Genomic DNA, 115,343 nt, shown 5'->3' with positions numbered 1-115,343 from the left:
ATGTTGCATTTGTAGGTAGTTTTCCGGTGTAAAATTTAACATCGGAGCTTGAAACTAAAGCGTTAAAATTAATAGTTCCGATATTTTGTCCGTTTGCGCTTACGGCAAATGAAGTAGGGGTAAATGCGGCTGAAGCTGCAGTAACCGCTATTTTTATTGGTACAGAAGTATCCAGATTTTGAAATGTAAAAGCAAAATCCTGATCCTGATTGATGTCAAATGATTCTCCAAACCACTGGCGTCCCAAATGTGCAATGTTGGTTTGGTCGATTTCATGGTATTGATAGTCATCAAACGTGTTTAGTTCCAGTGTGCTGTTACCGGATGGCTGAATCAGGTTTTGAATTCTTTTTCCGTCACTACCTGCATTAGTAATATAATAATAGGATTTTGTGTCAAATAAATTAAGATTGGTTTGGCTTTCTGTGTTCCAGTTTTCAACGCCTTCGGCATAGAAAAGAATATAATCTTCATTGTTGAAAACGCCATCATTTTCTCCAATAATCTGGATTGCATTTTCTGCCAGATCGTCTGGGTAATAAGTATTGTTTGCTAAAGGAAGCATTCTTCCACCATTTCCATATATTTTAATTCTTCTAGGGTCTGTTTTTGAAGGGTCAAATCCTAAACTTTGCAGAAAAGATCTGGAAATTTTATATACGCCGGATTTTTCTACATAGAAGCGATACCAGTCGCCTGAGACTAAAACGGAGTTGGATACTGCACTTGATTTTTGAGTAGAAAAAGCGTTACTGTTTTTTGATGTAGTATTGTTTGAAGAATAGGAAAAAGAACGAATTCTTTTGAAGTCATTTCCGTCTTTAATAATGGGAGAAAGTGATATGAAAATTTGTTTCTTGTCTCTCGACGTGGCGATTTTTAACGTTTCATTTGGTTTTTCGGGGATATTTTCGACTGCTAAATCACCAAGATCGTTAATGGAAATTGCTTCATAATTTACATTGGAAATCTGAACGGACGAGTTGGTTGAGTAGTTCGATTCGCTGACGTTTAATAATAATGTTATGCTTTTTTTAGTAATATCATACCGAAAACTGTTGCCTGAAAAGTAAGGAATGGTGGTTTTTAAATCACCGTAAGTCATTTCTTTTTTACTTTGCCAATCTATCGTTAAGCTCCCGTTTAACTGAGAAAACGAAAGAAATGGGATCAGAAAAAAACTTAATATTAAGGTTTGTTTCATTGGTAATGAAAATGAAATTATTTAAGAAATATTTTAGTAAGTAAAAATATAGTATTTCATGTTATAGTAAATAATAAAAAGTATATTTTTGCGTTCGTAACTATAGGTTATTTTCTGGTAAAAAACAGCTAAATAAAATTATTAGAACGGATGTTGCTAATTAAATGTTAATTATTATATTGCAACACCTAAATTTATCACCTAAGAATGAGTATGAAAGTAAACAAAATTGTAGCCTTGCAATTAATGATGTCAATGGTATTGATGTTGGGCACGGCTAGTTGTAGCAAAAAATCGAGTTCCACTCACGCTTCTCGAGCGACTGGTTGGGATGTAGATAGTCAGAATGGAACTGCTGCTAGAAATGCAGGAAAAAAACAACAGGCTGGTCCTGGTTTAGTTTTTGTTGAAGGAGGTACATTTACAATGGGTAAAGTACAGGATGATGTTATGCACGATTGGAATAACACACCAACCCAACAACACGTTCAGTCATTCTATATGGATGAAACCGAAGTTACCAATGGTATGTACTTAGAATACCTGGAGTGGTTGAAAAAAGTTTTCCCTCCAACAGAAGAAAATTACAAAAACATTTACGAAGGAGCATCACCAGATACTTTAGTTTGGAGAAATCGTTTAGGTTATAACGAAACGATGACTAACAACTATTTAAGACATCCTTCTTACGCAAACTACCCAGTAGTTGGTGTAAATTGGATTCAGGCTGTTGAATTTAGTAAATGGAGAACAGACCGTGTTAACGAAGCTGTTTTAGAAAAAGACGGATACATTAAAAAAGGTGCTAAAACTGCAGACGTAAGTGCAGAAAGCTTATTTAATACTGAAGCTTACCTGGCTTCTCCATCTACTTCTTATGGAGGTAATGAAGAAATTGTATTGAAGAAAAACCCAAACGGAAGAAGACCTAAAGCAGGAAAAGATGGTGTAGTTCCAGATGAGAAAAATGTGTACGCACAACGTTCTTCAGGAGTTATTTTACCAGAATACAGACTTCCTACTGAAGCTGAGTGGGAGTATGCTGCTGCTGCTGATGTTGGACAAAGAGAATACAACATCTACAAGGGACAAAAGAAATATCCTTGGTCTGGAGATTATACTCGTTCATCAAAACGTAAAAACAAAGGAGATCAATTGGCTAACTTTAAACAAGGAAACGGTGATTACGGTGGAATTGCAGGTTGGTCTGATGATGGAGCAGATATCACAAACTCTGTAAAAAGCTACGCACCAAACGATTTCGGATTATACGATATGGCTGGTAACGTTGCAGAATGGGTTGCCGATGTTTACAGACCTATTATTGATAACGAAGCAAATGATTTTAACTACTACAGAGGAAATCAATACGCTAAAAATAAAATTGGTAAAGACGGTAAAATTGAAATCGTTTCTACTGCAAATATTAAATATGATACTTTAAGTAACGGTAAAGTGATTGCAAGAAACCTTCCAGGTGAAATTGCTCAGGTTCCTGTTGATGAACAAGAAACATATTTAAGACAAAACTTTAGCCAAAGTGACAATATCAACTACAGAGATGGTGATAAACAATCTTCTAGATATTTTGACTTCGGAGATTCAGAGTCAGGTCCAAAAGCAGATCAGGCAATGTACAATTCTCCTAAACATAATGTTACAACTGACAGTTTAGGAAAAATGATCAGAAAATATGATAACTCTAGTAAGCGTACAACTTTGATCGATGATAAAGTAAGAGTTTACAAAGGAGGTTCTTGGAGAGACAGAGCATATTGGTTAGATCCGGCTCAAAGAAGATATTTCCCTCAGGATATGGCAACTGATTACATTGGTTTCAGATGTGCAATGTCTAGAGTAGGTTCTAAAGCTGAAAAAAGAAAATCACCAAGGAACTAAGACTTAGAAATTCTAATAAAAAAAATTCCAAATTCCAAAAGCTGAATATTCAGTATGGAATTTGGAATTTTTTTATTGTTTTTTTTCTACTTTTATCACCTATAAAAAATTATATAAATGAGTATTCAGGACATTCATAGTTTATTTTTGCAATGTAGTTCACTTTCAATTGATACCAGAAAAATTGAAAAAGGATCAATGTTTTTTGCTATTAAAGGTGAAAATTTTGATGCCAATACTTTTGCTGAAGAAGCCTTGAAATTAGGTGCTTTGTTTGTTGTCATCGATAACGAATCGTATTGGATTGATGAAAGAACTATTTTGGTTAAAAACAGCTTGGAAACATTGCAGGAACTTGCAAAATTTCACCGCCAATATCTAAAGTTGCCTATAGTCGCATTGACAGGCAGTAATGGGAAAACGACCACTAAAGAACTTATAAATGTTGTTTTGTCTAAAAAGTACAAAACCAAAGCCACCGTTGGTAATCTAAACAATCATATCGGCGTTCCGCTTACGTTGCTTTCTTTTACTAAGGAAACTGAAATTGGAATTGTAGAAATGGGAGCAAATCATAAAAAAGAAATTGAATTTTTATGCGAAATTGCTCAGCCTGATTTTGGATATATCACCAACTTTGGAAAAGCGCATCTTGAGGGTTTTGGAGGCGTTCAGGGGGTTATTGAAGGAAAAAGTGAAATGTATCAGTATCTTGCAAAAAATGACAAAGTGGTCTTTGTTAATTTGGAAGATCCTATTCAGGTAGAGAAGTCAAACGGAATTGAAAAGTTTACTTTTGGAGTTAGTAATGCTTCGGCTGATCTTAGTATTAAAAGTATTGAGGCTAATCCTTTTGTGGTTATTGACTATAATAGTTTTGTTATCAAATCTCATTTGATAGGGCTTTACAATGCAAATAATATCAATGCGGCAGTTTCTATAGGTAAGTATTTTAAAGTTGATGACGAAGCTATAAAAGAGGCAATAGAAAACTATATTCCAGCAAATAACAGATCTCAATTATTAAATAAAGGATCTAATCAGATTATACTAGATGCTTATAATGCTAACCCAAGTAGTATGGCTGTAGCTATCACTAATTTTCTTCAGTTAGACAACAAGAATAAAGTAATGATTTTAGGTGATATGTTTGAGTTGGGAGAAGAAAGCCACCAAGAGCATAAAGCAATAGTAGATTCTTTATCAAATCAGGAAGTATCTGTTTGTTATTTAATCGGAAAAGATTTTTATAATAATAAAATTGAAAAGAGTAACATTCAGTTTTTTGAAACCTTTGAAGCTTTTTCAGACTATCTTAAAACAATTCATTTTAATAATAATACCATTTTAATAAAAGGATCGAGAGGAATGGCTTTGGAACGAACGTTAGAATTTATTTCATAAAAAAATGCCATTCGACAAACCGAATGGCATTTTTTCTTTTAAATACTCATTAAGAAACCAATCAGGTTTTCTTTTTTATTAAGCCCCAGCTTCTTTCTTAATCGGTATCGGGCTAATTCAACTCCTCCGGTCGAAATATTCATGATTTCTGCAATCTCTTTCGTAGACATATTCATTAATAAATAAGTCGATAAATCAAGCTCACGTGGCGAAATAGTTGGATACTTTTCTTTTAAACGTTTTAAGAATTCAAAATGGACGTTTTTAATGTGCTTTTCAAGATCTTTCCAGCTTTTGTCTGTATTGACTTCTTTTACGATGCTTTTGTGTAATTTGTTAAATTCAAATTTTGTTGAGTCATCAAGAATGTTGGTATCAATATCTTTAAGTTTTGTGATGATTCCGTTTAGAACTTTGTTTTTCTTTACAACCTGCAAAGAGTTATTTACCAATTCTTTGTCTTTTGAAAGAATTTTTATTTGAAGTTTGTCACTTTTTAGTTTTTCAATCTCTTTTTCCAGTTCATGCTGCTCGTGTCTTATTTTAGATTCTTTTTCAAGATATAATCTGCGTTGCTCGATGGTTTCGTAGTATTTGTTTTTTCTGATTTTTAATTTAATTCGGTTTGATATCACATAAACTCCCGTGATAACCAAAATGAAATAAAACAGATAAGCAATAAAGTGTCTGTACCAGGGCGGCGAAATTGTAAATTGAATTCGATTAATATCAGATTCAATCCCATAACTATTTCGGGATTTCAAATTCATTGTATAAGTACCTTCTCTCAGGTTGGTGTACTCTTTTATAGAAATTGTAGACCAGTTTCTCCAATTATCATCAAAAGGTTCCAGTTTATAAGAGTACATTACATTTTCCTGATTTTCATACGTAGGAGACGAAAAAGTAAATTTGACATGATTTGAACTATATGGAATTGTGTATGCTTTTTGATTTTCAGCAAGATTTCCAGTTAGAATTGTGTCGCCCGGAAAGGAGAAACTGGCAATAAAAACTTTAGGTTTCGTAATAAAAGTACTTGGAATCTTAGAGTCATAATGTGTAAGACCATCGGTTAATCCGATAAAAATGTTTTTAGGGTCAATAGTATTTACCGAGATGTAATTGTTTACCAGATTTCCGGTAAGGTTAGAAAATGGCGCTTGCTTTTTAGTATAAGAACCGTTTTTGTTTTTTATTAAAACACCAAGAGATTCATTAAAAGCATACCATAAGTTTCCTTCAGAGTCTTCTATTAATGTATTTATAGTTGGAATAGTAGTAAATAATTTGCTTATTTTTTTGTCCTCAAAAAAGGTTTCCTGTTCTTTTGAAAATCTAAAAAAATGATTGTTGGTCTGGAAATAAACCTTATTGTTTATGTTTTGCAAGCTACCAATTCCCTTATATAAAGGAGTAATAGATTTGTGTTTCTGAATCTGATCAAATCTTTTTAAATCTTCAGACAATTTCATTTGATAAAGACTTTGGTCTTTTTTTAACCACAGGTAATTCTCGTCTAATTCTATTGAAAATGTATTTGTCGTTTCGTCAAATCCCTGAACCTGATTGGCAAAATCATAACCGTCTGCTGATTTTTTAAAAACACTAAAACCATTATAACTTTCACCAATAATATAACCTTCGTAATTCGGAATGCTTTTAAATCCAAAATAACCTTTTTTGTCTAATATTTTAGAGACTCTGTTTTGATTAATTACAAGTGCGCCACTATTACTGGCGCAGATTAATACATCGTTTATAACCTGAATGTTCCAGGCTTGCGAAATCGTTCCTTCAACTCTTATAAAGGGACTGTCTTTAAATGATTCTGTCCAGGAATGGTAAAATAATCCCTGATTGGTTGCGACATAAAGGTTGCTTTTATAAGTTGTCGAGGCATAAGCAGTTCCTATATTATAACTGTAATCAAAATAAGAAAAAGGAGAGTTTTCGTTTATAAAAGTAATACCGTTATCAAGACCTAACCAAACGTTGTTTTTATTATCAACAAAAGAAGTTAGGATTGTATTATTCTGAAGCCCTTTTTGGCGATTAAGATGCTGAATTATTTTTCCATTTAAATCGCAAATAATGACCCCGTCCAAAACCGAGTTCAATACAATAAATCTTCCTTTTATTAAGGAACCGCCCAAAGAGGTGTTTTTCTTTATAAAGGTATTCGCTTCTGTTTCCCATGGAGCTACCGTTTTGCCATCAGAAATAAAAAGACCTTTTTCTAAAGTGGCTAAAAGCATTTTATTATTTGGCAGCGGAAATACAGACCAAATCTCTTTATCATTAAATACAGTTGTTCCTTTTATTGGAGTTAAGCGGCCATTTTTATATTCTAAAATCCCTAAAGATTTATCCTGAAAGAAAAGACGATTGTTTACAAGGAATGAAAACTGAAATTTTTTGGGAGCATTTATTAAAGTAAGTTTATTATTTCTGAGGATAAATGCTTTTGTGAAAGACTGGAAAATAACTTCTCCTTTATATATGTGTATTCTCCAGATTAGGTTAATATTCTGTTTGTCTTTTTTGCTTAGGGATTTGGAAAGTGAATAATATTTTAAGGTTCCATTCTCACTACTCTTAAAATATCCAAACTCATTATTTCCGCCAACGAATATTTTTCCTGCGGAGTCAATTTTTAAACTTCTGATTTCTGTTTTGGTTGGAAGGGAGTATTTGTACCAGCTTGAGCCATCAAATTGTATTAAACCACTATTGTTGGCAAAGTACATATTGCCTTTTTTATCCTGATCGATACTCCAGTTTTGAGTGCCTCCCTTGTATTCGGACCTTTTATAGTTCTTTATGGCAGGTAATCCAATGTCTTTCACCTGCCCGATAATATTGTTTTGTAAGAAAAAAACTGCTATTATTGTTAAAGTAGTATTTATGAATTTCATAAAAATTAGAATGTATTTTTATTAGAAATGTTTTAAAAAGCGATTTGTTTTTTGATTTATTATTTACAATGATCTGATTTCGTGGAGTTATTTTGAAAATACATCGAAATAGTAATTATTTTATAAATGTAGTGTTTATTTTTTTACTTAACATTTTTATAACAATAAAATATTTTTTATAAATAATTGATTTTTAATTAATTGAAAATATTTTGATGTGTTTTTGTAGCGTAATAAAATATGGTTTGATGTGTTTTTGTAAGGAATTTTTATTGTTGATAGTTAAATTAAACTTTATTATTGCATCAAATTACTAATTAATTAACCAAAATTTTTAGAAAAATGAAATTAACAAAATTACTTATTTTTTGTATTTCGTCTCTTCTGTTTTCAGTTGTTGCAATGGCGCAGGATGCTACTGTAACTGGAACCATAAATGATGAAAGTGGATTGCCCGTCCCGGGAGCAACAATTTCTGTTAAAGGCACTAATAAAGCTACTGCTTCAGACTTTGATGGGAAGTTTCAAATTGCTGTTCCTTCTAATGGAACTTTGACAGTGACTTTTGTTGGCTACGAAACTACAACGGTGGCAGTCAACGGTAAAACTAAGCTGGATGTTAAATTACGTCCGGAATCTCAAAACTTAAATGAAGTTGTAGTAGTAGGATATGGTACTCAAAAGAAAAGTGTTGTAACAGGCGCAATCTCAAGTGTAAAGGCAAAAGATTTGGAGAGTTTGCCAATTACGAGAGTTGAGCAGGCTTTACAAGGTAGAGTTTCTGGGGTTTCAATCGCTGCAAATGCGGGTCAGCCAGGATCTGCATCTACAATTCGTATTCGTGGTTTTACTACTTTAAATAATAATGATCCTTTATGGGTTGTTGATGGTGTTGTAGTAGACAATGGAGGAATTGGATACTTAAATCAATCTGATATCGAGTCTATCGAGGTATTAAAAGATGGTGCTTCAGGTGCTATTTATGGTTCTCGTGCTGCTGCCGGAGTTGTTTTAGTAACAACTAAAAAAGGTAAAGCAGGAAAAATTTCTGTAAACTATACAGGATATGCAGGTACATCTCAAGCAGCAAAAAAATTAGATTTATTGGGTGCTTCAGACTATGTTACGATATTAAACGAAGCATATAAAAATGGTGGTAATGCAGGTGAAAAATTCCCAACTAAAGATGGTGCAGGAAATCCTATAAACTATGGTAAGGGAACTAACTGGCAAGATGCTATTTTTAATAATCATGCAGAACGTTATTCTCATGAATTAAGTTTTAGCGGTGGTAATGATGTATCTACTTTCTACATGTCTTTTGGTATTACAGATCAGGAAGGTATTATTACAACTGATATTTCTAATTATACAAGAAAAAATATTCGTTTGAACTCTAATCATAAAATTGGTAAATACATCAAAATTGGTCAGACTTTAGGATATTCTAATGAGAAAACTATTGGTATTGGTAACGTAAATGATGAGTTTGGAGGTCCTTTGGCATCTGCAATCAACTTAGATCCATTGACTCCTATTATCGAAACGGATCCTTCTAAAACTGGAGCTGGTTCAATCTATGCTAATCCAAATACATTAAAAGATGCAAATGGAAACTACTATGGTATTTCTACTGTTGTAACTCAGGAAAACACAAATCCATTAGCGTATACTCAAACCAGATTAGGAAATAATGATTTTGCTGACAATTTTGTGGGTAACATTTTTATTGAAGCAGAATTATTACCAGGTTTAAAATTTAGATCTACAGCTGGTGCAAAATTAGCTTACTATGGTTCTGACAACTTTACTCCGGTTTACTTCTTAAACGGAGCTACAAAAAGAGATAAAAATGAATTGTTCAGATCATACAAAAAATCATTTAGCTGGAACTGGGAGAATACTTTAAACTATACTAAAAAGTTTGGAGATCATAATTTCAGTGCTTTAATAGGAAAAGGAACTTATGTAGACAACATTACATCTGGAAATGATGCAACTTACCAAGGTATTCCTGCAACAAATCACTCTGAGGCTTCTTTCAACGTTGATATTCCTTTAGCAGATAAATTTGTTAATGCTTACAATTCACAAGCTGTTGAGCACAGAGTTGAATCTTTATTTGCAAGATTAAACTACGATTACAAAGAGAAATATATTTTTACAGGTATTATTCGTCGTGATGGTTCTACAAGATTTGGACCTAATAACAAATACGGAACTTTTCCTTCTATGTCTCTTGGATGGGTACCTTCTAAAGAAGGATTCTGGAAAGAAAATGATGTGGTAAACACATTAAAAATTAGAGGAGGTTATGGTGTAACAGGAAATGACTCATCTCCGGATTTCTTATACCTTTCTACAATTGGTAACAAAAGAAACTATACAATTGGAGGAACTCCAGTTCCAGGACAAAGTCCAAACGGAATTGCTAATCCTGATTTGAAATGGGAAGAAACAAAACAAGTTAACATAGGTTTTGAAAGTATGCTTTTTCATGATTTCAACTTTAGCATTGACTTATTCAACAAAAAAACAAGCGGTATCTTAATGAAAGTGCCAATTCCTGGATTTGTTGGAGCAAGTGGTGATACTTATGCCAACTTAGCTGATATGCAAAATAAAGGGGTTGATATCGAATTAGGTTACAAAAAGAGATTTGGTGCATTGAACCTTTCTGTAAACGGAAACTTCTCTTACATCAAAAACGAAGTTACTTATATTGATAAAGGAGTTAATTTCTTAGCAGGTGATGAAACAGTACAGTCTACTTCTTACGAAATCAACAGAACTCAGGTAGGTGAGGCTTATAACTCATTCTACGGATTTAAAACAAACGGGGTTTTCCAAACAATTGAAGAAGTTGCTGCCTACAAAAATGCGGCAGGAAAAGTGATTCAGCCAGATGCTAAACCAGGAGATTTCCGTTGGCAGGATCTTAACGGAGATGGTCAAATCGATGGTAACGATAGAGATTTCTTAGGAACATCACTACCTAAATTTACTTATGGATTTACTTTAAACATGGATTACAAAGGTTTTGACTTATTAGTTTTTGGACAAGGAGCAGGTGGAAACATGATTTACCAAGGTTTAAGAAGACTTGATATTACAAATGCAAACTATCAAACAGACGTTTTAGGACGTTGGACAGGACCAGGATCTACAAATACTTATCCTAGAGTTACTACAGATGACAAGAATAAAAACTTTACTAATCCATCAGATTTCAACTTAGAGAAAGGTGATTTCTTCAGATTCAAAACAATTCAACTTGGATATTCATTTCCACAAGAATGGATAAACAGTATTTCATTGACAAAAGTGAGACTTTATTTAACTGGAGAAAACTTATTTACAATTACTAAGTATACTGGTTTTGATCCTGAAATTGGAGGACAGACTGCTGCTGGAATGAACAATGTACAAGGTGTTGACAGAGGTTTTTATCCTCAGGCAAAATCGTACATGTTAGGAGTTAATTTGCAATTTTAATTAAAAAATAAAATATTATGAAACTTATAAGTTTTAAACAATCATTTGTCGCATTTGGAGTGTTATTGGCACTTGGATCGTGCGATACCGATGAAAAGCTGGAAGTAAAAGGTGATGGTGTTGTACTTGAAAATAATTTTTACAGAAACGAAACAGAAGCTTATTCTGGATTAGTAGCTGCTTATGATAAATTAGGAAAACATGCCGGAGCAATGGAAAATGCACCGTTATTATTCTTAAACTCTGCATCAGATGATTTCTATGCAGGAGGTGGAGGAGCAGGTGACCAGCCAGGACTTCAGGTAGCGTCAAACTACTCTATAACTCCAACTAACATTCCGCCAAATATTTGGGCAGATTATTTTAAAGGAGTTGCGAGATGTAATATTATGATCGCAAAACTTCCTGGAGTTACAATGGACGAAGCTAAAAAAGCAAGATTCACAGCAGAAGTTAAAGCATTACGTGCTTATTACTATTTAGACCTTGTGAGAATGTTTAAAAATGTTCCGTTAATATTAGCCCCTGTAGTTCAGAGCGAAATAGCTTCAATCGTACAGGCTAAACCAGAAGAAGTTTATGCACAAATTGAAAAAGATTTAACAGAAGCAATTCCAAATTTGCCAATGACATTAGTTCCTACAGAATTAGGAAGATTGACAAAAGGAGCTGCAACAGCACTTTTAGGAAAAGCCTATTTGTCTGATAACAAAAAACCGGAAGCTGCTGCAGAATTTGCAAAAGTAAATGGTGCAACTCCGGGTGGAACTAGTAGTTATGGATATAAATTGATGGATAATTTTTCTCAATTATGGGATCATTTACATGAATTTAACTCAGAATCAATTCTTGAAATCAGTTATTCAGATAAATCAAATGCTGATTGGGGTAATTTTGAAAGAGGTGATGACGAAGGTAACGTAGCGGCTCAGTTAATGGGTATTAGAGATTACTCTAGAAAACCTTTAGGAGTTGATGCACTTTTACCTGATTACATCAACGGATGGGGATTCATGGTTGTTACAAAAGAATTGGAACTTGCCCTAAAAGGAGATCCTCGTTATGATTACACTATTTTTGATGCAGCTGCTGCTAGAGGTGTTGATAATAAAGATCCAAACGGACTTATAACTTACACAGACAGTTATCAGGAAACAGGATTCCATTTTATTAAATATGCACCAGTTAATGCTGATATTAAAGCATCAAATCCTTTCCTGAATTTTGGTATCAATACTTATGTAATTCGTTTAGCTGATACTTATTTATTAGAAGCAGAAGCTTTAGGAGGAACAGGAGCAAGAGCTCAGGCACTTCTTGACGCAGTTAGAAAAAGAGTTGGGTTAGATCCTGTACCAGTATCTCTTGCAGCAATTCAGGAAGAAAGAAGATTAGAACTTGCAGGAGAAGGACACCGTTGGTTTGACTTAATCAGAACAGGTGATGCTGCAGCTAAACTTGCTTTCAAAGGATTTAAAGCAAATAAAAATGAAGCTTTCCCAATTCCTTACAGTGAATTCAACAATACAAAAATGATCCAGAATACTGGATATTAATAATCTTCAAAAAACAATATAGAGTATTGATATAAAAGACTGAGATGCAAATCTCAGTCTTAAAAAGATACTAAATGTATGTTTAAGTTTAAGTTAAGTTTGGTTGCCAGAATAGCCCATATTCTCTTTGATTATGGGCTATTTTTAAAATCAGATAGTGCAAGTAAGTTTTAATTATTAAAACATATACAATGAAAAAAAATGGCTTTATTATTACTTGTCTATGTTTTTCCTTAGCTGCATTTTCACAGCAGAAAAGTCAAAAACAACAACAGGGATTTACAACAAACAACAAAAAAATCACAGTGTATACCACTGCCGATAATACAAAATTAAGGTTAACCCCTACAGATAATTTATCATTTACAGCATCAAAACAACCCGTTGAAACCGAAATATCCGTTTTTGTTGAGCCATTAAAAAGATTCCAGACCTTTATGGGAATTGGAGGAGCTATTACCGACGCAAGTGCCGAGATTTTTGCTAAACTTTCAAAAGAAAAACAAACAGAATTTTTAAATGCTTATTATGACACTCAAAAAGGAATAGGTTATTCAATATTAAGAACTACAATTCAGAGTTCAGATTTTAGTAGTGCAAGTTATTCGTATATAGAAGAAGGCGATAAGGATTTAAAAACATTTTCAATTGAACACGACAGACAATATCGCATTCCGTTAATAAAACAGGCAATCAAAACAGCCGGAGGAAAATTACCCACTTATGCAACGCCATGGTCGCCAAATGCTTTCATGAAAAGCAATAAAAGCGTACTGAAAGGCGGTAAATTACTTCCTGAATTTTTTCAGTCATGGGCCAATTTTTATGCAAAATTCATCAAGGCTTATGAAAAAGAAGGAATTCCAATTTGGGGAACTTCGGTACAAAATGAGCCAATGGCAACACAAACATGGGAATCTTGTTTGTATACTGCCGAAGAAGAAAGAGATTTTCTGAAAAATTACTTAGGCCCAACGCTTAAAAAAGAAGGTTTAGAAAGAATTAAAATCATTGCCTGGGATCACAATCGTGATTTAATGGTACAAAGAGCAAATGTAATTTTCTCAGATCCTGAAGCATCAAAGTACGTTTGGGGAATGGGTTTTCACTGGTACGAAACCTGGACTGGTGCACAACCAATGTTTGATAATGTTGCCAGAGTTCATGAAGCGTACCCAGATAAAAAACTAATGTTTACAGAAGGATGTGTAGAAAAATTTGATGCTGCCAAATATCAATTTTGGGCAAATGCCGAAAGATACGGAACATCAATGATCCATGATTTTAATAACGGAACTGTGGCCTGGACAGATTGGAATATTCTTTTAGACCAATTTGGAGGACCAAATCACGTTGGTAATTTTTGCTTTGCCCCAATCCATGCAGATACTACAAACGGTGAATTAATATATACACCATCTTATTATTATATTGGTCATTTCTCAAAATTCATTCGTCCAAATGCAGTTCGTGTAAGTACTGCCGTAAGCAGGAGTTACTTAGAAAGTACTTCATTTTTAAATACAGACGGAAAAATGACAACCGTAGTAATGAATCATACCGATAATGAAATTACCTATAATTTGATCATTGCAACAGAAAAGACAGTCGTAAAAATACCGGCGCACGCAATCCAGACCTTAGTTTATTAATTATTTTATTAGTACTTAAGGGCTATTTAGGTAGCCCTTAATTTTTTTAATAGTATTGAAAGAGACATGAAATCAACCTATAAAATTTTAATAATACCCATATTAATTCTGCAATTAAGTTGTTCTTCGTCAAAGGTTGTGGCTGATTCAGCATCCAAACCAAACCAAAAAATAAAAGTTTATACTACTGCCGAAAAAACCAACCAGAGATTATCATTATCAAATGATTTAATCGCAACAGCAACACAAACAAATTCAACCATTTCTATAACTGTAGATCCGAAAAAAACATACCAGACCTTTCTTGGAATTGGAGGCGCCATCACCGATGCAAGTGCCGAAGTTTTTGCTAAATTATCCCCGGCAAAACAACAAGAATTTCTAAACGCTTATTACAATAAAAACAAAGGAATTGGCTATACATTAGCCAGAACCAACATTCATAGCTGTGATTTCAGCAGTCAAAGTTACACCTACATTGCCGAAGGAGACAAAGAGTTAAAAACCTTCAGTATCGATCACGATAGAAAATACAGAATTCCACTCATCAAAAAAGCAATAGAAGCAGCCGGCGGGAAATTAACCTTATTTGTAAGTCCGTGGAGTCCCCCAGCTTTTATGAAAGACAATAATGATATTTTGCACGGCGGCGTTTTATTGCCAGAATTTGCTCAGTCGTGGGCAAACTACTATGCAAAATTTATTAAAGCATATGAAAAAGAAGGAATCCCAATTTGGGGATTAACCATTCAAAACGAGCCAATGGCAAGTCAAAGTTGGGAATCGTGCATTTATACTCCTGAAGCCGAAAGAGATTTTCTTAAAAACTTTCTTGGTCCAACTTTAGCAAAAGAAAATCTGGGATCTAAAAACATTATTATTTGGGATCACAATCGTGGAGACATGCTGGAAAAAAGAGCCAATCTGGTTTTCTCAGATCCTGAAGTTTCAAAATATGCTTGGGGAATTGGGTTTCACTGGTACGAAACCTGGAATGGCGGAACTCCGAAATTCGAATCGGTAGCAGAAGTTCACAAGGCATTTCCGAACAAAAATTTAATATTTACCGAAGGATGTATCGAAAGATTTGATGCTACAAAATTTCAGTTTTGGGGAAATGCAGAACGATACGGACTTAATATGATTAATGATTTTAATAACGGAACTGTTGCCTGGACAGACTGGAATATTCTTCTGGATCAAAACGGAGGACCAAACCATGTGGGTAATTTTTGCTTTGCACCCCTTCATGCCGATACTTCAAAAGACGAATTGATTTATACACCGATGTATTACTACATAGGTCATTTATCAAAATTTATCCGACCAAATGCCAAACGAATTGAAGCCAACAGCAGTGATAAAATCTTGTTGAGTACTTCATTTAAAAATACAGATGGAAAAATCATTACCGTTGTAATGAATTCATCGGACAAAGAGGTGATTTATACCCTCATAAATAATACGACCAAAACAACTATTACTATACCGGCGCATGCCATGCAAACTCTGGAATACTAGAGTTTTTAATTATGAAATTTTAATTTAAAAGTTTAAAATGAAAAGAACCAAGTTACTAGTGCTCGCTCTCTTAGTTTGTGGAGCAGCATGGAGTCAGGAAATAAAAAACAATAAAGGAACTATTGATGCCAAAGTTGCCGAATTATTGTCGAAAATGACTCTGGAAGAAAAAGTCGGACAAATGACTCAAATAACCGTAACGATATTTGAAGATCCTGCAAAACCGGGATATTTTGATCCTGCAAAATTAAAACAAGGAATTCAGGATTATCATATCGGATCTATTTTGAATGTACCAAATCCAGGTGCTCCAACCATTCAAAGATGGCAGGAAACACTAACAGCAATTTCAAACGAAGCAAATAAAACAAGACTTAAAATTCCGGTTTTATACGGAATTGATGCTATTCACGGAGCAAGTTATACAGCTGGAGCGACATTGTTTCCGCAACAAATTGGTTTAGCAGCAACATACAATACAGATTTAGTGAAACGTGGAGCCGAAATTTCAGCTTATGAAACCAGAGCATCCTCAATTCCGTGGGTTTTCTCTCCAGATCTAGATTTTCCAAGAAACCCGGCATGGTCAAGAATGTGGGAGTCATTTGGAGAAGATGCCTACTTATCTTCAAAAATGGCAGTTGCTTTAGTTGATGGATTTGAAGGAACTAGCGTAGGTTCCAAATATAGCGTGGCTTCTTGTATGAAACATTATATCGGTTACGGAAGCACATATAGCGGAAAAGACAGAACACCAAGTATTATCCCGGAAAGACTTTTAAGACAGTACGATTTAACCATTTATCAGGCGGCAATAAAAGCCGGAGCAAAAAGTGTAATGGTGAGTTCAGGTGAAATTAACGGAACTCCGGTGCACGCCAGCAAACATTTAATTACCGATATTCTTAAAAAAGAACTTGATTTTCAAGGTGTAGTCGTTACAGACTGGAAAGATATTATTTACCTGTACACAAGACATAAAGTTGCAGAATCTAAACGTGATGCCGTACGTATTGCAATTATGGCTGGAATAGACATGAGTATGGTGCCGGAAGAATTCTCTTTTTATACCGATTTAGTTGATCTGGTAAAAAAAGGAGAAGTGCCAATGTCAAGAATTGACGATGCCGTTACCAGAATTCTAAGAATGAAATATGAGTTGAATTTGTTTCAAAATTCAGTTGCCAACCTAAAAGATTATCCAAAATTCGGATCGGCAGAACATATTCAGGAAGCTTATAATACAGCTGCAGAATCAATTACTTTATTGAAAAATAATGCATCTGCTTTGCCATTAAACAAAAACGAAAAAATACTGGTTACCGGTGCAACTGCAAACAGTATGAAATACCTTAACGGAGGCTGGTCATACACTTGGCAAGGTGAAAACTCAGACACTTATGCAGCAGATAAATCAACTATTCTGGAAGCATTTCAGAACAAGTTAGGAAAAGAAAATGTACTGTATACACCAGGTGCCGATCTTGAAAAAGAAGACGATGCCGAAATTCAGAAAGCAGTAGAATTGGCTAAAACAGCGACTAAAATTGTTTTGTGTTTAGGAGAGAAAAACTACACAGAAACTCCGGGTGATATAAGTGATCTTTATATGAGTTCATCACAAATAAAATTAGCACTGGCATTATCAAAATTAGGTAAACCAATAGTTTTAGTTCTAAACGAAGGAAGACCAAGATTAATTAGCGATTTTGAAGATAAAATGTCGGCAGTTGTTCAATGTTACCTTCCGGGAAATGAAGGTGGAAGAGCTTTAGTAGATATTTTGTACGGAGATGTAAACCCAAGTGGAAGACTGCCTTACAATTATCCAAAATATCCGAACTCATTAGAAAAATACAACAGAAAATATACTGAAAGTATTTCTGAAGGAGAGCAAAACAACGACGCCAAATACGAGAAAAGTTATTCTCCTCAATTTGAATTCGGAACAGGATTATCGTATACAACATTTGCCTATTCAAACTTAAAAATTGACAAATCTGAAATTACAACTTCAGACGAAGTAAATGTGACTATTGATGTTACAAATTCAGGATCCAAAGCAGGAAAAGAAGCAGTTTTGTTGTATTTGTCAGACAATGTGGCAAGTATTACACCAGAAGTAAAAGCTTTAAAAAGATTTGACAAAATTAGTTTAGCTCCGGGCGAAACTAAAACAGTAAAATTCACCTTAAATCAAAAAGACCTTCAATTTGTAAACGAAGATTTAAAATGGATTTCTGAAAAAGGAACATTTACAGTTCAAATTGGAAATCAGAAAAAGGATTTTCTTTTAAAATAAAATCTTAAAAACTCCTGCAAGGTTCTAGAAACCTTGTGGGTGTTTTAGTTTTAGAAAGTTGATTAAGTTTAAAAAAACAGCATGAAAAAAATCATTATCACAGTACAACTCTTGTTATCTATTACCGCTTTCGGGCAGGGATTCTTGCATAGAGACGGACAGAAGATTGTTGACGGCAACGGAAATAATATTGTTTTGAGAGGTTTAGGTCTTGGCGGATGGATGGTGCAGGAAGGATATATGTTGCAAACCCAGCCTTTTGCAAGTTCACAATATCAGATTAAACAAAAAATTCAGGACGTTATTGGCGAACATGGAACAAAAGAATTTTACGCCGCTTACAAAGCAAACGGAATTACAAAACGCGATATTGATTCGTTAGCCGCCTGGGGATTTAATTCAATTCGTCTTCCAATGCATTACAATTTATATACGCCGCCAATTCAGGAAGAAAAAAATGGCGAAATCACCTGGATTGAAGAAGGTTTTACAATGACCGATAATTTACTGAAATGGTGTGCCGAAAACAAAATGTACCTGATTCTGGATTTGCATGCTGCGCCGGGCGGACAAGGAAATGATGCCGCAATTTCAGATTACGATACTACAAAACCATCGTTGTGGGAAAGCGACGCCAATCAGAAAAAAATGATTGCTTTATGGAAAAAACTGGCCTCCCGATACAGAGATAATCCGTGGATTGGTGCTTATGATATTATCAATGAACCCAACTGGAATTTTACCGGAACCAATAAAAATGGCTGCGATGAAAACTCAAACGGACCTTTAAGAGATTTAATGGTTGCTGTTACAAAAGCAATTAGAGAAGTAGACCCAAATCATATTGTGGTTATCGAGGGAAATTGCTGGGGTAATAATTACAACGGAATTTTCCCTTTATGGGATGAAAATATGGTTTTGAGTTTTCATAAATACTGGAATTACAACACCAAAGAATCTATTCAGAAAATGATGGATTACAGAACACAATACAATGTGCCGATTTGGTTGGGAGAAAGTGGCGAAAACTCAAATGTCTGGTTTAAAGATGTATTGACTTTAGTAGAAAGCAATAATATTGGATGGGCGTTCTGGCCAATGAAAAAGATCGAGAATATTGCAGGAGTAACATCGGTAACCAAAGTTCCGGAGTATGATATTTTATTGAAATACTGGAAAGACGGAGGACAAAAACCAAGTCAGGAACTGGCGAAAAAAACACTGATGAAAATGGCTGACAATTACAAAATGGAAAATGTAACAGTAAAACCAGATGTAATTGATGCAATGTTCAGACAAGTACAAACCAATGATACAAAACCGTATAAAAAACATTCAATTCCAGGAAAAATTGCTGCAACAGAATATGACTTAGGAACAAATGGTTACGCTTATAAGGATACCGATTTTGTAAATTACAGAGTTGAAACCGGAAAGTTTGAAGACTGGAATAAAGGAAATACTATGCGTAATGATGGTGTAGATATTTTACCATGCAAAGATTCCGGTTCAAATAAATATCAGGTTTCTTTTATTGAAAATGGAGAATGGCTGCAATTTACTGCTAATGTTTCAAAGCAAAATAAATACAAAGTTGCGATTCGTTACTCGAGTGAAAAAGCAGAAGGAAAAATTTATCTGGAAACAGAAAATGGCAAGAAATCAGAAGCAGTTCTACTTCTGGCTACTGGTGGAAACGACAAATGGAAAACAGTTATTTTATCTAATGTAGCATTAAATGCAGGAACAAATAAAATTAAAGCTGTTTTTGAAAAAGGAGGATTCAATTTGAATTATTTAGATTTTTCGGAAGATAAAAAAAGAACATCGAAAAAATAAGTTAAGAGAAAAAGAAGAAAATAAGGAACACGAAGAAAGTTAATTAACATAATTTTTAAATAAGTTTTTCTCTTTAAGACTAAGGAAACATTAGTTTTACGGATTAAATTTTTTTAAACATGAAAAAGCCAAATAAAATTGTTTTAGTAGTATTTCTACTTTTTGCAAGCCTGTCATTTTATGGTCAGAATTTAAAACTAATGACCTATAATATTCGTCTCGATGTAGCATCAGACGGAGAGAATGCCTGGCCAAAACGGAAAGATTATTTTACTTCTCAAATACAATTTTATAGTCCGGATATTTTTGGAGTTCAGGAAGCAACACCAAATCAAGTGCTTGATATTGCGTCGGCTTTTCCTGATTACAATAGATTCGGAATTGGCAGAGAAGAAAAAGGAACTGGAGAAGCCTGCACGATTTATTATAAAAAAGATCGTTTTCAGGTAAAACAATCTAATACATTTTGGTTGTCAGAAACACCAAATGAGGTGTCAAGGGGTTGGGATGCAGCTTGTAACAGAGTTTGTACGTATGCTCTTTTTAAAGATTTAAAATCTAAAAAAACATTTTGGGTTTTTAACCTGCATCTCGATCACATGGGAGAAGTGGCCAGAGTAAAAGGTGTGGAGTTGGTTTTGTCGAAAATTAAAGAATTGAATACACAAAATTATCCGGTTTTTTTAATGGGAGATTTTAATTCAGAACCAGATACAAAACAAATTAAAGCCATTAAAGAAGTGATGAATGATACCAAAGATGTTTCAATCGAAAAACCTTTTGGGCCATCTGGAACCTTTAATGAATTTAAACATAATGAACCAGTAACATTATTGATAGACTATATTTTTATCTCTAAAAATAGCAGATTAAAAATTCAGAAACATGCAGTTTTAAGTGATTCAAAAGATTTGCGATATCCTTCGGATCATTTACCTGTCTTAATAGAAATTAATTAAATCAGAATGAAAAAAATAACCACATTTACCCTATTGATGGTGTCGCTTTTTGCGGCAGCACAGCAAGAAAGTATCGACCAGAAAGTAAATAGTTTATTGAAAAAAATGACTATTGAAGAAAAAATTGGTCAGCTTAATCAATATAGTAATGACAATTCGATAACAGGTCCGATTACGGTAAATCCAAACAAGCAAACCGAAATCAAGAACGGTTTAGTCGGATCAATGCTGAATGTTACGGGAGCTGAATCTACAAGAAATTATCAAAAATTAGCGATGCAATCCCGTCTTAAAATTCCAATGTTATTTGGTCAGGATGTTATTCATGGTTATAAAACAACATTTCCAATTCCGTTGGCAGAAGCTGCAAGCTGGGATTTAGCAGCAATAGAATTGGCTGCAAGAGTAGCCGCAACAGAAGCCGCAGCAAGCGGAATTCACTGGACATTTGCACCAATGGTAGATATTGGCCGTGATCCAAGATGGGGAAGAGTTATGGAAGGTGCAGGAGAAGACACTTATTTAGGTTCTAAAATTGCGTATGCGAGAGTAAAAGGTTTTCAGGGAAATAAATTAGGAGATTTAAACTCCGTTATGGCCTGCGTAAAACACTTTGCAGCTTACGGTGCAGCAGTGGGAGGAAGAGATTATAATTCTGTTGATATAAGCGAAAGAATGTTACTTGAAACGTATTTGCCACCTTTTAAAGCAGCTTTAGATGCCGGTGCGGCAACTTTTATGAATTCATTTAATGATATAAACGGAATTCCGGCAACAGGAAATGCACATTTACAACGTGATATCTTAAAAGGAAAATGGAACTTTCAGGGCTTTGTAGTTTCTGATTGGGGTTCTATAGGAGAAATGGTAGCGCACGGTTACTCAAAAGATCTTAAAGAAGCAGCTTATTCTGCAATAACTGCAGGAAGCGATATGGATATGGAAAGCACTGCGTATTCCCATCATTTAGCAGAATTAGTAAAAGAAGGCAGGGTTTCTGTTGATTTAGTTGATGATGCCGTAAGACGTATTTTACGCAAGAAATTCGAATTAGGTTTATTTGATGATCCTTATAAATATTCAGATGCAAAAAGAGCGGAGAAAGCTCTAAACAATCCTGAAAACAGAAAAGCAGCTTTGGAAGTTGCAGAGAAAAGTATTGTTTTATTAAAGAATGAAAATCAGACGTTGCCTCTTTCAAAAAATGTAAAAACAATTGCATTTATCGGACCAATGGTAAAAGAGTATAAAGAAAATATGGGCTTTTGGTCTGTAGAACTTCCAGAGGTAGATTATAATAAATGGATCGTTTCGCAATGGGATGGTTTACAAAATAAAGTGGGCAAAAACACCAAATTGCTTTACGCAAAAGGCTGCGAAGTTGATGGTGATAATAAAGATGGTTTTGCCGAAGCTGTAGCAACCGCAAAACAAGCCGATGTTGTGATTTTAAGTATTGGCGAAAGACGCGATATGAGTGGTGAAGCAAAAAGCAGAAGCGATTTACATTTACCGGGTGTTCAGGAAGATTTAGTAAAAGCGATTCAGGCAACAGGAAAACCAGTTGTAGTTTTAATAAATGCAGGAAGACCATTAGTTTTTAACTGGACAGCAGATAATGTTCCGGCAATTGTTTATACCTGGTGGTTAGGAACAGAAGCTGGAAACGCAATCGCAAATGTTTTATTTGGAGATTATAATCCGTCAGGAAAATTGCCAATGACTTTCCCTAGAGAAGTAGGGCAGGTGCCAATTTACTACAATCATTTTAGTACAGGAAGACCAGCTAAAAATGAGAATGATACAAATTATGTTTCGGCATATATCGATTTGAAAAATTCTCCTAAATTTCCTTTTGGATACGGATTGAGTTATACAAAGTTTGATTATTCAGGTTTGAAATTATCTTCGACTAAAATAAAAAATAATGAAACAATTAAAGTTTCTTTTCAATTATCAAATGTTGGAAAAGTCGCGGGAGAAGAAGTAGTGCAATTGTATCTGAAAGATAAATTTGGATCTGTTATACGACCAGTTTTGGAATTGAAAGATTTCCAGAAAGTAAAATTAAATGCAGGAGAATCTAAAACAATAGAGTTTACGATTGATAAAGAAAAGTTGTCTTTCTACAATAATAAATTAGAATGGACAACCGAAGCAGGAGATTTTGAAGTGATGATTGGAGCTTCATCAGCAGATATTAAATTGAAATCTGATTTTGAATTAGTGAACTAATAAAAAGAAACGGGGCATAAAAGCCCCGTTTTTTTATCTCAATTATTTAAGACTTTTCTTGAAAGTATATTTCAGTCGGTTTAATAATCCCTGTTCCATAATATCAATTCCCACTCCATAATTACTATCTGCAATAGTGTGGTGATCATTTCTGAATTCTTCAAAATCTGCACCAGGAATTTCTAAATTCACCAAAGGTTTATAATCAACATATATTGAAGCTCCGTTTTTAGTCACTTTTTTACGGCTAGTATAATCAAAATACGGATTATTGATCGTACTTTCCTGAATAGTATATTTTTCCTGGGCGTCTATTTTCTGATCTGTCGTTAAGTTAATTTCATATTTTTCATTATCAAAATTATGCCAGAAAGTAATATCGTTATGAAGAAAATCTCTTGCACCATTTTTAACTACATTACGATCAAAATACATTAAAAAACGATTTTTCTCCGGATCTGTATAATAAGGCTCTTCAATAGTAGAACTGTACTGAATGGTAAACTCGTTCAGCTTTTTATCATCACTAACAATTTCAATAACGGCATCTTTAAAAATAGTTCTAATGTCTGTTCCATTTCTGTCATTGGAATAATTTAAAGTATAGAACAAGAAATTATTCCAGCTGTCAACGATTTCTCTTTTGTTTGTATTCTTAAAATATTTATGCATATAATTGGCACGATTTCCCTTGTAAGTCGATACCAGTTTCAGTTGTCCAACATTATTTTGAGCGCTAAAATCTACCTTTTCATTAATTCCATAATAAGAGAATTTCTGAGGCTGCTTAATCTGTAATTCCTGATTTGGTTTTACCTCCAGATAATGCATAAAATAAATATACCCTCGGTTTTCGATTAAACCGAACTCATCTCTTGAAGTAGCATCAACAAAATAAGTCTCTCCTTTATAGTTGATTTTTACAACAACATGATTAAAACTTAACAATGAAGGCAAGTAATACTTAATGTAATGATCTGTGCTAAAATTAACCAGAACAACATTTGAATCGACGTTGATATAATCTAAAACAACTTTCAATAAAACCGATTTTGCTTTGCAATCACCTTGTTTATTTTCATAAGTAACTGCTGGTTCCTGCGGCTTATGACCATTCATTTCATCAGCATTGTACGTGTAATAAACGTGATTCTGCACATAATCTATTGCAAACTGCAATTGTTCATCTTTGTCGGTAATTGCATCTAATTTTTCAACAAGATTTGGAGCAAATTCCTTTAAAGAAGATTTATTGTAAATCTCATTATATAAAGGATAAATATAATTAGACAAGTCTTTCCAGTTGCTTTCAGTAGCAAAATCAATATAAGAAGCAATTTCTCTGTTGGTATCAAAAAAATTAATGTAGTTTTCTTTCTCAATTATAAAACGTTCTCCTTTTTGTAAACGTTTAATTTCCGGTTCCAGCACATTTCCTTCTTCATCTCTAAAAAAGGTCGTTTTGCAAGCAATCGCTTCTTTACGGTCATTTATAAAAGTGAATTTATAATTTCCGTAAGCCCAGTAAGTACTTGGACTTACATAAACATATTTTAAAAATTCCTTACGCATAAAATCACGTTCAGAAAATATTTTAACTCTGGAATCTTCCAGGATCAAAACATCATAAAGACGTAAATCTTTGATTGTAATGTTTACTTTTTTATTGCTGCTCAAAACTCCGCCTTCGCTTTGATTTTCGCTATCCAGTACTTTTATTTTAGTGTCAGGAATCTTGTCAATTAAAACGCCCTCTCTCAGAACGCTGATTCGGTGTATAATATAAGTTTCATTTTCTTCTACAACAACATCTTTTGCAGAAGCACTTTCCAGATTTGCTGGTTCATTAAGTGTATAAGCAACGCAGGCATATTCACTATTTTCAGTATCACTGGTATAATAAATTTTATCTAAAAGATAGCAGAAATCCCGTCCTTCTTCAACTTGCTTATTAGAGAATTCAGTTTCTTTTATATTTTCAATAAGTTGAGTGTCATCAATAGCCGAAGCCCAGCTTGCTGGTTTTTGAATTTTATAACTTTCTAGTTCTACAGTGTTTTCCATGCGTATAACGTTACAATTTTTATTGGTGTATAATCTTACTTAGAACAAAAATATATAATATTAATGGTATATTTTGTTTACTTATTCTATAAATTGACTAAACAATAAAAAACCCCACTAAAAGTGAGGTTACATGTAGATTATGACTTAAAAAAAAGAATTATTTCAGAACAGTGTTTATAAAATCCATAACACCAATTCCTTTATAGGAAGCAAATAAGGCTTTATCAAAAGCTTCGCGTTTTGCTTTTTTATCTTTTGCCTCTGTTTCTGTAATCATTTGATTAAAAATCTTTTCCTGTTCTTCACTATATTTTAATGAAGCTTCCAGAAGATACGTTTTTGAAACAAACCCGAACGAAGTCCAGATTTTATTTCTAATTCTGCTGTTTATATTTTTTAGTGGATTGGCATTCATATCTCTCGCATTGATGTTCTGATTTCCTATAAAAGAAGACATGCAAATATAAAACAAATTGCAGTATTTTTCTTTCTTTTTAAAATTCAATAAACACAGATTTTTATTGTGTTATTGTGACGCAATGTAATTATTTTTTTTAGATTTGATTTTAAATTTTAGTTAAAAAAATATACTCTAAATAGTGTTTTGATGGTTTATTTAACACAACTATTAACCTGCTTCTCTCAAAATGCGGTAGTTTTGTAAAAATGAAGTAAATTGCCTTATTGAAACAGTAAGAATTGTTACCTTAATAAAGAATACATGTTGAAAGATATTATAGAAAATAGCCACAATTACCAACCTGGACTTTCCATCGATTGTGTGATTTTTGGTTTTCATGATAATCAATTAAAAGTTTTATTAATTAAGGTAAATCAGAGCGAAAAATGGTCCTTACCAGGCGGATTTGTTCCAATTGATCAGGATATTGATACCGCAGCGGTAACTATTTTAAACCAAAGAACCGGAGTTGAAGGAGTTTTTTTAAGACAATTTGCAACCTTCGGAAAAATTAAACGAAATGATAATCATTTTGGGGCTGCAGTTTTAGAGCACTTAAACATAGATCAGGAAAAAGGTAAATGGTTTACCCAGCGATTTGTTACCATTGGATATTATGCATTGGTCGATTTTCTAAAAATAATTCCAAATGCTGTAAATCAGTATGATATTGTAGAATGGATTGATCACAAAGAAGTGCCGGATCTTATTTTAGACCATCGCGAAATTCTGGATAAAGCACTTGATACTTTGAGAACGGAACTGAATTTAATGCCTGTTGGATATAATTTACTTCCGGAGAAATTTACAATTCCTGAATTGCAGAAATTATATGAAACGATTTTGGATAAAAAATTGGACCGTAGAAATTTTCTTAGAAAAATAACCAACATTGGAATTCTGACTAAACTCGACGAAAAGAAAAGTAATGTGGCGCACAAAGCACCAAACTTATATTCTTTTGATAAAGAAAAATATGATGAGGTCTTGAAAAATGGTTTAAATCAAGGCTGGTAAGAGAATAATAATTAAAAACTTGCAATTATGGTCTCAATTGAAACATTTAGAAAATTGGCTTTATCATTTCCAAATGCAACAGAAGAGCCGCATTTTGAGAAAACATCCTTTCGTATCAACAAAAAGATTTTTGCCACTTTTGATGAAAAAAATAATCATGCTGTTCTAAAACTAAACGAAATTGATCAGTCTGTTTTTTGCGCTTCAAGTGAAAAGATTTTTTATCCAATTCCCAATAAATGGGGATTACAAGGCTGGACAATCGTTGAACTTTCCAGAGTAAGACCAGAAATGTTTGAAGACGCATTAATACGTTCGTATGAAAATGTTGCTACAAAAAAGAAATAACATTTCTATCTCACAATAGTTCTAAAAGTCAAATTAACTCTAGGCTTTTGCGTTGTTTTTGTTGGCGGCAAACGATGAAGCCAATGCGTTTGCGTTTCGTCTTTCATGACCAATAAACTTCCATGTTCTAAGATTAGCGAAACCGTTTCTTTCGATTCTTTATGTTTGAAAGCAAACTTACGTTCTGCGCCAAAACTCACAGAACCAATCGCACCATTTTTCTTCAAGTCTTTTTCGGCATCACTATGCCATGCCATTCCTTCTTCGCCCGAATGATATAAATTGAGCAGACAAGAATTAAAGGTTTCTCCTGTTCTTTCTTCGATGATTTTCTTTAATTCTAAAAGTTCTTTTGTCCACTTCAATGCTTTTTTGGTAGTATTAGAATACGTATATTCAAATTCCTCATCGCCATACCAGGCCACTTTTCTTTTGGTTAAAATTAATTTTCCAAAGATAATGGCTTCATCATTTTTCCATTCAATAGAATTTAGTAAAGCATCCCGATAGAAATCGGCTTCTTCTCGTGAAAATAATTTTCCGTAATAATTTACTGTTCCGTCTTTCGGAAGCAAGTTGGTGTTTTCGTCTGTTTGCGGATTAAATAAGTCCATTTTTCCAGTTTTGATAGTCAGTTTTCATGCAATGTCCGCAAGGTCTGAAGCCGTTTTGTTTAGCTTCTTCTGCAGAAGAAAAGAAAACCCGGTTTTCACGTTTTATTCTTTTTCCCGAAGTACATTTTAGCGTTCCGTAAATTTTTAGTTTTCGGTTACCGCCGAAACAAATTTCGCCTTTTTTAATTTTACCAAGCAATTCAGAATCGGATATTTTTTGATGAGTTATCATAAAGATTTACGGTTTGTTGTTTTTCGCCACGAATTCACGAATTATTATTTTAAAATCTTTGCGATTATTTATTCGAATTAATTCGAATAATATTAGATAAAGTATGTAAAATAATAATTCGTGAATTCGTGGCGAAAAAAAATATTCACGAAAGAGCATCATGAAAAATAATCCCCAAAGTATATCGTTCTCCTGAATGAATCTCGCTCACACCATGTTTCATATTCACCCGATAATATCCTTTTGTTTCTTTTACAGGTCTGAAATTGGTTGTAAAAATCAAAACATCTCCTTTTTTAGGTTTTAGAACAATAGCTTTAGATTGCGCTCTTGGAGTTTGCTGTGTTAAGACAAACTCCCCACCCGTAAAATCTTGGTCAGGCTCATTTAGAAAAAGAACAATCTGAATCGGGAAATAAACATCACCATACAAATCCTGATGTAAAGTATTGAATCCACTTTTGCCATATTTTAAAATTAAAACCGTTGCTTTCAGCTGATTATTATTGTGACATTGCTTTAATAATTCGGAATGATTTATTGGGAAAACAGTATTAATATTGAGGGCTTTCATCCAGGAATTAGCAATTGGAGCCAGTTTAGGATAAATTGAAGTTCGAATATTCTGAATTAAATCTGGTAATGGATAATTGAAATATTTGTATTCGCCCAGACCAAAACGGTAGCGTTCCATAACAACTGTTTTTCGATATAAATTCGGATTGTCATAATCGAATTTTAAATCTTCGCATTGTTCGTTATTTAAGAGGTTTGGAATAATGGCAAAGCCATTTTCGTGCATAGATTCAGTGATGCTTTCCCAATTTTGAGAAGCAATTTTTGATTGTATATTTTGCATAGCAATTAGATTTAGAGGAATTTCCAATTAATGTTAATCATTGGAATTTGGAATTTAAAATTTGGAATTTTTGCTATTTATGGATTTATTTGTGCGCCTTCCCAGCCGATAATCGCTGTTTTTCTAGTGTTTCCCCACATATAACCGCCAAATGTTCCTGAAGATTGAATCACGCGATGACACGGAATTAAGAATGCAACAGGATTACTTCCAATCGCTGTTCCAACTGCTCGCGATGCATTTGGTTTCTGAATTTGATGTGCAATAGTTCCATAAGTAGAAAGCTGTCCCATTGGGATTTTAAGCAAAGTTTCCCAAACTTTTAGCTGGAAATCGGTTCCTTTTAAATGCAGTTTTATTTCAGATAATTTGCTCCAGTCATTTTGGAAAATAAACAAGGCATTTTGCTGTGTCAAATCGAGTTTTCGTGAAAACTGAGCATTTGGAAATTTATCTTGCAGCGCCATAAATCCAGTGGTTTCATCTTCGGCGAAAGCCATAAAACAAATTCCTTTTTGAGTTGAAGCTACAATTATATTTCCAAACGGACTTTCGGCAAAACTATAATTTATTTCGAGATTTTTTCCGCCATTTTTATATTCGGCAGGCGTCATTCCTTCGATATTTACAAATAAATCATGCAGCCGGCTTGTGCCAGAAAGCCCGGTTTCGTAAGCAGTTTCAGAAATGGTTGCCTGATTTTCTTTGAGTAGTTTCTTAGCATGCTCGATGCTTGTATATTGTAAAAACTTCTTCGGACTTGTACCTGCCCATTCGCTAAAAAGCCGTTGAAAGTGAAACGGACTCATATGCACTTTTTCAGCAACCTCATCAAGATTGGGTTGTTCTTTAAAGTTAGCTTTGATATAATCTATAGCTTCGGCTATGCGATTATAATTGATGTTTTCCTGTGTGTTCATCTTCATTCTATTTTATAATACAAAGATCGATTGGTTTTTGCAGGTATAAAATCTGAAACTTGCGGAAATGATTTTGTTTCAGGTTTCAAGTTTCATGTTCTTAATTCGAAACTATTTAAACTAGTTTCTTCTCCATTTTGTAATTAATCAATTGATATTTAGGCGAATGTTTTTTGCTCGCAAAGTCGCGAAGGCGCAAAGTTTATTCATAATATTGTTTCTGAGCGAAGTTCAAGGACCGCAAAGATTGGAAAACTTAAAATTAAACTTTGCGTCTCTGCGACTTTGCAAGAAATATAAATTTACTATAATTCTTTCTCTATTTTGTAATTAATCAATTGACATTTTGGCGAATGTTTTTTGCTCGCAAAGTCGCGAAGTCGCAAAGTTTATTCATAATATTGTTTCTGAGCGAAGTTCAAGGACCGCAAAGATTGGAAAGCTTAAAATTAAATTTTGCGTCTCTGCGACTTTACGAGAAATATAAATTTACTATAATTCTTTCTCTATTTTGTAATTAATCAATTGACATTTAGGCGAATGTTTTTTGCTCTCAAAGTCGCGAAGTCGCAAAGTTTATTCATAATATTGTTTCTGAGCGAAGTTCAAGGACCGCAAAGATTGGAAAACTTAAAATTAAACTTTGCGTCTCTGCGACTTTGCGAGAAATATAAATTTACTATAATTCTTTCTCCATTTTGTAATTAATCAGTTCGACGTTTAAGCGAATATTTTTTTGCTCCGCTTTTACAATAAAACCTTTCTTTTCGAAATAAGGCTTTGCGGTAATACTGATATCCGAAGTGATGATTTTTGAGTTATGCTTTTTTGCTTCAAGTTCTAATTCGCTTAGGATTTTATCAGCAATTCCTTGTCTCTGAAAGTCTTTATGAATGTAGAAAAAATCAATATAATTTCCATCTTTCAAAGTTCCGAAACCTACAATTTGATTTTCAATAATAGCCAATAAAACAAATTGTGTTTCAATAACCTCAATCCAGCGTTCTGTATTGTGTACGCCATAAATCCAGGCTTCAATTTGTTTTGGATTATAATCGTTTTTACAAACCGATTGAATGGTTTCGACAAACAATTGCTGCATTTCTTCTAAATCTGAAATTGTGGCTTTTTTGAAGATCATTAATGTGCTGATTTATAGTTGTATTTGATGCGTGATAGTATCATTTGATACTATCATAATAAAGATGAATGATCTAATGCGCCACAGTTTTAGAAAAAACATTGATTACAATAACACCAAGAATAATTAATGCTAATCCGATAATTGCAGGTAAATCAGGGATTTCTTTGAAGAAAACGGCTCCAACTATTGTTATTAAAACAATGCCGACTCCAGACCAGATGGCATAGGCAAAACCAACCGGAATCGTTCTAATGGCAAAACTTAAACAATAAAAAGCACCACAATATCCTATAACGGTAATTATGCTTGGAAGCAATTTGGTGAATTCTTCAGATTTTTTTAATGCCGAAGTAGCAATAATTTCGAAGATAATTGCAATAAATAGAAAAAGAAAGTTCTTCATGATTCGCTTTTTTACAAAGATAAACTTTAAAGCTAAATGAATTATTTCAGATTGTCTTTCTTAAGCGAAATGCTAATTAATTTATAACCATTTTCGGTTCTTAAAAATTCGAAATGATCTTGTCCAAAATCAGTTTTGTTTTTTGGATTTATTACAATATCCATTGTAGGATACATCCAATCTTTTGATTCGCGACAATTGTTGAAATAAATATCATATTCATCAGACTCATAAATGAATTGATTTAAGCCGTCTGAAGAAATAAAATAATCGGTTTTTGGAGAATTTAATTGCTGTAATTTCAGTTTCAAAAGATTGTAATTCTGATGGATGAACTTAGCTTTTGGAGAATTTATCCAGCCGTCTGGTTCTTTCCAATACGTGATTTTATCAAAAGAATGTTTCTCTAAGCTGGCTTTTGATAAATCTTTCAGGAAAGTATTTTTAAGCCAATGTTTAAATTCTTTTTCGTAATTGATAAAAGAATAATATTGACCATCAACTCCAAGAAAATTTTCTCTTGTTTCATCTTTATTGGGAGTTGCTGATTTTTCCAGAGAATAAAAATTCAGATGATCACTATAAGCGAAATTTTCAATTAAGATTTTATTATTAGTGTCGATAAGAAATTCATTTCCGCCAGTCCAGAAGAAATGTTCGCCATCTATTTCTTTTTTAGCATCTTTTAAACCTATGAAAATCCCATTTATCACTTTGGTTAAATTGCTGTATTCTATAGGAATAACGATTTTTCCATCGCCATTAAACATTCCCATTTTATCGGTTTTTGGATCACGAAATCTTATAAAACCTTCATTTTCACAATCGGGACCGTTGTCAAAAACATACATGCTGTCACGTCCTACTATTTTTCCTTGTTTAGTTAAGTAATAGCTTTCCCATGAGTTGTTTTTTTCTTCGGAAACGGCAATGATATTTTCAAATTTATGAGCAATTGTAAAGCCCATAAATTTTGGTTCGATTTTAATTACCCCATTTTTATCTTTAAAACCAATGTGCGTTGTGTCTTTATCTGGAAATGAAATCCAGATATCGTTGTTTTGAGCAATTGCTGAGTTATTTAGAATAAGAAATATAAAAAGAATGAAAATCTTTTTCATGAAATAATATTTATCTGAGATGAGCTTCTATTTCGTTACTTTTTGCTTCTTCAAAACAATCGGCACATAACATTTGGAAATCCGCCAGAGTTTGAAAAGTTTGTGTCCATTCTTCCCCATTATCCAAAAGGTATTGTTCGCATGCTCCGCACCAGGCAATTTGCGGAAGGTCTTCTTCGGCTTCTGAATAGTAAAAACCAACTTTCTTTTTTTCGTCTAGTGCCATTGCAATGTGAATACAGGAGAAAGACATTTCTTTTGAGCCGTGTTTGTCACATAAAATTTCTTCGATCATTTTTTATATTTTGAATTTTAAAAGTGTTTTTACATTACTTCAATTAACTTAAAGTTTAAGCTATTATTGCAGAATTCGGTGTGTAGTGTTAGTTCGGTTTCTTTATTGTCTAAAGTGAAAATTTTTGCCTCAATTCCGAATCCTTCGATAGAATCATATTTAAAGAGGCTAAAATTGGTTTCAAGGATTTTTAATTTTGGGAAATCTTCGCTTCTAAAATACTCAGATAACTCTTCTTTGATTTCTTCAAAAATAGCAGTATTAATTCTGAATTTGTTCTTTAAATTTTCAAAATCCCGAGCGTTAATATTTTCTATTAATTCAGCGTTTAATTTGAATGCTATTTGCGCGTTATTTTCTTCAATCATTTTATGAGTTTATATTCCAAATTTAAAGTTATAAACTTATAAAACTGTAAAGATCTAGTTAATTTAATTCGTTCTTGGTTTACGTGAGCGTGAGGGATAGGAGCAATCTGCCGAAGCAGTGCGTATAGCCCGACAGCATCCCGACAAGAGGGCGTATATGTGCATGGTAATTTGCCCTCTTATCGGGATGGTGGCACGCCCAGATTAATTTTATTTAAGGATTAAATGACAGTCCGACACTAAAAAACAGTCTTACTTTGTCGATATTATTGATCCAGGAAGTATCAAAATTTATTGGACCTAAAATGGATTGATAAGAAATGGAAGCTCCGCCGGACATTACGAGGCTGGGTTCGATGTTTTCATCCCAATTTCCTTTTGGACTAAATACATTTTTGATATAGTCGTCAAAGGTATCGAAACCAACAGTTGCAATATTAAAATGTGGAGTCAGATAAATTTTTCCCATTAGATTTATTTGAGAGGCAAGTCTAACGCCCAGAAATTGTGTAACGTTGAGTTCGTCTTCATTTAGACCTGGAAATGGAAGTCGATCGCTGCCAGAGCTTGGGATAATTCCTCCGAAAAAGTATTTTCCTGCGTAACCAAATTCCGTAAAGGAGATCTGACTATCTTTGAGTTTATCCTGAAAAATGAAATAAGAATCAAATCCAATAATTCCTGTAATTTTCTTTTTTATGGGTGCTCTTCTTTCAAAACTAAAACCAAATTTTGTATAACCATTGGTAGATCCATCTATGCTTGTTATACTCGGGTCGTTGAAAGAAATGCTCAAATCTGTTAGTACTGATCGGCTAACATTTGCTTTTAAAATTGTTCCTTCTTGGGCAAAGAAAACCTTATCCATATTATTGAAGGAGTAGTGGAGGTTTAATTCGATATTATTAAAGGAGTAGTTTGTAATGTTGATGGAGTTAGGATTGTATTCCCGGTCGAATTTTGGTTTTAAATTGGTGTAGTGATAGTTGATACCATAACCAAAATAGCTTTTGAGTGAATTTAAGTTTCGGTTTACCTCGTTATTGAACTCAAAAGAGTTATATAGAATATTGTCTGAAGCTTTTCCGTTGATATAAATTTCTTGTCTTAAAAAGGCTCCATAAAGTTCTGATGCCCACCACCAGTCTCTGTTTTTTCCAAAGTTTTTCTGAAAATTGATTCTTGCTTTTGGCTGTTCTGCTATGTCTACTGTTACAAGAAGGCGTGAGGCAACGGCGAGAACATTTCTTGCGGTGTAGTTGAAAATTATTCCGACACCTCTGTAAGTGTCATAATGTATGGATGTGTTTAGTTGGTTTTTGGCTCGTTCATGTCCAATTAAGTTGATGCCTAATTTGTCGCCATCTTTGATGAAATAATTGTATGTAATCTCATCGAAAAGATTGGTACCCATTGCTCTGTTGATTCCTGCTAATAAATCTTTGGAAGTATATTTTACATGTGTTTTAAGATTGGTTCTTCCGACTACCAAAGGAAGGTTTTCGGGACTGATTTTTTTGTAAACAATGGTGTCCAGAATAAATTCATTTGGCATTTCGGGTAATTTATGAATTCGTTGAGGAAACCCTTTTAATTTTTCTGATAAGGCGATTAATGCAGGAAGATTTTCGTTTGTTGCAATTTTACCATCTTCGTAGATTGCGTCGCTATTTGCAAAATCTGCAGTAGAAAAACGTAAGTTTGGCATATGGTCTACTAATATCGTGCAAAGTTTTCGGTTTTCAGGATTCTTTAAGTTGCTCGGGAACATACTGGTTTGGGTCAGTATAGTAACAAGATTATTCAGTTTGTCCATTGGTTCCATTCCGCCCCCAACGTCACTGCCAATAATAATATCAGCGCCCATTTGTTTGGCAACATCGGTTGGGAAATTATTCAACACCCCTCCATCGACTAATACTGTTTTTTCATAAGCCATTGGTTTAAAAATTGCCGGGAGTGACATACTGGCTCTCATGGCGTAAGCCAAATTGCCTCTGCTTAAAATTACCTCTTTTCCTTCGACAAGATCAGTTGCCATGGCTCTAAAGGGTATTGGTAAACTGTCAAAATTTTTAACATTGTATACAGGGTAAGTCAATTCAGAGAGATATTCTCGTAGATTTTGATCATTTAATAAAGAGCCAACGCTGTTTAGCTTTTTGTCTTTAATTCCTATTCCGATTAGGTATCTTTGAAATTCTCTTTTTTCCTCAACGCTTGCAGATTTTAAAGACTGTCCTCCGCCAAGTAATTTATCCCAATTGATTTTTTTTGTTAATCTTTCAATACTATCTCCGGAATATCCCATAGCATATAGTCCACCTATAATGCTGCCCATACTATTTCCGACAATAAGATCGGGAACAATGTGTAAAGAATCGAGTTTTTGTAAAAGCGGAATATGAGCAATTCCTTTTGCGCCGCCGCCGCTTAATACTAAAACAACTTTAGGTTTTTTTTCCTGAGAAAAAATAAAGTGCGGAAGGCACAATAAAAATAATAAGATGAATAAATAAGAAGTTTTTTTCAAGAGTACAGTGTTTATGTAGTTGAGAAATAATGACTTATTTGAATTCTTAAAATTAAGCAGTTATTCTTAAAAAAGCATATTTTTTGATAAAAATCTTTTTTCTTGTTAGAAAATAATTCATTGTTGTTAGAAAAGGTTATAAAAAACAAAACCCGACAGGTTTTAAAACCTGTCGGGTTTGATATATAATGATTTAAAAAATCTAATCCCGATTGCTATCGGGACTACAATTTATTAATATCTGTAGTATTCTGGTTTGAATGGACCTTTAACTTCTACACCAATGTAAGCAGCTTGATCTTCTCTTAAAACTTCAAGTTCAACACCTAATTTAGCTAAGTGTAAAGCAGCAACTTTTTCATCTAAATGTTTTGGTAACATGTAAACGTCATTGTTGTAAGCTGCGCTGTTGTTCCATAATTCGATTTGAGCTAAAGTTTGGTTTGTAAATGAGTTACTCATCACAAAACTTGGGTGACCTGTAGCACAACCAAGGTTTACTAAACGACCTTCAGCAAGAATGATGATATCTTTTCCAGCGATGTTGTATTTGTCAACTTGTGGTTTGATTTCGATTTTAGATGCACCGTGGTTTTTGTTTAACCAAGCCATATCAATTTCGTTATCAAAGTGTCCGATGTTACAAACAACAGTTTTGTCTTTCATTTGCTCGAAGTGCTCTCCAAGAACGATATCTTTATTTCCTGTAGTAGTAATGATGATGTCAGCATTTGCAATTACAGTATTTAATTTTTTAACTTCATAACCATCCATTGCAGCTTGTAAAGCACAAATTGGATCGATTTCAGTAACAGTTACAATAGAACCAGCACCTCTGAAAGAAGCAGCAGTTCCTTTTCCAACGTCACCATATCCACAAACGATAACTCTTTTTCCAGCTAACATTAAGTCAGTTGCACGACGTACAGCATCTACAGCAGATTCTTTACAACCGTATTTGTTATCAAATTTAGATTTAGTAACAGAATCGTTAATGTTGATTGCAGGCATTGGTAAAGTTCCGGCTTTTACTCTTTCGTAAAGTCTGTGAACACCAGTAGTAGTTTCTTCAGAAAGACCTTTAATTCCAGGAACCAATTCTGGGAAACGATCAATAACCATGTTTGTTAAATCTCCACCATCATCAAGAATCATATTCAATGGTTTTCTGTCTTCACCAAAGAATAAAGTTTGCTCAATACACCAGTCAAATGACTCTTCGTCAAGACCTTTCCAAGCGTAAACCTGAATTCCTGCAGCAGCAATAGCAGCAGCAGCCTGATCCTGAGTAGAGAAAATGTTACAAGAAGACCAAGTAACTTCTGCACCAAGAGCAATTAAAGTTTCGATTAAAACAGCAGTTTGAATCGTCATGTGTAAACATCCAGCGATACGAGCACCTTTTAAAGGTTGTTCGTCTTTATATTCAGCACGAAGCGCCATTAAACCTGGCATTTCAGCTTCAGCTAGTTCAATTTCTTTTCTTCCCCAAGCCGCAAGAGAAATGTCTTTTACTTTGAAAGCCACAAAAGGCGTAGTTGTAGTACTCATTTATAGTATATTTGTATAATTGTAAAATTTTTGCAAATTTACGTAATAGGTTTTTATTTTTACTATTTTCTGTAAGATTTGTGAAATCTTTAATTTCTTAATCTCTAGAATGTTAGTTTGTAAAACGTTTTTGAACCATATAAGTTATATAAGTTCATTTAAAAAGGTTTCTTTACTATTTACTGAGAATTGCTTAAATTTACTTAATACATGTTTTTAACCCAAAGTTATATTTCCTTATATCACTTATATGGTTTAAAATTCAAAAGGAATAATTCACAATTAACCATTCATAATTTACAATTAAAAAGAAATGCCTTTATTTCAAACCATACAATTCAACGAAAACACTAAAATTTTAATTTGGGAAATAACCGAATCTTTTGAAGAGCTATCGGATAAGGTTGTTTTGAAGGAAAAAACACAGTTGAGACTTGACGGAATGAAATCTCAAATGCATCAGCGTGCTTTTTTGAGCGTTCGTATGTTAATACAGGAATTAGGATTTGAAGATAAGGATTTACATTATGATGAATTTGGAAAACCTTATTTTGATTGTCATAATTATATTTCAATAACACATTCGTATCATTTTGCGGCTATAATAGTAAGTCATGAAACTGTTGGAATTGATATGGAATTGCAACGCGAAAAAATTCAGAGAATTGCAGATAAATTTTCAGATTATGAAATGGGTTATTTAGATCCAAATTTTACAGAAGAATACATTAAAAAACTTACCGTAATCTGGGGAGCTAAAGAAGCTATTTTTAAAATCAGAAATGAGAAAGGAATCAGTTTTAAGGATCATATAAATGTCAATGATTTCTCTTTAGACGAAAGTAAAACTCAGGCTAGCCTTCATTTTGATAATTTGGTAAAAGATTTTGATGTACATTATCAGGAAGTAAAATCAGATAATTTTGAAGGTACTTTTACTTTGGTTTATGCTTTTGAGAAGTAATTTTTTTAAATATAAAAATTGCTTCGCCTGTTCGCTATCGCTCGGGTCCAAATTCCAAATTCCAAAATTTTTAAATTTCATTTTACTTTTTCCGGTGCTCAAACATACCCATATATAAAAACGTACTCATTTTTCTGGCACGTCTTTTTAGTGTATCTGCATTTTCACCTTCAAAATATTCATCAATAGTCTGAAACCAATGATTTAGCCAGATTCCGAACTCATTTGAAGTGATTTTACCATCAAAATGGGCATCAACTTCATTATGTACAGCAATCGGATTTCCTTTATACTTTTTTGCTGCAAATAAATTCATTTCCCAAAAATCAGTTAGTTTTTCGAGATGAGCGTCCCAATCAGAAATCAGGTCATTAAAATAAAAGCCGATTTCTTTGTCGGCTCTTATTTTAGCATAAAACTGATGCACTAAAAAAGTGACGTCATCTCTATTTTCAATTTGTTTTCTCACTAGATAAAACTATTTAAGACTATAAAAAATACGCTTAATAATGCACTTGCAATAATAAGGTTAAAAACTGTTTTGTGTTTCATTTGTGCCAATATTGAAGTGTTTGCAAAAACACAAGCCAAAACAATAATAGCCAGTTGAATCATTTGCGGAATCGAAGTTCCATTTGCTAAAACATACATTGCTGCAGCGCCTCCTAAACAGCTTTGAGCAATTACAGCCATTGCTGCAGATCCCATATAATTTCTATTAAAAATGTCGAAAGTTGATTGATATAGTGTCATGATATATTGTTTTTATACCAACAAAGGTACATGCACTATACAACTCCGTTTTATGACTAAAATCATAAAAAGATAACTATTTTAACGGTATACTTTTCGATTAATTATCTTCAGTTCTCCCTTTTTCTCAAGGGTTTTAATGGTTCTGATAACGGTTTCAACACGAAGACCGGTTAAATCTCCAATTTGTTGTCTTGTAAAATTGATGAGATATCCATTTGAATCTTTTTTAAAATCAAAATAAGCAATTCCGTGATCAATTAGTTTTAAAACCCGGTGTTCTGGTTCGTGTGTAGAAATTTCTGCTGCCATAACAGATTTGTAATACAGACGTTGCGCCAGATTTTCGATTATTTTAATGCTAATTGACGGATTTTCTTCCAGTAACTTCATGAAAGTAAGTTTGGGAAGAAAAAGTATCTGGCAGTTTTCAACAGCAATTGCATTTGCTGGATATTTTTGATTTAAGAATAATGGAGGTTCGCCAAAGGATTGATTTTTATAAAATATACCCTGAATAAATTCGCGACCATCATCATTGTAATTACTCATCTTAACTTCTCCTGAAATAATCTGATAATAATGCGTTGGCAAATTCCCTTCTTCAAAAATAATCTCGTTTTTAGCGAAAGATTTTTTTATTGCACCATATTTTTCTAATAGTTCAGTAGCGATCATATTCTTCCTTTGATTGCAGTAGAGAGTATACAAATATAATTCATTCTAAATTGTTCATCAGCTTTAAAAATCTTTTTACTTTTACGCCCACTATGCAGCAAAAACAAAATAATATACATCAGCAGATTTTAGAAGCTAAAAGTAAAGGTCAAAAATTACTGGCTATACTTTTAGATCCTGACAAAATTGCGATGGAGAAGTTAGATAATTTATTAGTTAAAATAAATCAGTCTCCTGCAACTCACATTTTTGTTGGAGGAAGTATTGTTAAGACTGCAATTTTAGAAGAATTAATTGTACAGTTAAAGCAAAACACAAATTTACCAGTTGTTTTATTTCCGGGTGATCCGTCACAAATCTCACCTCAGGCAGATGCTATTTTGTTTTTAGCCTTATTATCTGGGCGAAATCCAGACTATTTAATAGAATATCAGGTTCAGGCAGCCCCGATTTTGAAAAAAACTAAAGTTGAGGTTATTTCGACAGGTTATATTTTGATTGAAAGCGGTAATGAAACTGCAGTGGCACGTGTAAGTAAAACAAAACCTCTGAATCGTGAAAACTTTGATTTGGCACTGGCAACTGCGCAGGCCGGAGAGATGTTAGGTAATAAACTAATATATCTGGAAGCGGGGAGTGGAGCAAAAAATGCGGTTCCGTTGAAAATGATAGAGTTAATTGCGCAAAATGTCGAAATTCCTATAATTGTTGGAGGAGGAATTGTAGATTTGCACGCAATTCAAAATGCATACAACGCAGGAGCAGATTTAGTAGTTATTGGAACTGCTTTTGAAAACGACAGCCACTTTTTTGAATCGTAAACAACCCAAAAACAACCTGAATAATGATTGATTTTTTTCTAGACAGTTATAGAAATGCTCCTTTGTGGCATATTGCTTTAGAGTTTTTAGTCTTTGTTTGTGGTATTTTGAGTGTTTGGTTTGCCAAAAAAGAGAATATTTGGGTTTATCCGACAGGATTGATTGCGACGGTTATTTCAGTTTATCTTTTATATGTTGCTGGTTACATTGGTGATATGATAATAAACGGATATTTCTCGATTATGAGTATTTACGGTTGGTATGTTTGGGCAAAAGGAGGAACTGTAGAGGAAAATCTACCGATTACCCGTACAACTCTTAATGAAAAATTAATCGGAATCTTACTGTTTATTGTAACTGTTTTTGTAGTTTTCGGGATTTATAAATATTTCGATTATGAAATTAAAAAAGACAATTATGTCGATATGATTTCATCTGGAATATTTTTTGCGGGAATGTGGTATATGGCCAGGAAAAAAATCGAAAACTGGACACTTTGGATTATTGGCGACATTATTGTTGTACCTCTTTACGCTTATCGTGGCTTAGGGATGCTGTCACTTCAATATTTAATTTTTACAATTTTAGCTATTTCAGCTTATTTAGAATGGAGAAAAATCTTAAACAGCAAAACACAACAATCATAAAAATTGCTTTGTTTGGGCCTGAAAGTACAGGTAAAACAACGCTGGCGACGCAGCTTGCAGATTACTACGAAACCGAATGGGTTCCCGAGTTTGCACGCGATTATTTACAGGAAAAATGGGAGGAAAATCAGCATATTTGTGTAGCCGATGATATGATGCCTATTGCATACGGGCAAGTTGCTTTGGAAAATGAAAAATTAGCGAAGGCAAAAAAATACTTGTTCTGTGATACCAATTTAATGGTAACTAAAGTTTTTTCTGAAATGTATTACGGTTTCTGTGATCCCCTTTTAAATGAGGCGGCATTGAAACATGAGTATGATTTATTTTTCCTTACGGATATTGATGTTCCTTGGGAAAAAGACGATATCAGAGATACTCCTGAAGGAAGAGAGACTGTGTTTTCTGTTTTTAAACAAACTTTGATAGATACTAATAAACCTTTTATAACCTTATCTGGCAATAAAGAAAGTCGTTTAGCAAAAGCAACTACTATTATAAATAATTTGACGATAGCTAAGCAACATGGTTTTTCGTCTGCAGATTTTGTTCAGATATATGAGCGAGGAATTCCTTTTGAAAGTATTTTAAAACAACTTGAAGCATTTAAAAATGGTATTGCAAAAGGAAATTTAATAAGTCCGGCGACAATTGGGAATGGAATTTTAAGTTTATCTGAAAGTGATTTTGAAGAAAAGGCAGTTTTTTTTGATAGCCAGAAGGAAAAATTAAAAATCAAGAAATTTGTTCCGGCATCTGGGGCAGCTACCAGAATGTTTAAGTTTTTAATTGCATTTCTGAATGATTTTAACATTCAAAAAGAAACAATCAATGCTTATATCAATAGGAAAAAAGATAAAGAGCTTGCTATTTTTATTGTTGGAATGGAGAAATTCCCGTTTTTTAAAACAATTGATCACAAATTAAGAGAAGTTTATCCTGATTTTGAAACCTTAGACAGAGATTATAAAAATTACTATTTTATAAAATTATTACTTTCTCCTGATTACTTTGAATTTGCAAATAAACCTAAGGCCGTTTTACCTTTTCATCTTTATGAAACTCATATTGCAAACCCAATTGAAGAACATTTGAATGAATGTGTGCATTATGCAGCTTCAAAAAAGGTTTCTAATTTGCATTTTACTGTTTCAGAAAATCATCAGAATTTGTTTTATCAGGGTGTTGACGAGGTAATAGAAAAAATTGAAGAACCATCCGGTATAAAAATCAATATTGGTTATTCTTATCAAAGTAAAAGCACAGATTCAATTACTATTGATTCAAAAGATAAATTAGTAAAAGACAAAAATGATAATTTGATTTTCAGACCAGGAGGGCATGGAGCTCTTATAGAAAACCTGAACAATCTTGACGCAGATGTAATTTTTATTAAAAACATCGATAATGTAATTCAGAATCATATTGATCAAATTACACTTTATAAAAAGGCTTTAGCAGGTGTTTTGATCGAAATACAGCAAAGAGTATTTTCGTATTTAGAGGCAATTGATAAAAATAAAGTTAGCGAAAAAGAATTAGAAGAGATTGTTGTTTTTTTACATGAAAAGATAAATGTAGAAGTAAGCAGTGATTTTGATAAATTTACTTTTGAAAATAAAATAAGCAAGATCAAAGAACTTCTGGACAGGCCGATTCGTGTTTGCGGAATGGTTAAAAATGAAGGAGAACCAGGCGGAGGTCCGTTTTGGGTTCTGAATGATGAAGGTGCAAAATCATTGCAAATTGTAGAAACTTCACAAGTTGATCTGACCAACAAAAAGCAACGTAAAATTTTAGAAGAAGCAACGCATTTTAATCCCGTAGATTTGGTTTGCGGAATTAAAAATTATAAAAACGAAAAGTTCGATTTACTTCAATATGTTGATCAAAAAGCTGGATTTATTGTTGAGAAAAGTGTCGATGGAAAATCGGTTAAGAATTATGAATTACCAGGTTTATGGAATGGATCTATGGCCAATTGGCTAACTGTTTTTGTTGCCGTGCCTTTGATTACTTTCAATCCTGTAAAAACAGTAAACGATTTATTAAAAGCGGCACATCAGCCACAATAATGGATAACTATAAAATAATATCAGAACTAGGTTTTAAAGCCGTTCGCAGCAGTGGTGCAGGTGGACAAAATGTGAACAAAGTTTCATCAAAAGTGGTTTTATCTTTTGATTTGGAAGCTTCACAAGCCTTATCTGATGAAGAGAAATTACTTTTAAAAGAAAATATTTCGGCAAGATTAACTTCAGAAAATATCTTAATCTTAAACTGTGACGAAGACAGAAGTCAGCTTAAAAATAAAGAGATTGTTGTAAAACGATTTTTAGAAATAATCAAGAAAGGACTGTTTGTTCCTAAAATTCGTAAAGCAACTAAAATTCCGAAATCAGTTATTAAAAAGCGTATTAAGGATAAAAAGAATATTTCTGATTTGAAGCAATCTCGCAAGAAACCCAACCTGGATTAAATACCAATCTTTTAAAATTCCAAATTCCAAAATCATCTTTTCAGTTGTTTTGGAATTTGGAATTTGTTTTTTGGAGTTTTTAATTTTTTAACATTACATTTGCACTGTCTCAAAGGGGTGCTCTAAATAACGAGCTGAGATCATACCCAAAGAACCTGAGCGAGTAATGTTGCTAAGGGAAAAACGACACTATCAAGCGTGCACACTTTATCTTGTCGTGAAACAATTTTATTAATTTAACAAAAGAATAATTCCCCCTTTTATTCGTAATTTTTTACGAATGAAAACTATTTTTAAAGGTTCAAAGGTTTATGATGTAAACGGAACCAAAATTATTTTCTTTACTCTATTCTCTATTTTTTTTACTCTATTCTCTTTTGCTCAGGAGCAGGATTCTACCAAAGTCAACAAACTTGATGATGTATTGGTTTCTGCAGTTCGTGTGACTTCAAAAACGCCTGTTACTTTTAGTAATATGGATAAAAAAGAAATCAAATACAGAAATTTGGGACAAGATATTCCAACTTTAATGAATTATCTTCCTTCTGTAGTTACAACTTCTGATGCCGGAACTGGAATTGGTTATAGCGGAATCCGCGTTCGTGGAAGCGATGCTACAAGAGTAAACGTTACGATTAACGGAATTCCATACAATGATGCAGAAAGTCAGGGAACTTTCTGGGTTAATATGCCTGATTTTGCATCATCATTAGAAAGTCTTCAATTGCAACGTGGTGTCGGAACTTCTACCAATGGATCTTCTGCTTTTGGTGCAAGTTTAAATATGTTGACAGATAATTATGCTTCAAAAGCCAATGGTGAAATTTCAAGCTCTTACGGAAGTTTTAATTCAAATAAAAACACGGTAAAGTTTAGTACAGGTTTATTAAATGATCATTTTGAACTTGCCGGACGTTTGTCAACTATTAAATCTGACGGTTACGTGGATCGTGCCAGTTCGGATCTAAAATCGTATTTCCTTCAGGGAACTTATGTTGGTAAAACAACATTAATTAAAGCTTTGGTTTTTGGTGGAACAGAAAAAACATATCAATCCTGGAATGGCGTTGACGCTGAGACATTAAATAAAAACCGCACTTTTAATTCGGCTGGAATGTATACAGACGAATCTGGAAATGTACGTTTTTATGATAACGAAACCGACAATTACAAACAAGATCATTATCAATTGCACTGGAGTGAATCTTTGTCTGATAAATGGAGTACTAATCTAGCTTTTCATTATACAAAAGGAAAAGGTTATTACGAAAATTATAAGGAAGATGCCGATATGGCTGACTATAATTTAAATCCGGTTGGTACGGTTACAACAACAGATTTGGTTCGTCAGAAATGGTTGGATAATGATTTTTACGGAACCACTTTTTCTGTGAAATATAAAGAAGAAAAGCTTGATGCTATTTTTGGCGGAGGCTGGAATAAATATGAAGGCGATCATTTTGGGCAAGTAATCTGGGCTAGATACGCTTCTCAGACAGAGCCGGGAGATCATTATTATGATGATTTTTCAACAAAAACAGATGGTAATATTTTCGCAAAAGCAAACTATCAGTTTACGGAAAAATTAAGCTTTTATGGTGATTTACAATATAGAAGAGTGCGATATAAGGCTAATAGTGCGGAAACGGGGTTGGTAAACGATACATTCAATTTCTTTAATCCAAAGGCAGGTTTTAATTATGAAGTGAATCAAAAGAACAATCTTTATTTCTCTTATGCCCGCGCTAATCGTGAGCCAAACAGAACAGATTATGAAGGCGGAAATGTAAAACCAGAGAAATTAAATGATTTTGAATTAGGATGGAGATTTAATTCGGAGAAATTTCAGTTGAATTCTAACTTCTACTATATGGGATATAGAGATCAGTTAATTTTAACCGGAAGATTAGACGATGTTGGAGCGCCAATTCGAGCAAATACAGAGAAAAGCTACCGTTTAGGATTTGAATTTGATGCTACAATTGCACTTTCAGAAAAATTTATTCTTAGACCTAATTTCACTTTAAGCAGTAATAAAAATGTTGACCTCGCTGTAGAAGGAGAATTTTACGGAACGACTAAAATTGCCTATTCTCCAGAAGTTATTGCAGGAAATATAATTGTTTATAGCCCAATTCAGAGTTTGCATATTTCATTATTACAGAAATACGTTGGCGAACAATATATGAATAATATTGAATTGCCATCAGCAAAATTGGCTGATTACTTCGTAAATGATTTGAATGTTTCGTATGAAATCAAACCAAAATCCATCTTTAAATCAATCACGATTACCGGTTTAGTAAACAATATTTTAGATAAAAAATATGTTTCAAATGGGGCAATGTGGGATGTTTATCCTTACTATTATCCTCAGGCAGGAATTAATTTCCTTGCTGGTTTAACATTAAAGTTTTAGAGAATTCAAAAAAACTAAAAAGCCTGAAAGTTTGATGCTTTCAGGCTTTTTAGTTTCTTAATTATATACGTGAATCACAGATCCTATAACTTCGACCTTATAAGGTTTTAAAGGATATTCTTTTTTTCCAAGTCCGGTAAATAAGCTATACTGCTCTTTATCGCAAGAACAGACAGCATTTATTCCATCTACAGTCATTGCAACGCAGGAATTGATTTCCTGATTAGGGCATGCAGCATCAAAAGCAGTATAATTACTTCCTGCATTAAAAATAATAATTCCCTTTGCACCAAAATTTGGAACAATAACTCCGTTACTTACAAATTTCAGATTTGAATATGCCGGCAGATTCATATCTACAGATAAATTAACCGAATAATTAGGAATATAAGGATTCTTGTTACTGCGTTCGCTGTCGCTGCAAGCAGAAAGTGCACAAACAAAGACGATTAAGAGCCAGATTTTTTTCATTTATTTTAATACGAATTAGTGAAACAAAAATAAATTATTTAGATTTGATTTTTATATGATTAACATATAATTATGTACTATTAAAAATAATAGTATATTTGTATTACAAAATCCCGTCCCGATGGGATTTTTTCTATTTATGTAAACGATGAAGTTATGAGTAAAGTATCTTATTATACCGCAGAAGGATTAAAAAAGTTAAAAGATGAATTGGAGCATTTAAAAAGTGTAATGCGTCCAAAGGCATCTCAAGATATAGCAGAAGCAAGAGACAAAGGCGATTTATCTGAAAACGCTGAGTATGATGCTGCAAAAGAAGCGCAAGGTTTATTAGAAATGAGAATTGCTAAATTAGAAGAAGTATATTCGAATGCAAGATTAATAGACGAATCGCAACTGGACGTTTCAAAAGTTTTGGTACTTTCTAATGTAAAAATTAAAAACCAAAGCAACGGAATGGAGATGAAATATACACTTGTTGCTGAAAGTGAAGCTGATTTAAAAACCGGAAAAATCTCAGTAACTTCTCCTATTGGAAAAGGTTTGCTAGGAAAATCTGTAGGTGAAGTAGCTGAAATTACGGTTCCAAATGGTGTTTTGAAATTTGAAATTCTTGAAATCTCACGTGACTAATTATAAGTTTAACTGTTTAATCGTTAAATCGGTTAAACGAATAAACGATTAAACAAATAAACAATGGCATCAATATTCACTAAAATAGTAAACGGAGAAATTCCTGCATATAAAATCGCTGAAGATGAAAACTTTTTGGCATTTTTAGATGTAAATCCAAATGCGAAAGGACACACACTATGCATTCCGAAACAAGAAATCGACAAGATTTTTGACATGGATGACGAACAGTATCTGGGTTTAATGAAGTTTTCTAAGAAAATTGCAACTGCTTTAGAAAAAACAGTTCCGTGTAAAAGAGTTGGAATGGCTGTAGTAGGATTAGAAGTTCCTCACGCACACGTGCATTTGATTCCGCTAAACCACATGGACGAAATGCGTTTTCATAATAAAGTATCACTTTCTAAAGAAGAATTTGAAGCATTAGCAAAAAGCATTCAGGCAAATTTATAGAATAAAAAGTTTAAGCTTTGTCAGGCTGAGCGAAGTCGAAGCCTACGCAAAGTTCAATTAAATAAAAAAATGCAGTAAATCACTTTACTGCATTTTTTTATTTAAAGTAATCTGAAATGTAGTTCCTTTTCCTATTTCAGAATGTAAAACTTTAATATTTCCTTTGTGGTATTCCTCAACAATTCTTTTTGTTAAAGAAAGTCCTAATCCCCAGCCTCGTTTTTTGGTTGTAAAACCAGTTTCAAAAACCGTTTTAAATTGCTTTTTGGGAATTCCTGATCCGGAATCTTTTACATTTATTTTTACGTGATTAGAATCTTGTTCAATTTGCAGTTCAAGAGATCCTTTTCCTTTCATTGCATCAATAGCATTTTTCACCAGGTTCTCAATTGTCCAGCTGTAAAGAATCGGGTTTATTTGAACCAATATCGGATCTTGTGGTGTATGATAAGAAAAAGTAACCTGTTTTGAGAAACGGGATTGCAGATATTTAAAAGCATTTAAAGTCTCAGAAATAATATCGTGCGTTTCTAAAACAGGAACAGAACCAATTTTAGAGAAACGATCTGTAATGGTTTGTAAACGATCAATGTCTTTTTCAATTTCAGAGGTAATAGACGAATCAATATTTTCTGTTTTTAAAATCTCAATCCAGCCAATTAATGAAGATAAAGGTGTACCAATTTGATGTGCAGTTTCTTTTGCCATACCAGCCCACAATTTGTTTTGTGTGGCCATTTTAGTGCTTTTGTAAAAATTATAGATTAAAGCACCGCACAGAAATACAATTAATAATAAGGCAATGGGATAATATTTTAGCTTATTGAGCAATGCCGAGTTACCATAATATAGTTTTTGATATTTTCCCGGAGCGTATTCAAAAGTTATGGGTTCATTTTCGTTTCTTAATTTCTTTAAAAAAGATTTTAACTTATTTCGGTTATTCAAAATTTCTTCCGGAACATTTTTAGAACTCACCACATTATCATAAAGCATTAGTACAACAGGAATAGAAGTGTTGTTGCTGAAAATCTGAAGAGGCAGTTCTACATCAGTATTTTCATCAGCATTTACGATTGTAATCTGGGCATTTGCAAAAAGTTTCATTTTCAGACGCTCTTCATTCTTGAAAATTTGGAAAAAAGTATAAGTGTTCCAAAGAATCAAAGTAATGATTAAAAAGGAAATAAGAATTATAACCCAGCGAGTTGTATTTCTGCGTTCAGAAAAGTGCATAAACTAATTTTTGAGGTATAAATATAACGAAATATACGCATTTTATATTTTGCAATTCCTGAAAGATTTTTGTTTTTATATCCCAAACTATTTCTTCGAATTAAACCATTTCTATACTTTTGCATTTACCAAAATGAGGTTTGGTTAAAAAGAAAAATTATGATTAGCATCGATCCAAAAGAGATACCAACGGCAAAATTACATGGCTATTTGCAAAGTGCTGTAGGGCCAAGACCAATTGCTTTTGCCAGCACAATTAGTGCAAAAGGAATTCCGAATTTATCGCCTTTTAGTTTCTTTAATGTATTTAGCGCAAATCCGCCAGTTTTGGTTTTTTCGCCTGCAAGACGCGTTCGCGATAATACAGTAAAACACACTCTAATTAATGTTGAGGCAACGAAAGAAGTGGTGATTAATGTGGTAAATTATGATTTGGTTCAGCAAACCTCTCTGGCAAGTACAGAATATGCAGAAGGTGTAAACGAGTTTTTAAAAGCAGGTTTAACACAAATCCCTTCAGATTTGGTAAAACCGTACCGTGTTAAAGAATCTCCGGTTCAGTTTGAATGCAAGGTTACACAGATTATTCCGTTAGGAACAGAAGGTGGCGCAGGAAATTTGGTTTTGTGTGAAGTAGTAAAAATTCATATTCATGAAGATATTCTGGATGAAAACGGAGGAATCGATCAGCATAAAATTGATTTGGTTTCAAGATTGGGTGCAAATTGGTATTCAAGATCGAATCAGGGACTTTTTGAGGTGCCAAAACCACTGACAACTTTAGGTGTTGGAGTAGATGTAATTCCGAATTTTATTAAGGAAAGCCCTGTGTTTAATGGGAATGACCTTGGAAAACTAGGAAATATAGAAGCCTTGCCTACAAAGGAAGAAGTTAGTATATTTGTGAAGGAAAATTTTTCTGTGAAAGGAGTTTTAAGCTCAGATGATCAGGAAAAAATTCATTTAGAAGCCAAAAAATATCTAAATAATGACGATATTGCATCGGCCTGGAAAGTGCTTTTAGCTAAAAAATAAGAAAAGAAACAATAATTAATTATAGACGAAGATGGAAGTTATAGGAAAAGTAAAAGTGGTAAATCCTGAGCAACAAGTAAGTGCTGCATTCAAAAAAAGAGAATTAGTAGTTACTACAGATGAGCAGTATCCACAGCACATTTTAATCGAATTTACACAAGATAAATGCGATTTATTAAGCAGCTATAAACAAGGAGAGGCAGTAAAAGTTTCTATCAATTTAAGAGGAAGAGAATGGGTTAATCCACAAGGAGAAACCAGATATTTTAATAGTATTCAAGGTTGGAGAATCGAAAGATTAGCAAGTGAAGCTCCTGCACAAGGACCTGCAATGCCAGCTGCAGAAGCATTTGCTCCAGCAACAAATGTAAACGACGACGAACCAGACGATTTACCTTTCTAAGAAGTTAAATTTTCAATTTATTAAATTCCAAATTCCAATTCATTACTATGTTTTGGGATTTGGAATTTTTGTATAAAATTAAGCACAAAGTTTGTAATTTCGACGTAAAGAGAAATCTCTGGAAGAAACGCCGCATAGAATGATTGCTTAAGTTTGGAATTTGGAATTTCAATATTGGAATTTTAAATTAATTTATTTTAAAAGATGTATTATTTAAGAGAAGATCTATTTTTTCCTCCAGTTTCTGAGGCTGATGAAGAGGGAATTTTGGCAATTGGTGGTGACTTAAATCCCGAAAGATTAAAACTGGCCTACAAAAGCGGAATTTTTCCGTGGTTTAATGAAGGTGAACCCATTCTTTGGTGGGCTCCGGATCCCCGAATGGTTTTGTTTTTGGATGAATTGGTAATTTCTAAAAGTATGCGGAACATTCTCAACCGAAAAATGTTTAAACTTACTTTTAATAAAAATTTCAAAGAAGTAATTTTAAATTGTCAGCAAATAAAGCGTGAAGGGCAAGATGGTACCTGGATTTCAGACGAAATGATTGAAGCTTATTGTAAGCTAAATGAAGAAGGAATAGCTAAATCTGTTGAGGTTTGGCAGGATGAAACTTTGGTAGGAGGTTTGTACGGAATTGATTTAGGAAATGTTTTTTGTGGTGAAAGTATGTTTTCTAAAGTTTCGAATGCATCCAAAACCGCATTCATTGCTTTAGCGTTATATTTGCAAAAAGAAAATTATAAAGTTTTAGATTGTCAGGTTTATAATCCGCATTTGGAAAGTTTAGGTTGCAGGGAAATCGATCGTGAAGAATTTATGTCCATTTTAAAAAGTAAATAAAAATGAGTGCCGTTTATAGCGTAAAAGAAATTTATATTTATCCCATAAAAAGTTTAGCCGGTATTAGCTTAAATTCTGCTCTTGCTGAGGAAATGGGTTTCGAAAACGACCGAAGATGGATGTTGATTGGCGCTGACAATGTTCATGTCACACAGCGTGAATATCCCGTTATGAGTCAGTTTTATCCTCAGATTTCAGATGATAAAATTAGAATTACTTTTGGAAATGAAACGCATGAATTTCTAATAAATGAATATTTAAGCGATTCTATAGATACAAAAGTCTGGGAGGATAAAAGCGAAGTCGTTGAGGTAAACAAACAAACTTCTAAATGGTTTAGCGAACGTTTAGGTATTGATTGTAAACTGGTAAAAATATTAAAATCGGGCGATCGCAAGCATGAAAGTTCAAGAGTAAAAGAAACCTTCAATGTAAGTTTAGCCGATGGTTATCCCTATCTTTTGATTGGAAGCAAAAGTCTTGATTTTTTGAATGAGAAATTAGACGATAAAATTACAATAAAAAGATTCCGCCCAAATATTGTCGTAAGCAGTCAAAATCCTCATGAAGAAGATGATTTTACTACTTTTAAAATTGGAGCGGTTCAGTTTAAAAACATCAAACCCTGCGGAAGATGTATTATGGTTAATAATGACCCTGAGAAAGGTGTTATTAAAAAAGAGCCCTTAAAAACATTGAGTAAATACCGAAATGTCAATAATTCTGTTTTATTCGGAACCAATATTGTGAGTTTGAATTCGGGATTTATTACTGTTGGTGATGAGATTGTTTTTTAGAAATTCAACTTTGTAAAGTTCCAGTTTAGCGTATTAAAAATTATTAATTCGTTTTTTAAAGAAGGCAATTCGAGAATTAATTTTAACGTTTCATGCGCCATGATATTTCCGATAATTCCCGGTAGGGTTCCTAAAACACCATTTAAATTACAATTGGGAACATCTTTTGGATCTGGCATTTCCGGAAATAAGTCTCTAAGGTTTTTACTTCCGTTATGATTAAAAATGGCAATTTGTCCTTCAAATCTTAAAATACTTCCGTAAACCAAAGTCTTTTTTAAGGCGACACAAGTATCGTTTACCAAATAACGGGTCGAAAAATTATCAGAACCATCTACAATAATATCATATTTTTCAATGATTTGAAATGCATTTTCTGAGGTTAGTTTTTCATTAATCGCCACAGCTTCAATCAACGGATTTAATTTTGAAACTACCTTTTGTGCTAGAATGGCTTTTTGTTGGCCAATTTCATTTTCTGTATACAAAATTTGTCTGTGGAGATTATGGATTTCAATGGTGTCAAAGTCCATAATTCCGATAAAACCAACTCCGGCAGTTGCAATATATTGTAAAACGGGACAACCTAAACCACCGGCGCCAATTACTAAAACGCGCGCTTTTTTTAATTTTTCCTGTCCTTCATCGCCAATTTCAGGAAGAATGGTTTGTCTGTTGTAACGGAGGAATTCTTGTATAATGCTCATTTTTTTAAGTCTTAAAGTTTTTAAAGTCGAAAGTCAAAAAATCTATTTATCCAAAGTGAGAGACTTTTCAACTTCCGACTTTTCAACTTTATGACTAAATGCGGTGTCCCAGTCTTTCCAAATCGGTTCATAGCCTGCTTTTTTAATGATTTTGGCAATTTCTTCAGCAGAGCGTTCATCACTAATTTCGAATTGCTCTAAAGATTGCGGATCAACAACATAACCACCCGGATTTGTCTTTGAACCGGCACTCATACTTGTAACACCAATCGGAATTATATTGTCTCTGAATTTTTCATTTTCACGCGTTGAAATTGAAATTTCGAGGTCTTCATTCCATAACCTATAGGCACAAATCAATTGTGTCAAATCTTTGTCATCCATAATAAAATTCGGTTCGATAATTCCTTCGGCAGGGCGAAGGCGAGGGAAAGAAACAGAATATTTGGTCTGCCAGTATTTTTTCTGAAGATAATCCAGATGCAAAGCATTAAAAAAACTATCTGTTCTCCAGTCTTCCAGTCCTAATAAAACGCCTAAACCAATTTTATGAATTCCGGCGGTTCCAACTCTGTCTGGGGTTTCCAGTCTAAAATCGAAATTTGATTTTTTGCCCTTGGTATGGTATTTTTTGTAGACTTCCTGATGATAGGTTTCCTGATAAACCAAAACTGAGTAAACTCCGGCTTCATGCAAACGTTCATATTCTTCTGTAGAAAGCGGTTGCACTTCCACAGAAATAATCGAAAAATTATCTTTAATTAAAGAAATTGCATTTAGGAAATAATTGATATTAACGGTGTAATTTGCTTCTCCGGTTACTAATAAAACATGGTCAAAACCAGCATCTTTCAAAGCTTCGACTTCGAGTTTTATTTCAGTATCAGTAAGTGTTTTTCTTTTGATTTTATTGTCTAAACTAAATCCACAATAGGTGCAAATGTTTTGGCATTCGTTACTTAAATAAAGAGGTGCATACATCTGGATGGTTTTTCCGAAACGCTTTTTGGTAATTTGATGGCATTTTTGAGCCATTTGCTCTAAATAATTTTGTGCAACAGGAGAGATTAATATCAAAAAGTCGTCAAGATTATATTTGCTTTTTGCCAAAGTTCGTTGAACATCTTTTGATGTGGTTTGGTATATTCTGGATTGAATTTCATCCCAATTATATTGCTCGAAAATAGATTTAAATGTTTTCATATTTTTATTTTGCCTCTCGCAGATTTTGCAGATTACGCAGATTAAATTTTATTAGCAACGCGATGAATATTTTCTAGGATATTAGAACAGTTAAAATTGACCAAGATTCCAAGTTTTTTATTAGTTAATTTTAAATAGGTATTCAATTGTTTAAAGTGAATTGGCTTTATCTCTTCTACTGATTTTAATTCTATAATTACTTTATCTTCCACTAAAATATCTAGCCTAAATGTTATGTCTAAATAAATATCATCATATTTAACTGGTAAATCAATTTGTTTAACTACTTGTAATCCATCTTTTTTCAATTGATAACACAGAGCACTTTCATACACAGATTCCAATAGCCCAGGTCCAAGAGAGTTGAATACTTTAAAAATTGCTCCTCTAACTTTATATGAAATTTCATTTTCTGACATAATTTTTTTTAGCTCAAAATTAAAGAAAATTCTTTCTTTTTGATAATTAAAAAAAAATCAGAGTAAAATCATATTCAGCAGCTTCAACATAAAAATCATCTGCCAAATCTGCCAAATCTGCGAGAGAAAACCAATTTTATTCATAAAGAAAAGAAGTCAAAGGACTAGAAGCTGAAGCATAATTCCGCTGTTGGGCAATTTTAGCTTCAAAGGCTTTTCTTCCTGCAATTACAGCATTTTTAAAAGCCTCGGCCATTAACTTCGGATTTCCGGCAACGGCAATGGCGGTATTGACCAAAACGGCATCGGCACCAATTTCCATTGCTTTTGCAGCATCTGAGGGAGCACCAATTCCTGCATCTACAATTACGGGAATATTACTTTGGTCAATTATAATTTCGAGAAAATCTATGGTTTTTAAGCCTTTATTACTCCCAATAGGCGATCCTAAAGGCATAACGGCAGAAGTTCCGGCGTTCTCTAAATGTTTGCATAAAACAGGATCGGCATGAATATAGGGAAGTACAATAAAACCAAGTTTAGCCAATTCTTCAGTAGCTTTTAAGGTTTCAATAGGATCTGGCATCAAGTATTTTGGGTCAGGGTGAATTTCTAGTTTTACCCAATTTGTTTCAAGTGCTTCACGCGCCAATTGTGCAGCAAAAACAGCTTCTTTTGCGTTTCTAGCTCCAGATGTGTTTGGCAATAAATTGATATTTGGATGTTTTAAATGGGAAAGAATAGCATCCGTATCGGTTTCTAAATCGATACGTTTTAAGGCTACAGTTACCAACTCGCTTTCTGAAGCCAAAATGGCCTGTTCCATTTCTTCATTTGATCCAAATTTACCTGTTCCTAAAAATAGGCGAGAGGTTAAGGTTTTATCTCCGATATTAAACAATGACGTTTGCATATAATTTTTCGTTAAGTTGTTGAATTAATTTTTCTTTTTCATCGCTTTCGGTGATGATTCCAGAAACGGCAATTCCGTAAATTCCGGTTTCCATTAACGGATTTATATCTTTTAATGTGATTCCTCCAATAGCAAAAACCGGTATTTTGATTTTGTTCTTTTTTAGTTTCTGCAGAATCTCAAAATATCCGTGTAAACCTAAAATTGGACTTAATTTTTCTTTTGTACTGGTAAATCGAAAAGGCCCAAGACCAATATAATCACATCCATTTTTTACATGATTTTCAATATCTTCAAAGGTGTTGGCCGTTCCTCCAATTATTTTGGTATTGCCTAAAATGGCGCGGGCTTCATCGATTTTCATGTCCGAAAGCCCAAGATGAACCCCGTCTGCTGCGATTTGCTGAGCGAGATATAAGTCGTCGTTTACAATAAAATTGGCTAAATATTCTTCACATAAAAATTTTACAGCTTCCGCTAATGCGAAAGTATTTTTAGCTGATTGATCCTTAAACCGCATCTGCACCCAATCGCATCCGGCATCAAGCGCCTGCTGAATGTTATATAATTGTTCTTCAATTGTATTTCCCTGTGAAATATATTGCAGTTTATTGTACATAATGATATCCTATTAATGTTGAAGTTGAACTTAGATATTTTTCTATGTAGGTTTTGGCATTTTTACAAGCTTCGGGTAAAGTTTGATTTAATGCAAGATTTGCGGCTATTGCAGCAGAAAGGACGCAGCCGGAACCATGTTTTTCTGAGCATTCTTTGTTTGTTGGCAAAAGATCATAAACTTCATTTTTTAGAAATAAACGATCAGTTCCAAGTGCGGTTTGATTATGTCCGCCTTTTAATAAAATATTTGTTGGAATTTCATTTTCAGGTCCTGATTTTTCAGAAAAGAAATCAGGAAATAAAAAAGCAATTTCCTTGTAATTAGGAGTTAATAGATCAACTTTAGATAAAACTTTATTTAAATCTGAAAGATCTTCAAGATTCATAAAATTAAATTCGGTAGTTGATTTCAAAACCGGATCCCAGACAATTTGTGTTGAAGGTGAGAGTAATTTTATAGTCGAAAGAATTCGGTTTAAGTAATGTACAGAAGGAACAATTCCGATTTTAACAGCATCTATTTTATAACTTAGAAACAATGTTTCAATCGAACGAATTACAAAACTTAAATTCGTCCACTGAATTTCATAAAATTTATTTTCGGTTTGGATGGTATCGGCCGTTGTAATAGCAAAACCATATACCTGATGCTGCTCAAATGTTTTGATATCAGCCAAAATTCCTGCACCTCCCGAAGGATCTAAACCTGCGATTGTGAGTGCGAAAGGGCGTTTTTTTGACATAATTTAAATTGTTTTAATGGATTTTCATTCTTCCAAATACTTCCTATAAGTGCGACATCGTCAAAACCTTTTTCTAAAACTTGTCGAATGTTTTCTGAATCAATTCCGCCCAAAGCGACCATTTTTGTTTTATGATTTGTTCGGGACTTTAATTCTTCAAAAAGGTCTCTTTCAGGAAAATAATTTTCTTTAGAAATACTTTTAAAAAGGGGACTTAGAAAGGCATATTCAAAATTCTCTAGCGAATTAAAACTTTCGATAGAATGTGTTGACGTTGATTTAAAGCTACGAGGTTTTGAAAACCTTGCAGGAAAATCATTTAGACTTTTTCTTTCTTTTTCAGAAAAATGTAATCGGTTAATACCAAAATCTTCTGCTAAATCGTGATGATTATGCATAACCAAATTAGCTCTGTATTCTAATTTTATCTGATGAATAAACTGCGCCATTTCCAATTCTGAAAAATCTGGTTTCCGAATATGAAGCAAAGACAATCCTTCTTTCAATAAAGAATGAAGAATATCTATTTCATCTTCAACAAAAAAAGGATTAGTAATCACTATCATGTCTTTTCTCTTTGTTCTTTCCTCTATTTTCTAGATGTAAATCTCTTTTCCTTGCTCAATAAACTCTTCCGATTTCTCCTGCATTCCTTTTTCTGCGGCAGCAACGTCTCTGATTTCCTGAGATATTTTCATCGAGCAGAATTTTGGTCCGCACATCGAACAAAAATGGGCGACTTTTGCGCCATCAGCCGGAAGCGTTTCGTCGTGGAATTCTCTTGCCGTATCTGGATCTAAAGCCAAATTAAACTGATCTTCCCAACGGAATTCGAAACGGGCTTTACTCAAAGCATTATCACGATATTGTGCTCCCGGATGACCTTTTGCCAAGTCGGCAGCATGAGCAGAAATTTTATACGTTATAACACCGTCTTTTACATCTTTTTTATTTGGTAAACCAAGATGTTCTTTTGGGGTTACATAACACAACATTGCACAACCGTACCAACCAATCATTGCAGCTCCAATTGCAGAAGTAATATGGTCATAACCCGGTGCAATATCGGTGGTTAACGGACCTAACGTGTAAAACGGAGCTTCGTGACAATGTTCTAATTGTTTGTCCATGTTTTCTTTAATCATGTGCATCGGAACGTGTCCTGGACCTTCAATAAAAACTTGAACATCATGTTTCCAGGCAATTTTTGTCAATTCGCCCAAAGTTTCCAATTCTGCAAATTGGGCAGCATCATTGGCATCTGCAATGGAACCCGGACGCAAACCATCTCCAAGAGAAAAAGCAACGTCATATTGTTTCATGATTTCGCAGATTTCTTCAAAATGGGTGTAAAGGAAATTTTCTTTATGATGAAATAAGCACCATTTTGCCATAATCGACCCGCCTCGCGAAACAATTCCAGTCACGCGATTTGCCGTTAAATGTATGTAGCGAAGCAAAACCCCTGCATGAATCGTGAAGTACGAAACACCTTGTTCTGCCTGTTCAATTAAAGTATCCCTGAAAATTTCCCAAGTTAAATCTTCTGCAATTCCTTTTACTTTTTCTAATGCCTGATAGATCGGAACAGTACCAATTGGAACGGGAGAATTTCTAATAATCCATTCTCTCGTTTCGTGAATGTTTTTTCCTGTTGATAAGTCCATGATTGTGTCGGCACCCCAGCGGCAAGCCCAGACTGCTTTTTCAACTTCTTCCTCAATACTGGAAGTTACAGCACTATTCCCAATATTAGCATTAATTTTTACAAGAAAATTACGCCCCACAATCATTGGTTCACTTTCAGGATGGTTAATGTTGTTTGGAATGATGGCTCTTCCGCAGGCAACTTCAGAGCGTACAAATTCGGGAGTGATTTTACTTTTGGGTGTATTAGCTCCAAAACTGTGACCACGGTGCTGGCATTGCATTGCTTCCGTTTGTTGGTTCAGAAGTTCAATACGTTGGTTTTCACGAATGGCAATATATTCCATTTCAGGAGTGATTATGCCTTGTTTAGCATAATACAATTGTGTCACGTTTGCGCCTTTTTTAGCACGTTTTGGCTGATGTAAATATTCAAAACGAAGATGATTTAGACTCTCATCTTTCAATCGGCTTTGACCGTAATCTGAAGTGATTTCGTCTAAAACTTCAACATCATTTCGGTCTAGAATCCAGCTTTCGCGTAAGCGTGGCAATCCTTTTCGAATATCAATTGTAATATTTGGATCAGTATAAGCCCCCGAAGTATCGTAAACGGTTACGGGAGGATTTTTTTCAATTCCGCCATTTGAAAGTTTAGTATCGCTCAAATTAATTTCGCGCATGGCCACTTTTATGGGATGAATTTCTCCGTCGATATATACTTTTTTAGAATTTGGAAATGGGGTTCTGGATATTTGTTCTTCTGTAGTCATGATATTTTTGTTTCAAGTTTCAGGTTTCAAGTTGTAGAGACGCACTGCAGTGCGTCTACGTGCGATTGGCAAATTGGAATTTGGGGTTTATTTTTTGGGATTTAAATTCTAACCTCCCTGTGTAGCAGAAATAATTAAAATATCGTCAGTTTCTTGTACGAGATATTCTTTCCATTGTATTTTTGGAACAACGGTATTGTTGATAGCAACGGCGATTCCGTTTTGTTTGTGCGGAATTTCGAGGTCGAGCAATGATTGAACGCTTAGCGATTCAGCATTGAATTGTTTGGTTTGTTGATTGATTTTTAGTTCCATTCCTTTTTGAATTTAGTATATAGATATACTTTAGGAATGGCTACAAGAGCGCATAAAAATGCGCGCAGAAGTCATCTTACTTTTCCCTACGCTAGTATGAACTAGATCAGGTTCAGAGGGTAAAATCTCAGCCTACAATTTTGTAGACACCCCTAAAGTGTGAAGCAAATATAGATAATTTTTGTTTGAAAGTTTAAAAAAGTTTCAAGTTTCAGGTTTCAAGTTTGTATGCGAGATGTTTTTTGAGCTTCAGTTGCAACCTGAAATCTGAAACAAAACTATTTTTTTCGAGTCCAGCAATCTTCCACGTGATCATTGACCATTCCAGTGGCTTGCATGTGCGCGTAAATAACAGTTGAACCGACAAATTTAAATCCTCGTTTCTTTAAATCTTTGCTGATGGTGTCAGAAATTGGAGTTGTGGCTGGAACATCTTTTAACGTTTTCGGATTGTTGTCAATTGGTTTTCCGTCAACGAATTTCCAGATATATTCTGAGAAAGTTCCAAATTCGTTCTGTATTTTCATAAAAGCCTGAGCGTTTGAAACGGCAGATTTTACTTTAAGTTTATTTCTAATAATTCCAGTGTCCTGAAGTAATTCTTCAATTTTATCTTCCGAATAATTGGCAATTTTTTTATAATCGAAGTTGTCAAAAGCGGTCTTAAAGTTTTCTCTTTTATTTAAAATGGTAATCCAGCTTAAACCAGCCTGAAAAGTTTCAAGAATTAAAAACTCAAAAATAGTTGGATCATCATAAACGGGAGTTCCCCATTCTTCGTCATGATATTTTTTATATAAATCACTGGAGCTGCACCAGCCGCATCTGATAGTATTTGTGTTTTCCATTATTTTCCAATTTGCCAGCTATATCCTTTTACACTAGGAATATAGGCCGAACGACCAACGATTACAAGATCGTTGTATATTTTTCTGTTGTATTTTATGCCAATCGCATTTCCGGAGGTATACATTTTATTGGCTCTGAAAACTACTTTCATTTTGCCGTCTTCCAGTTCGGCGTCTGATACTTTTTCAACCAGCCAGGTCGATTGCCATTTTACTGCAATTTCATTTTCTGCCGTTTTGGTAACACTTTTAACAAGTTTAACAGCTTCTTCCGGAATTTCAAAGTTTTGAGTTAATTGTTTTTGGGTTAAAGTTTGTCCCATTTTACACTTGTCTAATATTTTTCGAACGTTCACAAAATTCAATAACTCTTCGTTTACTTTCTTTTTAATATCTATGGGTGCAGGTTCTTTTTTGGTTGTTGTATTAGGAAGATGTGATATAATATCGATATTGTTTTTCACAGCAAAAGCAGTCTCTTTATCCACTACTTTTTGTGATTCAATTTCTTTTGGCGCAGTGATATTTTTTGCCGAAACTGTTCGATTTATTTTTGTCGATGCCGGTTTTAAAACACTAACGGGCGCAATGATTTTTTTAGGCTGCTTTTTTTCTTCGTTGCCACAGCTAAATAGGAAACAGGTTATGGAGAATAAAATAATCGTATTAAATTTTTTCATGATCCAAATGTTTTTTTACTCTTTGTTAGAAAGATCTTCGTCTAAATACTTTTTAATCAAATGATGGCCGGCATAAATTAAAGGTGTCAATAAAATAGCTATTGATAATTTAAATGTATAACCAACTATAGCAGATGAAAGAAAGGTTTCAAAATTAATTTTTCCTGGAAGCCAAAAGGCAATTCCCAGAACAATAAAAGAATCAAATAACTGCGAAATAACCGTTGATCCCGTAGTTCTAAGCCATATTTTTTTATCACCAGTCCGGTTTTTAAAAAACCAGAATACACTAACATCTATTAATTGCGAAATCATAAAGGCAATTAAACTACCTACTATAATCCACATACTTTGCCCAAAAACCGCTTTAAACTGATCGTCGTTTACAGGACTTATTCCTTTTGCTGCCGGAATTATAATGGCCATAAACAGTATTAAAAATGCGTAAGCAATCAAACATGCCGTGATAAAAGAGAGTTTTTTTACTCCTTTTTCGCCAAAATACTCATTAATTAAATCTGTTGTTAAGAAAACTACAGGCCAGGGCAAAATTCCAATACTCATTACAAATGGTCCAATCTGAATAAGCTTTCCGCCAATTAATTCGGCGACAACGGCATTAGTTATAAAAATTCCTGCTAGAATTACAAAAACAATTTCTTTTCTGGTTTTAAACATATTACAAAATCTGTGTATTCAAAGTTAATTATTTTAACGTAATTATAACTTTAATATTCATCAAGAATTGATTCATTATTCTCTTTTTCTTTTTCAAAACTCGCTCTCAGGTGCTCTGTATTCAAAAACTCAGCAACAACAAGCTTGTATTTCTTATCTAAATCTTCCTCTTTGTCATTAATTTGCTTCAAATTAATTGCCTTATAGGCAAGCGGATTTATCTTTCCATTTTCATTGATAAAACCAATAGTATACAATTGGCTTTTACCTGTATCAATCTCTTTATTTTTTCTTTTTATTTTATAGAAATAGAGTGAGACTTCTTTTTCGTTTTTCTCGACAATTTTCTTTTCAAGTAAAGAAATCGAGTCTTTTTTAGAAAGATTTTGAAAATTGATTACCGCAGCTTTTGCAATCTCATCATCTGTAAAGTGTATTAAATCTTTTTTATTTTGGTTTGAAAGTAAATTGATAGTCGCAAATTGTGTTTTAGGATCATTTAAAAAACCGGCAATTTCAGCAGATGACAAATCATTATGAGTAATGCCCAATCTCGCCAATTCTATATTTAATTCTGGAATGTCCAGATTTTTTATTTTTTTCAGAATCTCTTTTACCGCGCTGTCGTCAATGTAATTATAGATTAAAGTAGTATAATTGATTAAGTCGTCTAATGATGCTGCAGTGTCGGTAAAAGCAATTATTTCGTCTTCATTTTCTTCGGCTTTGTCGTTAACTTTATTTTTTTGATTCCAGCTGGCTACTCTTTTGTATTCTAACTTTGTATTGGTAAGAATTATTGGTTTGAATGCTTTTAGTTTTTTTACCGAGATTAGTTTTTTCTCAAACAGAGAATTACAAAAATTAATGATAGGATTATGGTATTCTTTGATGCTATAATATTGAAAAATCTGAGGAAATAATTCTTTGCTATTTTCCGCATCATTTATAAAGGCATAAAAAAGGCTGCTAATTTCATATTGATTATCCGGAATAGGAAGATCAAATTCCAATAACTCATTGATTTTTTTGTAAGCAGTTTTCGTTTTTTGGTGGGAGATACTTTTTAGAATACTAATTTGTACATCAGTTTTTGTTGATTCCTTTTTGTAATAATTTTCAAGAAATGGAATAACTCTTTCATCATCTATTTTTCCCAGTTTTTCTAAAAGAGATGTTATAGCATCAGTTTCACTTTCTTTAAAATTGAAAGTATTAATGAAATTTGTCACGACTTCGAAATCACTTTTCGAAATACCAAGGTTCTTTATAGAGTTTAGGGCAGAATAACGAATAGTATCTTTCGGGCTTTTTGCATCTTCTATAAAAAGACTGATTTTATTTTCATTGGTTTTATTTTTTATATTTTCAATAAAATCCAATGAGCCAAAAGTTTTTTCGATTGCAGGATCATCATTTTTGTAATTCCTGTCAACTAGTGTGTTTAGTAAATAATAGGTATTGTCTTTATAAAGCGCTTTGTATTTAATAGCCTGTGTTGCATTAGGTTTAGAAACTAATGCTTCAATGGTATAACTATCGTTTTCTTTATTAAATGTGGTAGTGTTATTTAAAAATTCATAATTGTCTTTTTTGTTTTGAAGAATTTTATTCCATTGAGATCCCGAAAAACCTTTTTTTACAAACAATTCCGGATTTAATAGGGAAGTGGAGCTTTCATAATTCTCGTCTTCATCTTCAAAGTAGTTTTCTTCGGCATCTGTTTCGTATTGATTTAAAAATTGCTTTTTAAGCATTTTCTGAACCGTATCAATAGACTGATTTTCCTGATATTTGGGGTACTTGTAATATCTCAAGTTGAATTTTCGATCAGCTTCAGAACTAAAAACCTGAAATTTGGTCGATGCTCCAAAAATATTTTTAGATTGATATTGTTTTGTTTTTAGGTTTAAAAATAAATTTTCATTCTCTTTCTGCGGAATTTCAATTTTATAATTTGCGATTGAATCCTTGTAAACTTTTGTTTTCGATCTGTAGTTAAAAGGCATGACAGTAAACGATTTAAAAAATCGATTTGTATTTACCTCAGAAGAGTTAACGGTTCCTAGTAAATAATATTTATTTCCAGCAATAATTGATTTTAGCTTCATGCTGCGGTCTCCAATTTTTGAAGACGAAACAACTGAGTTTTCAGCTTCATTATAGTCTAATGTAGTTGAACTCTGATCTTGCTGTAAATAGAACTGATAATGAATTTGTTTTTGCTCATATCCTGAATCCTCTAAGGTTTCGGTATCATTCAGTGTTTTTTCTCTTAAAAAATAATAGCTCTTTTCCTGATTGTCGTAAGCCTGAATATCGATATCGGTTTCTTTTTCGGTACCATTTCCAAAAACAAAATTAAAAGACGGAATTTCTACTTCAAATCCACCTTTTAGAGGTTTTATTTTTTCCCATTCATTTTTAAAAGGCTTTACTTTAATATTGTTAAAGACTTCATTTTCATATTGACGAACATAATTTGCAGGTCCGGTCATCGAAATAGAAATGATTTCTAATGGAGTGATGAAAAATTTTGAATGCTGACTATTTCCGGTTTTAGTGACATTTTTTATATCATATCCCGAATAGTTTGGTTGTTCAAAATAATTTTTCTCAAGAATATCTCCCGCAATTTTTTCAAAAAAGAGACTGTCTAATGATTTTGCCTGATATTGATTATTACTATTCTTAAGGAAATAGTTTAACGGAATTCGCTTAATTGTTATAGCACCACCATTTGTAAAGTCTGGAGATCCTAAGCTTGCATTATCTTCGATTGTCGTTTTGTACAACGGCAATTGCAGCATTTTATCATTTGTAGAAGTAACAGTAAAATTAGGATTTGGAAAATAAGCCTCGATTGTCTTTTTTTGATTTTTTCCCGTTTCAGTAAAGTTATCAATTATGGGTTTTACGTTGTATCCTTTTTGTCTTAAAAGTTCAATTATACCCTCATTTCCGCCCAAATGAGCTGCTCCAACAGCAGAAAACAAACTTCCTGTTTTGGCAATAGAATCGATACTTTTGGTCATTACTTTGTTTCGGTTTACAATCAGTGCATCATGCGCTTTTTTTGAAAAAAGTAATTTATAAATAGAGTCCAGCATTACAATATCCTTTTCTCTGTAATATTCTTTAAGAACTTCAGTCGGATTTCGGTTCTTTAAAATCTTCATTAAAGCAATTTTATTCTCATCTTTCGGTTTAGCTTCATCATCAATAACCTCAAGAATTGAAATCATAGATTGTTTTGCGTTTTCAAGTCCTGCAATTCTTTTTTTATACTTTTTTCCAGTTTGAAAAATAAACATATCTAAAACCGTATTCTCCTGAAAATCGGCCTGATCACCTTCTGCTCCCGACAACATGTTTTTAAAGTATTTACTGTTGTCATTAGTAAAAATATCTTTGATGGTCTCCTTACTTGCAGGAAATAGATAAAACTCTCTATAGAATTTAGAGTACAAATCGTAATCGTTACTTTTCATTAGATCATTTAGTTCTCCCCAGGTTTCAGGATTACTTTCATTGGCAACAATATCAGATCCAAGAAGATTCTTGAAAAAGGAATCAGATAAATGAAAAGAAACTTTCTCATTAACATGCATTGTTCCGTACAAATAAGAGTTTTTAGTTAAACCATTACCTGATATTTCCCAAAACAAACTTTTGTTTTGCGAATGAATAACTGAACTTATTAACAATGAAATGTATAGTAATTTTTTCAATGGAAAAAGATTTAATAGTGTTGCTTTAGAAATGTAAAATTGATTACTCTGGTATTGTTCGTGAATTTAAGATTTCTTTATTTTATTATAAAGGTTTTTCTTAAAAAAAAAAGAGTGAAATTTTTTACAGCCATCAATTGAGGTATTCTTATTCTTTTTTGTAACAATCGATTTTAATTTTAATTCCTATTTTTTAGGTAATTTTGAAATTATAAGAAGCTCCAAAAAAATAGGAGCCAGAACAATTAAAGCCAGATTGAAATGGATAATACCTCTTTTACACCCACTATAAAAAATAATTCTGCTAATCCTTTGCTTAAAGAATGGGAAGGTCCGTATGGCGGAGTTCCGAATTTTGGCGCTTATAATATTGCTGATTTCAAACCGGCGATTGAATTTGCTATACAGGAAAAGTTAAATGAAATTGACGCTATTGCGAATAATTCAGAGCAACCTACATTTGAGAATACAATTGTAGCCTTAGAACTTTCAGGTTCAGCAATTGAAAGGATTCAGGCGGTTTATGGAATTTACAGGTCTAATTTAAGTACTCCTGAATTTAGCGCAGTTGATACAGAAATGTCTCCTAAACTGGCAGAGATAGAGGATAAGATGTATCAAAATAAAGAATTGTTTACAAGGATAGAAACAATTTATAAATCGGAAGAAAGTAAAAAACTAAACAGTGAACAGCAAAGATTAATTTGGCTTTATTATACAAATTTTGTTCGTGAAGGTGCTGAATTAAATGATACTGACAAAAAAGAAGTCGCAAAAATTAATCAGGAACTTGCAGGACTTTTTACTTCATTTAGCCAAAAATTGTTGGCAGAAGAAAATGATCAGTTTTTAGAATTAAAATCTGAAGAGGATTTTGACGGACTTCCGGAAGAATTTAAAAATGCTGCAATTGCTGAAGCGAAAGAAAGAAATTTGGCTATTTTGGGTTGTATTGGGAATACAAGATCTTCAATCGAACCCTTTTTGACTTTTTCAAATAACAGAAGTTTAAGAGAAAAAGCGTTTGATATTTTTATAAAACGCGGAGATAATAACAATGAAAATAATACAAATGAGACTCTGGTTGCGATTTTACAATTAAGAGCTCAAAAGGCCAAAATTCTAGGTTTTAATAATTTTGCAGAGTGGAGCTTGTCTAATAAAATGGCAAAAGATTCGCAGAAAACGTTAGATTTAATGGAATCTGTGTGGAATCCTGCAATCGAAAAAGTGAAAAATGATGTTTTGGCAATGCAGGAAATCGTAGATGAGGAAAACGGAGGATTTAAAATTCAGCCTTGGGATTACCGTTTTTATGCCGAAAAAGTCCGAAAAGCAAAATACGATTTAGATCAAAATGAAATAAAGCAATATCTGCAATTAGAGAATTTGCGTGAAGGAATGTTTTGGACTGCCGGCGAATTGTTTGATTTAGGATTTAAGCAGCTATTTGATGTTCCGGTTTATCATCCAGATGTTCGTGTCTGGGAAGTAAATAATAAAAATACTGGTGAAGCAATTGGTCTTTGGTATTTTGATCCTTTTGCGCGTGTAGGAAAGCGTTCGGGAGCATGGATGAACTCACATAGAGATCAGCAGAAAATAACGGGAAATGTGCTTCCAATCGTGTCTAATAACTGTAATTTTATAAAAGGGAATCCTGGAGAATCAGTTTTAATTTCCTGGGATGATGCGACGACTTTATTTCATGAATTCGGACACGCACTTCATGGTTTATGTTCAAATGTTACTTACCCGAGTTTGTCCGGTACTTCTGTTGCCCGTGATTATGTTGAATTTCCATCGCAATTATTAGAACACTGGCTTGCAACTCCAGAAGTATTAAACAAGTTTGCGCTACATTATAAAACAAATGAGCCTTTATCGCAATCTTTGGTTGATAGAATTGGGAATGCGGCAAATTTTAATGAAGGTTTTGCAACAGTAGAAACGATTTCTAGTTCTTTTGTTGATATGAGATTACATTTAACAACCGAAATTGTGAATCCTCATGAGTTTGAAAAGCAGATATTAAATGAAATTAATATGCCGTCTGAAATTGTGATGCGTCATAGAATTCCGCAATTTGCTCATATATTTTCAAGCGATGGTTATGCTGCGGGATATTATAGTTATTTATGGGCAGATGTTATAAATGCAGATGCGTATGAAGCTTTTCTGGAAGGAAATGGGCCTTTTGATAAAGCGGTTTCCAAGCGTCTTTATGATACCGTTTTAAGTATGGGTAATAAAATTGATAATGAAAAAATGTATGAAAATTTCAGAGGACACGCTCCCGAATCTGATGCATTAATGCGTGCGAGAAATTTTCCCGTTGTAAAACATAACTAAATAAAAAAGCCCGAATAAATAAATATTCGGGCTTTTTATATTGAAATAATAATATATTAACCTAAAGTAACTCTTTTGAAACCTGTGATTTCAACGTTGAATCCTTTAACGTAATCGCTAACTTTTTTACTATCATCTTTGATAAAGTTTTGATCTAACAAAGCTTTTTCCTGATCTAAAGTAGTGTTGTCAGAGATGAAACGTTGAACTTTTCCAGGAATAATTTTATCCCAAATTTGTTCTGGTTTACCTTCAGCTTTTAATTCAGCTTTAGCATCTTCTTCAGCTTGTTTGATAACTTCTTCAGTTAATTGAGAGAAAGAAATGTATTTAGGAACATTTTTTAAAGTTTTTCCTAAACGTTTTGCTTCTTCATTATCTTTTTCGATTACAGCAATACGAGCAGCAAGTTCAGATTCAACGAAAGCAGGATCAAAATCTTTGTAAGATAATGTGTCAGCTCCCATAGAAGCAACTTGCATAGAAATGTCTTTAGTTAAAACATCAGCGTTAGCAACTGGAGCAGAAATTGCAGTTAAAGCAGCAATTTTGTTAACGTGAACGTAAGATCCAACGAAAGCACCTTCTAAAATTTCAAAACCACCGATTTCGATTTTCTCACCGATAACACCAGTTTGCTCGATTAATTTCTCAGCAACAGTAATTCCGTTGAAATCAGAAGCTAAAAATTCTTCTTTAGTAGAGAAGTTGATCGCTTTTTCAACTAAATCTTTAGCTAAAGTTACGAAAGCTTCATTTTTACCTACGAAATCTGTCTCACAGTTTAAAGTGATGATAGCTCCTTTAGTGTTGTCTGCATTGATGAAAGAAACAGCAGCTCCTTCAGAAGAGTCACGGTCAGAACGGTTAGCAGCAACTTTTTGTCCTTTTTCTCTAAGAACTTGGATTGCTTTATCGAAATCTCCATCAGCTTCAACTAAAGCTTTTTTACAGTCCATCATTCCGGCACCTGTAGATTGTCTTAATTTATTTACGTCTGCAGCAGTAATTGTTGCCATAATATTTTGAATTTTAATGTTAAAAGTAAAAATTCCATCTTCTAAATCCCAAACTCCAATTTTATTAAATTATCAACATAACGTTTTTAATTTTGTATTTGGAGTTTGGAATTTAAAATTTGGAATTTAAAATTTGATTTATTCTTCAGTTGCAGGAGCAGCCTCAGCTTCTGCAGCAGGAGCAGCTTCTTCAGCTACTTCAACTTCTTTTTCAGAACCTCTGTCAGAAAGACCTTCGATTACAGCAGTAGTTACTAAAGATAAAATTTTGTCAATTGATTTAGAAGCATCATCATTTGCTGGAATTACGTAATCAACCTCTCTTGGGTCAGAATTCGTATCAACCATTGCAAAAACTGGAATGTTTAATTTTTGAGCTTCTTTTATTGCGATGTGTTCAGCTTTGATATCTACTACGAACAATGCTGCAGGTAGTCTAGACATATCAGCAATTGAACCTAAGTTTTTCTCTAATTTAGCACGAAGACGATCAACTTGTAAACGCTCTTTTTTAGAAAGAGTCATGAATGTACCATCTTTCTTCATTTTATCAATAGAAGACATTTTTTTAACTGCCTTTCTGATAGTTACGAAGTTAGTTAACATTCCACCTGGCCATCTTTCAGTGATGTAAGGCATGTTTGCAGCTTTTGCTTTATCAGCAACGATGTCTTTAGCTTGTTTTTTGGTAGCTACGAATAAAATTTTTCTACCTGATGCAGCGATTTTTTTCAAAGCTTCATTAGCCTCTTCAATTTTAGCTGCAGTTTTATATAGATTGATAATGTGAATACCATTACGCTCCATATAAATGTAAGGAGCCATATTTGGATCCCATTTTCTAGTCATGTGTCCGAAGTGAACACCTGCTTCTAGTAATTCTTTTACTTCTATTTTGTTTGCCATTTTTGTACTAGTTTACGTTCTGTTGATTAGCAATGTATAAATGGCGGTTTCCCAGGCTTTATACATTTAGATGCTAAACTATTTCCTACCTCGATAGGAGAGCAACAATAACTGTGTTTTTTAATTTCAATAAATAATTGATAGTGTCTTGTACCGTTATGCACAAGACAGGTAATATTAACGTTTAGAGAATTGGAATCTCTTACGAGCTTTCTTCTGACCGAATTTCTTACGTTCAACCATTCTTGGATCTCTTGTTAATAAACCTTCTGGTTTAAGGATTCCTCTGTTTTCGATGTTCACTTCACACATTGCACGTGCTAATGCCATTCTTACAGCTTCTGCCTGACCAGTTGAACCACCTCCGTAAACGTTTACTTTTACATCAAAGTTGTTTACATTTTCTGTCATAGACATTGGTTGTAAAACTTTGTATTGTAAAGTTGCAGTTGGAAAGTAAGTTGCGAATTCTTTTTTGTTTACAGTGATTTTACCTGTTCCTTCAGAAACATAAACACGTGCAACAGCGGTTTTTCTTCTACCGATTTTGTGAATAACTCCCATTACTTAAGATCGTTTAGGTTAACAGTTCTAGGTTTTTGAGCTCCGTGAGTATGCTCAGCACCTACAACAACATTTAGATTTCTAAAAAGTTCAGCTCCTAATTTATTTTTAGGTAACATTCCTTTTACAGCTTTTTCCACTAATAATGCAGGGTTTTTAGCTTGCAATACTTTAGCAGTTAAAGTTCTTTGTCCTCCTGGGTAACCTGTATGACGCATGTAAATTTTGTCATTCATTTTTGTACCTGTAAGGTTAATTTTTTCTGAGTTGATAACAATTACGTTATCTCCACAGTCAACGTGCGGTGTGTAACTTGGTTTGTACTTACCTCTTAAGATCATTGCAACCTTTGAAGCAAGACGTCCTAAGTTATGACCTTCAGCGTCAACAACAATCCACTCTTTAGTTACAGTGGCTTTGCTAGCTGAAACTGTTTTGTAGCTTAATGCGTCCATAATATTATTTTAATTAAACATTCCATCCCCAATAAAGGGGATGCAAAAGTACAATTAATTATTTTAAATCCAAATACCTGAAAAGAATATTTTATCTGCTGAAAATCAGGCTGTCAGTTTTGTATTTAAATCAATAAAAAAAAACCACCTTCACAATAACGCGAAGGTGGCTCAATTTTTTGACTTTTTTGTTAAACTATAAACAAATTTGCAATGTCAACAACTTGTTGTGTAGATAAAGGTTCGTCGTAAGCTTCTGATCCAGCGGCAGCTCCAAACAATGCGGCAGTATTATACCCAGCTTGCATAGTAACGCCTTCGCCATCATATACGGCTTGTGTTGCTGACGGCATTCCGGTTCCTCTTTCCGCATTAGAGATCCATCCTTTTAAACCTCGTAATCTTCGAACTTCAGATGCATGTCTCGCTTCAACAGAATGTATTTGTAACGCGGCTGTTAATAAATCAGGTGTCGAAATTAAATTGGCAGCCTGTCCTTTGTAAGCTCTTACGCCTGTATCTTCAAACGCTTGCGCCAATGCTAAAAAAGTTGGATAATCACCAAAAGGATCGAATGCTCCTCCAACAGTAAAGTCGAAAGTCGGTTTCGGAACAAAATTGGCACTCATTGTACCACCTAAACCAGCAATTAAAAATTTTACGTGATCTGCCTCATGATCGGCTATTTGTTGGAAAACTTTTAAATCGCGTCCACCATTTTCCAGTGCAGGAATCACTCCTGAATCTAATGCCATTGCATAAAACTCGTTTTCAAGGTATTCTAATGTTAATGCAAATTGCAAAGCCCCAATTGGAGTAGCCGGCGTTGGAGTAATATCTTTTGCCAGTGCTTTATTTGCCATTGCAGATAATCCGAAAGGAATTGACGCTAACGCCAAATTTTTACCAATATTTCCAAACTGATTAAAACTGTCTCTTCTGGAACCTGTACTTCTCATTAAACTATCATCAGTAAAGGTTTCTATAAATTTTAAGATATTCATAATTTCTAAGTTTTAGCTAGTTAAGATTAAGGTAAATATTGAGCTGTGAATTTTGTAGTAATAAATCCTCCTGCAATTGGCAGAATTTTGGAAGGATCTTTTGCAACATCTAATCCAGTTGATGTATTTACAACATCGTCACCGGCAAAATCTTTAGAATTCGGATTTATTAAGCTTCTTATTGCAGAAGCGTGACGGGCTTCAACAGAAACTATTTTTCCGGCCAATAATAAATAGTCCGGACTTTTAATTAATCTGCCAGCGCCATTGTATGCGGCAACACCAGTATCTTCAAGAGCTTTTGCAGTGGCAAGAACTTCATTTCGGCTGCTAAAATTTAATGAGCCGTAATTGAATGCTAAGGAGGGAAGCAATTGTGAGCTTGGGTCAGGAAGAGCTCCTGTTAAAGCGGCTTTAAAAAAATCACGATGAACTACTTCGTGATGATATAAATCGGTCAGAACCTGACGTTCAATATCGCTGAAAGTAGCATTAAAATTAGTAGAGTTTACAACTTTTGTGTAAAAATCGGCTTCAAGTTGTTCTAGTGCGTAAGCATAGGTAAGTACACCAAAATCTCCGGAGCCTAAATCAAACACTCCGTTTTTTATTCCGGGCAGGGAATTGTCCTGCATATTATCTTCATTATCATTGTCGCTGCAACCAGCCAGAACCAAACCTGCGCCAACTAGTGTTAAGCCACTGAGCTTAAGAAAGCTCCTTCTGTTATTCAATGAAGGATCAACTTCATGAATTTTAACTTCGTTTTTCATAATCAAGGTCTTTTATTAGGTTAATAACGTGTATTAAGTTATTAACGAGATTTTAAGAGAATTGGTTTTAGAAAATTGATGTTTCTTGGTTTTATTTTAAAAAGTGTTTGTAATTTTAAATAGTAGTAGGTCTTTTTTATTGTATTTTAGGTAATTCTACTATATTTGTATTAATTACATAAAATTTTATAGATGAAAGCTAAAGCAACTCTAAAACAAATTGCGAAGGAACTTGGTGTTTCTGTGTCTACAGTGTCTAAAGCATTGAATGACAGTCCGGAAATTAGTGAGCAAACGAAGGTGAAGATTAAGGAGTATGCCAAACTCAAAAATTATAAACCAAATGTTATTGGTCTGAATTTAAAAAATCGTAAGACTAAAACAATTGGTGTAATTATACCTAATATATTAAACTCGTTTTTTGCTAAGGTTTTTAGCGGAATCGAAAAAGTAGCCGATAAAAAGGGGTATAATGTGATTACTTGTATTTCTAATGAATCGCTGGAAAAAGAGGTTCATACACTTGAAATGTTGAGTAACGGAACTATTGATGGATTTATTCTTTCTGTTTCTGAAGAAGCTCAAAAACTCCAGGATTACAATCATTTTTCTGCCATTATAAATGACGGAACTCCAATTGTAATGTTTGACAGAATTGCTGACGAAGTAGATTGTGATAAAGTAATAGTAGACGATTTTGATTCTGCCTTAAATTCTACACAACACCTAATTAATTTGGGATGTAAAAACATTGCCTTAATTTCTTCTGTTGATAATTTAAGTGTTGGAAAATTAAGAGCCGATGGATATTTGAAAGCATTAGAAGATAATAATATTCCGGTTAACGAAAAAATTATCCTTCGTACCGATTCTGAAGAGGATATGAAAGCTAAAATCGACGGACTTTTTGATAATAAAATTGACGGAATTTTTGCATTAGACGAAAATGATTCAGTTGCTGCTTTAAGAGTTAGTTTGAAAAAAGGTTTCAGAGTTCCAGAAGATATTTCGATAATTGGTTTTGCTGACGGAATTTTAGCTTCAAGACGTTTGTCGCCAAGTTTGACAACTGTAAGTCAACACGGAATAGAAATTGGTGAAGTTGCTGCAAAACGATTAATCAAAAGATTAGAAGAAAGCGAAGAAGAAACTTCAGATTACGAAACCATCGTTATCAAGACAGTTTTGAAAGAACGAGAATCGACAAGAAAAGTAAAATAATATAAAAAACCATTCGCCGCGACGAATGGTTTTTTGTTTAAAAGGAGTACGGGAATTTTGGATTTTTATAAGTCTTTAATTTTTCAAAAGGAACTAAGAAAGAGTCTTCACAGGATCTCGCTGCTCGATAAAAACTGGGAGTGAATTCTATTCCTTTTTCTGTATAACTCCAGGAAGGAAAATCCCAATATTCTTCATTTGTATAATCGCAAGGATCAGCGTCATCGTCTTTAGGTTTTTCAAAATGTTCCTGAGCGTTAATTACAGCGAGTAGTTTAGGCGCAAAATAATCACTTCTGTATTTAGAAAAAGCGTCAAAGTTATTCTCTTTGTCTCCGGTTACACTTTTATCAAAAGCCAGAATGTCGTCAATTTCATATTGTTTTCCGTTATTTAAGTCAATTAGATAACCGCTTCCGCCAAAGTCCGGATGAGCGCCTCCGCAGTAATAAGACGCAAATATTTCGAAACCTAATAAATTTGTGTTTAAAAAATGGATCGTTGTCGAGCCTTCGATTCCCTGTCCATTACTATACTCAAAACCTGAAGAGCAATTAAGCTGGTTTAATGTATTTTGAATATGTATTTGTTCTAAAATAGGATTAATCACGGCTTTGTTTTTCTCAGGAAAATTAGCTCCAAGTCTAAAGAAATCAGAATCACAATGTTTTTCAGAATACCAGACAAATTCTTTGTTGTTGTAAAGTGTAGTTTTCTGTTTCTTAAATTCAAGAAATTTATATTTCACCAGATTTAAGCGTTCGTCATCAAATCTAATTTTGATATTTGATTTGTAATTATCAAAATTTACAGGTTCAAGATGAACGGCTAATTGTTTGTCCTTAGCATCATACCAAAAGCCATCAAAATTATTGCCTGATTTTTTCAGATAAAATTTTTCACTAACAACATCACCAGGCTTAAAATAGAAAGTATAATTATTACTGTTTTTTAATTTTGCCACAAGCTTAATATCTTTTAATGAGCTCTTGTAGAAGTAAACTGCGGTTAGATTAGTTTCATTCTCTGATTTATAAACCTGTAGTGTCATAAAAATGGTGCTTTTGCCTAAAGTGCCCTCCAGATAATAAATTTTGTCCTGACAAAACGTAATTGTTGAATAAAGTGTAAAGAGGTACAAGAAATATTTCTTCATTTTGCTTTTTTAATTTTAAAGATCTTTAAATGTAAACACAGGTAAAATTCGTATGTTTTTTGCTTAATATTAAATTAAAAAGCCATTCGAATGGAATGGCTTTAGAATATGAAAAGTAATTGTTTTAATGCGCTTCCAACCAGTTTTTTCCTAAACCAATTTCAACTTCTAACGGAACTGCCATTTTAAAAGCATTTTCCATTTCATGTTTGATCATTGGCTGAATTTTTTCGAGTTCATCGTTGTGAACATCGAACACAAGCTCATCATGAACTTGTAGTAACATTTTAGATTTCCAGTTTTCGTCTTGTAATTTTTTGTGAATGTTAATCATCGCAATTTTAATTACATCGGCAGCACTTCCCTGAATTGGCGCGTTAACCGCATTTCTTTCGGCAGCACTTCTTACTACGGCATTTGCAGAATTTATGTCTTTTAAATAACGACGACGGCCGAGAATAGTTTGTACATATCCTTTTTCGCGTGCAAATTCAATTTGTTCATTGATATAAGATCTTAATCTTGGGTATGTTTTGTAATAGGCTTCAATTAAAGCAGCACTTTCGCTTCGGGATAGCGAAGTTTGATTACTTAAACCAAAAGCAGAAACACCATATATAATTCCGAAGTTTACTGTTTTAGCATTACTTCTTTGTTCGCGGCTCACATCTTCCAGTGCAACATCAAAAACTTTTGCAGCTGTAGATCTGTGAATGTCTTCTCCATCCTGAAAAGCCTTAATCATGTTTTCTTCACCGCTTAAAGCGGCAATAATTCTTAATTCTATTTGCGAGTAATCGGCAGAGATTAAGGTATGATTTTCATCGCGCGCTACAAAAGCTTTACGAATCTGACGTCCTCTTTCGGTACGAATCGGAATATTTTGCAAGTTTGGATTATTAGAACTCAAACGACCTGTTGCGGCAACAGTTTGCATATAATCGGTATGGACTCTTAGTGTTTTTTTGTCAACTTGCTCCGGTAAAGCAAGAATGTAAGTGCTCTGTAATTTTACCATTTGGCGCCAGTCCAGAATTTGTTTCACAATAGGATTGTCGTTGGCTAAATAAGTTAAAACTTCTTCTCCGGTTGCGTATTGGCCTGTTTTGGTTTTCTTTTGTTTTGCACCACCAATTTTCATTTTTTCAAATAAAATATCTCCCAATTGTTTTGGAGAAGCTAAATTGAATTTTTCTCCGGCAGTTTCATAAATGCTTTGTTCTAAAGATTTGATTTCGACATCCATTTCTTTAGACATCGCGTTTAGGAAATCAACATCCAGACGAATTCCTTCTGTTTCCATTGCAGCCAAAACGCTTACTAGCGGAATTTCGATTTCATCAAAAAGCTTTTTAGTTTCTGTTTTGTCTAATTCGGTTGTAAAGATTTCTTTTAATTGTAACGTAATATCGGCATCTTCGGCAGCGTATTCTTTAATGTCTTCCAAAGGAACATCACGCATCGAAAGCTGATTTTTTCCTTTTTTGCCAATTAAATCTTCAATTGGTTTTGGAGAATATTTTAAATACGTTTCGGCTAAAATATCCATATTATGACGCATATCTGGATTGATCAGATAATGCGCAATCATCGTGTCAAAAAGTTTTCCTTTTACAGTAACACCGTAATTGGAAAGGATTTTTAAATCATATTTTAAGTTTTGTCCAATTTTTTCGATGTTTTCATTTTCAAAAAACGGAACAAATTTATCAACTAAAACTTGTGCTTCTTCACGGCTTTCAGGAAACGGAACGTAAAATGCTTTTCCTTTTTCAAAGGCAAAAGACATTCCGACAAGTTCTGCATGCAAAGCATCAATACCGGTTGTTTCAGTATCAAAACAAACAGAAGGTTGATTTTGTAAATTTTGTAAAAGTAACTTTATTCCCAAATCTCCCTGAATAGTCTGGTAGGAGTGAGGTGTGTCTGATAATGTATTGTAGAAAGAGGTTCTGTGAGTTTCTGTTCCTTCTTCTGTAGTAGCGCTTCCAAAAAGATCAAACTGATCGTCATTTTTAGGTTGTGCTTTTTTATATAATTTGGCATCAGAAACTTCTGGCGCAGTAGTTTGAGTTCCGTCAGTTTTAAACAAATTATCAAACTGTTCCGCCATTCTTCTAAATTCCAGTTCCTGAAAAATAGCATCGGTTTTTTCAATATCCGGACGTGTTAATTCATAATCCGTCTCATCAAAAGTAACGGGACAGTCTAGTAAAATAGTAGCCAGTGTTTTAGAAAGCAAACCTTTTTCTTTATTGGCCTCGATGTTTTCTTTCATTTTACCTTTTAGCTTATCTGTATTTGCCAAAAGATTTTCCATTGTGCCAAACTCTTTCAAAAGTTTTTTGGCTGTTACTTCACCAACTCCAGGAAGCCCAGGAATATTATCCGCAGCATCGCCCATCATTCCTAAGAAGTCGATTACTTGCTCCGGTCTTTCAATTTCAAATTTTGCTAAAACTTCGGGAACACCCCAAATTTCTATTCCATTACCCATTCGGGCTGGTTTGTACATAAAGATGTTTTCAGAAACTAACTGTGCAAAATCTTTATCGGGAGTTACCATAAAGACTTTGTAATTCTGTTTTTCGGCTTGTTTTGCAATAGTTCCAATTAAATCGTCGGCTTCAAAACCTGCCACTTCAATAATAGGGATATGCATTGCTTTTAATAATTCGCAAATATAAGGAACAGCAATTTTTATTGCCTCAGGCGTTTCGTCGCGATTGGCTTTGTATTCTGGAAACATTTCGTTACGCAATACACTTCCGCCTTTATCGAAAGCAACTGCCAAATGATCTGGTTTTTCTCTTTTAATAACATCCAAAAGTGAGTTCATAAAACCCATAATTGCAGATGTGTCCATTCCTTTTGAGTTAATTCGCGGGTTTTTTATGAAAGCATAATAACCACGAAAAATTAATGCATAAGCATCTAGAAGAAAAAGGCGTTTTTGAGTTGACATATTAAAAATATTAGTCCGTAAAAATAAACAATTGAGTTCTCAAAAATTAAACTAAGAAGATTTTTTTTCCACCATATAAGTTATACAAGCTCATTTAATCAATCTGAATAACTGTACGCGCAATCTGAGTTCTAAAAGAACTTATATAACTGATATGGTTCGAACAGCAAAGCGTTAATATCAAGTTAAAATTAATTTATTCAGGGTTTTCTTCATTTTGGCTTCATGTTGCGAAGGTAATTTTGATCTGTAAAATAAAAGGTATTAATTTAAAATTTTAGAAATCATGAGAAATTTATTGATGTTATTAGTAGCAGTTTTAGGTACAAGTGCAATGGTTCATGCATTTCCTGCAAAAGACCCAAAAGCAACTCCTGCAAAAGAAGTTAAAGCCACAAAACACCCTAAACACAAATCTGATAAAAAAACAAAATCAGAAAAAAGTGAAGCTCCAAAAGCAGAAACAGCAAAAGTGAAAAAATAAGCAAAAACAGTATTAAAAAAATAATTTAAAATTTAGAAATCATGAAAAATTTATTTTTAGCATTAGCAGCGGTTTTAGGTACAAGTGCAATGATTGCGGCTCCGGCTCCAATTAAAAAAACACCTGCAAAAGAGGTTAAATCTACTCCTGTACAAGATGATAAAGCGGCTCCTGCAAAAGAAGTAAAAACAGCAAAACATTCTAAACACAAAGCTAATAAAAAAGCAAAATCAGCTGCAACTGAAACTCCGGCAACAGCAAATGTGAAAAAATAATGTTTGTTTTTGTTTTGTTTTCGTAGCATTGTAAGGAGACAAAACAGGAATAATGATTATGAGAGTGTTATTGAAGGAAGCTGATGAAGAAATTTGTCAGCTTTTTTTATTCGTTAATTTTTTAATAATAGCGAACGAGGCTTTTGATAATTGATTAATTTTAATTGTACTTAAATGTATTTCTTATGAATATTTTGATTGTTGAGGATAATAAGGAATTGGCAGTAGAAATCTATGATTTTCTTTGTAATGCTGGTTATATCTGTAAGATTGCAAACACTTGCGAAGATGCGTTGGAAGAATTTGGAAGCAATGATTATGATGCCATGCTGTTGGATTTAGGTTTGCCGGACGGAGATGGGTTTGAAGTGCTTCAGACAGTTCGAAAAACACAGTCAAAAATGGCAGTAATCGTGCTTACAGCCAGAGGAGAATTAGACGACAGAATAAATGGTCTGCATTTAGGTGCCGACGATTATTTGACTAAACCTTTTGCGCTCACGGAGCTAAGTGCACGCTTGTTTGCGGTTATTCGCAGAATTCATGGTTTTACTGTGAATAGTTTAAGTGTGAATGGCTTTTTGTTGCAGCTTCAGGATTATAAAGTGAGCTACGATGGAACTCCAATAAATCTGACCAAAAAAGAATTTGATATTTTTCAGTATCTGGTTTTAAATAAAAACAGAGTTATTACACGACTACAATTAACAGAACATATTTGGGGAGATATTCTCGAGGTAAATTCAGATTCAAACTTTATTGATGTGCATGTTCGAAATCTTCGAAAAAAATTAGACAAACACACTTCAATAGATTGGTTTGAAACCGTTAGAAACGTGGGATATCGTATTAATGAGTAAATAAATTTCTGTGAAAATAAAACATCAATTAGCCATTTTTAATGCACTGACAAGATTGTTGGTGATTTTGATCTTATGGTTAATGCTTCCTATTTTAGTTGAAAATGTAGTTTACAGGCATATTAATAACAGCCTTATTGAAAAGAAGAAAAAATTCATTGATCATCTCGACAAAAATGAAATTAATGATTTTATTGAAAATGCTGACGATTCAACGGAGACCTACTCACAGTTTTCTACATTGCACAGTGAATTTCTTGTGCTTTCGAGAATGACTGTTAAGTCCAATCAGAAAAAAACAACTTTTAGTAACGATTACAGAATTATTGAAGGAGAGGAAAATGAATATAGAATTCTGCAGTATCATTTTACTTATGAGAATGAAGGATATCAGCTGGAAATTGGTAGCAGTCTGAGTGAGGTAAATGATCTTACATTTATCATCAGGTTTTTTATTATTATCGTTTTGGTGGTTATCCTGTTGGTTACTTTTCTGGCCGATACGGTTTACATCGAATATCTTCTTAAACCATTTTATAAAATTATAGATACTAAAATAAGGCGTGTTAATGAACCTGAATCTTTTGATCACACACCTATTAATGCTAAATCGAGAGATTTTCGTGAACTTGATCTGGTTTTAAATCAAATGATGGATCGAATTGCAGAGCTTTTCAAAAAAGAGAAACAATTTATTTCAAATGTTTCTCACGAACTTCTTACGCCAATTGCTTTGCTGAAAAATAAATTCGAGAATTTACTGCAAAATGATTCTTTAGATGATAATGCTTTTGATAAAATAGCAGGTTCATTAAAAACATTAGATATGCTGAAGAAAATAATCAATAATTTGTTGTTGATTTCCCGCATTGAAAACAATCAATATGAAGCAAATGAAGCTGTAAATTTTTCTGAAATAGTAAACGAACTTCATGAAGATTTACAGGATAGAATAGAGGATAGAGAAATACAGTTTTTGAATAAAATGCAGCATCATTATAATTTTACGGGAAATAAAACGCTGATTCATATCTTGATTTATAATTTGGTAACCAATGCCATAAAATACAATAAGCCAAATGGTACAATTACAGTTGAGGATGGTTTTATAGAGGAAAGATATTTTATTTCTATTGCCGATACAGGTATAGGATTGAGTGAATCTCAACTCGAAAAAATTTTCAACAGGTTTACCCGCATCAGTTCAGATCAGGATGGTCAGGGTTTAGGACTTGCTATTGCTGAGAGTATTGGTTCTTTTCATCATATAGAAATTAAAGTTACCTCTGTTTTAAATGAAGGTACCGTCTTTACTTTATGGCTGCCGGAAGCGTCAAAACACAATTAAAAGTTAATTTTTACAGGGTAGGCAAATCTTCATTTAATCTTCATTTGCTGATTCTATCTTTGAGGTATAATAAATGAAAATAATAATAATTTATAAAAACTTCAATCATGAAAAAATTAGTAATGTTAGCTGTAGCAGTTCTAGGAACAGTTGCAATGGTAAATGCTCAAACAACTCCAGCACAAACAACTCCGGTAAAAGAAGCTAAAGCTCCTAAAAAAGACAAAAAAGCAGATAAAAAAGCTAAAAAAACAGAGGCTGCTAAGCCCGAAGCTGCAAAAGCTCAAAAATAAAACAACATAAGTTTCCCCCACAAACTGTGTTGTGGTTTATAGAAGGTTTTAAAAAATTTGGTAGAGAAAAAGCTGGTAGAGAAATCTATCAGCTTTTTGTTATTCTTTGAGTTAAATTTTTGATAATAAAAAGCAATAAAATTTTCATTCTTTGTTACTTTGCTTAAAACTATATTTAATGATCCTTAAGTTTATAATTCTTTGCGTCCTTTTTCTGCTTCTCGAGTTTTATTCCTACCAAGCCGTTCGTACTCTTATTAAATTAAGATGGGTTTTAATAAGCTATCAGATTATTAGTTTTTTGCTGTTAGCATTTATCTTATATTCTTTTTCTCAGGTAGATCGTTCAGTTGGTCAAACCAAACAATTTATGTTTACTACTGGTTTGATGCTGCTTATATATGTGCCAAAAATTGTATTAACGCTGATATTATTTGGCGAAGACATTTTTAGAATAGGAGCAAGTATCCTGAATTACTTTATTTATAATGCCCCGAGAAAAGAAATGATGCCGGACCGACGAAAATTTGTCAGTCAGATAGCATTAGGATTGGCGGCTGTGCCTTTCTTATCTTTAATTTATGGAATTTTTGAAGGAAAATATAATTTTAAAGTCATCAAGCAAACAGTTTTTTTTCCAGATCTTCCAGATGCTTTCGACGGTTTTAAGATTACTCAGATTTCGGATGTTCACAGTGGAAGTTTTGATAATCCTGAAAAAATAAACTATGCGATTGATTTAATCAATGAGCAAGAAGCCGATATGATTTTATTTACCGGAGACATAGTAAATACGCACGCAAAAGAAATGCATCCATGGCTGGAAACTTTTAATCGAATTAAAGCGTATAAATATGGTAAATTTTCAGTTTTAGGAAATCATGATTATGGGGAATATGTTACTTGGCCATCTGAGAAACAGAAAGACGAAAATTTTGAAGAGATTAAAAGTCTTTATGGTAAAATAGGTTTTGATTTGTTATTAAATGAACATAGATACATTCAAAAAGGTGAAGATAAAATTGCTTTAGTTGGAGTAGAGAACTGGGGAGTAAATTTTAAGAAAGCCGGAGATTTAAATAAGGCTTCGCAAAATGTAGATCAGAAGGATTTTAAAGTCTTAATGAGTCACGATCCAAGTCATTGGGATGCCGAAATTAAAGATCATCCTAAAAACTTTCATTTAACGTTGGCAGGACATACGCATGGAATGCAGTTCGGAATTGAAATTCCCGGCTATTTTAAATGGAGTCTTGCACAATATATTTATAAACAATGGGCAGGATTATATGAAAACGTTGGAAGATACGTTTATGTTAACCGCGGATTTGGTTTTCATGCCTATCCCGGAAGAGTTGGAATAATGCCAGAAATCACAGTCATTGAACTAAAAAAAGGCAACAATGTGGCTTAATTCGTTAAAAATGCTACATTTGTAGAATATTTATCTCTTTTAAGTAGATTAATAAATTTTAAATTTTTGGTTTTATGTCAAAATTTGGAGAACTAATAAATGCTCAAGTCCCTGTGTTAATTGACTTTTACACAGATTGGAATGAATCGTCAGTTTCTATGCATCCCGTAATTAAGGATGTTGCGGCTGCACTTGGTGATAAAGCCAAAGTAATCAAAATAGATGTTGATAAGAATCAGGAACTAGCTGAGGCACTTCGTATTAAAGGGCTTCCTACACTAATGATTTATAAAGAAGGTCAAATGATCTGGAGGCAATCCGGAGAACTTGATGCGAATACTATTATAGGGATTGTCCAGGAACAATTTACTAATCAATAATTACCACACTGCTGCTGTTATTTAGTGAATAACATCAAATGCATATCCATTTTCTTTTAAAAAGTGTAATGTTTTCGGTAACGCAAATTTAAGATTTTGCGATGCTTTTATGCTGTCATGAAAAACAATTACACTTCCTGATGTTACATTTTTAGTAACGTTTTCAAGGCATTTTTCCGGAGTTATAGACTGATCAAAATCTGCGCTTAAAACATCCCACATAACAATTTTATAGCCAAGACTTCTTAGGATTTTAGATTGCGCTTTTTTTATTTTTCCGTAAGGCGGACGAAATAATAAACCGCTCAGTTTTTTTTCATCTGCTAAAATTGAAGCACAATTTTTTACGTTTTCTATATAGTCATTGGTTTGGCTTTTCCATCCATTAATATGATTCATGGTATGGTTTCCAATGGCATGCCCTTCGGCAATTAAGCGCTCGAATAAAGACGAATTTGCATTTATATTTTTACCAATACAGAAAAAAGTAGCCTTAGCATCAAATTTTTTTAGCTCGGTTAAAACCCAATCAGTAACTTCTGGAGTTGGGCCATCGTCAAACGTCAGGTATATTTTCTTTTCTTTGTTTGGAATATCCCAACAATATTTAGAAAACACCGTTTTTATAAATAAATTCGTTTTTACCCAGTACGGTTTCATTTTGAAATGATTTAGAGATATGTAAAATTAAAAAATGCAGCGCTATTTATCTAAAAGCGCTGCATTTTTTTAATCAGTATATTTTTCGTATATTATTCTTTTTCGCGTCCAAAACGCTCAAATACATTTACGTAAGTATTAAATGTCTTCTTGTGTTTTTCATAAAAAGCTTTGTCGTTATTTCTTTCCATAACTTGCAAAAGACTTCTGTATCGCTCGATATCTGTAATAATATCCATTGCAAGATCAGTCTGATCACCTGGAGGCAATGTTGAGTAATAGTTTAAGCTTTCGTTGTACTTTTTAACTAACTTATTAAGCAAATCCTGTGCTTTTGCAGTTTCACCAACTTTGTAATAGCCTTCGGTAAATGGTTCAACCAATGAGTAATATCCAAATTTATCCAGAGGCATTTTTGTTACAGCTAAATTGATTATATTTTTAGCTTTGTCAATTTTACCTTCGGCGATAAGTTCGTTCATTAAACGCGATAAGTTTGTACGGTAGTTAATGCTGTTTCTTCTGGTTTCAGGATCATGGTAGATTTTGTCACTTTCGCTATTTCCCCAGTCCCATTTCATTACAATATCGTATGATTTATCAGCATCAATTTGTCCCATATCCATTGGTCCTCCATCTTTTGAAGGAGTGTTTTTAATAGGAACTAATTTGTAAACCATTCCATCTAATTGAAGATAGTTTTTCAGCCATAAGTAATCTTCATCGTCAAAAGCACCTCCACTAAAATAAATTGGTCTTTTCCAGTTATTATTAGCTAAAATGTCAAGCATCATTAAACGGTTTTTGTAGATCGCGCTTCCTTTGATGTCTATATCCATATAAGGAACGATAGAATCATTGTATTTAGGGTTTACTACTTTGTTTTTGATGATTGTATTTTTATCAACAGTAACTCTGATCTTGTTTGTTGGATAAAAATGGATAGTTTGTCCGTTTTGTAAACCAACCGTTGATTTTGGATTTTTGATAAAATCAATAAAATCAGTAATGTTCCAACGTGTTTCTATTTTTGGAATATGGGCAACATAATCAAGTTTATCACCTACATATTCTTCATGTTTGAAAGATATTGGTAATGGATCAGATTCGTAAGCTTTGGCTTTCATTTGATCAATGTACCAATCGGTCATAAATAAACTTGTATTTACAATTTTCACATCAGTTCTGAAATGCTCAATCTCTTGTGCATACCATAGTGGGAAGGTGTCATTGTCGCCAATTGTAAATAATATAGCGTTTTTATCGCAAGAGCTCAGGTAAGCTTTTGCCATAGCAACAGCAGTATATCTGTTTGATCTGTCGTGATCATCCCAATTTTGAGATGCCATTAAAATAGGGGCAGCAAGTAAAGTTCCTGCAATAACAATTGGTCCGGCAATTTTTGGAGCAATATAATTTTTAATGCTTTCATAAAGAGAATAAACTCCAAAGCCTATCCAGATTGCAAAGACATAAAACGATCCTACAAGTGCATAATCTCTTTCTCTAGGTTCGAATGGTCTTTCATTCAAATAGATTTTTAAGGCGATTCCTGTAAATAAGAATAAAGCTAAAAGCACATAAAAACTTTTAAGATCCTTATTTGCATGATACATTATCCCGATAAGACCTAAGATAAACGGAAGGAAAAAGTAAACATTTCTTCCTTTGTTGTTTAAAACATCACTTGGTAAGTTGTTTTGTGAGCCTAAATGAACAGAATCAAGAGGTTTGATGCCGCTAATCCAGTTTCCGTCTAAATTGTCGTATTTCCCCTGAACATCACTTTGACGTCCAACAAAATTCCACATTAAATACCTCCAGTACATGTATCCAAATTGATATTCAAACATGAAACTGAAGTTATCTACAGCAGTTGGTTTTTCGATTATTAAATATTCGCCATAGCTCTTTAAGAATTTCACATAGCCTTCATTGTCAATTTGCTTCTGAGCATACGCTTTTCTGAATTCAGAAACAGTTTTTTCGACTTCATTTCTCAATTGTGCAATAGCTTTATTGTATTCTTCTTCGGTTAATTGAGAAGCATCAATTCCGTATTTTCCTAAATCATCTTCATAGTTATAATTAGGGTTAATTTTGAACTGCGGAGGATTTGTAAAATTGATATAATTTTGAATGTGTCCTGTTTCGGTACTCCACATTCTTGGCAGAATCGTTTTCTGATTATCATCAGTATTCTGATCAGCGTTTTTATAATTGTTGGTAATAATATATTTACCAGTTTTATAATCTCTTTCGTAGTTAGGTTTCTTATCTAAATAAGGTGTTTTTTCATCAAGTCCGGCAAAAACCTCAGTATATTGAGGGCCATAGAATAAAGGATTTACACCATATTGCTCACGATTATAATAAGCTAAAACCTCTGTAGCATCTGATGGTTTGTTTTCGTTAATAACTGTATTGGCATTTGCACGAACAGGTAGCATCATCCATGTTGAGAAACCAATCAGGATAAATAGAATACACAATATAATGGTATTGTAAAAAATCAGTCCTTTTTGTTTCGTAAATTTTAATCCAAAATAAAAGAAAGCAACCAAAAGTAAGGCAACAAAAATAGTTCCTGAGTTAAAAGGAAGTCCCATGCTGTTTACCATGAAAATCTCTGTTTTTCCAAAGAAAGCCATTGTTAATGGTAAAAGCAATTTGAAGATAAATAATAAAATTCCAATTACAACTACATTAGCAATCAGAAAGTTTTTAATCGTAACTTTTTCGTAATGTTTAAAATAATAAAGGAATCCTATTGATGGAATTGTTAACAATGCCATGAAGTGAACTCCAAAAGAAAGTCCTACAACAAGTGAAATGATTAACAACCATTTGTTTCCTTTTGGTTTATCCATGTCTTGCTCCCAACGTAGGCCAAGCCAGAAAAGTAAAGCAATTAATAAAGAAGCCATTGCATAAACTTCTGCTTCAACAGCATTAAACCAGAAGCTGTCAGAAAAAGTATAAGCAAGTGCACCAACAAATGAACTACCTAAAATTACAATTGAATTATTTTGGTCAATTTCGGTAAAACGGGCAACAATTTTCTTTAAAATCATTGATGAAGACCAGAACATAAACAGAATTGTAAATGCGCTTGAAAAAACAGACATCATATTAACCATTAAGGCAACATGTTGTGCATCTATAGCGAACATGGCAAAAAATGCTCCCATCATCTGGAATAAAGGCGCTCCGGGTGGGTGTCCAACTTCAAGTTTAGCGGCTGTCGCGATGTATTCGCCACAATCCCAAAAGCTCATTGTTGGTTCAACAGTTAATGTATAAGTAATTAAAGCGATTGCAAATGCAAACCAACCAATAATAGTATTCCATTTATTGAAATTGAATTGTGCCATATTTAGGTGTTAAAATTTTGTATGTTTTTAAGTCCTACAAAGAAAATGTTTTTTTATGTAAAGAAACGAGCATTAACAAAAAATTCTATAAAACAATCTGTAAAAAGTAATGTGTTGTTTATGAAGGGTTTCTGGTGTTGATGGGAGTTTCGAAGTTAAAAAAAGTAAAAAAAATGATTTTTTTTAGGCAAAAAGTTTGTGTAAACTAAATAAAGCCTTAAATTTGCACTCGCTTAACAGCACTGCTGGTCTATGGTGTAATGGTAACACAACTGTTTTTGGTGCAGTCTTTCTAGGTTCGAGTCCTAGTAGACCAACATAAAGCCTCTCAGAAATGAGAGGCTTTTTTTATGTAAAATTTTTTTTCTAAAAAGTTTTCTAAAAAGTTTGTATAAGTTAAATAAAGTTCTAATTTTGCACCCGCTTAACAGCATTGCTGGTCTATGGTGTAATGGTAACACAACTGTTTTTGGTGCAGTCTTTCAAGGTTCGAGTCCTTGTAGACCAACATAAAAAGCCTCTCAGAAATGAGAGGCTTTTTTTATTGATGAAATTTAAAGCTTTTGGTTGGTGTTGTGGTTGGTTACTTTGTAGGTTCTGTAAGGGTTTTTTAAATTGACTAATGGGTTAAATTGATGTTTTAGGATATTGTGTGATGATTATGTGCGAAATGTGGAATTAGTTAATTTTTTTGTCACAAAGAATATTTGACATTGTTATTGTTTTGATTTTTAAGTTTTTATGTAAATTTGATTCTTCAGAAAAAAAAAGCTACAGCATATTTTTTTTGTTTTAACTAAATATTAATTGAAAAAATAAAATTATGGACAATTTAGAAAAATTCAATTCGGAAAGGTTAGATTCTTGTGAAATGAAACAAGTGCAAGGTGGGGATTGGTTAGATGATGTGTTGCAAGTTGTGGAAAAATTGGAACCGATAATAGATGTTATTATTCCAGGATAAGTAGGGTGAAAAATTGGAAAAAGAAGGAAATTTAAGGAAACTTGTTGGGTATCTTGAGTTTTATCGTTTAATAAAAAGAGGCGTCTTGTTCAAATAGACTGCCTCTTTGTTTTTTTTGTATGTGGATAGAGGTCTTTTAAATTTTAAAAGTAATTACAGGTTTAATAGAATGGTTTACTAGTCCTTCGCTGATGCTTCCGTTGAAAAAATGAGCAAAACCAGTTCTGCCATGAGTGCACATTCCGATAGTGTCTGCATTTATGCTGTTAGAAAAATTTAAAATTCCTTTTTCAATATTTGTGTCGTTGTATATTTGTTTGGTGTAATTGGTGAGTTTGAATTCCTCTACAAAATCGCTCATGGCTTTTTCAAGAGCGTGTGTTGGTTTAAAGCTGTTTGGGGTGCAAATGGTGACCAAGTGTATTTTTGAATCAAAAAATTGCGTAAAGTTTAAAAGTTTTTCGAAAGGTTTTTTTGTTTCTTCTGAAAAATCGGAAGCGAAAACAATATTTGCGGCATTAAAGTTTGGAATCTCTTTTTTAATGACTAAAACCGGGATTTCGGAGTTTCGAACTACTTTTTCGGTGTTAGAGCCAATTAAAAGTTCTTCAACTCCGGAAGAGCCGTGTGATCCCATTATGATTAAATCAACTTCGTAATCTTTGCTTACCTGAGTGATTCCATGAATTGGTTTGTCCATTTTTACAATTTCAGTTACCGAAATTCCATCCAAATAAGGTTTTGATGAGATTTCGTCAAGCATTTCGTTGGCCTTTTTCATGAAAAGCATTGTTTCTGGAATGCTGGCGCCACCAAGAATGGCATCGTTCATTTGATGCGGCAATTCCAGCATATGTAAAATGATAATTTCTGAATCATTTTTTTTTTGCAATTTGTGCAGCGACTTTTAAGGCATCTTCTGCGTGTTCTGAGAAGTCAGTAGGAACTAGAATTCGTTTCATAATTTTTTGGGTTAAATTATTGAGTAATCTGTTATTTTATTGCTTCTATAAAGATAAGAAATATTATTAGAGCAATCAATTTATTTTGATTTATAAAAAAATCACTATATTTGCACCGTTATTTATTAAAATCTAAATAATGAGGGGACTAAGTGTCCCCTCTTTTTATAAAATTATGACATTTAAAGAAAAAGTAAACGGATTAATTACAGAAGCTCTTCTGGAAAAGCCATCGATCTTTTTGATTGACCTGGCAATTTCGGATTCTTTTAAGATTAGTGTTGGTTTAGACGGTGATAATGGAGTGGCGCTGCAGGATTGTATTGATATTAGTCGTGCAATAGAGAATAATCTGGATCGTGAAGAGCAGGATTTTTCGCTTGAAGTAGCATCGGTTGGAGTAGGGTCACCTTTGAAAATGACAAGGCAATACAAGAAAAATATTGGTAGAACATTGATTGTTACTACAAATACTGAAAAAATTGAAGCAGAATTGGTTGAAGCTAACGATGTTTTTATAATTTTGTCTTGGGAAGCAAGAGAACCGAAAAAAGTAGGAAAAGGAAAAGAAACAGTTCAAAAAGAGCAACAAATACCTTATACAGAAATTAAAGAGGCAATTGTTACAGTAACATTTTAATTAAAGAATTCGCATGGAAAATTTAGCATTAATCGATTCATTCTCAGAGTTTAAAGACAATAAACTTATTGATCGTGTAACGCTTATGGCAATTTTAGAAGACGTTTTTAGAAATGCATTAAAGAAAAAATACGGTTCTGATGATAACTTCGACATTATTATAAATCCTGATAAAGGAGATATGGAAATTTGGAGAAGAAGAGTAATCGTTGCTGATGAAGATCTTGATTTTGAGAACGAAGAGATTACTTTGACTGAAGCAAGAATGATTGAAGCGGATTTTGAAATTGGTGAAGAGGTTTCTGAAGAGGTTAAATTGATTGATTTAGGAAGAAGAGCTATTTTGGCATTACGTCAAAACTTAATATCTAAAATTCACGAACACGATAATACAAATCTTTATAAGCAATTTAAAGATATTATCGGTGATATTTATACAGCAGAAGTGCATCACGTGCGTCCTAGAGTTGTTATCTTAGTTGATGATGAAGGGAACGAGATTGTGCTTCCGAAAGAAAAACAAATTCCATCTGACTTTTTCCGTAAAGGAGATAATGTTCGTGGAATTATTGAAAGCGTTGAATTAAAAGGAAACAAACCTCAAATTATTATGTCTAGAACTTCTGAGAAGTTCTTAGAGAAATTATTTGAACAAGAAATTCCTGAAGTATTCGACGGATTAATTACAGTTAAAAATGTAGTACGTATTCCTGGTGAAAAAGCAAAAGTAGCGGTGGATTCTTATGATGATAGAATTGACCCTGTAGGAGCTTGTGTTGGTATGAAAGGTTCTCGTATTCACGGAATTGTTCGTGAGTTAGGAAACGAAAATATCGACGTAATCAACTATACAAATAACATTCAGTTATTTATAACAAGAGCTTTAAGTCCGGCAAAAGTTTCTTCTATCAAAATTGACGAAGAAAACAAGAGAGCTGAAGTATTCTTGAAATTAGAAGAAGTTTCTAAAGCAATTGGTAGAGGTGGTCACAATATTAAATTAGCAGGTCAGTTGACAGGTTATGAATTAGATGTTATCCGTGAAGGAGACGTGGCAGGAACAGTTGCAGATGAAGATGATGTTGAATTAACAGAGTTTTCAGATGAAATCGAAGAATGGGTTATAGAAGAATTTGCTAAGATAGGTTTAGATACTGCAAAAAGTATTTTGAAACAAGAAGTAGAAGATTTAGTAAGAAGAACAGATTTAGAAGAGGAAACAATTCTGGATGTTATGAAGATACTAAAAGAGGAGTTTGATAGCTAGCCAATAGCTGAGTATCTGCTCTAACAACACAACGAAAAAGGTAATAATAAAAAGGTTATATGTCTGAAGAGAGAGTAATAAGAATAAACAAGGTTTTAAGGGAATTAAATATTTCGTTAGAAAGAGCTGTTGATTATCTAAAAGATAAGGGAATTGCCATTGATGCAAATCCAAATGCTAAAATTTCTGACAGTGAATTTAATATCCTACAAAGCCAATTTGCGGGCGATAAGGGGAATAAGGAAGCTTCTAAAGAGGTAGGGGAAGAGAAAAGAAAAGAGAAAGAAGCATTACGTGTTGAACGTGAGAAAGAAATTGAGGACAAACGCAGACAAGATGAGGAGCGCCAAAAGCAACAAGAGATTATAAAAGCGAGAGCTGTTGTAACCGGACCTGTTCAAGTTGGTAAAATTGATTTAAATCCTAAGAAGCCTGCAGTTGTTGCTGCACCTGTTGAGGAACCGGCTAAGGTCGAAGAGCCAAAAGCAGTTATTACTCCAGCTCAACCAGAAAAACCTGTTCAAAAAGAAATTGTACAGCCTGAGCAAACAGCTCCTGTAGTTTCTGAAGAGAAAAAGGTAGAAAAACCTATTATTACAGAAAAGAAAGAGATCGAGAAGAAGGATGCAGAGAAGAAAGAGGTGAAAGCTGAAACTTCAAAAGTAGCACAGGAGCCAATTGTTTCTACGGATCCAACAACTTCTGAAGAGACTATCACGACTCAATATCAAAAATTATCTGGAACTACTCTTACTGGTCAAACAATTGATTTATCTCAATTTAATAAACCTAAGAAAAAGAAAGAAGATCCAAAGATTACTCCAAATAAACCTGGAGCTCCTGGAGCCGGAAATAATGCTAATAAAAATAAGCGTAAAAGAATTGCTCCTAAACCGGGAACTCCTGGTGCGCCAAAACCTGCAACAGGTAATGCGCCGGGAACACCAAATCCTAATAAAATAACTCCAAATACAGGAGGTGGAGGTTTTAATGCTAACAGAAGTTCAAGACCAGGTTTTGTAAAAGGAAACCGTCCTGCGATTGTTGCAAAAGTTGAGCCTACTGAAGAGGAAGTTAAAAATCAAATTAGAGAAACTCTTGAAAAACTTCAGGGTAAAGGTGGTAAATCAAAAGCTGCTAAGTACAGAAGAGATAAAAGAGAAACGCACCGTCAGAAATCTGATGATGAGCAAAGAGCACTTGATGAAGGAAGTAAAACTATTAAGGTTACTGAGTTTGTTACTGTAGGTGAAATTGCAATCATGATGGATGTGCCGATTACTAAAGTTATCGGAACTTGTATGTCGCTTGGAATTATGGTTACCATGAATCAACGTCTTGATGCTGAAACATTAACTATTGTTGCTGATGAGTTTGGTTATGAAGTTGAATTCATTACTGTTGATATTGAAGATGCTATTGAGGTAATCGAAGATAAAGAAGAAGATTTAGTAGTTAGAGCGCCAATTGTTACTGTAATGGGTCACGTGGATCACGGTAAAACATCTTTACTGGATTATATTCGTAAAGAAAATGTTATCGCTGGTGAGTCTGGAGGTATTACTCAGCACATTGGAGCATACGGAGTAACTTTAGATAATGGTCAGAAAATTGCATTTTTAGATACACCGGGTCACGAGGCGTTTACCGCGATGCGTGCACGTGGAGCTCAAGTTACAGATATTGCTATTATTGTAGTAGCTGCGGATGATGATATCATGCCACAAACAAAAGAAGCGATTTCTCACGCACAAGCTGCGGGAGTGCCAATTATATTTGCAATCAATAAAATTGATAAACCAAATGCGAATGTTGAAAAAATCAAAGAGCGTTTGGCTAGTATGAATTTACTTGTTGAAGATTGGGGTGGAAAAATTCAGTCACATGATATTTCTGCAAAAGTTGGAACTGGTGTTAAAGAATTATTAGAAAAAGTTTTATTAGAGGCTGAGATTTTAGATTTAAAATCTAATCCTAATAAAGCGGCGCAAGGTACAGTTGTTGAGGCTTTCTTAGATAAAGGAAAAGGATATGTTTCTACAATTTTAGTTCAACACGGAACATTGAAAATTGGTGATTACATGCTTGCAGGGAAACATCATGGTAAAATTAAAGCGATGCATGACGAAAGAGGGCATACTGTTTTAACAGCAGGTCCTTCGACTCCGGTTTCTGTTTTAGGTTTAGATGGTGCTGCAACAGCGGGAGATAAGTTTAATGTTTTTGAAGATGAAAAAGAAGCGAAACAAATTGCTTCTAAACGTTCTCAATTAATGCGTGAACAATCTGTACGTACACAAAGGCATATTACACTTGATGAAATTGGTCGTCGTATTGCACTTGGTCAGTTTAAAGAATTGAATGTTATCCTTAAAGGAGACGTTGATGGATCTGTTGAAGCATTATCAGATTCGTTCTCTAAACTTTCAACTGAAGAAGTTCAAATTAATATTATTCATAAAGGTGTTGGTGCAATTACCGAAACTGACGTTATGTTGGCTTCTGCATCAGATGCAATTATTATCGGATTTAACGTTCGTCCTGCAGGAAACGCGAGACAGCTTGCTGATAAGGAAGAAATTGATATCCGTTACTATTCTATTATCTATGCAGCTATCGATGACTTGAAAGATGCGATGGAAGGAATGTTGGCACCAGAGATGAAAGAAGAGATTTTAGGAACTGCTGAGATTCGTGAGATTTTCAAAATTTCTAAAGTGGGTTCAATTGCAGGTTGTATGGTGACAGACGGAAAAATTATGAGATCTTCTAAAATTAGAGTTATCAGAGATGGTGTTGTAGTGCATACAGGTGAGCTTGTGGCATTGAAACGTTTCAAAGATGATGTTAAAGAAGTTTCTAAAGGTTACGATTGTGGTATTCAGATTAAAGGTTTTAACGACATCGAAGAAAGAGATGTTATTGAAGCATACCATGAAGTTGCAATTAAGAAAAAATTGAAATAAAATTGAATTACTTTTCAAATATAAAATCCCGAGCAATCGGGATTTTTTTTTGGAATTAATTGAATTGATTTTTGACGGACCTGAGTAATTCAAAAAGGGGATGTATTTTTGATTTTATGGTATTTTGAAATAGAAAATTAGTCCAATGCTTTATTTTCTAAAATATAATTTGATGGGGTTTTGCCAAGGTTTTTTTTAAACATAAAAATAAATGCGCTGGAGGTTTCATACCCTAAATCAAAGGCAATCTCTTTTATGGATTGTTTTTCTCCTAATCTTTTTATCGCTTCTAATAGTTTTAGTCTTATTCGCCAGTCGCTAAAACTCATGCCTAGTTCTTTAATGAAAAGTCTGGATAAAGTTCGGCTGCTCATACAGGATAAATTAGCAAAGTATTCGATTGATTCTTTGTTCGCAACATCATTAATTAAAAGGTTGACAATGTTTTTTAGTTTTGCATTGTTACTTGTGGGTAAAAAAGTAGAACTTGGCTGTATTAAAGCTAGTTCATCCAGAAGCACATCCATAATTCTTTTTTGTGATTGGGTTGTGTTTTTCTGATCCGGAAAAGAAATAATTTTAAACATTAGTTGTTTTAGAAATGATGAAATGTCAAAAGAGAAACTTTGTATCGGAAGATCTTTTGTATAGGATGGATCAATAAAAATACTATAAAGTTTTACGTCTTTTTGAAAAGATACCTGATGTTCTACGTCTCCGGGAATCCATAATCCCTGCAATGGATTTACGACCCAAATTTGATTTTCTACAACTATATTCATAACTCCGGTTGTTGCATAAATAAGTTGCGCCCTTGGGTGTGAATGCAACGAACAAATAGCGTCTGTAATTGTTTCTGTGTAGCCTAAAACCGGAAGTAAAGGATTTACTTGAAATCCAAGGTCTGTTATTGGGTGTGTCTGATAGTCGTTATTCATTGTCCAAATGTAGTAATTCTGACAATATAATTAATGGGATCTTTGTCGAAAAGAAATAGTAAACTTTATTTCTATTCAAAATTAAAATATTATCCTATGACAAATGTTAAGGCGCAGCCTGAAATAGCTCAAAAAACGATCTATTCGATACTTTTTATTATCAGTTTTTCTCATTTTATAAATGATTTGTTGCAAGCGGTAATTCCTTCTGTTTACCCATTGTTTAAAGAAAAATTTAATTTAAGTTTTACCCAAATTGGGATGATTACTTTTACTTACCAGCTTACGGCTTCTATTTTGCAGCCATTTGTGGGTATGTATACAGATAAAAAATCTAAACCATATTCGTTAATTGTTGGGATGAGTTTTACATTAGCAGGTTTGTTTTTTGTTTCCATTGCTTCCAGTTTTACCTATTTATTAATTGCGGTTAGTTTAATTGGTATTGGTTCTTCTATTTTTCATCCAGAATCTTCCAGGGTTGCACATATGGCTTCGGGAGGAAAGAAGGGATTGGCTCAGTCTATTTTTCAGTTGGGGGGAAATGCTGGAAGTGCAGTAGGACCTTTATTAGCTGCTTTAATTGTAGTGCCTCATGGTCAGTTTTATGTAATTTGGTTTTGTCTTATCGCCTTGGTTGGGATTTTTATTTTGTATAAAATTGCAATTTGGTATAGTGCTCATTTAGAATTGAAACGACAAAATAAAGGAGGGTTAGAGGAAGTTTTTACTCATAAACTATCTAAAAAGAGGGTAGTATATTCATTGGTGATTCTGCTTATCTTGATTTTCTCCAAATATTTTTATTTAGCCAGTATTACAAGTTATTATACTTTTTTTCTAATCGATAAGTTTAATTTGTCAATACAGGAATCTCAGATTTATTTGTTCGCATTTTTAGGAGCTGTTGCAGTTGGGACATTGCTTGGTGGTGCAGTAGGGGATAAGTTTGGAAGAAAGTATGTTATATGGGTTTCGATTTTAGGAGTAGCTCCGTTTACTCTAATGTTGCCATATGTTTCTCTGTTTTGGGTTGGTATTTTATCTGTTATAATTGGAGTGATCATTTCTTCTGCATTTTCGGCTATTTTAGTGTACGCTACAGAATTAATGCCGGGTAAAGTTGGTTTGGTTGCTGGGTTATTTTTTGGATTTGCTTTTGGAATGGGAGGATTAGGATCTGCTATTTTGGGTAAATTGGCTGATATGACGAGTATAGCCTATGTTTTTAAAGTGTGTGCATTTTTGCCTTTAGTTGGTATTATAACAGGATTTTTGCCTAATATTGAAAGTAATAAGCGATGACTTTGTTTTTTAAGATAAGGATATTTAGTTTCAAATAAAAAAAAGCAACTCTAAATGGAGTTGCTTTTTTTTATTTTGATAATTTTCCTTAAAATTTTATTTACCGGGTTTTAATAAAAATACACTTTTGTATTTTTTCTTAATCTCTGCTAAATTTCGTTCCGCTTCTATTCGGGTTTTGAAATTCCCAACGATTACTTTGTAATTTGGAGTATTAAAAATGATGGTTCCGTCAATAGTTGAAAATTCTCTCTTGAAATCTGTCAGTGTTTTTTTAGCTTCCTCGCTTTTACCGCTAAAAATTTGAATTCTATAAGTGTCGTTTGTGTTTATTGACGTGTTAATTTTGCGTTTATCGTTCAATAACTGTTCAAATTTGGGATCTTGATTCAATGTTAAATTTTGGTCCTGAGCATGAATGTTATAAGCTAATGTAAACATTGTTAGTGTTAAGAAAACTCTTTTCGATGGGGTTAAAATTCTCATAATGTGATGGTTTTTATGCAAAAATACTATTTAAACTTTGAGTGTAAAATTTTAATATTATTTAGAATTGATATAAATTGATATTTAAGACTATTTTAAGGTTTTGAGAATAACACATAAGTCGTATTTTTGTGCAAGTTTTAAAAGAAGGTATTAGTTTTTGTATGATTTAGTACAGAAAAAATCATACCAAAAATTAGTAGATAATTATTATACTATATGAAAAAGGTGGGTAACCATAATTCGATCTCAAGAAAATTGCTTCTTAGCTTATCGCTAACGCTGATTTTCTCCCTAACTTCATTTGCTCAAGATGCTGCTGCTCCTGCGGCGCCTGAAGCTGCTGCTCCGGCTGCAACTGCTGGTGGTGATCCGGCAAAAGGGAAAGAACTTTTTAATGCAAATTGCGCTGCATGTCACAAATTAGATGCTAAATCAACAGGTCCTGCACTTAGAGGAGTTGCTGCTAAGCACGAAATGGCTTGGATTTACAAGTGGGTGCATAACAGTTCTGACATGATTAAGTCAGGTGATGCTGTTGCTGTTAAACTTTTCGAGGAAAACAACAAAGCAGTAATGACTTCTTTTCCTCAGTTATCTGAAGGCGATATTGATAATATTATAGCTTATACTTCTGAAGTTAAAGCTGAGCCTGTTGCTGCCGCTGGTGGCGCTGCGACACCTCCTGGTACAAATGTTGAGAGTGGTGCTATTTCTAATAATGTTATATTAGGAGCTCTTGCTTTAGTAATGGCTATTTTAGTTGTTATGTTGTTCATGGTGAACAAAGTTTTAACAAAAGTGGCTAGTAACAATGGTATTGAAATTTTACCTAAAGAAGGAAGAACTCCAATCTGGAAGGCTTTTGCTAGAAACCAATTTTTGGTATTAGTTACATCTATCTTCTTGCTTTTGGCTAGTGGTTACTTTGTATACGGATATTTAATGCAGGTTGGTGTAGATCAAAACTACGAGCCAATTCAGCCAATTCACTATTCGCACAAAATTCACGCTGGTGATAATGAGATCAATTGTAAATATTGTCACTCTGCTGCGCGTGTAAGTAAAACTGCAGGTATTCCTTCTTTGAATGTTTGTATGAACTGTCATAAAAACATTTCTGAAGTTGCTGAGACAACTGCTACTCCTGAGTACAGCAAAGCGTTTTACGATGCTCAAATTCAAAAATTATATGACGCTGTTGGTTGGGATAAAACTAAACAAGCTTATACTGGAAAAACACAGCCTGTAAAATGGGTTCGTATTCATAATCTTCCTGATTTTGTATATTTCAATCACTCTCAACACGTTTCTGTTGCAGGAATTGAATGTCAAACTTGTCATGGACCGGTACAGGAATTTGAAATCATGAAGCAATATTCTAAATTAACAATGGGATGGTGTATTGATTGCCATAGAAAAACTGATGTTAAGATGGAAGGAAATGCATATTATGATAAAATTCATGCTGAACTTTCTAAAAAATACGGTGTAGAGAAATTAACTGCAGCGCAAATGGGAGGTTTAGAATGCGGTAAATGCCACTATTAATCGAATTATTAAGATTTTAATATTTATATACAATGTCATCAAACAAAAAATACTGGAAAAGTGTTGAAGAACTAGAGAATGGTTCTATTGTTGAGGCGCTTAGAAATAACGAATTTGTTGAAGAAATTCCTACTGATGAATTCTTAGGAAATGCTGATGCTTTAGCTTCATCAGGAACTTCACGTCGTGACTTTTTAAAGTACGTAGGATTTAGTACTGCAGCGGTTACACTTGCTGCTTGTGAAGGTCCTGTGCACAAGTCTATCCCTTATGTTTTACAACCAGAGCAAATTATTCCTGGTGTTGCAGATTATTATGCAACTACTGTTTTTGACGGTTTTGATTTTGCAAATCTTTTGGTGAAAACTCGTGAGGGTCGTCCAATTAAAGTTGAAAACAATACTATCGAAGGTGCTAAATTTTCGGCTAACGCTAGAATTCACGCATCGATCTTAGGATTGTACGATAGCTCTCGTTTAAAAGAGCCTAAATTGGATGGAAAAAATAGCAGCTGGTCTGCTGTTGATTTGAAAATTAAATCAAGTTTAGCTGAAGCGAAAGCAAAAGGTGGACAAGTAGTATTATTAACTAATACTTTAGCAAGTCCATCTACTGAGAAATTAATTGGCGAGTTTATTGCTAAAAACCCAAATGCAAAGCATGTTGTTTATGATGCAGTTTCTTCATCAGATGCTTTAGATGCTTTTGAAACTGTTTACGGTGAAAGAGCTTTGGTTGATTACGATTTCTCAAAAGCTTCTTTAATTGTATCTGTTGGTGCTGATTTCTTAGGAGACTGGCAAGGTGGTGGATATGATTCTGGATATGCAAAAGGACGTATTCCTCAAAACGGAAAAATGTCTCGTCATTTTCAGTTTGAATCAAATATGACATTATCTGGAGCTGCTGCTGATAAGCGTGTTCCAATGACTGGAGCAGATCAAAAACAAGCTTTAGTTCAAATATATAATATAGTTGTAGGTGCTTCTGTTCCTGTTACTTTGGATGGTAAATTTAAAGCTGAAGTTGTAAAAGCAGCTCAGCAATTAAAAGCAGCCGGTTCAAAAGGAGTTTTAGTATCTGGAATTGAAGATAAAAATGCTCAGTTATTAGTTTTAGCTATTAATCAGGCATTAGCTAGTGAGTCGTTCAGTACAGTTGGTACAAGACAAATTAGAAAAGGATCTAATGCAGTGGTATCTCAATTATTGAACGATATGAATGCAGGTTCTGTTCATACTTTAATTATGAGTGGAGTTAATCCGGTTTACACTTTAGCAGATTCTGCTTCATTTGTATCTGGATTGAAAAAAGTTAAAACTTCAGTAGCTTTCGCATTAAAAGATGATGAAACTGCTTCAGTTGCTACAATCGCTGCTCCTGCACCTCATTACTTAGAATCTTGGGGAGATGTAGTAATTACTAAAGGAACTTATGGTTTAACGCAACCTACTATTCGTCCTATATTTAATACAAAGCAATTCCAAGATGTTTTATTGTCTTTAAATGGTGTTGGTGGAACTTTCTACGATTACCTTAAAGCTAATGCAGCTGGTTTTGTTGCTGGTTCTTCTTGGAACAAAGTATTACATGATGGTGTAGTAGTAATAGGTTCTGCTGCTTTAGCTGGTGGATCTTTTGACTATGCTGGTGCTGCAAATGCGCTTTCTAAATCAAAATCTGTTGGTGGTCTTGAATTAGTATTATATACTAAAACAGGATTAGGAGACGGACAACACGCTAACAACCCATGGTTGCAAGAGTTTCCAGATCCAATTACAAGAGTTTCTTGGGATAACTACGTTACGGTATCTAATGCAGATGCTAAAAAGTACGATTTATCAAATGAGATTGTTGCAAACGGTGGATTAAATGGTAGTTATGCTACAATTACAACTGCTGATGGTGTTAAATTAGAAAACGTTCCAGTAATTGTTCAGCCAGGACAAGCTGTTGGAACTGTTGGTTTAGCGCTTGGTTATGGTCGTAAAGCGGCTTTAAAAGAAGAAATGCAAGTAGGTTTAAATGCTTACGCTGTATATAAAAACTTTAACGGTGTTCAGTCTATTACTTTAGCAAAAGCTAATGGTGTTCATGAGTTCGCTTGTGTACAAGGGCAGAAAACGTTAATGGGTAGAGGAGATATTATTAAAGAAACTACTCTGGAAATTTTTAACACTAAAGATGCTGAACATTGGAACGAACAACCAATGGTATCTTTAGATCACGAAGAAGTTAAAGCTACAACTGTTGATTTATGGGAGTCATTTGACCGATCTACTGGACATCATTTTAATCTTTCGATTGATTTAAATGCTTGTACTGGTTGTGGGGCTTGTGTTATCGCTTGTCATGCAGAGAATAACGTTCCTGTTGTTGGTAAAGCTGAAGTTAGAAGAAGTCGTGATATGCACTGGTTGCGTATTGACAGATATTATTCTTCTGAAAGTACTTTTGAAGGTGATAACGAAAGAAAAGAAGGAATTGCTGGTTTATCTAGTTCATTGTCTACATTCAATGAAATGGAAAAACCTGGAGATAATCCACAAGTAGCTTTCCAGCCAGTAATGTGTCAACACTGTAATCACGCACCATGTGAAACAGTTTGTCCTGTTGCTGCAACTTCTCACGGTCGTGAAGGTCAAAACCACATGGCATACAACAGATGTGTTGGTACTCGTTACTGTGCAAACAACTGTCCTTATAAAGTACGTCGTTTTAACTGGTTCTTATATAATAAAAACAGTGAATTCGATTACCACATGAATGATGATTTAGGTCGTATGGTATTAAACCCAGACGTAAACGTTCGTTCTCGTGGAGTTATGGAAAAATGTTCTATGTGTATTCAAATGACACAAGCTACTAAATTAAAAGCTAAAAACGAAGGTCGCCCAGTTGCTGATGGTGAATTCCAAACAGCTTGTTCTAGTGCTTGTTCTTCTGGAGCTATGATATTTGGTGATGTTAATGATAAAGAAAGTAAAGTTGCTAAATTAGCTGCTGATGAAAGATCATACCATTTATTAGAGCATGTTGGAACAAAACCTAATGTGGTTTACCATGTTAAAGTTAGAAATACTTAGAAAAATTATTAATTAAGAAACATATAAAGGATTATGTCGTCTCACTACGAAGCACCCATTAGAAAACCTTTAGTTATTGGTGATAAATCTTATCACGATGTAACTGTAGATGTGGCAGCGCCTGTTGAAGGACCTGCAAATAAACAATGGTGGATTGTATTTTCAATCGCATTAATAGCCTTCCTTTGGGGATTAGGCTGTATAATTTACACCGTATCTACCGGTATCGGAACATGGGGATTAAATAAAACAGTTGGTTGGGCTTGGGATATTACTAACTTCGTTTGGTGGGTTGGTATTGGTCACGCCGGAACATTAATTTCTGCGGTATTATTACTTTTCCGTCAACGTTGGAGAATGGCTATTAACCGTTCTGCAGAAGCTATGACTATCTTCTCGGTAGTACAAGCTGGTTTATTCCCAATTATTCACATGGGTCGTCCATGGTTAGCATACTGGGTATTACCTATTCCAAATCAATTTGGATCTTTATGGGTAAACTTTAACTCACCATTACTTTGGGACGTATTCGCGATTTCAACGTATCTTTCAGTATCATTAGTTTTCTGGTGGACTGGTTTATTGCCTGACTTTGCAATGCTTCGTGATAGAGCTATAACTCCGTTTAATAAAAGAGTTTATTCTATCTTAAGTTTTGGATGGAGCGGTAGAGCTAAAGATTGGCAACGTTTTGAAGAAGTATCTTTAGTATTAGCTGGTTTAGCTACTCCTCTTGTACTTTCTGTACACACGATTGTATCTATGGACTTTGCTACTTCTGTAATTCCAGGATGGCATACAACAATTTTCCCTCCTTACTTCGTTGCTGGAGCGGTATTCTCAGGATTTGCGATGGTAAATACATTGTTGATCGTTATGAGAAAAGTTTCTAATCTTGAAGCATACATCACATTACAACATATTGAATTAATGAATATCATTATTATGATTACAGGTTCTATCGTTGGTGTGGCTTATATTACTGAGTTATTTGTAGCTTGGTATTCAGGAGTAGAGTATGAGCAATACGCGTTCTTAAACAGAGCTACCGGACCTTACTGGTGGGCGTATTGGTCTATGATGACTTGTAACGTTTTCTCTCCACAATTTATGTGGTTTAAGAAATTAAGAACAAGTATCATGTTTTCATTTATTATTTCGATCGTTGTAAACATCGGAATGTGGTTCGAAAGATTCGTAATTATTGTTACTTCTTTACATAGAGATTACCTTCCATCTTCATGGACAATGTTCTCACCAACATTTGTTGATATTGGGATTTTCATTGGAACAATTGGTTTCTTCTTTGTATTGTTTTTATTATACTCTAGAACATTCCCTGTAATTGCTCAGGCGGAGGTAAAAACAATTTTGAAAGGAACAGGAGATAATTACATTAGAGAAAGAGCAAACAGTAAAGATTCACATCATGAGTAATAAAGTAATATACGCCATTTATAATGACGATGATATTTTGATGGATGCAGTTAAGAAAACAAGAGCTGCTCATCATCATATTGAAGAGGTTTTTACTCCATTCCCAGTTCACGGATTGGATAAAGCTATGGGCTTAGCGCCAACAAGATTAGCAATTTGTGCGTTCCTTTATGGATGTGTTGGAATTTCTGTTGCAACATTTATGATGAGTTATATCATGATTCATGACTGGCCACAAGATATTGGTGGAAAACCAAGTTTTAGTTTCATTCAGAATATGCCATCTTTTGTGCCAATTATGTTTGAAATGACTGTATTTTTTGCAGCTCACTTAATGGTTATTACTTTTTATATGAGAAGTAGACTTTGGCCATTTAAGCAGGCAGAAAATCCTGATGTAAGAACAACAGATGACCATTTCTTAATGGAAGTTGCTGTAAATGATAACGAAGCAGAACTTGTTTCTTTTTTCGAAGGTACAGGTGCAGTTGAAGTTAAAGTAATTGAAAAGAATTAATTGTAGCTATGAAAAGGATATATAAAATAACACTTTTAGTTGGTATAACTATTTTAGGTTCATCTTGCCACAATAATTCGGCACCAAACTATCAGTATTTCCCAAATATGTATGAGTCTGTAGGTTATGAACCATATGCAGAGGCAAAAGTATTTAAAGGTGGAAAAGAAGGTCAGCTTCCTGTTGCAGGAACTATTAATAGAGGTTTTGAGCCTTATGAGTATGAAAATTCGACTGCAGGTTATGAATTAGCAAAAGCTAATTTAAAATCTCCTTTGACTGAAGCAGATAAAAATTCTGGTAAAGGAAAAGAGCTTTTCGAAATTTATTGTATTAGTTGTCATGGTGCAACTGGTAACGGTAAAGGTAAATTGGTTGAAAGAGAAAAATTTCTTGGAGTACCTAGCTATAAAGACAGAGAAATTACTGAAGGAAGTATTTTTCACGTAGAAACTTACGGTTTAAATGCAATGGGTTCGCATGCAAATCAATTAAGTGCCCACGAACGTTGGTTAGTTGCTGACTATGTTCTAAAACTAAGAAGCCAATTATAATTGTTGAACAAACTGATCGTAATAGATATGTATACATTTTCAAGTAAATTAAAAACTTTTTCTATCATCCTAATGGCCGTTGGTATATTAGGAATTGGGTATGGTTTTTTAAGTGCGCCTAAAGATATTCAAGAAGTTGAAAAAATACTAGCTGCGGATGCTCATGGATCTCATGGTGCAGCGCATGAAGAAGGTGCAGAAGCTTCTCACAAAGAAGCCGGGCATCATGAAGCTGCTGCCGAAGCTTCGCATGATTCACATAAAGGTGGAGAACATGCAAAAGTTACTGGTGCAAATGAGCATGAAGAGCATTTAACTCACGTGTTGCACCAATTACAAAACAAACCTTGGTCAGCATTATATGTTGCTTGTATTTTCTTTTTACTGCTTTCTATGGGAGTTTTAGCATTTTATGCTATTCAACAAGTTTCTCAGGCTGGTTGGTCTCCTGTTTTGTTTAGAGTTATGCAAGGTTTAACGGCTTATTTGCCAGTTGGTTCAGTAATTTTCTTTATAATCTTAGTTTTATGCGGATTACATTTTAATCATATTTTTGTATGGTTAGGTGAAGGAGTTACAGATCCTAAAAGTCCTAATTATGATGCAATCATAGCTGGAAAAGCTGGTTATTTAAATTTTGGTTTCTGGATCGCAAGAGCATTTGTATTTTTATTAGGATGGAACTTATACCGTTTCTATTCTAGAAAAAACTGTTTAGCTCAGGAAGAGGCTAATGATGATTTGAATTACAAAAAGAACTTTAAGATTTCTGCTGGATTCCTTGTTTTCTTTATCGTATCTGAGTCTATTATGTCTTGGGACTGGATTATGTCATTTGATCCTCACTGGTTCAGTACATTATTCGGATGGTATGTATTTGCTTCATTCTTTGTAAGTGGTATTACTGCTATTGCTTTAGTAACAATATATTTAAAATCTAAAGGATATTTAGAGTATGTTAATACTAGTCATATTCATGATTTAGCTAAATTTATGTTTGGAATTAGTATTTTCTGGACTTATTTATGGTTCTCTCAATTTATGCTAATCTGGTATGCTAATATTCCGGAAGAGGTAACTTACTTTGTAACAAGAATTCAATTATACAATCTGCCATTCTTTGGTGCTGTAGTTATGAACTTTGTTTTCCCATTATTAATATTAATCAATACAGACTTTAAACGTCTAAGCTGGGTTATTGTAATGGCTGGTGTTGTTATCTTATTAGGTCATTATGTTGATTTCTTTAATATGGTTATGCCTGGTACAGTAGGAGACCAATGGTTTATTGGAGTTCCTGAAATTGCATCTATACTTTTCTTCTTAGGATTGTTTATTTTTGTTGTATTCACAGCATTAACTAAAGCTCCTTTGTTAGCAAAAAGAAATCCTTTCATTGAAGAAAGTAAACATTTTCATTATTAATATTTAAAGAAGTAAACAGATGACAAGTTTGTTGGTAATTATAGTTTTAGTTTTATTAGCAGTTGCATTGTGGCAATTGACCAAGATATTTGATCTTACACAAGTAGGGTCTTCTTCGGACGATTCTCAGGTTGCATCAGATAATGATAATAATATTCAAGGATATGTTATGTTTGGCTTCTTGGCATTCATATATATATTTACGATTTATGGTTTACTAAAATGGGGTGGTTTAGCACTTCATACTCCAGCTTCTGAGCATGGTCTTTTAGTAGATAACTTAATGAATATTACTTGGGTTTTAATTTTTGTAGTTCAGTTTATTACACAAGGTTTATTATACTGGTTTTCTTTTAAAAATAGAGGACACAAAGATAAAAAAGCATTGTTTTTTGCTGATAGTAATAAATTAGAAGCAATTTGGAGTATTATTCCATCTGTAGTTTTAGCTTGTTTAATTCTTTACGGATTATATGCTTGGAACAACATTATGTTTGTTGACAAAGATGAAGATGTAGTTGAAATTGAATTATACGCTCAACAATTTAAATGGACTGCAAGATATGCAGGACAGGATAATGTTTTAGGTAAAGCAAACGTTCGTTTGATCGAAGGTATTAATACTTTAGGTGTTGATATGTCAGATCCAAATGCTCAGGATGATATTGTTGTTAGTGAATTACATATTCCTAAAGGAAAAAAAGTACACTTCAAAATGCGTTCTCAAGACGTATTGCACTCAGCTTATATGCCGCACTTTAGAGCACAAATGAACTGTGTACCTGGTATGGTTACTGAATTTGCATTTATTCCAACTTATACAACTGCTGAATACAGAGAGTTGCCATTTATGGTTGAAAAAGTTGCAAATATCAATAAACTTAGAGCAGAGAAAAGTACTGAATTAGTTGCTAAAGGAGGTACTGCTTTAGATCCTTATACATTTGATTATTTATTATTATGTAATAAAATTTGTGGAGCTTCTCACTACAACATGCAAATGAAAGTAGTAGTTGATACTCCTGAAGATTATAAAAAATGGTTAAGCGAAAAAACTACTTTAGCTCAGGATATCAAAGCTGCGAAAGCTGCTGAGAAACCAGCTGAAGAAGTTAAAGCTAGTGCAGATAGCACAACTAGTGATACTGTAAAAGCAGTTATTGATACTGTAAAAGCGGTGGTAGCTAAAGTAGCTATGAGATAATATTTATTAAGAAAATTTAAAGTACACATATATGTCAGCAGAAGCGCACGGTCACGATCACGGACACGATCACGAGCACGAACATCATCATAAAGACACGTTCATTACTAAATATATTTTTAGTATTGATCACAAAATGATCGCTAAGCAATACCTAATTACTGGTATTATTATGGGGATTATTGGTATTGCAATGTCTTTGCTTTTCAGAATGCAATTGGCTTGGCCAGAGGAGTCTTTCAAAATATTTAATGTATTATTAGGAGATAAATTTGCACCAGATGGTGTAATGGCAAACGATATTTATTTAGCCTTAGTTACAATTCATGGTACCATCATGGTATTCTTTGTACTGACGGCTGGTTTAAGTGGTACTTTTAGTAACTTACTTATTCCGCTTCAAATTGGAGCAAGAGATATGGCATCTGGATTTATGAATATGATTTCATACTGGTTGTTTTTCTTATCTGCTGTAGTGATGTTGTCTTCTCTATTTGTTGAAGCTGGACCAGCTTCTGCAGGTTGGACAATTTACCCTCCATTAAGTGCTTTACCACAAGCGATCCCTGGATCTGGAACTGGTATGACTTTATGGTTAGTTTCTATGGCTATCTTTATCGCATCTTCATTGATGGGATCTTTAAATTACATTGTAACTGTAATTAACTTAAGAACAAAAGGTATGTCTATGACAAGACTTCCTTTAACTATCTGGACATTTTTCGTAACAGCTATTATTGGTGTTATTTCTTTCCCGGTATTATTATCTGCAGCATTATTATTGATTTTTGATAGAAGTTTTGGTACTTCATTCTTCTTATCTGATATCTATATTGCTGGTGAAGTTTTACATTACCAAGGTGGATCTCCAGTATTGTTCGAACACTTATTCTGGTTCTTAGGACACCCTGAGGTATATATTGTAATTTTACCTGCAATGGGACTTGTTTCAGAAATTATGGCAACAAACTCTCGTAAACCAATTTTTGGATACAGAGCGATGATTATGTCAGTACTTGCAATTGCGTTTTTATCTACAATTGTTTGGGGTCACCACATGTTTATTTCAGGTATGAATCCTTTCTTAGGATCTGTATTTACCTTTACTACTTTATTAATTGCAATTCCATCTGCTGTAAAAGCGTTTAACTGGATTACAACATTATGGAAAGGTAACTTACAATTCAACCCTGCAATGTTATTCTCTATTGGAATGGTTTCTACTTTCATCACTGGAGGTTTAACTGGAATCATTTTGGGAGATAGTACTTTAGATATTAACGTTCACGATACTTACTTTGTAATTGCTCACTTTCACTTAGTAATGGGTATCTCTGCACTTTACGGAATGTTTGCTGGTATCTACCACTGGTTCCCTAAAATGTACGGAAGAATGTTAAACAAAAACTTGGGTTATATTCACTTTTGGGTAACAGCAGTTTGTGCTTATGGAGTTTTCTTCCCAATGCACTTTATTGGATTAGCTGGTTTACCAAGACGTTATTATACAAACACAAACTTCCCATTATTTGATGATTTACAAAATGTGAATGTTTTAATTACAACATTTGCTCTTGTAGGAGGTGCATTCCAATTAGTATTCTTATACAACTTCTTTAGTAGTATTTTCTACGGTAAGAAAGCAGTTCAAAATCCATGGAAATCTACTACATTAGAGTGGACTACTCCAGTAGAACATATTCACGGTAACTGGCCAGGTGAAATTCCTCACGTATACCGTTGGCCGTATGACTATAGTAACCCAAATCACGATGTAGATTTTGTACCACAAAATGTACCAATGAAAGAAGGTGAAGAAGTTTTACACCACTAGAAAAATATCAAAAGACTGTCAGTAATGACAGTCTTTTTTGTTTTAACTAAATTTTAGTTCCATTTAATTTTTAAATTTTACAAACTGATTACTTTACCTATCTTTGTAAAATGAATGAAAATTTAGATCCCACGACAAAGGGATACAATCCAGAAGAGTTAGATCTTGAAAAAAGATTACGTCCACTATCATTTGATGATTTTGCCGGACAAGATCAGGTTTTGGAGAATTTAAAAGTTTTTGTGGCCGCAGCTAATCAGCGTGGCGAAGCACTTGATCATGCGCTTTTTCATGGTCCTCCAGGACTAGGGAAGACTACTTTGGCTAATATTTTAGCTAACGAACTGGAAGTAGGTATTAAAATTACTTCTGGGCCAGTGTTAGATAAACCTGGAGACTTAGCTGGATTACTTACAAACCTTGACGAAAGAGATGTTTTGTTCATTGATGAAATTCATCGTTTAAGTCCAGTTGTAGAAGAGTACTTATATTCTGCAATGGAAGATTTCAAGATTGATATCATGATTGAATCGGGACCAAATGCAAGAACGGTTCAGATTAATTTAAATCCATTTACTTTAATTGGAGCTACTACACGCTCGGGTTTATTAACAGCACCAATGCGTGCACGTTTTGGTATTTCATCTCGTTTACAATATTATACTACAGAACTTTTAACTACAATTGTAGAAAGAAGTGCTTCAATACTTAAAATGCCTATTTCATTAGATGCCGCAATTGAGATTGCTGGCCGTAGTCGTGGTACACCTCGTATAGCTAATGCTTTATTACGAAGAGTGCGTGATTTTGCACAGATAAAAGGAAATGGAACTATTGATATCGAGATTGCACGTTATGCTTTAAGAGCACTTAATGTTGATGCACATGGTCTTGATGAAATGGATAATAAGATTTTGTTAACCATTATTAATAAGTTTAAAGGTGGCCCGGTTGGACTTTCAACTTTGGCTACAGCTGTATCTGAGAGTAGTGAGACAATCGAGGAAGTTTATGAGCCATTTTTAATTCAGGAAGGTTTTATAATGCGTACCCCTCGTGGACGTGAAGTTACTGATAAAGCTTATAAACATTTAGGAAAAATCAATACAAACATTCAGGGCGGATTATTTTAATTAGAATCAATGTCTGAGAATATTAAATACAACTATCCCAATAAACTTTCGATTTTTAGATTTTTTCGGGATGCTGAAGGTGTACGTAGAAATCCAATACCGTTTCATAAAAGATATTTTGATAAGCTAGGAGATTCTTTTTCTTTAAAAATTGGTTTCACAAAGCATTTAGTCTTATCCAGAGACAATGAAATTGCGCAACATATTTTACAAAAGAATCAAAAGAGTTATCATAAATCGAAGTTTCAGTCTGTTTATCTTTCGAAATATTTAGGAAACGGACTTTTGACTGTGGATGGTGATTTTTGGTTAAAACAAAGACGACTTATTCAACCGGCATTTCATAAACAAAAAATGAATCAGCTGGTTGAAAATATGAATAGGACTATTGTTTTAGAATTAGATGATCTGGTCGAAAATAAAGCGATAGATCTTTTTCCGGTTATGAGTCAATTAGCCTTTAATGTTGTGGCTAAATCGCTGTTTGAACTTTCAATTTCTGAAGAAAAATTAAATCGAATTAAAGTTATTATTGAAGAAGTTCAAAATTTCCTGATCAAGGAGATTAGACTTCCGCATAAAGCCTGGTGGTTTTCTTTGACCGGTCAGGTGAAAAAGCATCTTGAATTAGCAAAAGAAAACAATAGTATTATTCAGGAAATTATTGAGGATCGAATTTCATCAAAGGAAGAAATTAATGATTTACTTAATATGCTTTTAGAAACCAGATATGAAGATACTGGTGAAGGAATGTCTGTTGAACAGTTAATTGATGAGATTAAAGTTCTTTTTATTGCCGGACATGAAACAACGGCAAATGCATTAACTTTTACGTTGCATCTTTTAGGAAGAAATCCTGAAATACAGCAGAAAGTTTTAGAAGAGATAATAACGATAGAATCAGAAACAACAAATATTGTAGAGCAGCTTCAAAAAATGACCTACACAAATGCTGTTTTAAATGAATCTATGCGTTTATATCCTCCTGCCTGGATTACAGACAGACAAAATGTTGTAGATGATACTATCGGTGACTATCATTTAAAAAAGGGAACTTTGATTGGTGTCTCTTTTTATGAATTACACCGAAATCCTAAATATTGGGAAAATCCGGATAAGTTTGATCCTGAAAGATTTTTTGGAGAGCAAAAGAAGCAGTCCATGCAGTATTTTTATCCTTTTGGTGCCGGACCAAGAATGTGTATTGGTGCCGGATTTGCAATTTATGAAATGTGCTTAACCATAGCACATATCGTGAAAAAGTTTAATATTATATCAACGAAAGACGATATTCATTTTAATCCGTTGATTACTTTAAAGCCAGTGGGAATTGAAGTTTTATTTACTAAAAGATGACCATTAATTCAAAAGAGACTTATTCTAAATTTATAAAAGCCGAAGCTAAACGTCTTGGATTTCTTTCTTGTGGTATATCTAAAGCTGGTTTTTTAGAACAAGAAGCACCGCGATTAGAAAAATGGTTAAATAAAAACCATAATGGTCAAATGGCCTACATGGAGAATCATTTTGATAAGCGTTTAGATCCTACTTTGTTGGTTGATGATGGTAAAAGTGTTGTTTCTCTTCTGCTTAATTATTTTCCTTCGGAATCTCAAAATGAGGAGAGTTTTAAGATCTCTAAATATGCTTACGGTCAGGATTATCATTTTGTTATAAAAGAAAAACTAAAAGAATTACTTCATTCCATTCAGGAAAATATTGGAGAAGTTTCTGGAAGAGCTTTTGTGGATTCAGCCCCCGTTTTAGATAAAGCCTGGGCAGCCAAGAGTGGTCTAGGATGGATTGGTAAAAACAGTAATTTGATAACTCAAAAAATAGGTTCTTTTTACTTTATTGCTGAACTTATTATAGATCTTGATTTGGAATATGATTATGCTGTTACAGACCATTGCGGTTCCTGTACAGCTTGTATTGATGCTTGTCCTACACAAGCGATTCTTGCTCCTTATATTGTTGATGGAAGCAAGTGTATATCTTATTACACTATTGAATTAAAAGAAAATATTCCTAACGAAATGAAAGGAAAATTTGACGAATGGATGTTTGGGTGTGACACTTGTCAGGATGTTTGTCCTTGGAATCGATTTTCTAAAGCACATTCAGAACCATTATTTAACCCAAATCCAGATTTGCTTTCTTTCTCTAGGCAAGATTGGGAAGAAATTACGGAGGAAACTTTTCGTGCTGTTTTCAAAAACTCACCCATTAAAAGAACAAAGTTTGATGGGTTGAAAAGAAATATTAATTTTTTAAAATAGTTTTAAAAACTCCTTTTTAGTTTTTTAAAAGAACAGATTAAAATTTCTTTTTAATTTGTAACATCTTGTTTTTTAATTTGTTATGTTTTGCGGTGTAAGTTATAGTAATAATTTGTTGTAGGATAATTTTGCTGTTTTGTCATCAATTTTTGAATCTTCTGATTTTTGTTTAAAAAATTAAGATATTTCTCCGCTATTATTGTCGAATTAGCAGATTTTTAGATAGGATTAAGCTTGTTTATTCTATTCGAAAGTGTATTTCAACGACTTTCCTTGTAGTTTGTCGACTAATGTAGTTAGTATTGAGCTCTTTATATATTTTCGCACCTCCAAAACTACATTTTTAACCTAAAAACACATTTTGTGTCTTGAACCTATCATGACTATGGTCCAAACGCTATTTAGTTCTTCAGATGATCCTGTCCGGATTTTTTATGAATTTTCTAAAACCAATCTTTACAATTTTTCGTATTTCGAATATAAGCTGAAACTCTTATCGAGTGTGTCGGCTTTTGCTATTTCAGTTCCACAAATCTCAGTTGTCTATGCGTAACAGTACTTTTAGAAAGTTTAATTTATTTAAGCTAATTTCCCTTATTTTATTAACCATAACATCAATATCTTCATTTGCACAAGTATGTGGGACGCCAGGAGTTGATGGACCAGTAACAGTTTCAAACTCTGTAAATACTTATTATCCTATTGCAGGCAATATTACACTTAATGCTGGTGCAAAATCTATTTTATTAGGCAACGTACCAGCAACAGACGGTTATGGTAACAATTTTGGGGCAATTCAAATTTCTGCAGGAGATTTGATTTTGATCATCCAAATGCAGGACGCTACGATAGATTATACTAATACTACTAATTACGGGTCTGGTACCTCAAATAGTGGTTTGGATAATTTGGGAGGAACGGGTTTTACGTCTTTGGGTAATACAGGTATTTTTGAATATGTTATTGCAACCAATAATGTACCATTGGCAGGTGGGAATTTAACGTTTAAAGGTACAGGCTCCGGAGGAGGAGTGCTAAATAGTTTTTATAATGCTGATGCAACGACAACAAGAGGGAAAAGAACATTTCAAATTGTAAGAGTTCCTCAATACTCTAATTTAAGCTTAACTTCTAATATTACTACACCACCTTTTAATGGAGTTGCTGGTGGTGTTATTGCTTTTAATGTTTCCGGAACATTCAATTTTGGAGGATTTAGTATTAATGGTACAGCAAGAGGATTTAGAGGAGGATATAGTCCGAAAGCAGATTCGAATGCAAATATCTCTAATGTTTATGTTGGAGCATCAACAAATGATAAGATTTCAGGTAAAGGAGAAGGAATTGCCGGAACACCAAAATACATGTGGGATGGTTTCAATCAAGTAGTTAATCCTGTTGAAGGAATGCCTGGTGGTTCTGCTGGTAGAGGAGCTCCTGCTAATGCCGGTGGTGGTGGAAATGACCATAATACCGGTGGTGGTGGTGGTGGTAATGGAGGATATGGCGGTTTAGGCGGAGCCGGATGGCAAGGCAATGGCGGTGATCTGTATCCTAATTTTACAGGAGCTGGTAGACCTGGTTTCAGATCTTATCTTACATCGACTCCTTTTCCGCGACTTGTCATGGGAGGTGGAGGAGGAGCCGGTGATGCAAATAATGCTTCGTCTGGTGTAAAAGGTGGTGTAGGAGGAGCAATAATCCTTGTTAATGCCGGTACCGTTTTAGGCAAAGGTTATATTTATGCCAATGGAGGAAAAGGAGCACCCGGAACGTATTCTGGTTCACCTGATGGAGCCGGAGGTGGAGGAGCCGGAGGAACTGTTTTATTGAATGTGGCGAACAATAGTACTGCAGATATTACAGTAGAAGCAAACGGAGGAAATGGAGGAAATACAGAAAATGATAAAGACAATGAACACGGACCAGGAGGTGGTGGAGGTGGTGGAATAGTTAGCCATAATCTTTCAAGTACTGTAATAATAAACTCTAGTGTCAATGGTGGTTCGGCCGGTAAATCTGATGCAGGTAAAGGTAATAATCACGGTGCAAAAGATGGTGAAATTGGCTTTGTGTCAAAATTTACAACTCAGGATATACCACAAAATTTACAGATAAACTCAAACTGTTTTCCCGTTCTTGATACAAAAGTTAAATCTTTAGCTACTGCAAAAGCTTGTAATTCAATTGGAGAAAAGGTTACTTATGAAATTCAGATAAAAAATACTGGAGGAGGAAATGCTGCAGGGGTATTTTTAGATTATAGTTTTCCGACAGGTATTGCATTTGATTCGGCAACAGCAACATATAATGCAGATGCTACTGGACCATCTGGAGCATTGGCAAATACAGTATCTTCAGCAAATAATCCTTTGATTGGTGGGTTTAATATTGCACAAAATGGGATTGTTACGATAACTTTAATAGGTAAAGTGGCAGCATCTATGTCAGCAGGAACGTATAGCTCACTTGCGCAGGCAGTATATCTTGATCCAACACGTACAAGTACAAATTCTAATAGAAAAATAACAGCAGCGACAGATGCTTTTGGAAGTACACCAAAAAAATATGAAGGAGCTAACCAGGGAGATGTTCCAGGTTCAAATTTTAATGGAGTACCTACGTCAATAACTGCTGATGATATTACAATTTTGGCTTTACCGACTACTCCAACAGTAGCGACTACACAATCAAGTTGTGAGACACCGACAGGAACAATTAAAGTGAATAATCCGGTTACGGGTATAAATTATACAATAAAAGGATCAAATCCTGCTACAGCAGCAGTTACCAATTCAACTGGGATTTTCTCTGGATTAGTACCAAATGATTATACAATAACAGCAACGAATTCTGAAGGATGTATTTCGCTTCCAACAGGAAGCATTAAAATTAACACTGTTGCAGGAGCACCAACAACTACAGGAGTGACTATTTGTCAAGGTGGAAGTGGAAATTTAACAGCTACATCAACATGTTCAGGTAGCATAGTTTGGTACGCGGTAGCTACTGGAGGAAGTGTGATACATACAGGTAATTCTTTCAATCCGGTAGTAGTAGCAAATTCAGGTTTGTCAGACACTAATACAGCTGTAACTAAGACTTATTATGCAGCTTGTTCTGGAGATTCAGATTGTAGAGCAGCGGTTAACTTTGTTATTAATGCTATACCGACAATTAGCGGAACAACACCGGCAGCACGATGCGATGCAGGAACTGTTACCTTGGGAGCAACAGCATCTGCAGGAACAATTAACTGGTATGCGGCATCAAGTGGTGGTCCGTCATTGGCAACAGGAACAACTTTTACAACTCCAAGTCTTTCAGCAACCACTATTTATTATGTAGCTGCTACTAGTAATGGATGTACAACAGCAACCAGAACTGCAGTTACAGCGACTGTAAATACCTTACCAACGATAAATACGACAACACAAGACTCAAGATGTGGTGCAGGAACATTAACATTAAAAGCAACGGCATCTTCAGGAGCAACTATTAATTGGTATACCGATCCTACGGGAGGAACACCCTTATATACAGGAGCGGATTTTACTACTCCAAGTTTATCAGCTACGACTACTTATTATGTAGGAGCCACTACTACGGCGGGTTGTTCTTCAGCCTCAAGAATTGCTGTTGCAGCTGTTGTAAATAATGCTTCAACGATTGCATTTACAAGTGGGACACAAAATCCAACGGTTTGTAACGGAGCGGCAATTCCTAATGCGGTTTATACTTTTGGAGGTAGTGCTACAAATGCTGTAGCATCAAATTTACCGAACGGGTTAACGTCGTCTGTAGATCTTAATGCAAAAACAATAACTATTTCAGGAACTCCTACAGCAGCAGGGACTTATACAATCACAACAGTTGGTCATACAGCACCTTGTACAGAAGATTCTAAAACAGGAACTATTACGATTACAACGATTCCGGTACCGACTATAACAGCGACAGCGCCAACTTGTTCATCAGATGGAAGTAGTAAAATTAGCAATTACAGTTCTGCGAATGTTTACAATTTTACGCCGACAGGTCCAAGTGTTGCTACTTTAGGAGTAATTAATGGAATGACTGTTGGAACTTCTTATACAGTAACATCTACCAAGGGAGGTTGTACTTCTTTAGCTTCAGCTTCATTTAGTAATTCTGCAAAGTTGGTAACTCCGGCGATTCCAGGTATTACATCAACATCTGCAACTTGTTTATCAGCTGGTACTAGTACAATTAATAATTATCTTTCTACCAATAACTATACTTTCACTCCGGCTATAACTGGACTTTCAATAAGCAATACAGGAATAATCAGCGGAATGATTCTTGGAACTCCATACACAGTAACGGCAGGAAATGGAAGTTGTACTTCTGCATCTTCAAATTCATTTAGTAATGCTGTGAAGTTGGTGACTCCAGATGTACCGACAATAACCGCAACAGCAGCGACTTGTTCGGCTAACGGAATT

General features: G+C 33.8%; 94 protein-coding genes, 2 tRNA genes, 2 pseudogenes and 1 riboswitch (1 of these 99 only partly in view). Of the genes and pseudogenes, 52 read left to right on the top strand and 46 right to left on the bottom strand.

Annotated features, from left to right (window positions below; all coding sequences use genetic code 11):
• Positions 1-1,204, bottom strand: the 5' end (the start) of a protein-coding gene (porU, locus tag KHA98_RS02215; RefSeq protein WP_213254843.1) for a type IX secretion system sortase PorU. It extends 2,633 nt beyond the left edge of the window; 1,204 of the gene's 3,837 nt are visible here — the first part of the coding sequence; the start codon lies at positions 1,202-1,204; its stop codon lies off the left edge, out of view.
• A gap of 213 nt (positions 1,205-1,417) precedes the next feature.
• Here porU and gldJ point away from each other — a divergent pair, with 213 nt between their 5' ends.
• Positions 1,418-3,103 (top strand): gliding motility lipoprotein GldJ, encoded by a 1,686-nt coding sequence (gldJ, locus tag KHA98_RS02210; protein WP_213255380.1) that lies wholly within the window; start codon positions 1,418-1,420, stop codon positions 3,101-3,103.
• 117 nt (positions 3,104-3,220) lie between these two features.
• Positions 3,221-4,507, top strand: a complete 1,287-nt coding sequence (locus KHA98_RS02205) for a UDP-N-acetylmuramoyl-tripeptide--D-alanyl-D-alanine ligase (RefSeq protein ID WP_213254841.1) — start codon at positions 3,221-3,223, stop codon at positions 4,505-4,507.
• A gap of 38 nt (positions 4,508-4,545) precedes the next feature.
• On the opposite strand, the gene KHA98_RS02200 is transcribed toward KHA98_RS02205, so the two are convergent.
• Positions 4,546-7,425, bottom strand: coding sequence for a helix-turn-helix and ligand-binding sensor domain-containing protein (locus KHA98_RS02200; protein ID WP_213254839.1), 2,880 nt, complete (start codon positions 7,423-7,425; stop codon positions 4,546-4,548).
• A 342-nt stretch (positions 7,426-7,767) separates the two neighbouring features.
• Between KHA98_RS02200 and KHA98_RS02195 the strand changes: the two genes are divergently transcribed.
• The 8 genes from KHA98_RS02195 to KHA98_RS02160 all read left to right on the top strand — a co-directional run bounded on the left by KHA98_RS02195 (position 7,768) and on the right by KHA98_RS02160 (position 22,984).
• Positions 7,768-10,920: a SusC/RagA family TonB-linked outer membrane protein gene (locus KHA98_RS02195; protein WP_213254837.1), complete on the top strand. Its 3,153-nt coding sequence runs from the start codon at positions 7,768-7,770 to the stop codon at positions 10,918-10,920.
• A gap of 17 nt (positions 10,921-10,937) precedes the next feature.
• Positions 10,938-12,476, top strand: a complete 1,539-nt coding sequence (locus tag KHA98_RS02190; protein ID WP_213254835.1) for a RagB/SusD family nutrient uptake outer membrane protein — start codon at positions 10,938-10,940, stop codon at positions 12,474-12,476.
• A gap of 191 nt (positions 12,477-12,667) precedes the next feature.
• A complete protein-coding gene (locus KHA98_RS02185) occupies positions 12,668-14,128 on the top strand; it encodes a glycoside hydrolase family 30 protein (protein WP_213254833.1) in 1,461 nt (486 codons plus the stop codon).
• A 66-nt stretch (positions 14,129-14,194) separates the two neighbouring features.
• Complete coding sequence (locus KHA98_RS02180) at positions 14,195-15,649, top strand: glycoside hydrolase family 30 protein (RefSeq protein WP_213254831.1); 1,455 nt, start codon at positions 14,195-14,197, stop codon at positions 15,647-15,649.
• 37 nt (positions 15,650-15,686) lie between these two features.
• Positions 15,687-17,951, top strand: coding sequence for a glycoside hydrolase family 3 N-terminal domain-containing protein (locus KHA98_RS02175; protein WP_213254829.1), 2,265 nt, complete (start codon positions 15,687-15,689; stop codon positions 17,949-17,951).
• 81 nt (positions 17,952-18,032) lie between these two features.
• Positions 18,033-19,790 (top strand): cellulase family glycosylhydrolase, encoded by a 1,758-nt coding sequence (locus KHA98_RS02170; protein WP_213254827.1) that lies wholly within the window; start codon positions 18,033-18,035, stop codon positions 19,788-19,790.
• A gap of 119 nt (positions 19,791-19,909) precedes the next feature.
• Positions 19,910-20,749, top strand: coding sequence for an endonuclease/exonuclease/phosphatase family protein (locus KHA98_RS02165; protein ID WP_213254826.1), 840 nt, complete (start codon positions 19,910-19,912; stop codon positions 20,747-20,749).
• A gap of 6 nt (positions 20,750-20,755) precedes the next feature.
• Positions 20,756-22,984, top strand: a complete 2,229-nt coding sequence (locus KHA98_RS02160; RefSeq protein ID WP_213254824.1) for a glycoside hydrolase family 3 N-terminal domain-containing protein — start codon at positions 20,756-20,758, stop codon at positions 22,982-22,984.
• Between the two features lie 42 nt (positions 22,985-23,026).
• Here the strand turns inward: KHA98_RS02160 and KHA98_RS02155 are convergent, their stop codons facing one another.
• Positions 23,027-25,048, bottom strand: a complete 2,022-nt coding sequence (locus KHA98_RS02155; RefSeq protein WP_213254823.1) for a hypothetical protein — start codon at positions 25,046-25,048, stop codon at positions 23,027-23,029.
• Between the two features lie 160 nt (positions 25,049-25,208).
• Positions 25,209-25,508 (bottom strand): hypothetical protein, encoded by a 300-nt coding sequence (locus KHA98_RS02150; protein WP_246522109.1) that lies wholly within the window; start codon positions 25,506-25,508, stop codon positions 25,209-25,211.
• 264 nt (positions 25,509-25,772) lie between these two features.
• On the opposite strand from KHA98_RS02150, the gene KHA98_RS02145 reads away from it, so the two are divergent.
• Both KHA98_RS02145 and KHA98_RS02140 read left to right on the top strand, forming a co-directional pair.
• Positions 25,773-26,528, top strand: coding sequence for an NUDIX hydrolase (locus KHA98_RS02145; protein WP_213254822.1), 756 nt, complete (start codon positions 25,773-25,775; stop codon positions 26,526-26,528).
• A 27-nt stretch (positions 26,529-26,555) separates the two neighbouring features.
• The gene (locus tag KHA98_RS02140) at positions 26,556-26,876 is read left to right on the top strand and encodes an MmcQ/YjbR family DNA-binding protein (protein ID WP_213254821.1); all 321 of its coding nucleotides are present in this window, start codon (positions 26,556-26,558) and stop codon (positions 26,874-26,876) included.
• 5 nt (positions 26,877-26,881) lie between these two features.
• On the opposite strand, the gene KHA98_RS02135 is transcribed toward KHA98_RS02140, so the two are convergent.
• The 11 genes from KHA98_RS02135 to ahcY all read right to left on the bottom strand — a co-directional run bounded on the left by KHA98_RS02135 (position 26,882) and on the right by ahcY (position 36,916).
• Positions 26,882-27,490 carry an alpha-ketoglutarate-dependent dioxygenase AlkB family protein gene (locus KHA98_RS02135; RefSeq protein WP_213254820.1) on the bottom strand — a complete coding sequence of 203 codons (609 nt, stop codon included), beginning with the start codon at positions 27,488-27,490 and terminating at the stop codon, positions 26,882-26,884.
• On the bottom strand, positions 27,477-27,722 hold the full coding sequence (locus tag KHA98_RS02130; RefSeq protein WP_213254819.1) for an Ada metal-binding domain-containing protein: 246 nt from the start codon (positions 27,720-27,722) through the stop codon (positions 27,477-27,479). The genes KHA98_RS02135 and KHA98_RS02130 overlap by 14 nt, the downstream gene beginning before the upstream one ends.
• Before the next feature lie 145 nt (positions 27,723-27,867).
• A complete protein-coding gene (locus KHA98_RS02125) occupies positions 27,868-28,581 on the bottom strand; it encodes a 2OG-Fe(II) oxygenase (protein ID WP_213254818.1) in 714 nt (237 codons plus the stop codon).
• 77 nt (positions 28,582-28,658) lie between these two features.
• A complete protein-coding gene (locus tag KHA98_RS02120) occupies positions 28,659-29,501 on the bottom strand; it encodes a bifunctional helix-turn-helix domain-containing protein/methylated-DNA--[protein]-cysteine S-methyltransferase (protein ID WP_213254817.1) in 843 nt (280 codons plus the stop codon).
• 679 nt (positions 29,502-30,180) lie between these two features.
• Positions 30,181-30,642 carry a GNAT family N-acetyltransferase gene (locus tag KHA98_RS02115; protein ID WP_213254815.1) on the bottom strand — a complete coding sequence of 154 codons (462 nt, stop codon included), beginning with the start codon at positions 30,640-30,642 and terminating at the stop codon, positions 30,181-30,183.
• A gap of 73 nt (positions 30,643-30,715) precedes the next feature.
• Positions 30,716-31,048 (bottom strand): DMT family transporter, encoded by a 333-nt coding sequence (locus KHA98_RS02110; protein WP_213254813.1) that lies wholly within the window; start codon positions 31,046-31,048, stop codon positions 30,716-30,718.
• Positions 31,049-31,089: 41 nt separating this feature from the next.
• Positions 31,090-32,169, bottom strand: coding sequence for a hypothetical protein (locus KHA98_RS02105; protein WP_213254811.1), 1,080 nt, complete (start codon positions 32,167-32,169; stop codon positions 31,090-31,092).
• Positions 32,170-32,179: 10 nt separating this feature from the next.
• A complete protein-coding gene (locus KHA98_RS02100) occupies positions 32,180-32,464 on the bottom strand; it encodes a hypothetical protein (RefSeq protein WP_213254809.1) in 285 nt (94 codons plus the stop codon).
• Between the two features lie 29 nt (positions 32,465-32,493).
• Positions 32,494-32,832, bottom strand: a complete 339-nt coding sequence (locus tag KHA98_RS02095; RefSeq protein WP_213254808.1) for a hypothetical protein — start codon at positions 32,830-32,832, stop codon at positions 32,494-32,496.
• Positions 32,833-33,046: 214 nt separating this feature from the next.
• Positions 33,047-35,365, bottom strand: a complete 2,319-nt coding sequence (locus KHA98_RS02090; RefSeq protein ID WP_213254807.1) for a patatin-like phospholipase family protein — start codon at positions 35,363-35,365, stop codon at positions 33,047-33,049.
• A gap of 234 nt (positions 35,366-35,599) precedes the next feature.
• Entirely contained in the window at positions 35,600-36,916 is a 1,317-nt protein-coding gene (ahcY, locus tag KHA98_RS02085; RefSeq protein WP_213254806.1) for an adenosylhomocysteinase, read from the bottom strand.
• 313 nt (positions 36,917-37,229) lie between these two features.
• Between ahcY and KHA98_RS02080 the strand changes: the two genes are divergently transcribed.
• Positions 37,230-37,880: a 4'-phosphopantetheinyl transferase family protein gene (locus KHA98_RS02080; RefSeq protein WP_213254805.1), complete on the top strand. Its 651-nt coding sequence runs from the start codon at positions 37,230-37,232 to the stop codon at positions 37,878-37,880.
• 82 nt (positions 37,881-37,962) lie between these two features.
• Here the strand turns inward: KHA98_RS02080 and KHA98_RS02075 are convergent, their stop codons facing one another.
• The 3 genes from KHA98_RS02075 to KHA98_RS02065 form a co-directional block, all read right to left on the bottom strand.
• Complete coding sequence (locus tag KHA98_RS02075; RefSeq protein ID WP_213254804.1) at positions 37,963-38,349, bottom strand: group III truncated hemoglobin; 387 nt, start codon at positions 38,347-38,349, stop codon at positions 37,963-37,965.
• The gene (locus KHA98_RS02070) at positions 38,349-38,633 is read right to left on the bottom strand and encodes a hypothetical protein (protein ID WP_213254803.1); all 285 of its coding nucleotides are present in this window, start codon (positions 38,631-38,633) and stop codon (positions 38,349-38,351) included. The genes KHA98_RS02075 and KHA98_RS02070 overlap by 1 nt, the downstream gene beginning before the upstream one ends.
• A gap of 81 nt (positions 38,634-38,714) precedes the next feature.
• Positions 38,715-39,311: a Crp/Fnr family transcriptional regulator gene (locus KHA98_RS02065; protein ID WP_213254802.1), complete on the bottom strand. Its 597-nt coding sequence runs from the start codon at positions 39,309-39,311 to the stop codon at positions 38,715-38,717.
• Positions 39,312-39,403: 92 nt separating this feature from the next.
• On the opposite strand from KHA98_RS02065, the gene KHA98_RS02060 reads away from it, so the two are divergent.
• The 5 genes from KHA98_RS02060 (at position 39,404) to KHA98_RS02040 (ending at position 45,677) form a co-directional block, all read left to right on the top strand.
• Positions 39,404-40,132 carry a phosphoglycerol geranylgeranyltransferase gene (locus KHA98_RS02060; protein ID WP_213254801.1) on the top strand — a complete coding sequence of 243 codons (729 nt, stop codon included), beginning with the start codon at positions 39,404-39,406 and terminating at the stop codon, positions 40,130-40,132.
• A 23-nt stretch (positions 40,133-40,155) separates the two neighbouring features.
• On the top strand, positions 40,156-40,779 hold the full coding sequence (pnuC, locus tag KHA98_RS02055; protein WP_213254799.1) for a nicotinamide riboside transporter PnuC: 624 nt from the start codon (positions 40,156-40,158) through the stop codon (positions 40,777-40,779).
• A complete protein-coding gene (locus KHA98_RS02050; RefSeq protein WP_213254797.1) occupies positions 40,740-42,854 on the top strand; it encodes a DUF4301 family protein in 2,115 nt (704 codons plus the stop codon). Before pnuC ends, KHA98_RS02050 begins: the two co-directional genes overlap by 40 nt.
• Complete coding sequence (gene arfB, locus KHA98_RS02045) at positions 42,854-43,258, top strand: alternative ribosome rescue aminoacyl-tRNA hydrolase ArfB (protein WP_213254796.1); 405 nt, start codon at positions 42,854-42,856, stop codon at positions 43,256-43,258. Before KHA98_RS02050 ends, arfB begins: the two co-directional genes overlap by 1 nt.
• 280 nt (positions 43,259-43,538) lie before the next feature.
• Complete coding sequence (locus tag KHA98_RS02040) at positions 43,539-45,677, top strand: TonB-dependent receptor (protein ID WP_213254795.1); 2,139 nt, start codon at positions 43,539-43,541, stop codon at positions 45,675-45,677.
• A 57-nt stretch (positions 45,678-45,734) separates the two neighbouring features.
• Here the strand turns inward: KHA98_RS02040 and KHA98_RS02035 are convergent, their stop codons facing one another.
• Positions 45,735-46,148 (bottom strand): Rieske (2Fe-2S) protein, encoded by a 414-nt coding sequence (locus tag KHA98_RS02035; RefSeq protein WP_213254794.1) that lies wholly within the window; start codon positions 46,146-46,148, stop codon positions 45,735-45,737.
• A 156-nt stretch (positions 46,149-46,304) separates the two neighbouring features.
• On the opposite strand from KHA98_RS02035, the gene greA reads away from it, so the two are divergent.
• Both greA and KHA98_RS02025 read left to right on the top strand, forming a co-directional pair.
• Entirely contained in the window at positions 46,305-46,781 is a 477-nt protein-coding gene (gene greA / locus KHA98_RS02030) for a transcription elongation factor GreA (RefSeq protein WP_053472608.1), read from the top strand.
• Between the two features lie 63 nt (positions 46,782-46,844).
• Positions 46,845-47,234 carry an HIT family protein gene (locus KHA98_RS02025; protein ID WP_213254793.1) on the top strand — a complete coding sequence of 130 codons (390 nt, stop codon included), beginning with the start codon at positions 46,845-46,847 and terminating at the stop codon, positions 47,232-47,234.
• Positions 47,235-47,318: 84 nt separating this feature from the next.
• Here the strand turns inward: KHA98_RS02025 and KHA98_RS02020 are convergent, their stop codons facing one another.
• Complete coding sequence (locus tag KHA98_RS02020) at positions 47,319-48,470, bottom strand: sensor histidine kinase (RefSeq protein WP_213254792.1); 1,152 nt, start codon at positions 48,468-48,470, stop codon at positions 47,319-47,321.
• Between the two features lie 159 nt (positions 48,471-48,629).
• Here KHA98_RS02020 and KHA98_RS02015 point away from each other — a divergent pair, with 159 nt between their 5' ends.
• The 4 genes from KHA98_RS02015 to KHA98_RS02000 all read left to right on the top strand — a co-directional run bounded on the left by KHA98_RS02015 (position 48,630) and on the right by KHA98_RS02000 (position 51,548).
• Positions 48,630-49,505 (top strand): flavin reductase family protein, encoded by an 876-nt coding sequence (locus KHA98_RS02015; protein WP_213254791.1) that lies wholly within the window; start codon positions 48,630-48,632, stop codon positions 49,503-49,505.
• Positions 49,506-49,536: 31 nt separating this feature from the next.
• Positions 49,537-49,908, top strand: a complete 372-nt coding sequence (locus KHA98_RS02010) for a DUF3127 domain-containing protein (protein WP_213254790.1) — start codon at positions 49,537-49,539, stop codon at positions 49,906-49,908.
• A 204-nt stretch (positions 49,909-50,112) separates the two neighbouring features.
• Positions 50,113-50,751, top strand: a complete 639-nt coding sequence (gene aat / locus KHA98_RS02005) for a leucyl/phenylalanyl-tRNA--protein transferase (RefSeq protein WP_213254789.1) — start codon at positions 50,113-50,115, stop codon at positions 50,749-50,751.
• Positions 50,752-50,753: 2 nt separating this feature from the next.
• Entirely contained in the window at positions 50,754-51,548 is a 795-nt protein-coding gene (locus KHA98_RS02000; RefSeq protein WP_213254787.1) for an MOSC domain-containing protein, read from the top strand.
• On the opposite strand, the gene KHA98_RS01995 is transcribed toward KHA98_RS02000, so the two are convergent.
• From KHA98_RS01995 to KHA98_RS01935, 13 genes are all read right to left on the bottom strand, one after another.
• Complete coding sequence (locus tag KHA98_RS01995) at positions 51,545-52,255, bottom strand: HesA/MoeB/ThiF family protein (protein ID WP_213254786.1); 711 nt, start codon at positions 52,253-52,255, stop codon at positions 51,545-51,547. The two genes, KHA98_RS02000 and KHA98_RS01995, sit on opposite strands and share 4 nt — an antisense overlap.
• A gap of 42 nt (positions 52,256-52,297) precedes the next feature.
• Positions 52,298-53,458, bottom strand: coding sequence for a 2-iminoacetate synthase ThiH (gene thiH, locus KHA98_RS01990; protein WP_213254785.1), 1,161 nt, complete (start codon positions 53,456-53,458; stop codon positions 52,298-52,300).
• Between the two features lie 41 nt (positions 53,459-53,499).
• Positions 53,500-53,877: a GxxExxY protein gene (locus tag KHA98_RS01985; protein WP_213254783.1), complete on the bottom strand. Its 378-nt coding sequence runs from the start codon at positions 53,875-53,877 to the stop codon at positions 53,500-53,502.
• A 136-nt stretch (positions 53,878-54,013) separates the two neighbouring features.
• Positions 54,014-54,790: a thiazole synthase gene (locus KHA98_RS01980; protein WP_317192557.1), complete on the bottom strand. Its 777-nt coding sequence runs from the start codon at positions 54,788-54,790 to the stop codon at positions 54,014-54,016.
• On the bottom strand, positions 54,771-55,409 hold the full coding sequence (locus tag KHA98_RS01975; protein ID WP_213254781.1) for a thiamine phosphate synthase: 639 nt from the start codon (positions 55,407-55,409) through the stop codon (positions 54,771-54,773). The genes KHA98_RS01980 and KHA98_RS01975 overlap by 20 nt, the downstream gene beginning before the upstream one ends.
• Entirely contained in the window at positions 55,399-56,154 is a 756-nt protein-coding gene (locus KHA98_RS01970) for a hydroxymethylpyrimidine/phosphomethylpyrimidine kinase (protein WP_213254779.1), read from the bottom strand. The genes KHA98_RS01975 and KHA98_RS01970 overlap by 11 nt, the downstream gene beginning before the upstream one ends.
• Positions 56,112-56,720, bottom strand: coding sequence for a thiamine phosphate synthase (locus tag KHA98_RS01965; protein WP_213254777.1), 609 nt, complete (start codon positions 56,718-56,720; stop codon positions 56,112-56,114). The genes KHA98_RS01970 and KHA98_RS01965 overlap by 43 nt, the downstream gene beginning before the upstream one ends.
• A gap of 30 nt (positions 56,721-56,750) precedes the next feature.
• Positions 56,751-58,574, bottom strand: coding sequence for a phosphomethylpyrimidine synthase ThiC (gene thiC, locus KHA98_RS01960; RefSeq protein WP_213254775.1), 1,824 nt, complete (start codon positions 58,572-58,574; stop codon positions 56,751-56,753).
• A 108-nt stretch (positions 58,575-58,682) separates the two neighbouring features.
• The gene (gene thiS / locus KHA98_RS01955; protein ID WP_213254773.1) at positions 58,683-58,889 is read right to left on the bottom strand and encodes a sulfur carrier protein ThiS; all 207 of its coding nucleotides are present in this window, start codon (positions 58,887-58,889) and stop codon (positions 58,683-58,685) included.
• Positions 58,890-58,955: 66 nt separating this feature from the next.
• A riboswitch (TPP riboswitch) is annotated at positions 58,956-59,053 on the bottom strand.
• A gap of 114 nt (positions 59,054-59,167) precedes the next feature.
• Positions 59,168-59,737: a DNA-3-methyladenine glycosylase I gene (locus KHA98_RS01950; protein ID WP_213254772.1), complete on the bottom strand. Its 570-nt coding sequence runs from the start codon at positions 59,735-59,737 to the stop codon at positions 59,168-59,170.
• Complete coding sequence (locus KHA98_RS01945) at positions 59,737-60,417, bottom strand: hypothetical protein (RefSeq protein WP_213254770.1); 681 nt, start codon at positions 60,415-60,417, stop codon at positions 59,737-59,739. Before KHA98_RS01945 ends, KHA98_RS01950 begins: the two co-directional genes overlap by 1 nt.
• Before the next feature lie 15 nt (positions 60,418-60,432).
• Positions 60,433-61,095: a queuosine precursor transporter gene (locus KHA98_RS01940; RefSeq protein WP_213254768.1), complete on the bottom strand. Its 663-nt coding sequence runs from the start codon at positions 61,093-61,095 to the stop codon at positions 60,433-60,435.
• Positions 61,096-61,145: 50 nt separating this feature from the next.
• A complete protein-coding gene (locus KHA98_RS01935; protein ID WP_213254766.1) occupies positions 61,146-64,826 on the bottom strand; it encodes a TraB/GumN family protein in 3,681 nt (1,226 codons plus the stop codon).
• 261 nt (positions 64,827-65,087) lie between these two features.
• Here KHA98_RS01935 and KHA98_RS01930 point away from each other — a divergent pair, with 261 nt between their 5' ends.
• Positions 65,088-67,178: a M3 family metallopeptidase gene (locus KHA98_RS01930; protein ID WP_213254764.1), complete on the top strand. Its 2,091-nt coding sequence runs from the start codon at positions 65,088-65,090 to the stop codon at positions 67,176-67,178.
• A gap of 56 nt (positions 67,179-67,234) precedes the next feature.
• On the opposite strand, the gene tsf is transcribed toward KHA98_RS01930, so the two are convergent.
• The 6 genes from tsf to KHA98_RS01900 all read right to left on the bottom strand — a co-directional run bounded on the left by tsf (position 67,235) and on the right by KHA98_RS01900 (position 71,899).
• Entirely contained in the window at positions 67,235-68,197 is a 963-nt protein-coding gene (gene tsf, locus KHA98_RS01925) for a translation elongation factor Ts (RefSeq protein WP_213254761.1), read from the bottom strand.
• Between the two features lie 138 nt (positions 68,198-68,335).
• Positions 68,336-69,103 (bottom strand): 30S ribosomal protein S2, encoded by a 768-nt coding sequence (gene rpsB, locus KHA98_RS01920; protein ID WP_017497948.1) that lies wholly within the window; start codon positions 69,101-69,103, stop codon positions 68,336-68,338.
• A gap of 177 nt (positions 69,104-69,280) precedes the next feature.
• Complete coding sequence (gene rpsI, locus KHA98_RS01915) at positions 69,281-69,667, bottom strand: 30S ribosomal protein S9 (RefSeq protein ID WP_213254759.1); 387 nt, start codon at positions 69,665-69,667, stop codon at positions 69,281-69,283.
• On the bottom strand, positions 69,667-70,122 hold the full coding sequence (gene rplM / locus KHA98_RS01910; RefSeq protein WP_213254758.1) for a 50S ribosomal protein L13: 456 nt from the start codon (positions 70,120-70,122) through the stop codon (positions 69,667-69,669). Before rplM ends, rpsI begins: the two co-directional genes overlap by 1 nt.
• 191 nt (positions 70,123-70,313) lie before the next feature.
• Positions 70,314-71,126, bottom strand: coding sequence for a ferritin-like domain-containing protein (locus tag KHA98_RS01905; protein WP_213254756.1), 813 nt, complete (start codon positions 71,124-71,126; stop codon positions 70,314-70,316).
• Between the two features lie 26 nt (positions 71,127-71,152).
• A complete protein-coding gene (locus KHA98_RS01900; RefSeq protein WP_213254754.1) occupies positions 71,153-71,899 on the bottom strand; it encodes a ferritin-like domain-containing protein in 747 nt (248 codons plus the stop codon).
• 192 nt (positions 71,900-72,091) lie between these two features.
• Here KHA98_RS01900 and KHA98_RS01895 point away from each other — a divergent pair, with 192 nt between their 5' ends.
• A complete protein-coding gene (locus KHA98_RS01895) occupies positions 72,092-73,120 on the top strand; it encodes a LacI family DNA-binding transcriptional regulator (protein ID WP_213254753.1) in 1,029 nt (342 codons plus the stop codon).
• A 37-nt stretch (positions 73,121-73,157) separates the two neighbouring features.
• Here KHA98_RS01895 and KHA98_RS01890 read toward each other — a convergent pair whose 3' ends face one another.
• The gene (locus KHA98_RS01890) at positions 73,158-74,276 is read right to left on the bottom strand and encodes a hypothetical protein (RefSeq protein ID WP_213254751.1); all 1,119 of its coding nucleotides are present in this window, start codon (positions 74,274-74,276) and stop codon (positions 73,158-73,160) included.
• Positions 74,277-74,400: 124 nt separating this feature from the next.
• A complete protein-coding gene (polA, locus tag KHA98_RS01885; protein ID WP_213254749.1) occupies positions 74,401-77,241 on the bottom strand; it encodes a DNA polymerase I in 2,841 nt (946 codons plus the stop codon).
• Positions 77,242-77,527: 286 nt separating this feature from the next.
• Here polA and KHA98_RS01880 point away from each other — a divergent pair, with 286 nt between their 5' ends.
• The 7 genes from KHA98_RS01880 to KHA98_RS01850 all read left to right on the top strand — a co-directional run bounded on the left by KHA98_RS01880 (position 77,528) and on the right by KHA98_RS01850 (position 82,295).
• The gene (locus KHA98_RS01880; RefSeq protein WP_213254748.1) at positions 77,528-77,725 is read left to right on the top strand and encodes a hypothetical protein; all 198 of its coding nucleotides are present in this window, start codon (positions 77,528-77,530) and stop codon (positions 77,723-77,725) included.
• Positions 77,726-77,766: 41 nt separating this feature from the next.
• Positions 77,767-78,000: a hypothetical protein gene (locus KHA98_RS01875; protein ID WP_213254747.1), complete on the top strand. Its 234-nt coding sequence runs from the start codon at positions 77,767-77,769 to the stop codon at positions 77,998-78,000.
• A 185-nt stretch (positions 78,001-78,185) separates the two neighbouring features.
• Complete coding sequence (locus KHA98_RS01870; RefSeq protein WP_213254746.1) at positions 78,186-78,860, top strand: response regulator transcription factor; 675 nt, start codon at positions 78,186-78,188, stop codon at positions 78,858-78,860.
• 10 nt (positions 78,861-78,870) lie between these two features.
• A complete protein-coding gene (locus tag KHA98_RS01865; protein ID WP_317192556.1) occupies positions 78,871-80,208 on the top strand; it encodes a sensor histidine kinase in 1,338 nt (445 codons plus the stop codon).
• 107 nt (positions 80,209-80,315) lie between these two features.
• A complete protein-coding gene (locus KHA98_RS01860) occupies positions 80,316-80,501 on the top strand; it encodes a hypothetical protein (RefSeq protein ID WP_213254745.1) in 186 nt (61 codons plus the stop codon).
• 178 nt (positions 80,502-80,679) lie between these two features.
• Complete coding sequence (locus KHA98_RS01855; protein ID WP_213254744.1) at positions 80,680-81,915, top strand: metallophosphoesterase; 1,236 nt, start codon at positions 80,680-80,682, stop codon at positions 81,913-81,915.
• A gap of 74 nt (positions 81,916-81,989) precedes the next feature.
• A complete protein-coding gene (locus tag KHA98_RS01850; RefSeq protein WP_029271957.1) occupies positions 81,990-82,295 on the top strand; it encodes a thioredoxin family protein in 306 nt (101 codons plus the stop codon).
• 21 nt (positions 82,296-82,316) lie between these two features.
• On the opposite strand, the gene KHA98_RS01845 is transcribed toward KHA98_RS01850, so the two are convergent.
• Both KHA98_RS01845 and KHA98_RS01840 read right to left on the bottom strand, forming a co-directional pair.
• A complete protein-coding gene (locus KHA98_RS01845) occupies positions 82,317-82,955 on the bottom strand; it encodes a polysaccharide deacetylase family protein (RefSeq protein ID WP_213254743.1) in 639 nt (212 codons plus the stop codon).
• A 92-nt stretch (positions 82,956-83,047) separates the two neighbouring features.
• The gene (locus KHA98_RS01840) at positions 83,048-86,329 is read right to left on the bottom strand and encodes a glycosyltransferase family 117 protein (protein ID WP_213254742.1); all 3,282 of its coding nucleotides are present in this window, start codon (positions 86,327-86,329) and stop codon (positions 83,048-83,050) included.
• Between the two features lie 246 nt (positions 86,330-86,575).
• Here KHA98_RS01840 and KHA98_RS01835 point away from each other — a divergent pair.
• The 3 genes from KHA98_RS01835 to KHA98_RS01825 all read left to right on the top strand — a co-directional run bounded on the left by KHA98_RS01835 (position 86,576) and on the right by KHA98_RS01825 (position 87,293).
• Positions 86,576-86,646: transfer RNA gene (locus KHA98_RS01835), tRNA-Gln, on the top strand.
• Positions 86,647-86,766: 120 nt separating this feature from the next.
• Positions 86,767-86,837, top strand: a tRNA-Gln gene (locus KHA98_RS01830).
• Positions 86,838-87,152: 315 nt separating this feature from the next.
• Positions 87,153-87,293, top strand: a complete 141-nt coding sequence (locus KHA98_RS01825) for a hypothetical protein (protein WP_213254741.1) — start codon at positions 87,153-87,155, stop codon at positions 87,291-87,293.
• Between the two features lie 136 nt (positions 87,294-87,429).
• On the opposite strand, the pseudogene KHA98_RS01820 reads toward KHA98_RS01825, so the two are convergent.
• Positions 87,430-88,255 (bottom strand): annotated as a pseudogene (locus KHA98_RS01820) (universal stress protein).
• 175 nt (positions 88,256-88,430) lie between these two features.
• On the opposite strand from KHA98_RS01820, the gene rimP reads away from it, so the two are divergent.
• The 3 genes from rimP to infB are packed head-to-tail and all read left to right on the top strand — an operon-like array spanning position 88,431 to position 93,128.
• Entirely contained in the window at positions 88,431-88,895 is a 465-nt protein-coding gene (gene rimP / locus KHA98_RS01815) for a ribosome assembly cofactor RimP (protein WP_213254739.1), read from the top strand.
• A gap of 13 nt (positions 88,896-88,908) precedes the next feature.
• Entirely contained in the window at positions 88,909-90,162 is a 1,254-nt protein-coding gene (gene nusA / locus KHA98_RS01810) for a transcription termination factor NusA (protein ID WP_089052704.1), read from the top strand.
• Positions 90,163-90,221: 59 nt separating this feature from the next.
• Positions 90,222-93,128: a translation initiation factor IF-2 gene (gene infB, locus KHA98_RS01805; RefSeq protein ID WP_213254737.1), complete on the top strand. Its 2,907-nt coding sequence runs from the start codon at positions 90,222-90,224 to the stop codon at positions 93,126-93,128.
• A gap of 137 nt (positions 93,129-93,265) precedes the next feature.
• On the opposite strand, the gene KHA98_RS01800 is transcribed toward infB, so the two are convergent.
• Positions 93,266-94,066 (bottom strand): AraC family transcriptional regulator, encoded by an 801-nt coding sequence (locus KHA98_RS01800; RefSeq protein ID WP_213254735.1) that lies wholly within the window; start codon positions 94,064-94,066, stop codon positions 93,266-93,268.
• Positions 94,067-94,162: 96 nt separating this feature from the next.
• On the opposite strand from KHA98_RS01800, the gene KHA98_RS01795 reads away from it, so the two are divergent.
• Positions 94,163-95,371 carry an MFS transporter gene (locus tag KHA98_RS01795; protein ID WP_213254734.1) on the top strand — a complete coding sequence of 403 codons (1,209 nt, stop codon included), beginning with the start codon at positions 94,163-94,165 and terminating at the stop codon, positions 95,369-95,371.
• 96 nt (positions 95,372-95,467) lie between these two features.
• On the opposite strand, the gene KHA98_RS01790 is transcribed toward KHA98_RS01795, so the two are convergent.
• Positions 95,468-95,857, bottom strand: a complete 390-nt coding sequence (locus tag KHA98_RS01790; RefSeq protein ID WP_213254733.1) for an SPOR domain-containing protein — start codon at positions 95,855-95,857, stop codon at positions 95,468-95,470.
• A 219-nt stretch (positions 95,858-96,076) separates the two neighbouring features.
• Here KHA98_RS01790 and KHA98_RS01785 point away from each other — a divergent pair, with 219 nt between their 5' ends.
• From KHA98_RS01785 to KHA98_RS22855, 12 genes and pseudogenes are all read left to right on the top strand, one after another.
• Positions 96,077-97,408 (top strand): c-type cytochrome, encoded by a 1,332-nt coding sequence (locus KHA98_RS01785; RefSeq protein ID WP_213254732.1) that lies wholly within the window; start codon positions 96,077-96,079, stop codon positions 97,406-97,408.
• Between the two features lie 32 nt (positions 97,409-97,440).
• Complete coding sequence (locus KHA98_RS01780; RefSeq protein ID WP_213254731.1) at positions 97,441-100,494, top strand: TAT-variant-translocated molybdopterin oxidoreductase; 3,054 nt, start codon at positions 97,441-97,443, stop codon at positions 100,492-100,494.
• 33 nt (positions 100,495-100,527) lie between these two features.
• Entirely contained in the window at positions 100,528-101,931 is a 1,404-nt protein-coding gene (gene nrfD, locus KHA98_RS01775; RefSeq protein WP_008466839.1) for an NrfD/PsrC family molybdoenzyme membrane anchor subunit, read from the top strand.
• Positions 101,924-102,448, top strand: a complete 525-nt coding sequence (locus KHA98_RS01770) for a DUF3341 domain-containing protein (RefSeq protein ID WP_017498155.1) — start codon at positions 101,924-101,926, stop codon at positions 102,446-102,448. Before nrfD ends, KHA98_RS01770 begins: the two co-directional genes overlap by 8 nt.
• Positions 102,449-102,456: 8 nt before the next feature.
• The gene (locus tag KHA98_RS01765; RefSeq protein ID WP_213254730.1) at positions 102,457-103,002 is read left to right on the top strand and encodes a c-type cytochrome; all 546 of its coding nucleotides are present in this window, start codon (positions 102,457-102,459) and stop codon (positions 103,000-103,002) included.
• Between the two features lie 27 nt (positions 103,003-103,029).
• Entirely contained in the window at positions 103,030-104,427 is a 1,398-nt protein-coding gene (locus KHA98_RS01760; RefSeq protein WP_213254728.1) for a quinol:cytochrome C oxidoreductase, read from the top strand.
• Positions 104,428-104,446: 19 nt separating this feature from the next.
• A complete protein-coding gene (locus tag KHA98_RS01755) occupies positions 104,447-105,631 on the top strand; it encodes a cytochrome c oxidase subunit II (RefSeq protein WP_213254726.1) in 1,185 nt (394 codons plus the stop codon).
• 31 nt (positions 105,632-105,662) lie between these two features.
• Positions 105,663-107,465, top strand: coding sequence for a cytochrome c oxidase subunit I (locus KHA98_RS01750; RefSeq protein ID WP_072970539.1), 1,803 nt, complete (start codon positions 105,663-105,665; stop codon positions 107,463-107,465).
• 110 nt (positions 107,466-107,575) lie between these two features.
• On the top strand, positions 107,576-108,598 hold the full coding sequence (ruvB, locus tag KHA98_RS01745) for a Holliday junction branch migration DNA helicase RuvB (RefSeq protein WP_213254724.1): 1,023 nt from the start codon (positions 107,576-107,578) through the stop codon (positions 108,596-108,598).
• Positions 108,599-108,607: 9 nt separating this feature from the next.
• The gene (locus tag KHA98_RS01740) at positions 108,608-109,954 is read left to right on the top strand and encodes a cytochrome P450 (RefSeq protein ID WP_213254722.1); all 1,347 of its coding nucleotides are present in this window, start codon (positions 108,608-108,610) and stop codon (positions 109,952-109,954) included.
• Positions 109,951-110,877: a tRNA epoxyqueuosine(34) reductase QueG gene (queG, locus tag KHA98_RS01735; RefSeq protein WP_213254720.1), complete on the top strand. Its 927-nt coding sequence runs from the start codon at positions 109,951-109,953 to the stop codon at positions 110,875-110,877. The genes KHA98_RS01740 and queG overlap by 4 nt, the downstream gene beginning before the upstream one ends.
• 545 nt (positions 110,878-111,422) lie before the next feature.
• Positions 111,423-115,343: pseudogene (locus tag KHA98_RS22855) on the top strand (immunoglobulin domain-containing protein); the annotation flags it as partial.

Origin of the sequence: Flavobacterium branchiicola, assembly GCF_018383905.1 — a bacterium.
Taxonomy (GTDB): Bacteria; Bacteroidota; Bacteroidia; order Flavobacteriales; family Flavobacteriaceae; genus Flavobacterium; species Flavobacterium branchiicola.
This window is presented reverse-complemented; position numbering and strand designations above follow the sequence as displayed.

What these genes read in the sequence shown, in the direction of transcription:
- tsf (WP_213254761.1), bottom strand. Translation starts at nt 68,197, where the DNA reads ATGGCAACAATTACTGCTGCAGACGTAAATAAATTAAGACAATCTACA.
- KHA98_RS02010 (WP_213254790.1), top strand. Translation starts at nt 49,537, where the DNA reads ATGGAAGTTATAGGAAAAGTAAAAGTGGTAAATCCTGAGCAACAAGTA.
- KHA98_RS02160 (WP_213254824.1), top strand. Translation starts at nt 20,756, where the DNA reads ATGAAAAAAATAACCACATTTACCCTATTGATGGTGTCGCTTTTTGCG.
- KHA98_RS01780 (WP_213254731.1), top strand. Translation starts at nt 97,441, where the DNA reads ATGTCATCAAACAAAAAATACTGGAAAAGTGTTGAAGAACTAGAGAAT.
- KHA98_RS01930 (WP_213254764.1), top strand. Translation starts at nt 65,088, where the DNA reads ATGGATAATACCTCTTTTACACCCACTATAAAAAATAATTCTGCTAAT.
- KHA98_RS02180 (WP_213254831.1), top strand. Translation starts at nt 14,195, where the DNA reads ATGAAATCAACCTATAAAATTTTAATAATACCCATATTAATTCTGCAA.
- KHA98_RS02060 (WP_213254801.1), top strand. Translation starts at nt 39,404, where the DNA reads ATGCAGCAAAAACAAAATAATATACATCAGCAGATTTTAGAAGCTAAA.
- KHA98_RS02170 (WP_213254827.1), top strand. Translation starts at nt 18,033, where the DNA reads ATGAAAAAAATCATTATCACAGTACAACTCTTGTTATCTATTACCGCT.
- KHA98_RS02000 (WP_213254787.1), top strand. Translation starts at nt 50,754, where the DNA reads ATGAGTGCCGTTTATAGCGTAAAAGAAATTTATATTTATCCCATAAAA.
- KHA98_RS01995 (WP_213254786.1), bottom strand. Translation starts at nt 52,255, where the DNA reads ATGAGCATTATACAAGAATTCCTCCGTTACAACAGACAAACCATTCTT.
- KHA98_RS02105 (WP_213254811.1), bottom strand. Translation starts at nt 32,169, where the DNA reads ATGAAAAAGATTTTCATTCTTTTTATATTTCTTATTCTAAATAACTCA.
- KHA98_RS01860 (WP_213254745.1), top strand. Translation starts at nt 80,316, where the DNA reads ATGAAAAAATTAGTAATGTTAGCTGTAGCAGTTCTAGGAACAGTTGCA.
- KHA98_RS02125 (WP_213254818.1), bottom strand. Translation starts at nt 28,581, where the DNA reads ATGCAAAATATACAATCAAAAATTGCTTCTCAAAATTGGGAAAGCATC.
- KHA98_RS02135 (WP_213254820.1), bottom strand. Translation starts at nt 27,490, where the DNA reads ATGGACTTATTTAATCCGCAAACAGACGAAAACACCAACTTGCTTCCG.
- KHA98_RS01740 (WP_213254722.1), top strand. Translation starts at nt 108,608, where the DNA reads ATGTCTGAGAATATTAAATACAACTATCCCAATAAACTTTCGATTTTT.
- KHA98_RS01945 (WP_213254770.1), bottom strand. Translation starts at nt 60,417, where the DNA reads ATGAAAAAATTTAATACGATTATTTTATTCTCCATAACCTGTTTCCTA.
- KHA98_RS01895 (WP_213254753.1), top strand. Translation starts at nt 72,092, where the DNA reads ATGAAAGCTAAAGCAACTCTAAAACAAATTGCGAAGGAACTTGGTGTT.
- KHA98_RS01790 (WP_213254733.1), bottom strand. Translation starts at nt 95,857, where the DNA reads ATGAGAATTTTAACCCCATCGAAAAGAGTTTTCTTAACACTAACAATG.
- KHA98_RS02165 (WP_213254826.1), top strand. Translation starts at nt 19,910, where the DNA reads ATGAAAAAGCCAAATAAAATTGTTTTAGTAGTATTTCTACTTTTTGCA.
- KHA98_RS01985 (WP_213254783.1), bottom strand. Translation starts at nt 53,877, where the DNA reads ATGTCAGAAAATGAAATTTCATATAAAGTTAGAGGAGCAATTTTTAAA.
- KHA98_RS01825 (WP_213254741.1), top strand. Translation starts at nt 87,153, where the DNA reads ATGGACAATTTAGAAAAATTCAATTCGGAAAGGTTAGATTCTTGTGAA.
- rpsI (WP_213254759.1), bottom strand. Translation starts at nt 69,667, where the DNA reads ATGGGAGTTATTCACAAAATCGGTAGAAGAAAAACCGCTGTTGCACGT.
- KHA98_RS02145 (WP_213254822.1), top strand. Translation starts at nt 25,773, where the DNA reads ATGTTGAAAGATATTATAGAAAATAGCCACAATTACCAACCTGGACTT.
- KHA98_RS01850 (WP_029271957.1), top strand. Translation starts at nt 81,990, where the DNA reads ATGTCAAAATTTGGAGAACTAATAAATGCTCAAGTCCCTGTGTTAATT.
- thiH (WP_213254785.1), bottom strand. Translation starts at nt 53,458, where the DNA reads ATGAAAACATTTAAATCTATTTTCGAGCAATATAATTGGGATGAAATT.
- KHA98_RS02110 (WP_213254813.1), bottom strand. Translation starts at nt 31,048, where the DNA reads ATGAAGAACTTTCTTTTTCTATTTATTGCAATTATCTTCGAAATTATT.
- gldJ (WP_213255380.1), top strand. Translation starts at nt 1,418, where the DNA reads ATGAAAGTAAACAAAATTGTAGCCTTGCAATTAATGATGTCAATGGTA.
- polA (WP_213254749.1), bottom strand. Translation starts at nt 77,241, where the DNA reads ATGTCAACTCAAAAACGCCTTTTTCTTCTAGATGCTTATGCATTAATT.
- KHA98_RS01760 (WP_213254728.1), top strand. Translation starts at nt 103,030, where the DNA reads ATGTATACATTTTCAAGTAAATTAAAAACTTTTTCTATCATCCTAATG.
- infB (WP_213254737.1), top strand. Translation starts at nt 90,222, where the DNA reads ATGTCTGAAGAGAGAGTAATAAGAATAAACAAGGTTTTAAGGGAATTA.
- KHA98_RS01965 (WP_213254777.1), bottom strand. Translation starts at nt 56,720, where the DNA reads ATGATAGTGATTACTAATCCTTTTTTTGTTGAAGATGAAATAGATATT.
- KHA98_RS02120 (WP_213254817.1), bottom strand. Translation starts at nt 29,501, where the DNA reads ATGAACACACAGGAAAACATCAATTATAATCGCATAGCCGAAGCTATA.
- KHA98_RS01870 (WP_213254746.1), top strand. Translation starts at nt 78,186, where the DNA reads ATGAATATTTTGATTGTTGAGGATAATAAGGAATTGGCAGTAGAAATC.
- nrfD (WP_008466839.1), top strand. Translation starts at nt 100,528, where the DNA reads ATGTCGTCTCACTACGAAGCACCCATTAGAAAACCTTTAGTTATTGGT.
- KHA98_RS01905 (WP_213254756.1), bottom strand. Translation starts at nt 71,126, where the DNA reads ATGAATATCTTAAAATTTATAGAAACCTTTACTGATGATAGTTTAATG.
- KHA98_RS01875 (WP_213254747.1), top strand. Translation starts at nt 77,767, where the DNA reads ATGAAAAATTTATTTTTAGCATTAGCAGCGGTTTTAGGTACAAGTGCA.
- nusA (WP_089052704.1), top strand. Translation starts at nt 88,909, where the DNA reads ATGGAAAATTTAGCATTAATCGATTCATTCTCAGAGTTTAAAGACAAT.
- KHA98_RS02195 (WP_213254837.1), top strand. Translation starts at nt 7,768, where the DNA reads ATGAAATTAACAAAATTACTTATTTTTTGTATTTCGTCTCTTCTGTTT.
- KHA98_RS02100 (WP_213254809.1), bottom strand. Translation starts at nt 32,464, where the DNA reads ATGATCGAAGAAATTTTATGTGACAAACACGGCTCAAAAGAAATGTCT.
- KHA98_RS02035 (WP_213254794.1), bottom strand. Translation starts at nt 46,148, where the DNA reads ATGAAAAAAATCTGGCTCTTAATCGTCTTTGTTTGTGCACTTTCTGCT.
- rimP (WP_213254739.1), top strand. Translation starts at nt 88,431, where the DNA reads ATGACATTTAAAGAAAAAGTAAACGGATTAATTACAGAAGCTCTTCTG.
- KHA98_RS02185 (WP_213254833.1), top strand. Translation starts at nt 12,668, where the DNA reads ATGAAAAAAAATGGCTTTATTATTACTTGTCTATGTTTTTCCTTAGCT.
- KHA98_RS02190 (WP_213254835.1), top strand. Translation starts at nt 10,938, where the DNA reads ATGAAACTTATAAGTTTTAAACAATCATTTGTCGCATTTGGAGTGTTA.
- KHA98_RS01980 (WP_317192557.1), bottom strand. Translation starts at nt 54,790, where the DNA reads ATGCAAACGTCATTGTTTAATATCGGAGATAAAACCTTAACCTCTCGC.
- KHA98_RS02175 (WP_213254829.1), top strand. Translation starts at nt 15,687, where the DNA reads ATGAAAAGAACCAAGTTACTAGTGCTCGCTCTCTTAGTTTGTGGAGCA.
- KHA98_RS02070 (WP_213254803.1), bottom strand. Translation starts at nt 38,633, where the DNA reads ATGACACTATATCAATCAACTTTCGACATTTTTAATAGAAATTATATG.
- greA (WP_053472608.1), top strand. Translation starts at nt 46,305, where the DNA reads ATGAGTAAAGTATCTTATTATACCGCAGAAGGATTAAAAAAGTTAAAA.
- KHA98_RS01785 (WP_213254732.1), top strand. Translation starts at nt 96,077, where the DNA reads ATGAAAAAGGTGGGTAACCATAATTCGATCTCAAGAAAATTGCTTCTT.
- KHA98_RS02040 (WP_213254795.1), top strand. Translation starts at nt 43,539, where the DNA reads ATGAAAACTATTTTTAAAGGTTCAAAGGTTTATGATGTAAACGGAACC.
- KHA98_RS01845 (WP_213254743.1), bottom strand. Translation starts at nt 82,955, where the DNA reads ATGAAACCGTACTGGGTAAAAACGAATTTATTTATAAAAACGGTGTTT.
- KHA98_RS02155 (WP_213254823.1), bottom strand. Translation starts at nt 25,048, where the DNA reads ATGGAAAACACTGTAGAACTAGAAAGTTATAAAATTCAAAAACCAGCA.
- KHA98_RS01795 (WP_213254734.1), top strand. Translation starts at nt 94,163, where the DNA reads ATGACAAATGTTAAGGCGCAGCCTGAAATAGCTCAAAAAACGATCTAT.
- KHA98_RS02150 (WP_246522109.1), bottom strand. Translation starts at nt 25,508, where the DNA reads ATGTCTTCTTTTATAGGAAATCAGAACATCAATGCGAGAGATATGAAT.
- KHA98_RS02140 (WP_213254821.1), top strand. Translation starts at nt 26,556, where the DNA reads ATGGTCTCAATTGAAACATTTAGAAAATTGGCTTTATCATTTCCAAAT.
- KHA98_RS01800 (WP_213254735.1), bottom strand. Translation starts at nt 94,066, where the DNA reads ATGAATAACGACTATCAGACACACCCAATAACAGACCTTGGATTTCAA.
- KHA98_RS02115 (WP_213254815.1), bottom strand. Translation starts at nt 30,642, where the DNA reads ATGATCTTCAAAAAAGCCACAATTTCAGATTTAGAAGAAATGCAGCAA.
- KHA98_RS01855 (WP_213254744.1), top strand. Translation starts at nt 80,680, where the DNA reads ATGATCCTTAAGTTTATAATTCTTTGCGTCCTTTTTCTGCTTCTCGAG.
- KHA98_RS02080 (WP_213254805.1), top strand. Translation starts at nt 37,230, where the DNA reads ATGCCTTTATTTCAAACCATACAATTCAACGAAAACACTAAAATTTTA.
- KHA98_RS02050 (WP_213254797.1), top strand. Translation starts at nt 40,740, where the DNA reads ATGGAGAAAAATCTTAAACAGCAAAACACAACAATCATAAAAATTGCT.
- thiC (WP_213254775.1), bottom strand. Translation starts at nt 58,574, where the DNA reads ATGACTACAGAAGAACAAATATCCAGAACCCCATTTCCAAATTCTAAA.
- KHA98_RS02025 (WP_213254793.1), top strand. Translation starts at nt 46,845, where the DNA reads ATGGCATCAATATTCACTAAAATAGTAAACGGAGAAATTCCTGCATAT.
- KHA98_RS02200 (WP_213254839.1), bottom strand. Translation starts at nt 7,425, where the DNA reads ATGAAATTCATAAATACTACTTTAACAATAATAGCAGTTTTTTTCTTA.
- ahcY (WP_213254806.1), bottom strand. Translation starts at nt 36,916, where the DNA reads ATGAGTACTACAACTACGCCTTTTGTGGCTTTCAAAGTAAAAGACATT.
- KHA98_RS01900 (WP_213254754.1), bottom strand. Translation starts at nt 71,899, where the DNA reads ATGAAAAACGAAGTTAAAATTCATGAAGTTGATCCTTCATTGAATAAC.
- KHA98_RS01890 (WP_213254751.1), bottom strand. Translation starts at nt 74,276, where the DNA reads ATGAAGAAATATTTCTTGTACCTCTTTACACTTTATTCAACAATTACG.
- KHA98_RS01750 (WP_072970539.1), top strand. Translation starts at nt 105,663, where the DNA reads ATGTCAGCAGAAGCGCACGGTCACGATCACGGACACGATCACGAGCAC.
- KHA98_RS01755 (WP_213254726.1), top strand. Translation starts at nt 104,447, where the DNA reads ATGACAAGTTTGTTGGTAATTATAGTTTTAGTTTTATTAGCAGTTGCA.
- KHA98_RS02065 (WP_213254802.1), bottom strand. Translation starts at nt 39,311, where the DNA reads ATGATCGCTACTGAACTATTAGAAAAATATGGTGCAATAAAAAAATCT.
- KHA98_RS02015 (WP_213254791.1), top strand. Translation starts at nt 48,630, where the DNA reads ATGATTAGCATCGATCCAAAAGAGATACCAACGGCAAAATTACATGGC.
- KHA98_RS01950 (WP_213254772.1), bottom strand. Translation starts at nt 59,737, where the DNA reads ATGGAAAACACAAATACTATCAGATGCGGCTGGTGCAGCTCCAGTGAT.
- arfB (WP_213254796.1), top strand. Translation starts at nt 42,854, where the DNA reads ATGGATAACTATAAAATAATATCAGAACTAGGTTTTAAAGCCGTTCGC.
- KHA98_RS02020 (WP_213254792.1), bottom strand. Translation starts at nt 48,470, where the DNA reads ATGCACTTTTCTGAACGCAGAAATACAACTCGCTGGGTTATAATTCTT.
- rpsB (WP_017497948.1), bottom strand. Translation starts at nt 69,103, where the DNA reads ATGGCAAACAAAATAGAAGTAAAAGAATTACTAGAAGCAGGTGTTCAC.
- KHA98_RS01840 (WP_213254742.1), bottom strand. Translation starts at nt 86,329, where the DNA reads ATGGCACAATTCAATTTCAATAAATGGAATACTATTATTGGTTGGTTT.
- queG (WP_213254720.1), top strand. Translation starts at nt 109,951, where the DNA reads ATGACCATTAATTCAAAAGAGACTTATTCTAAATTTATAAAAGCCGAA.
- KHA98_RS01975 (WP_213254781.1), bottom strand. Translation starts at nt 55,409, where the DNA reads ATGTACAATAAACTGCAATATATTTCACAGGGAAATACAATTGAAGAA.
- KHA98_RS02205 (WP_213254841.1), top strand. Translation starts at nt 3,221, where the DNA reads ATGAGTATTCAGGACATTCATAGTTTATTTTTGCAATGTAGTTCACTT.
- KHA98_RS02095 (WP_213254808.1), bottom strand. Translation starts at nt 32,832, where the DNA reads ATGATTGAAGAAAATAACGCGCAAATAGCATTCAAATTAAACGCTGAA.
- rplM (WP_213254758.1), bottom strand. Translation starts at nt 70,122, where the DNA reads ATGGACGCATTAAGCTACAAAACAGTTTCAGCTAGCAAAGCCACTGTA.
- aat (WP_213254789.1), top strand. Translation starts at nt 50,113, where the DNA reads ATGTATTATTTAAGAGAAGATCTATTTTTTCCTCCAGTTTCTGAGGCT.
- KHA98_RS01970 (WP_213254779.1), bottom strand. Translation starts at nt 56,154, where the DNA reads ATGTCAAAAAAACGCCCTTTCGCACTCACAATCGCAGGTTTAGATCCT.
- ruvB (WP_213254724.1), top strand. Translation starts at nt 107,576, where the DNA reads ATGAATGAAAATTTAGATCCCACGACAAAGGGATACAATCCAGAAGAG.
- thiS (WP_213254773.1), bottom strand. Translation starts at nt 58,889, where the DNA reads ATGGAACTAAAAATCAATCAACAAACCAAACAATTCAATGCTGAATCG.
- KHA98_RS01940 (WP_213254768.1), bottom strand. Translation starts at nt 61,095, where the DNA reads ATGTTTAAAACCAGAAAAGAAATTGTTTTTGTAATTCTAGCAGGAATT.
- KHA98_RS01880 (WP_213254748.1), top strand. Translation starts at nt 77,528, where the DNA reads ATGAGAAATTTATTGATGTTATTAGTAGCAGTTTTAGGTACAAGTGCA.
- KHA98_RS01770 (WP_017498155.1), top strand. Translation starts at nt 101,924, where the DNA reads ATGAGTAATAAAGTAATATACGCCATTTATAATGACGATGATATTTTG.
- pnuC (WP_213254799.1), top strand. Translation starts at nt 40,156, where the DNA reads ATGATTGATTTTTTTCTAGACAGTTATAGAAATGCTCCTTTGTGGCAT.
- KHA98_RS02130 (WP_213254819.1), bottom strand. Translation starts at nt 27,722, where the DNA reads ATGATAACTCATCAAAAAATATCCGATTCTGAATTGCTTGGTAAAATT.
- KHA98_RS01765 (WP_213254730.1), top strand. Translation starts at nt 102,457, where the DNA reads ATGAAAAGGATATATAAAATAACACTTTTAGTTGGTATAACTATTTTA.